Genomic DNA, 115,343 nt, shown 5'->3' on the forward strand with positions numbered 1-115,343 from the left:
CGTTGAGTAAATATTAAAGTACTTCGTATATTATTAAAGTTTTACTATTTACTCTAATTGAAGACAAATAGATGCTTTTATTTCTTGTTAAATACTATCTTATCTTTGATCCTTTCTTTTAATAAATTTATATATTAAAGGTAACTAAACAGTAATTGTATAATTACTTGATATTAATATGTTTTTAATAAGATAAATTTAATTAAAAATACAAAATCAATGTACTTTATATATTTACTCCAGTTAGCATAAAAGGTTGTATTATAATATACACAATAGAAAATCTCCATATTTGCCCATAAAAAAAGTAAAGGTTTAACCTTTACTTTTAACAAGATACTTATCATTCACTGTAATAGATGATATAGCAACATGGATTTGGAAAGCATAAAAGTAAATATGGCTCTGGTGTGAAAAATTCAAAGTGCTTGAAAGTAAATTGAATTTTTCACACCAGAACCAGATAGATGATTAACTTCTTCATACTATTTGAGATTAGACTTTCCCATCTTTGTTTGCTTCTAAATAAGAATGAAGTTTTCTTTTCTATTTTTTTCATCGATTAAGGTTTTTGCAGCTCTTAACGCTAAAAGATAGCTGTCAAAGCCAAACCCGCAAATTTGTCCCTGGGCGATTTCCGCAAACACAGAATGATGTCTAAATTCATCCCGGGCATGAATATTAGACATATGAATCTCAATAAACGGGGCTTCAAGAATGTCCAAAGCGTCTCTTAATCCATAACTATAGTGGGTCCATGCACCAGCATTAATGATCACTGCATCCACTTTATCAAAATACCCTTGATGAATTCGATCAATCATTTCACCTTCTGAATTTGTTTGAAAAACCTCTAATTCAAGTCTCAGCTCTTTAGCTAGTTGAAACATACTCTCATTAATTTCATCAAGAGTAATAGTTCCATAGATTTTAGGATTTCTTTTTCCAAACATATTATGGTTCATCCCATGCAACATCAGTACTTTCCCCATCATAATCACTCCAATGCTATTTAAAATAGTTAGTCTTCAATCCATGGATATACAGTTAATGCTTCTTCAACGGAACCTTCTTTTGCCTGGATCAGTTCCAGACTTAAACCATCCGGAAGCACCACCCAATTATGTCCTTTAGGTAATTCGGTAACATTCCATTTATAAACTTCTTCCATAGCAGCCTCTAAATCTTCCACCATGATTCCTAAATGCGCCAGTCTTCCTTCGACACCTGAGAAGTTAGGGTCTGCGATCAGTTGAACTCCACCAATAGTCCATATTTGTCTAGGGTTATCTTTTCCCCCATTGATTTTACGAATCGGCATATTTAATGCCTCTTTAAAAAAACGAATGTACCAATCAATATCCTTTACACGAATAGCTGAATGTTCAAGATATGCTTTTTTCTGATAAGCCAAATTTCAGTCATCCTTCCTTATCAAGAATTTATGTATTTTTCCATCCAAGTCTCAATCCCTTTTACGTTCGCAACCAACGCTTTATTAACTGGTGTTGCGACATTACTTTTCTCTCCCCATCGGACAATTGCTCCATTGATATAATCGATTTCTGTTTTTTGGCCTTTTTCAAGACTTTGCAGCATGGATGTTTTAAATTCATATGGTAATCCTGCTGCTGCTTTCAACCAAATATCTTCGGGATCCTCTGTTGATAAAATAACGCCGTTTGCTTTAGCAACATTTATACCCTCTAAAATAGCTTCAAAAGCACAATCTCTAATTTCAGGCAGTTGGTATAAATCTCCATATGGTAATTTCGTAATACCACATAAAGCCCCCGTTGCCACATTAATTAAAAGTTTGTCCCAAATCATTCCTGTGATATTGCCACTAACCTCTGTTAATAACCCGCATTTTGTCAATATATCTGCGACTCTCTGAATCCTTTTTGTTTTTTCGCCATTCATCTCACCAATAAAAGTAATCTTTCCCTTTGTTCCGGCAATCACATGTCCTGGTCCAAGTAATACGCCGCCAACATAAGTTTTTCCACCGATAACACGCTCGTTGCCAATAACCTCGGCAATGGTTTCCTCATTTCCAAGACCATTTTGCAATGACATGACCAATGTATCTTCCCCAATAATGGATGAAGCATTTTCAATCGCATTTCTTGTATGAAAAGACTTCACCAATACTATTACAAGATCCGCTGCTCCAATTCCCTCACAGTTTGTTTGGGCATTTACCCTAACAGCCCTATCATTCGTTCCATCCCTAAGAATCAGCCCCTTTGTATTGATTGCATTCACATGATCGGCCCGTTGATTTATTAAATAAACATCTTGCCCTGCCTCCGCCAGAGTGCCGCCAATGGAACTTCCTAAAGCACCTGCGCCAAGTACACAGATTTTCATTTATCTCACTCCTTTGCATTGCTTAATTTTCAAAAAACTTTAATATATGCTGTGCCACCACGCACAATTCTTTATTTTGATTGTAAATTTCAACCTTGGCATATGACTTTAATGATTCTTGATCAACTTCAGTAATCGTATAAACAGCTGTAACTGTATCGCCAAAATATACTGGTCTTGTAAAACGTAAACGATCGTAGCCATAGGACACACTTGGCATTTCTGCTTTCGCCTGGGTTTGAATTAATGTTGATGCCGTACTTCCAAGTGCAAAAGTTAATACCCCATGTACAATCCGCGTCTTATATGGCGTTGTTTTCATAAATTCTTCATTCATATGCATTTGACTAAAATCGCCGGTAATCCCAGCAAACAAATAAACATCTGATTCACTAATTGTTTTGGTATAAGAAACCGTATCTCCTACTTCAAAAGGGACTTTCTTACTCATAATCTTCCTCCTAGCAATCATTTAATATAGTATGAACAAATCTCTTATACTTCCATTTGCTCCCAATCATTTTTAATTCCCATATCATCTGCAAAAAATAATCTGCTATGCATTTCTTTTAAATCAGCAGAAATTTGAGGTCTAAATGACATTTTCTCAATGATTTGAGTTTCTATATCAATTCCAGGTGCTACTTCACATAATTCCAGTCCGTCTGTTGTTAAGCGGAAAACGGCTCTTTCCGTGATATAGAGAACTTCCTGCCCTCTTTTTAATGCATCCCTTCCATTAAAGGTAAGTTCTTCAAGTTGAGGAAGGAGTTTCTTGAATCGGCCTTCTTGTTCAATTTGCAGCTTACCTTTTTCAATCTTCGTTTTAAGGCCGCCGGCTGTCAGTGTTCCACAAAAAACAATCTTTTTTGTATTTTGACAAATATCTATAAACCCGCCTGTGCCCATGATTTTCCCATTAAATTTATGCACATTGACATTTCCTGCTTGGTCCAGTTCTGCAAAGCTTAAGAAGCAGATGTCAAGACCACCGCCATCATAAAAGTCAAACTGTGAAGGCATGTCTAACAATGCATGGGTATTGATACTTGCTCCAAAGAAAATGCCTTGTGCGGTGACACCGCCGATTGGTCCAGTTTCCACCGTTAAGGTAAATTGTTCATCAACACCTTCTTCACGAGCTACACTTCCAATTCCATCGGCAATTCCAACACCAACGTTTCCCACATTTCCTGGTTTAACTTCAAACAATGCACGCCGAGCGATCATTTTTCGATGATTAAGCGGAAGCCGGGTAACTTCACTTGTTTCCGCGATATAATCTCCCGACATAAAACGATTAACTCCACCCGTGTACAGCTGTGATTGTTCTTCATCAACAACGACAATATCGACGTTGTAGCCTGGAATTTTTATCGATTTTGGATGAAGAGTATTTGACTTTACTACCCTTTTTACTTGTGCAATGACAAGCCCTCCATTGTTATGAACAGCCTGGGCCATCGCTAAAGTATCCAGATACGCAATTTCATCTTCCATACTGATATATCCTTCACGATCTGCCGTTGTTCCGCGGATAATGGCAACATCAGGTCGAATCGCTGGATAGAACAGCCACTCTTCACCATTAATTTCCATTAATTTAATAAGATCTTCTTTGGTACAATCATTTAGTTTTCCACCCTTTTGCCGTGGGTCAATAAATGAACCTAAGCCAACATGGGTTAATATTCCAGGCTGTCCAGCTGCGGCGGCTCTAAATAATTGACAAAGTACACCTTGCGGGAAATTATATGCTTCGATTTCATTATTTTCAGCCATTTCACAGAGTCTTGGGGATTGTCCCCAATGTCCTCCAACTATTTTTCGTACTAGTCCTTTTTTGGCAAGTGGTGACATTCCCCTGTCGGCCCGGTCGCCTAATCCTGTTGTATGGATAAACGTTAAATCTTTTGGCAAATGTGTTTCTTCATATCTTTTTGACAATGCTTCTATAAGCTTAGTAGGCTCTAGTAGACCCCCACCAGCTCCGCAGATAGCAACTATTGCTTCATTTGGGATATACTTTACAGACTCTTCAGCGCTAAGTACTGTCACTAAATTCCCCTTTTTCTTTGGCTTTTCCAAGATAGTCACTTCCTTTCTGTTTTTTAAAACATTTGTTCCTTTACATAATCAACGGGCATTTCTTGACATGTCCAAAGTTCGAATGCTTTAGCTCCCTGCCATAGCATCATGCCCAATCCATTGATTGCTTTACAGCCAACAGATTCAGCTATTTCAAGCAATTTCGTTTTTCGGGGATTATACACAACGTCTGAAACGATTAACTCTGGACGAAGCCATGATGAGTCTGGGATTATACTCTGTCCTTCAAGAGGATTCATCCCAACCCCGGTTGCATTTGTTAAAATATCACTGCTTCCAATAGACGATCTAAGAAGTTCTGTATCTTCGATATGATGAACCGTTGCCTTACAATTACCATCGATTTCATTGTTAATAATGTCCGCATTTTTTAAAGCCCGTAGATATGATTCATCCTCCCGGTTGAAAATGTGAATTTCAGATGCACCGTCAATAGCACATTGAATCGCTACAGCTGAGCCAGCACCTCCCGCGCCCATAAGTGTCATTTTCTTTCCTTGAATGTCTACACCACTTTCCTTTAATCCACGTACATACCCTATACCATCTGTGTTATAGCCAATTAATTTTCCATTTTCATTCACGACAGTGTTTACCGCACCAACAAATCTTGCAGCTGGTGTTACCTCATCTAAGTAAGGTAAAATTTTCATTTTGTTAGGCATAGACACGTTAAAACCACGCATGTTTAGTGCACGGAATCCTGCCAATACATCTTCTATTTGTTGATTCGCCACTTCAAAAGCCATATAAACGTAGTTAAGACCTAGTTTACGAAATGACGTATTATGCATCACCGGTGATAAAGAGTGTCCAATTGGGGTTGCAATTAATCCTATTAATTGAGTTCTTCCATCAATTCGTCCTTGATCTACCATAAAAAAACTCCCTTATATTCCCCTTATTTTTAATACCTAATTTAGATTAATCTAACTTCTTCATAATCAATACCTATGGAAACGTTTACAATTTGATTATTTAAAAAACTTAATTAAATATGAACTTACTGCCTTTTGAAATCATTTTATTATACGTTGCAATCAATAATCCAATTGGTAATTATTATTTACTTATAGGTTTTGCCTATAATTTATCAAAACAAAGTGTATTTATTATTAATGAAACAAAGAGAGCTAATTATAACAGTTTATCTAGCTCTCTTTTAATTACTATTTCAATCAAATTTGCTGATTATTATTTTCTATGATAAAGTCTCGAAACCGTTGAACAATTGGAGGCAGATCTCTGTTTTTTCTAGTTGCCATGTAAATAGACTGCTGATAAATAGGCTCTTTAGTAGGAAGGATTTTTATATCAAAATAGTTCAATGTGGAAACAAGCGGAAGAATCCCAATACCTTGATTTGCTTCGACTAAACCTATCAATGCATTATCTTCGGCTACCTCACAGGAAATTTCAGGGACAATCCCTGCTCCTGCAAACAATTTATCTAAAATCGGTCGCAGGCCACTGTTTTTATTAAAGCAGACAAGCTTGTAACCTGCGATATCTTTTAATTCAACAAATTCGCGTTCTGTCAGTGGATGATTCTTATCAGTGATTAACACGATCTCTTGTTTGGCAAGCGGTAGCAATTCAATATCTGGTTCATTTTCAATGTTAGTGCAAAACGCAATATCATAATTTTCTTCCTTGAGACCTTTAATGACCATTTGTGTTGTCCCCTGATAACAGGAAAAAGCAATTTCCGCATTAGAGTTTTCATTTACAAACTGTTGAATCAATGACGGTACAAAATTGGTTCCCAGTGAATAAATAAAGGCAAGGTCGATTACACCAGAGGTTGTACTTATCAATTTTTGAAGGTTTTTCTCCCCCTTTTCAATTTCAGTTAGTCCTTTCTCAACATACGGTAAAAACGATTGTCCATATTTGGTTAACTTTACATTACGCCCTTTTCTTTCAAAAAGCTTAACACCCAACTCTTTTTCAAGTTCTGAAATAGCTTGGCTAAGACTGGGCTGTGTAATAAATAGCTGCGAAGCTGTCCTTGTAAAATGTTCCGTTTTAGCTAATAATCGAAAATATTGTAATTGTTTAAGATTCAAACGTGCCAATCCCTTTCAAAAGGATTAATCTCACAAAGATATGTTATTAATCACTTTTTATTTTTCCTTTCTTCTCTTTTTATTATTTTACTATGATGTTTCAAATACAATAAATTTTTACTAGATTAATCTAAAGTGGTTCTTTATTAACATAAAAATCAAATCTAAATATGTAATTAAGTAGATTTGATGCTATTCCTTAGCCCAAAAAACACAAACCACTATATATGGTTTGTGTTTTTTGGGCTAAGGAATAGCAATAAAAAAAAAGATTGTCTAATAACATGGTAATAATTTAACGCTTTAAAGTAAAGATCATTTTTTGATTTATAATAATCTACATAGATTAAGTAAATGGTAAATTATTTTATGAACACTATTAATTTAAATATTTACTCTTACTAACAGTAAAAACAGTGTTTCACTTCTTATCATATACCTATCTATCTTTTACTTCTCCTTTAAAGAATTATTATATTCATAAAAATCCTACAGAAAATATATAAGCATTTAATGTTATTTTATTTTTAATAGGATAAACTTTATTAAAAATACAAAAGCAATGCCTTTTATATAAAGAAGTAAATGAATAAACTAGTTTTTAAAAATAAAAGTTTTACTATTTACTCTAAGTGACGACAAATATGAACCTTTTCTATAATGTAAGTAATGGTTAATGCTATATCAAATAAAATATTTTTATTATTAATTTTTTATATAACATAAAATTAACTATTGGATTTGAGTCAATAATTTGGACACAAAAAAGTTAAGTCTTAAGCTATTTTTCTCATTTGATCCTCAATTGCTTGAGGGGTTTGATAGCCGAGGCTACTATGGATTCTGTTTCGGTTATACCATCCTTCTATAAACTGAAATATGGCTAATTTTGCAGCTGAATAGTCTGTGTATTGCGTATGATACACTTCTTCTTTCTTTAATATGGCATGAAATGACTCTATGCAGGCATTATCATAAGGGCAGCCTTTCTGGCTGAAAGACTGCTTCATCTCGTATTCGTGGACATGCTGAGTAAACTCACTACTGGTGTATTGTGAGCCAAGATCCGTATGAAGAAGTAAGCCCTTTTCGGGCTTTTGAGCAGTGTAAGCGTTCCTAAGTGCTTCTATAACCAGTTCGGATGTCATGGAACGGGAAAAAGAATAGCCAACGATTTTTTTAGAATGCAAATCTAATACAGATGCCAAATAGCACCAACCGTCTCTTACTGTAGGGATATACGTAATATCTGCCACCCATTTCTCGTTAATGGTCTGTGTAGAGAAATCTCGTTTTAACAGATTATCTAGCTGTATAACCTTTTCTTTTGACGGATAAGGACGGTATTTTTTCTTTGTGATCGAACGAATTCCTGCCTTTTTCATTAAGCGTTGAACACGTTTTAGGCTTAGGTAACACCCATTATTTACTAAGGTCTGATGAATTTTTGGGGCACCATAACGTGCTCTACTTTTCACATGAATTCGTTGGATTTCTTTCGTCAGCTTCTGGTTTTCCTGTTCGCGGTTTGATACCGTCTTCTTGAACGAGTGGTAGTAGCTACTTCTTGGAATCGTTAACACTTCGCACATTTTCTGAACGCTGTATTGCCCTTTATATTTCTCGATAAAATGGTTGAGCTCTACTTCTGTCACTTTTTCGCGAATATGGCCATAGCCTTTTTTAGAATATCTAGTTCTTGTTTTAACCGAAGGTTTTCCTTCTGAATTTCAGCTAATTCTTTGGGTGTTAGAGAGCCTTCCTCTGAGTTGATAGGTGTAAAGGCCTTCACCCATTTATAGATTGTTACTTCTGATACGCCATATTCGCTGCTTAAATCTTTAACCAAGTTTCCTGCATGATATAAATCCACAATCGTTTTCTTAAACTCATCATTGTATGTTTTGCCTGCACGTTTACGTTCCATTTCGAACACATCCTCTCAAAAGTCATTGTAAGGACTTAATTAAATGGTGTCCATGAAACTATACTAACTCCACTATTATTTAAAATCAGTAAGTAAATTTATCAGTTATTATTCTTGTATATACGTTTATTTTTATGTAGATATGTACTATGAGACATACATAGAAGAAACTTGTTAAACAGGAATTCTATAAAAACTGTAGAAGATATTATGGGTAATTGATTTTATGAATATTTCCAGTTAAGGGTGGGGTATTCGTGGGAAATGAGAAATTGATTGAGGTACTAGATAAGTTAATTGAAAGGTCGGAAAGGTGGTCTAAGGATGTGGAAAAAAGAAAGGATTTAAATAGCTCCATATTTTACGAGGGGCAAACAAAAGCTTTTGAAGAAATAAAACGAATGGTTAAAAGAGATATAGATAAATATTTACATTCCTAGAGTAAACTATTCACCTAATTAAATGGGTTTTTATGAGATACAACACAAGGCTTATTATTGAATGTATTTAAGAAAGGGTGAAAACATGAAAATTCATCACCTCAACCTAACGGTTACAGATGTCTCTGCTACTCAAGAATTTTTGGAAACTTATTTTGGTATGACATGCAGGGCAAAAAGGGGTAAAGGTTTTGCTATAATGCATGATGAAGATGGTTTTGTACTAACTTTAATGAAGGGAAGCGAGGTCAATTATCCAAAGACCTTCCATATTGGATTCCCCCAAGAAAATGAAGAGGAGGTAAATAAAATTAATCAAAGGTTAAAAGAAGATGGATTTAATGTCGAACCTCCAAAACAATTACATGGTTATACATTTTACGTGGAAGCACCTGGAGGATTTACAGTTGAGGTACTTTGTTAAACTATCAGAGCCTCTCTCATATATTTTTAGTGGTTCTGGTGTAAAAACCTATTCTTGGAAACATCGAACAGCGATTTTCTTTAAATTATTGAAATTATTTTAATGCACTCAAAACTAGGTAAGTAAATTTATCCTTTTTACGAATTAACTTACTTTTAATTATTTCTTAACCATATTTTAATGCTATGTTATATTCATTGGATTATAATGGAATTGTTAAATTAATCTTTTTCTTTTAACTTGCTTTTCATCTAAAGCAAGTCTTTTTTATTTAATGGAATGAAACTTCCTACAATCATATAAGTTACATTGTATCAACATATTTTATTAATAATCACACTGAATTCTACACGATATTGAATAAATGGAATAAAACAACTAACAAACTTGATTAAGTAGTCCTCTTAAGAGCCTAATTTGTTCATTAAATAAAAAATCCATTATTTTTATGGGAAAAACATCAAATATATGTATCTGATATGCAGAGAAACGCTCTCCGAGGAAATTAACTGTGGTTTTATCGATAATTATAATCAATCACTCCATGCAAGTTTCGGCGTTCTAGAAACTTTTGATTTTATGAGAAGTTCATTTCAAAGGTAATTCTTATGAAGTATAATAAAATAAATCACATATGGTATTTTGTGCCAATTATAGATTGAGGGGAGAATCATATTGGAGAAAGCAATAGTTATCGGAGGAAGCATTGCTGGGAAACTAGCTGCTAAAGCCCTATCACATACTTTTCGGCAAGTAATTATTCTAGAAGCTGGGGAAAAGTGGGAGGAGAAAGCCCCTAGAAAGAGGGTGCCTCAAAGTTATCATCCACATGTTTTATTAAAAGGAGGAGAAGAAGCAATTGAGAAATTGTTCCCTCACTTCTTTAATCAATTAATCGAAGATGGGAGTGTTATAAATAACTTTACAAAAGATTTAAAGTGGCACCATTTTGGTTCTTGGAAAAAACGATTTTTAGGAGAATTAGAGATGATTCAACAAAGCCGCCCTATGTTAGAGTGGCATTTGCAACACCGTATTGATCAAATTCCCAATATTGCAACCGAGTATGAAATAAAGGTCGAGCAACTATTATTAGATCATCAATGTAATAAAATATCCGGAGTACGAGCGCGCTCCCTTAAGACAGGAAGAGAAAAAGAAATTCTTGCAAATGTTGTTATTGATGCTAGTGGGTTTGGTTCAAAGAGTATAGAGTGGCTAAAATCATACGATATAGAGGTTAAGGAAGAAAAGGTCTGGATTAACCTTTTTTACGCTACTAGACTCTTTCGGCTGAAAAATCAGGGACGACCTGACTGGTGTAACCTTTTAATTTCTCCTAGTTTCCCTGAGAACCCTTACGGTGCATATATTCAAACGATTGAAGGAAATCGTTTTTCTGTTACCTTTAGTGGTTATGCTAATGAAAATGCGCCAAGAACAACTGAAGAATTTTTCTCTTATGCACAAAAGTTACCTGTACCTGATGTGCTTCATTTCTTAGAACAAGTGGAATCAATTTCAGAAATCAAAATACATGCGATTCCCTATCAAGTACGTCGACGCTTTGACCTTGCAAATGTCCCAAAAGGTTTTCTAGTTGTTGGAGACGCTCACTGTCGATTCGATCCGGTATTTGGACAGGGAATATCTGTTGCTGCTATGGAGGCCTTAGAGTTGCAACACTATTTTGTAAATTCTGCATATCTTAATAATAGGTTTACCAAAATACTTCACAAGAGATTTTCTACTCTTATTGCAATTCCATGGGATATGGCAATTACAGAAGCATTTCGTCATCCCGATATTAATGGAGAGGAACCTTTCATACAGCCGATTAAACAATGGTATAGTAAGAAAGTTTACCAGCTTTCGGCTTCTGATCCTGAGATTTATCTTAGATTAGTTAGAGTGATGAATTTAATACGCCCTCCTTTACATCTTTTCCATCCTAGAGTTGGATTTGCTATGTTGGCCAATCGGAAGAAAAAAAGTAAGAAACAAGTAAATAGTCAGAAGTCAGCTCCCTATAAAAATTAAGATACGAACGTTGGGTTCTATGTAGAAACGCAATGAAAATTTTCATATGATAGACATTGTTGAATATATTACAATTAATTCCGAAATTCTAAACAATTACATAAAGGAGAAAATTTAGTATGAACAAGCTATTAATTTTGACTATAGCTTCGGAAATGTTTCTTTTGCTATTCTTTCTGATCATTTTCTTAACAAAAAGAAAGACGAAAAAAATATTCTTTTGATACCCTTACTTATTATTGGAGGCTCCCCACTTCTCTATCTAGCCATAGATCATATGAACAGCCACTATGTGGATGCCAATATCGGATTGGGTCTTGCCTTTATGTTTACCTGGATATATAGTGCAATTTCCTTTGTGGTTGCCATTATTCTCATAGTAAGAAGGAAAAAAATAATAATATTTCAAAAGAACAGTAATCCTGGTTCTAGTGTAAGAAATCCAATATAAATGGAGGAATATAAATGAAACACCTTGTTGTATATGCCCATCCACATCCAGAAAGTTTTAATTATTCTATAATGGAAACCATTGTTCAAACCTTAGAGAACAAAGGTCATGAGGTTGTTGTGAGGGATTTGTATGCATTGGATTTTCAGCCTGTACTGAAACCTGAAGATACGGACGCTATGAAATCTGGCCATATCCCAGATGATATTAAAACGGAACAAGAATTCATTACTCAATCAGATGTAATAACCTTTATATATCCAATTTGGTGGGCTGGTCTTCCTGCCATTATCAAAGGCTATGTAGATCGTGTATTTTCTTATGGCTATGCGTATGCTTATGGTGAGGAAGGAATTATTCAGTTACTCAAAGGTAAGAAAGGTTTGATAATTAATACTCACGGTGCTCCAAAAGAGATGTATGACAAAATCGGAATGACAGCTGGGTTAAAAATCACGTCAGATGTTGGGATATTTGAGTTTACAGGAATTGAACCTATAGATCATTTATTGTTTGGAAATGTCTCTGAACATCTTGAGGAGTCAGTGCTGAAAGAAATGCTAAAACAAATTGAAGAGAGAATAAATTCTATTTTTTAGAAGGATACAAAAATGACTACAAATAAAAAGAGAGCCTTGTTTATTTTAAGGCTCTCTTTTTTATTTACTACTGATAATTCACATTATGTAAACATAACATAATGGATTTTCTAGGAACTAAGCAAGCAAACGAGCCCTTGATGCATAAGGGCTCGCCTAAATTCTAAATTTATCATTTATACATCGTTGATTTATTAACATTTCGAGCCCTTGCTAAATAATATGTTCTACATAAGAAAGGAGAACTTTATGCTCCATTTCATTCAGAGACATCAATTATCGACTTCGATTAATCCTCTTCACCACTATTTTCTTTCCAACTTTTTTGTAGTTTCCGAATATAAATGATTTGACCAATGTGATATGCGTTATGAGTAGTTAAATTTCCAAGTACCTCCCACCACTTTACATGTTCAGAAAAACCATTTACATCTCTTTCGACTTTTTCCTCAGTTAATAACTCTTGCCATTGTAACAGTACTTCTAATAGTCGATTTTTTAAATGATCAAATGTTTGATTTTCGGCAATTATAAAGCTTTTATTATTATTTCCTATAGAAGGTACTGCATTGACATGAGACTTTTGATACCTAGTTTGCCATGTTTCATTCCAATAAAGTAGATGTTGCACAATCTCAGCTATACTATTACTATCCTTGTTAGGCTTCCATAAAGCCTCTTCTTCTGACAAATTTTCAATTGAAGCTGAAAATGGCTGGTACCAGCTAGGGTCATTAGCATTTGCTAACAGCTGATCGGCTAAAACATCCTTCGCGTGAAACATGATTTCCATCCCCTTTATAAAAAATTTCCGATCTATTCACAAGAAAAATTAAAATTATGTAAAGATGCCTTGTTGAAAATGTCATAAATCTATTTTCTTTCCACTGACATACATTCTCTTATATATAGTTATTTTCCTTTTTCATTCAACCACTACCCTTCATTTGTTTAACAAATAAAAACTATATATTTTTACATTAGAAGAAAATATTTTTGTTTATTTAAAGGGCTTTTTGGTTCCTGTAACTGTGATTATGGTAACTAGTTTTTTATAAGATATATAGTTTTAAAAAGAAAAACTTAACAACAAAAAAACCCCTCAAATGTAAGGAGTTTTCTTGTTGCTAAATATTAAGGGTGTAATTGCCTCAACAATCAAGGGAGAAGATCATTCGATAATATCGCTGTAGAATAACTACAATTGAACCAATATTTATGATTTCTCGACTAGATCGCGGAGTTGGTCGCTAACATTTTCATTACAATATCCCCCATGATAACATAGCACTGATTCAATGTCGTATTCTAAATATTTTTTCAGAGAACACCTTGCTGTAACCATATCTGGCGTACTTGGTTGATGAATTCCCATCAATTTTCCATCTACACTGTACATCGAATCCCCTGCAACAAGAGTTTTACTTTCCTTTAGATAAAGACTGATATGACCTGGGGTAAATATAATACTAATCCCTCCACAAAATGGAAGTTCTTCTCCACCGACCAATACCTTGTTGACGTTTCCTTTAGGGAGATTATCCAATAATTAGGACACTACTTTGAAACGTTCCTCCTCCGAAAGAGATTCTAATTGCCAAGCCAAACTATCAAGATTGACTTTCATAAGTGGCAATTCCCCTTCAATATATGGCTTATCTTTTAGATGAGCATAAACTTCTATATCCCCATTAGTTTCTCGCAGTATATCAGGAAGACTGCCTATGTGATCAAAATCCTGATGAGTTAATATGATTGCTTTCAATTTTTCGAAGGGTACCCCTTCAGCATGCATAGCTGAACGTATCTGCTCCAAAGTACCCGGTGTTCCCGTATCGATTAGAACGGCTGTTTCATCGTCCCAAATTAAAGTGGGATTTAATATTTGACTATTACCTAAAATTCCCATCTTTAAATCAAGCATTGCTACTCCCTTTGCAATCTTCAAATGTCTATCCCTCCTTAGTTATAAAATAGAGTCTTTGTGTACTGTGTTTTTTATTTTTGAAAAGTAAACCGAAAATTATATTTTTCTATCTTTGATTTTACAACGAATTACTGGAATTAACATCTAAAAACTCCATAATTATCATTTAGTGTATATAGTGAGTTATTGAAGTAACCTTTCCGAGAGTTGAATAATCATTTATCCTAAAAACGACCGTTTTTCGTTTAATCAACTCTGAGCATGCTATTCAGTTGTCACTTTGATCGATAATTCGCGTATATTTTAAGTGGTATTTTGCACATCCAACTATAAAACCCAGCTACCTTTACATGAGAAGATTAGCTGGATTTCTTAATTAATTACATCCAATTATTTATAGAACTATTCGGATCCGTCTAGTAGGCTCAGTGACAGGTTTCTTGCTAGTATCATGTAATTCACGCCTCTGCTGCTTGCATAAGTTCGTATATTTTGCGAGTTGTATTTACATTCCTGATTGTTATTTGTTGATATGGTTTTGAACCAACGAGTTTAGTCATACCGGATTTGGTAATGTTTTTTTTTTCAACCGACCATAGAATGGCTCCAGGAACGTATTTCACCGTATCAATTTCTGGTTTGATGACCAGCTTACTAAGCATTGACTCATCATCAATTTCGTCCCATAAAAACAGAACATCGCTTCTCATCTGTTGGTCGTTCTTCCATGACTCTGGAAGGGAGTGTATGACTTTTTTAAAATCATCAAAACTACGGACTAAAACTTTGATTTGTAATTCGAAGTCTGTATGTATAGCCTCTTCTAAAATATGGGATATTGTTGTTTTTGATTGGCCATTCACTGTGAAAATAATATTACCTGAATTGATATATGTAACTACAGAGCTCATACCTACTCGTTCAAAAGTTTTTTTAAGCAACTTCATGTCAATTTTATTTTTCCCACCAACATTGATTCCCCTAAGCAGTGCGACATAGACCATAACAATCCTCCTATTTGCATTTATATAAAACATTTGACGGATTAGAGCAGCAACCCTGTCACTCCCCCTAATAATATAATTCTCTTAATTTACAAAAAGACTTTCCTTTATGTAAACTAAACCTGTAGTCCATCTATATTTCAAGTTACCATAAACTAAATAAAATCTTCTGAATTTAACTTCGATTTACTTACGAATAATCCCTCCTCTTATTCAAGAAAACGGCTCTTTAACGCAACAATTCTATTATCATTTAACAGTTCCTAATTCATTAAAAACAGTTTCACTTTTTCAAAACAATGCAACTTTATTTCAAATCCACAACTGGTATAACCTTTGATTGGATTAATTCCTGTATAATTTCGCTCATGTCGATCGATTCTTGTTTTTTATTAAACTCGTAGCAACCATAAAGATTGATATGCTGCTATGCAACTGAAGAAATTCGTTTCAACATATCCAAATCTTGTTCCATCTTGTTGAGGTAGTTCCAGAAAAACGCGGATTTACAACGTTAAGAGAAACAAGAAGGGATCTCGTCAAAAAATCGCGAATTCGCTAAGCTATTTTTTTACATAAAAAAGCCGGATTCCGGCTTGCTAAGGGGTTCCGGCTTCTTATTCGTTTATTTCACTATTGATTTCCGTTGGCTGAACAAGTACCGGAACAGAATTAATCCGGTTTACTAATTGGAACTTCAAAGTAAACAATTGACAAAATCGTAAATACCAGGGCAGCTAACCACGCCAAAAGAGGTCTCGTATGATGGAGACGTATAACGGGAAGCGAGACAAACCAAAACACGACTGACCACCAAATGTTCCATCCGTTGTGATAGGTTATTATCGATGCTTTAGCAAGAAGAGCTTCTAATATGGATAAGAGAACAACCCAGAATGTAATATAGAAAAACTGTTGAATAATTCTTTTATAACGATAAAACGTAAGAAAAAGTAAGCAAATAGAAGGTAAGACAAAAAAATCTAACCGTAATTCTTGTATTGTACGATTTGGAAAGAGAAATGAACTGTGAAACTTCCATAATGGATAATTATGTGTAAGATGAAAAACAACTAGACTTACAACAGTTAAGAAAAGGATTGATGGGTAATATTTTCTCAAGTTTCTCCAATCCCCAAAACGCCATGCCGCGAATAGGAATAATGTAGAAAAAATTAATGGCATGCATGGACGAATGACGGTTAACATTAATATGTCTCCTTAATAGGAATTTATTGTTAATAAACATTAATTTCTGAATCGGTTTTAAACGTGGTAAAAACCGGCTATTTTTGTATCAAAATCTCCTTAACGTTGTAAATTCCAATTTGCTGGTGGTACCCCTGGTAGAAATCACCTCTGCGTTATTATACGTGGGCGATATTGGAAATATACAGAATCGTTTAACTACCAAGAATCATTATTTTATGTTAACTGGAAGTATATAGGGTGTACATTACTTTGTTTACTGGATATAAAAAATCCACCCTCAAAATAGGTGGATTGTGATATTTGTCATTCTTGTTTTATAAATAAAGGACCTGTTGTATCAAAGTCATTGATGGTATACCCTCTGTTAATTTTCATGAACAGCAATTCTCCAATTACTAAAATTTAAACCTAATAACACCACTAAGTAATAACAGCACTAATGCAACAAGGAATATCACTCCGATTGAAGTTGAAATATTAAGGATTTTATTTGCTTTTGTACTGAACAGCTTACAAAATACAATATAAACTCCAACTCCAATAATTCCACCTAATGTATTTCCCATAAAATCAGTTATATCGCTAGCTCCTATAGCAAAGATGAATTGCAATACTTCGAATAACAAACTAACTCCTGCTATTACTGCAATCTTTTTCAAGAAAGACCAACTTAGTTTTAGCATACTGATATAAATTCCAAATGGGATAAATGCAAATACATTATAGATTATTTCATTAAAATCTATTTGATTATTAACATTAGCTGAACCAGCAAAAGGGATTAAGTTGATTTTCCTAAAATCCGGCAAGCCTTGAAATGAAAATTGCATTTTAAAGACTATAATCCATATTAATGCAAATAAATATACGGCAAATAAGCCAGCAGTTATTTTATTTTGATTATTTTTTAATTTTTCCATATAAATCCTCAATTCCCAACTATTTTTCAAACTTATAATCTAAGCTTTTATCCTACTTTACAATTGAATCTCAAGTTTCTCAAATAAAAAATTATAGCATGGAATATTATCTTTGAATATCCCTAACCTGTTCAGATACGAACAATTTAGAGGCGACTAATATTGGTACTATTGCTTATAACAGTCGATACCTTTATTGCGCAGTTCGTAACATTTAGTGAATCTAGAGGAATAGTTGTCTTCCTATAAAATCCATTATGTTACCTAACTTTTTATGTCATATACATGCAATTTTATTTAGTAATTACTTTTAAGTCTCTTTCTTCGAAAACTTGTTTAGCAACAAAAACTGCATTTAAAACTTTTGGAAAACCGGTATATGGAATACAGTGTATAATAGACTCCACTATGTCATTTGGAGTAAGCCCCACGTTAAGAGCTGCATTAATATGGACATTTAATTGTGGCTCACATCCCCCTTGTGTCGCTAGTGAGGCTATAGTTACCAACTGTTTTTTCTGTAGACTAATTCCTTGTCTTTTATAGATATCTCCAAAGGCAAACTCGATGACATATCTTCCAAGATCAGGAGCAATGTCTTTTAATGATTCAATTACTCGTTTTCCTCCTTCTCCATCTACCTCCATTAGCTTTTTCCATCCATTTTCATAGCGTTCGTTTATCAATTGAATCTCTCCTTAATATATAATGATTGTATCTATGAATTAGATAGTAATCTTTAGAGCGCGCTCTAAAGCAAGACTTTTATTTATCGTGTTATAATTGCTCATATGGAAAATTTATTCAGTATTCAAGAAGTAGCAAAAATGACCTGTCTTTCTGCACATACATTACGTTATTATGAAAAAATAGGACTAATAATGAACGTACAAAGAGATTCAACTGGATATCGACAGTACACAGACTCTGATATTGCATGGATTCATTTTTTAATTCGATTACGTGTTACAGGTATGCCAATGCTTAAAATGAAGCAGTTTTCTGATTTACGACAAAAAGGAGATTCTACTATTGTTTCAAGAAGGGAGTTGTTAGAGGAACATCATCAAGATGTCTCAAGCAAGATAGAAGAATTAACGCTGAATCTCCATAAAATCAAGGAAAAGGTAGAATACTATAAAGCCTTAGAGACAACGAAGAAACCGTACTCTTAATGATTTTCTTTATGTAAATTAAATAAGAAGGCTCGGAAAAAATTCCGAGTCTTTTTTTATTATTTGCAAATTAATTATTGACTTAGAGCTAAGTCTAAGTTGTAGCATGTAAATAAAGGAGGAAATGGAAATGTATAGTATATCTGAGGTTGTTACGAAAACAGGGTTCACAGCTCATACGTTACGTTATTATGAAAAGATTGGGTTATTGTCTTCACCATTAAGAAAAGGTGGAAAAAGAAGATATACGGAAGGTGAAATTCGCCTTCTCAAATTTATGAAAATGTTAAAACAAACAGGGATGTCTTTGGAAGATATTCAAGAATTTTTAAAGGATGGATGTCTCCTAGAAAAGATCGATTCTGCCGCGATTCAATTAAAAAAGATCCAAACGAGGGCAGATATTTTAAACAAGCATTTACTTGTTCTAGAAAAGCAAAAACAAGAGATTGAAACCGTTATGAATGTGACAAAAGAGAAATTAGAGACGTATGAAACAATGATTGGAGATTTGAAAGATGAAAAGTAGAATATACCTTATGTTAATAGGTTTTGCTATCTTTACAGGCGCTACGTTCAACTTGGCTAAGTATGCTGTTCACTATTTCTCCCCTGCAAGTGCTGCAGCATGGCGATTTGGTATTGCTGCACTCGTTATGGTTCTTATATTAGGATTACAAATACAAGTGAAGTTAAAAACCATTAAAGTTCATTGGAAAATGTATATCTTACTTGGTATCGTAGGGATTTTTGGATTCAATGCTTTTTTCTTTTTAGGAATGCAATACACTTCACCTTTAAACGGGGCCCTCATCATGGGAACTAATCCTCTGGTAACTGCACTTTTTGCTTATTTTATTTTAAAGAATCCCATTACAAAACAGCAGATGCTGGGTATATCCTTTGCCTTAGTAGGCGTTATCCTTGTCCTAACCCAAGGTTCGTTAGAAATTATTCAAACACTATCCATTTCTAAAGGGGATTTACTCATTTTAGCAGGGAATCTATGTTGGGCTTTATATGGCGTATTAGGAAGAAAATATTTGAGTGGTAGTTCTTCAATGGAGACAACTACTTATACAATGATTATTGGTTCTCTTTGTCTTGTCATCTTAACAGCTTTTTCACCAAGCCCTCAACCTTTGTCACACGTTACATCGTCAGCTTGGGGAGCTATTCTCTTTATGGCTCTATTTACAAGTGTATTAGGCTATCTGTGGTGGAATAAGGGAATGGCTACGATTGGCGCAAGTAATACGTCTTTATTTTTTAATTTAGTTCCAGTAGTCACCATGATCCTTTCTATTTTAACCGGTGCCCTTATCACATTACCTCAAGTAATAGGCACATGTTTAGTTATTTTAGGTGTTTTAACAGCTTCTAGCTTTTTGCGCTTCAAAAAAAAGAAAAGGTTTCAACCTCAATATAAGAATAAATCGTTAAAGTCTATATAAAAAATATATAGACTTTATTATTGCCGATAATTTGTTTTATATTAACTAAAAACGTATGGAGTATATAAAGTGCAAATTTTTAAAGTTACTACTTGAACCTCCAGTTACGTGAGGTATTATGATGAAATTAATCAGATTAATACTAGATTGTAAGGAGGATACGTAAGTTGGATAAAGAATTAAATTTCACAATTGGTAAATTTTCTAAGAAAACGGGTGTTTCAATAAGGACATTGCATTATTATGACGAAATAGGGCTACTCAAGGCTCAAAAAGATCCCAATTCTCGTCATCGTCTATATGGGGAGGATCATATAGTAAAGCTTCAAAAGATCGTAGCATTGAAATTCCTAGGTTATAACTTAGAAGAAATAGGATTAATGCTAATGGATACCAGTCTTAACTTAAGTTTACAAAACACTTTACTCCAACAGCTAAAGGCGTTTGAGGAGAAAAAACAGCATTTAGATAAAGTTCTTAAAGCTAATAGTCGAACGATTTCCTTGCTAGATAGTCAGGAGAATATCCCCAGTGAAATATTAATTAATTTAATTAATAACATCCAAAGTGAGCAAGATCAGCGTACATGGCTTGAACATTTTACTTCTAAAGAGATTGCAGATAAGGTATACATTAAATCTGAAGAGGAGAACTTATCTTTGGATAGAGAATTTATTGACTTATCGAGAGAAGTAAAAAGGTTAGTGGGAAAACCATTTCATGATCCAGAAGTACAAGAGCTGGCCAATAAACATTTACAGGTATCTCTTAAATATGTTGGTGAGGAAGCTATGTATGCTTTTGGAAAATTAGAAGATGAGCAAATAGGAGATTTTCAGAGTATGATGGCATCCCCTTATACGGAAGAAGAGGAAAAATGGTTAGACCAAGTGATAGAATATTATATGGTTCAAAACGGGATGTATAATCCAAATTCTAACGAAAACAATGTTAAATAATTTATTATAAACTAACTCAATAACTAGGATTGTTAACTTGCTGTGTATATCTTATACATCAACTTTTAGCATTTATTTGATAAAATACTATAAATGCTTAATTTCAATGATGGAATAATAGGAGGTTAATGTAATGAATGAGCCGACTGTCAGTGGATTAATAAATAAATTTTCTCTATTGTCACCTAACAAAGAGTACGCTGAACTAGCAGTTGATTTAAATGATATTTATGAAAGTAGTGAAAAACTTGAGTTATTAATCAAGAACTTATGTAATTCCTCTCTAGACAAAGAAACACTAATAGGTCAGTTAATAGAAATAGAATTAGAACTTGATCATATCAATTGGCATTATAAAAGTTTAAAAAAAGAATTGAAATCATTAACCCCATAAAAAACAAAAAAGGAGACACTCTAATTTGTCTTCTTTTTTGTTTCCTAGAATGGTGACTATGTTAACTGGATTTGTACATGGTATTCATTTTTACAGCAGTAAAGAGGGCTATATTGGGGCCTCTTTATTTATACAATATTTTTGCATTTCTTGATATATAGACTCAATAAGCTTTATTCATTTAATTTTAGCTGGTCGCCAATTTTACTAATATTGATTAAATTCAATTCTGATTTTTTTGTATTTCTTTACTTTATTTCAGTAATTCAGTCAAATTACCATAAGTAACAACATCATCAACCATAGGTTTAAAGTTTCCATCATTCATAATAGCCTCACTAATTTTCTTTAACAAAGTTATAGTAGCTCTAAAAGGTGCGGAGCCACTACTAATTCTTTCAATTCCAATCTTAGACAGTGTATCTAAAGAGGGTGTATCTGATCCAACTAATAAATTAATTGGACAAGAAGTTTCCTGTCTAAACTTTTTGATGGTATCTATATCGACTACACCAGGAATAAAAATACAATCTGCTCCTGCTTCTTCATAGGCCTTTACCCGTTTGAGTGTAGAATCCAGTCTAAGTAGAGGATTCCCAATATTTAGCCAGTAAAAATCGGTACGTGCGTTAACGAATAAAGGCACATTTAACGATTGAGAAAGTTCTTTAATTGCGGCTATTTTTTCAACTTGTATTGAAACATCCAAAATAGGTTTATTTGGATTTCCTGTACCATCTTCAAGATTTATTCCAACTGCTCCTGCTAGAATCACCTGTCTAACATTTTCTATTACTTCCTCTACAGTTGTCCCATACCCAGCTTCAATATCAGCACTAACAGGGACGTTCACAGAGTTAACAATTAATTTAAGAACCTCTACCATTTTTTCAAATGGAAGATTTTCACCATCTGAATATCCTAAAGAAGTAGCTATTCCTGCACTAGTTGTTCCAATAGCTTTGAATCCACTTTTTTGAAAAATACGTGCGCTACTAGCATCCCAAGCGTTTGGCAATACAAAAGTAGATGATTGATTATGGAGTTGCTGAAATTGTTGGAATTTTGCAGAGCGATTTTGATGACTCATAAGGTATTTCCTCCCTATCCAAATAATTGTTTACTACTTCTTCCCTGGGTGTAAGTTTATAAAAAGGATGCAATGAACGATTCCATTTTCTCTATTTAGTGAATAAAGGTATAGTTCTTGCTTTAGCCTATATAAATAAGAAATCACTTGTAGAGTTTTTCTTATTTATTAAATGCGTTATTCTTACCCTTCCCTTTATACAAGTACATCAGTCCCTTAGCAGTTAACAGTAAAGATCCTTTCATTAAAAATACGCTATATATTGGAAAAACCCCTTCTATAATTCCACCTAGTAGAGAAACTAACATACTCCCCAATTAATGAACTGTTTGATTTAAGCCCAATGCTCTTCCCCTAGTTAGACTTGATAGATGAAATGAGAGAATTCATTACCGATTTTAACTGTTTACTCGTTGTAGAATCTAAAATCTCGGCTTTATTATTAATTTTGGCTCCTATAGCACCAATTCGTAAAGTGCTTTCCTTTGAAATTTTTGCTTCAATCATCTCTAATGTAAGTAAAATGGAATCGTGAGCTTTTCTCCCACCTGAGCTATTTGAAGAGGCACTAATAACAGCTACTGGTTTATTTACAAATTCTCCCGAAGATACAATCCAATCAAGAGCATTTTTTAGGGACCCTGGGACTCCCCTAGCATATTCTGGCGTACATATTATTACACCATCGGCTATTTTCAGTTGGTTACGTAAGTCCTTAACAAGATCAGGAGGACTATCAGTATCTATTTCAGGGTTGAAATGAGGGAGGTGTTCCACCCCTTCGTAAAATTGAAAATTAGTATTTTCAGGTCTTAGATTAGACATAGCATATAAAATATTTGTATTAGAAGAATTTTTGCGCAAACTGCCTGAAATAGCGAGTATCTTTATTCTGTTTTTATCCATGGTATTATCCTGCTCCCTCATTATTTATACAGTTTTCATCATATTATTTAAGATACCGTAAACTAATTTAAAAGTAATAAAACCGTCATCTTCTAGAAAGTGACCACCCTTTTCAACAGGATAAAGTGACGTATTCAATTGTTCTGATAAATTTTCACTTAATTGAAAAGGAACAATATAGTCATCTTTCGCAGCGATAACAGCACGTAAATTAGTTGCAGAAATTATTTTTTGATGATCCACTGCCTTAACTGTAAAAGGATCTAGTGAAGGTAAAGATAATAGTCGTTCGGAAAAGCCAGAAACAAGAATAAATCCTCCGAATTCTGGTAACGGATCTAACTGTTCTAGATAGTTCAATAGTGTGATAGATCCTAAGCTATGTGTTACAAAATAAGTATTGTTATCTAAATTCTTTATTTTATTAGCCAGTGTTTCCAACCATTCTTCTTTCTTAGGGTCAGACGAATTTGGCATGTGAAGAACCGAAACTTGATGAGCATCTGCTATTAATTTTTCTTTTAACCATGGGAACCAATGGCTAGCTGGTGAAGCTCCGTACCCATGGATAATATATACTTGCTTTCCCATTGCTACTCTCCCTTTCTTTTATAGATATAAAAACAGTATATTACTAATCTAAACCTATATGATAGGACAAACACTTGAATACGCAGCTAAAAGGATTTTTTAAACAAAAGATCCTTTTTCAGTACTGATAATCGGTTTTATGGTGCGACAAGAAGTCACTTTTATATAGTGTGGCTTACGCCACTGGTTTAGACGCAAAAACTATCTCCGTCCAAAACTGCGGGTCTGGTAACGAGCTCGTGGGTTGCATGCGGAGACAGAGGGTCAGTGCACAGATTTGCCGGGGTATTGGCAAGAGGAGGAGCAGATTCATAAAGCTGCTGTGACGCGTCCCGTACCTTGCCCGGAGTAAAGAACCCACCTAACCTCGTCGTATCTATAAGATGCCGAACTTGGTAAGCCCTTTGTTATCTGTGTAAACAGTAGAATGACTGTAAAGTCAAACGATGTGATAGAGGGTAAAGGATACGGGAGAAAGCGAATGCCGTTGTCTCGAAAGGGAACAGGAAAGCAGGAAACTGTATAACTAGACGGATACTATCGTCTTTACGGACAAACCCATGATAGGACCGAAAGGGAGCCTACTTCCCGTTGGTCTCCCGTAGGAACATAAGGTTGTGGCCATCTTCTGACGAAAGAAACGTACTGTTATGTATACCACCACTTGGAGCGTCGGCGTACGTTTTACTTACCTTTATGGTATGTGATGAAGATACGACAGCAAATGGCCCTGCAATGAGAGGCTTGAGCCGATGTGTCTTGAAAGGGACTCGCACGGTTCTTAGGAGAGGCGGGGGCAGTGATGCCCCTAACTTACCCGACGTAACTAAAGTTGTATATCCTATACAAGGTTTTTATTATGGTAGAATGACTGTTACAAAGTAATTTTAGATAAGGAGTCATCAATTAATGGAAAAACATTTAAAGGGAAACATAGTAAAAGGAGAAAGAGTTGGAGGCTTCTTTTTAGGTATGGCTGAAGAAGGTTTGTTAAAAGAACTAGCACCAGCATATAGAATTGAAAAGAGACATGGTTGTACAGTTTACCAAACTGAATACATGTCTTTTTTTGTAGATCAGGAAACAAAAAAAATAGATCAAATCTGTATGTCTGAAGGATTTAAAGGTAAATTTCTAAATCAATATGGAGTAGGAAATGATTTGTTAGATGTGGACCATAATCCAGAAAACTGGTATGTAGATTGGGAAAAAAGTTGTTATTCGTCAGTAAAACATAGAGGCATCATATTTGGACTAGAAGAAGATGCGACAATGTATGAGGTTAAGGCCAATAAAAACTTTCCTATAGGATGGATATGTATTGCTCATCCTTCAAAGTATGAAAAAAGAGAAGAATAAGTTTAAATGACAATAAGCTCTACCATGGTAACTAGAATTAAGTGACTTATACATATAAAATACATGTATCTAAGCATTTTGAAAGGAGTTACTGACTTAATGAATCTCCCTAATGGAATAACTGGTTTTTATAGTTCAATAGAGAATAAACCGAATGAAATAAATGAAAACCATTTTAAAGATAGATGCTTCAATGTTGTTAGAAAAAATGGGGGAAGAATATTAGAGATTGATGAACTAAATTTCACAACTAATTTTTTAAAGGTAAAAGTGAATATTTTCAACCGAGAGATCCATGTGTTACTCAATGCATATTATCCTTTTCTTGCTCTTACCTCTACTGTTGAATTTCGATATATTAATTTTATTAATGATCCTGTCTTATCAAAAAATTTTATGCCCTTTTATAAAGTCTTAAGTAAAGAAGAACTCAATGAACCTTTAGATATACGAAAAAGAAAAGGAAAACTAAGCTTAGAAAATAAGAACAAGCTGAACAGTAGTGAGTTGGAGCAACTCTTTTATTGGAAACCAAAGACTGTTGGAGAAGTTATATTCAACTTTTGGGATTGACCTTATGAACTAAGTGTCCTCTACTAAAAAATCGTTTCCGGTAAGGCACATTAGGGCAACTAAAATTCTATATATTCTACAGAGCAGTTAGTTGAATACTTTGTTAAAGCAATCTAAAAGTGGAGGTATTTATGAAAAATACTCTTAGTTGTTCAGTAACTATTGATCTAGATGGTGGAGATGGAGAAATTATTGTTTCAGATAAGAAACAAACTTTAATCATTTCTATTGGGCTTTCTGCTATAACATTGCGGAATTTCTTTTCTGACCTGAATGCTTTATATACATATAAGAAGACTAAATTTAAGTTAGAACATTATGGAAGTGCTGATTATTATTTATTTGTTAGGGATTCGAACGTGATAAGAATTGAGGAAGTAAGAAAACCCGGGGGCAGGGATATATATAAATTTAATCTTTTGGACTTTCTCCTTACATTTGAGAAAGGATTTCAGAAATTCTTTACAAAGCTAAAGAAAGATGGAGTGCTTCCTTTAAATGATGGTAAGGATGACTTTATGTACCCTGTAAATAGAGATGTTACGAATTTATTTGATAACTTCTCCAAAATCCTAAAGCAATAATTAATAAACAGAAAAACTCTAGAGTATTAACTCAAGAGTCTTTTTATTTATTAAACTCATTTCGTTAAGTAAATAGTAAATTATTTCGTTAAATTTCTTAGTTTCACTATTTATACTTAGTTACGACAAATAGATAGTTTTTCTATAATATGAGTAAAGGTTAAATTATTTTTATCTAAAGTAATTTATTATTTATACTTATGAATGATGTAACAACAAATATTATTTATATTTAAAAGTAAAAATTATTAATGATTTATCCAATAAGTTATTTTAAAATTATCTAACATTTATTATTTTTATTTTGATGTTCGTTTTGATATAGATGCGTTCCTTAATGTATACAAGTAGAATTTATCTTTAACTCTTCTACTGAATAATTCCTTTACAATTTAATTTTCTAAATATTTGAGATAAGTTAACCCAAAAAGGTTAAATTATCCACATCTATCTTATATACTAAAAATGAACCAATACACAATAAGAAGGAGGAAGAAATCCTATGATAAGCATAAAAAAAGTTGCTTGTACTCATTATGGAATAAGAATGGACGTTTTTAAACCTGAGGAAATAATTAGCTCTAACCATATGCAGTCTAGAGGATACCTCACTTGTCCTTATTGTGGCGATATTGAAATTGCTCATGAATGCCAAGAAGGAAAATCAAGGTTTGTGGTTGCTGCTAATAGAAATCATACTCATGATTGCCTCTCTAAAGAGTCATAAAGAATCAGTCGCTCTAAAAGGATGAATCTTTTTAGAGCGACTAATTTTACTTACACAAAAGTCTCTTCAAAATGGCATACTTTATAGAAGAAACTCTTCAAAAAAGTAGCCTTTGCTCCCGTTGAGCAAAGGCTTGTTAAAGTTCAGGCGATCGGGGAATACCTTATTAGTTTAAACTAAATTAAAAATCCATATACATGTTTTTTTATATTATATAGGGAAGGTTTTGCAATGAATAACTTATTATCTAGCTTAAATGAACTTCACTGCGCTACAGAGCAAATCTCCGTATGAATATTTCTGGAAAAACAGAAATTCTTCTTCTTTTTATCTAACCTTATTAAGTACAAGCTTGTAGAAGCTATGATATGTTAGCATCTCTACATATTATTTAAAAATAAGAGGATGAGGTGTTTGAATATGAATAAAACTCAACTAGTAGATGCAGTTGTAATACAAGCAGAACTATCAAAGCAAGATGCTAAAAAAGCTGTGGAAGCATTGTTTGAAACGATTTCTAACACACTTACGAAAGAAGAAAAAATTCAGTTGATTGGATTTGGAACATTTGAAGTACGTGAACGTGCAGCTCGTACAGGTCGTAACCCTCAAACAGGTGAGGAAATGACAATTCCGGCTTCAAAGGTTCCTACTTTTAAACCGGGAAAAGAATTAAAAGCAGCTGTTAAATAAATATACCTTATAAGCAAGTCCCCTCTAGAGCTAGACTTCTAAAGGGGACTATTTTTCATGGTGAAAAACTTCTGAATACCTACACCTACATATTATCTAATCAAGGTTTCTATTTTCTTGAGTCGTCGTCTTAGAGTTAGAGGTTGGTTCTTTGCCAAGTCTAGGCTTCCAATTTCCTAACTTATTTTTTAAGTAATCCTTCAAAAAATCACGTTTCTTTTTTCGTCTTTTATCCCTGTTTTTCATAAAAACTCACCACCTTTAGGTTACTTAATAGATGCAATTTATCCTTATTATAAATATGCTGAATTCTAAGTAATAAGTAGGACATCTTACTACTAGAAAGTATACTTTTTCGGACAGATAACTCATTAATGTCTGCAATTTTTGTATTTTCTTGTAATTTTTTGATATGTTTTGCAGAAAACGTTTTCATTCTATCTTATATTGCCCATAATATTTTTTGTTGGCTCTATTTTTTTATTGTAGACCTACTAAATTTCCTAGAGACTGAAAAAATTCGATGAGGTGAGAAGAAGCTATGTCAATGGTAGTCAACTCAGTAGGTCAAATAAAAGACTTACAAAAGTTCATTGTAGAAAAAAGGAAAGAATTAATTGATCTAGGTAGTATTTATGGACTTTTGGATGAAAAAACAATTAAGTGTAGTCAAGATTTGGACAAGCTTATAAATTTGCATATGAAATCTTATTCTAGTTCAACTAACATGTTTCTAGGTAACGGAGGGGAGCTACCTAGAATGAGACACTCTTTTGGTAATTATAAAGTGAGTGATTTCAAATATGAGGTAAAAGCAGTTGAGCTTGCAAGAAGTAATATTCGTTTTTGTTCTGCCCAATTGATTGCTCATTCAAATCTAGCAACATTTGGAGTATGTACTGCTTTAGTTCTAGTAGGTAATGGAACTAAAGCAAGTTTTGTTGCCCTTCAAAATTTACGACAGTTAACAACTTATTCGTGAAAATCTATCTTTTCTAGCGCTTTAAACTCAGAAACTGATACTAATTTAACTTTTTCTAATGAATCTTGTTCCTTAATTTCACAAGTACCATTGTTATATAACCACAAAACAGTATAATTTTTTTAAAAATATGACATTACATCCAACCTTTATGGCCTAAAACTTCTTATTCTAAAACGTCTTCATTCTCCGCCTTAATAATAACAGATTTAGAGCTACCATCCATAAAAAAAAGCACCTGTTTTTCGTAAGTGCTTGCCACTGATGACACCTCATGGAATCAAAAGGCTCTAAATCTTATAGTGCTGCTTAATTCTTAAATCAGTATATCTATTAAAATAAAAAGCACCTCAATTAATAGATGCCTAGTTTTTATTATTATTTTTCTTCTGTAACCATAAATTGTACTACATTATTTAAATTGATGTGCACTAGCTCTTTTTCATTCGAAATGAATCTTTCATATTTTGTTATATGACTAATGACTTCTTTCTTTGATGTGGCTTCGAATTTTAATTCCTTTGTCCTGCCATTTATAAATTCAAAAATAACTTTAAATTTAAGCATAGGCGTATCTCCTCTTTATCTACTTATTATTCTTGTTTCATTAATTCTTCTTCAAAGAAAAAAGTACTTGGATATTTATTAACCGTATAAGAGTATCTTTTCATGTTTTTTACATAATGACTTTTTAAGATTGTTACTAATTCATTCGATACTCTTATAACTAATGTTTCTCCATTACTAAATATTTTCACGCTTATATCCCTCATCTTCTCTCCTATTAAAAATAATAAAATTTTCAATATTATTCATCGTGAGATATAATGTAAATCTCATAAGGTTCCTTATTTTATCCAGCACTTTTGCCTGATATTTTTTTAGTTCTCCACAATCATAAAAGTTTACAATTAAAATTATCGTATTATTCTTATAATAGAGCTGAGAAAGGCTTACATCAATCCGTATAGATTTTCTTCATTCTGGTATATGGGCTCGAAAAATAAGTAACCTTTCCTCGAGAGTTGGTCCAATAAAGGTTACTACTAGTAAAGTATATAGTCATAAAATAGTAATGGATTAATTCCTATAGTTTTTTTTATGACCTACTGTCTCTTTTCTACCTCTCCTAGGTTCTGCTCTTGCCTTTTTATTAGCGAACAGAGCCAAGGACTGTTCGCCATTAATGATGAGTGGGAAAAATGTGTCAGTCCTCTGTCATTCTTATTATCTTTGGGCTAACGTTTACATACGCATTAATGCGCCATTAGGCTTTGGTAACTCTTCAGCTGTTATCAGATTCATTTTACAAAAATGTTCAAAAAATTGTTGTGCCAGCTCTCGTTCCTTTGGGTCACTTTTCAACGAAACTATATCAAGCAAAATTTGAGCCATCCATAAATTGTCAAAATAACGGTATTTACCTGTATTCCATGTCATTTTTTTAGATGACCTTTCATTTACATAATATTCCCAGAAAAGCATCTGATTCGATTCCTGTTCTGTAAGTTGGAGTCTGTATTTTGAATGAGCAGGAATATATCCATCTTCACAAAGCTTACCGATAAAATCTTCATTCACCATATAGACACCTAAGATACGTCTGTCTTTTTCAGGCATGCTGGAATCTATTGCTGTTAACAAGACAGCACTATTTTGGTGCAAACGGGTGGGTTTGGTTGGCTTCCCCTTGTTATTACCACTTTTTATTACGCCTGAAAAAACCTTCCACTCTAAAAAAGAACTATTCTGTTCTTCTGTGTCACACCAAAAAACCATTTGTGATTCAGAATGAAGTTTATGATTTTTCATAAGTTTTTCAAGTCCCCAGCGAAGTTCTTGGTTTTTTCGTTGTAGTTTTTTTTCCTCTTCCTTCTTCCGTTCTTCCTCCTTTTGTTCCATTTCCTTTTTTTCTATAATTTTTTCGAGTGAATTAGCAACACTTTTATCATGCAATTTTAGGTGCTTTCCAAATACATCGGGGAAAACAAACTTTTTATTTTCCGATGCGAAATGTATTTCAATACTAGAATCATTATATTTAACTATACTACCTATCCCAAAAAGCTTGTGTGTAACTTTCTTATTGATTAGATTCATTATTCTAGGCCTCCTTGTAGAATAAAAACTCGGTTACTATTAGATAGTAAATTAATAATTTTATTCAACTAATTTACCTTTAAAGCTCACACAACTGTTTGAGTTTTTCTTCAGTTTAAAAAAGGGTATTGAAAAAATGTATCCATAATTCTATCTGAAAAAAATACAGCGGAATTCGGAATACGATCGAAAAAACAATTGTAAAACTATTATAACATTTCTTGAAAATATTACAAATTTTTCATTGACAATATATTTTATTTTGAGGTAAAATAAAATTTTATTATCTGTGATCCCTTGAAATAAAAGGCTCCAAAAAGTCGCGAAACTTCTGGAAAGTTCCTATAAATAACCACTTGATTACCGGTGATAAGCGAAATGATTCCACGATTAAACTAATCTCCTAACTAACCCTCATTACGTTGGAGGCTTAGTTTAGGGGTGTACTACTACGGTAAGTGTTACAAGTAAAAAGCAAAAGAAGAAGATATGAACATTATTAATAATATACACAAAGAAAGAATGGACATCTGGAAAGGTTACTGCTGTAGCATTTGTGAAGGAAGTAGAAATGAAAAAAGCGACATTTTATAATAAGGTAAAAGCTTACGAGGCAAGGAAGGAACTTCTTTTTGTCTTTTTATTTTGTTAGCTATGCTAGCAAAATAAATGATGTTGGAAATGTGCAAAGAAAAGTCCTAGAGGCGACGTGAAAAAGCAATAATTCGCTCAAATTCACACATGTAGCTTCGGTAAAATTATCTATTTTTTAAAACTTACTTTAATCAAAAAAGCATCCTTAAAAGGATGCTTAAAAGTTATTCTGTAAAGCTTCACTTTTTTTCTTAAGTTTTTGGCTTTCTTCCTCTAACTCAATAATTCTATTTTGAAGATCTTTATTATCAAAGTCCCGTTCTAACACCTCAGATAATTTTATTCGCTTTTTATGAATTTCAATTCGTTTTTTGGCAATCGCTTCTAATTCTTTATTTAATTGTAATTGTTTGTATGGATTCATTGTATTTCCCCCTTTTGGTCTATGTTTTTCACTTTCAACATAAGAAGACAAATTCCTTTAAAATAAAGTCCATTGGGCGTTATCCATGAACATAGTGAATCGTGCCAAACGCACTGACAATAAAGCCAAAATTCTATACAATTCGCAAGTGTTTAAGATTTTCACATCAGCAATTTCGTGCATTATTCAATGAAAATAAAGCTGTAAAAACTACCAATACATATAAATGATTTATTACTCCTTTATAAGCTATAATATAATAAGAGGAGTAGTGATGTTAGTATGTATTATTACGGCAAAAGAAATCAAGAACCTTTAGCTCAAGAACAAACAGAGGTTTTGGAATGTACAGTAGAGAATTGTAAGGGATGGATGAGAAAAGATTTCTCTTACGACAATCACCAAAAATGCCCTTTGTGTGGAAATCACATGAAAGTTGGAGAACGGCTTATTAATAAAATCCCCCTTAATCCCCATCGTAGATAATATATACCAACGCTTTCACACAGATTAAAAATTACTACTATACTATTTAATTTAATTAAGAATATTGCTTTTATATTCACATTTGCTTTCTATTTCAAATGTATGTTATAACTAGTTATACCTTGTATCGATCGTCTTGACTAAAACCCAGGCTTTTTTTAAAGTCTGGGTTTTTTATTGAACTAACATTAAAATAATTATGTTTTTTAATTATAAAATTATAAAAAAAGACTCCTTCATAGGAGTCCTTTTTTGTTATCACTTTTAATTATGCTTTGTGAACGTTAGCAGCTTGTGCTCCACGTTGACCTTGCTCGATATCAAAAGTAACTTTTTGACCTTCTTCTAATGATTTGAAACCTTCACCTTGAATAGCACTGAAATGAACGAATACATCGTCTCCGCCTTCGATTTCAATGAAACCGAAACCTTTGTCTGCATTAAACCATTTTACTGTACCTTGTGTCATAATGTTGCCTCCTGCTGTGGAATACTCCACAAATGTATTACCTCTCTTGCCCAATCATACTATTTCAAGATAAAAACTTCTGTTTAAGGTTTTTCTTCTCTCAATCTTATACCGAACAAAAACAAGTTAATTGGAGTATAACACATAGGTATATCGATAGCAAATAACGGAAATAGAATCCTAATGCAAAAGGTATGTACTATTATAGCAACCTTCCCCTTCTTAATTTGACTATTATAAGAATAAGAATTCCACTCTTCATTTTATGATAGCATATGATTGCTTTCTTTCATTTAATCGTTATAATCATACTTGTCTACGGACTAAACTAAACAGTAAGAAAGAAGTGCCATTATGAGAAAGTTAAAACCCTCTTTTCAAAATCTAGTCAATGAAAACAGACATAAAATACTAGAAGATAAAAAGGCCATGGAAAAGATTGAAGAAAAAATTGAAGCTCGCCAGGAACAGGCTATAATGATGAAAACGAAATAAGAGTAGAATAAAAACATCCTATCTAAACGGATGTTTTTTTGTATTGTACTGCTGTTGCATTTCTAGGTAAATATCTTTTTACAGGATATTTTATCTGCTGTGTCGAATTTAGCAAGTCATAAGAGAGGGGCTGTTAATATGAATTCAAAAAAAAAAGAGGTTGGCAACTACTAGAGAACTAATGAGAAATGTTAAAAAACGAATTGATTCATTTTCCGAGTTAGAAAAAGACTTAGAGAATCTAGGAATACAACGAAGAATGAAGCAATTAGAGTTAGAAAGTAAGTTCCCAAAAATGAACGATGAAACAGTTTAATTCACAGCACATCATCCGTCTAGGGACGTTTTTTCACCATTCAACACTTTTGTGCTAGAGCTTTCTTTATGAAAAACACCTCCCCCTGGGAAAGCAAATAAAAGAGCTGATTGATTCCCCTTTTATCTAAGTCAGTCCCAATTACTTATGTATTTTCATAGCGATTCCCCTAATTTCAGTTTAATTTAAATCAGCTTGATAAAAGCTTCTTAGCATACTATTGACTAGAAAAGCGATTAATTTTCATATGGTATACAACCTGAGAATAGAAGAAGACTGCCTCATTTCCAGTCAAATGAGGCAGTCTTTTTCTATTCGTTGAATCATGGTCGTAAATGACCCTTTCACGGCGTCTTGAGTAGTTTGCTCAAGGTTTTAATAAAAATTCCTTAAATTTACTTTTTTCACATTAAATCCTAATTGATTATATAAAAAGACTTATATTGCAGGAAATGAGAAGAAATATGGTGAATAAATAGCATCGGTTTCTAATGTATTGTTGTTGAATGTTAAAATCTAATTAATCTGAATTAGGAAAGTTGGAGGAAGCGTGTGCTAGAAGAAGAGAATAAGCTTGACTAGGAATGGATTAGTCTTATGAAAGAAGCTTATCAATTAAGTCTTTCAATTGTAGAAATAAAGGAATTTATATACTCAAATCAAAAAGTTCGTTATCTAAACCGTAAAAGTAGTTTATTACTCAGTGACTTCTTTTTCCCCAGTACTTATTATTTTATACAAAGCTATAGATGTAGTCTCTGCATCTGTAAAACGTTCAATCTCACCCGTTTCAACATTCCTCAATTGAAAGGTCTTTAGTTCTTTAGAATAGCTAAGGGAGAAAGTATTATGTACACTATAAAGGGTATGAATAATTTCACTATCTTCATACTGTAATAAAGTTTCTACCATCTTTTTGATTTCAATTATTGTCATCTATCACCGAACCCCCTTCTCACTATTTAAAGAAATGTTGCAAATTAAAGTTTAATCTATTTTAAGATAGGGTATATTTATAAGTTATTACCTCCAATAATTGAAATAAAGATTTTAAAAATGAAATAAATTTGTAAAAAAACAAAAGAATGTAATTTTGTATGGGGATTAGATGTTATATGACATACACAACATAGGTAGAAACTACGGATATATATGGCATAAAAGATGGATAAGAAATACATGTTTTTTCGGGGGTAAAGATATAAAGAGTCTTATTTAAAATTGATATTTCGAGGAGGTAGGAGGTAGCTGAAGTTGAGTAGTGCATCTAGATTCAAAATGCAAATTTATAGCCCTCAGGGGGGACTTAAGGACCTTTATCAGTTTAAAAAAACAAAAGAGGGTTGGATGTTTGAAAATTATAGATATAAGGGTGAAGTAGATAAAGGCGGTAATCCTTTGTTTTATAAAGCCCTTCTTACTGAATCTATTTCCTATCCAAACTATCTAGAGACTTATATTTCTAGTGCATGGGAAAATGTTAACACGTTAAATAAAGAACAAGCTCAGAACATTTTTGATGAACTATCTAAATGGGTATCATTGAGCGAACATAACCTTACCTACCCCTTTATCATGTTGAAAAAAATGAGCACGACCATGGATATATCCAGATTTAAAGATTCATTATAAAAGCTCTGTTGGTTTTTATCTAAAAACATATCTAATGTCGTTAGTACAAAGAAGGAAAACGTTCGTTTATATACAAAGACTGAAAATGAAAATTGATAATAGTTCATTTAGGGATACTAACTAAGGGTAACGATAATCAATAAACAAATAAGGGGTGTATTCAATATGGAAACTATTTATAAACAGAGAGAGAAAATGACCGATTTTATTAGAGATAACAAACAGAATTTCCAGGATAAACTCTTATCAGAGGCAGTTAATGTAGCCACTAAGATTAATGACATTTTAGAAACTGGAAATATTGATCTTTTAAAAAATGCTCAAAAGTTAGCTCTATATGTCGTAGAACAAAAAGAAAAACAACTCGTTGCTTTCGCTCAACAAGAAGGAGTAGCCTGGGCAGAGCATGCCTTAACTCTTGCTTTCAAACTAGAATGGGTACAGGCCATTAGGCGAACGTTATGGCATTTTCTCTATCAATATGATCGAATAAATAACCATTTTAATGGCCGTGAAGAATTTTATGCCTTAGAGAAGCGAATTAATGATAAGATTGATCAATTTCTTAACACTTTTCTCATTAGTTATTCCAAGTATAAAGATGAGTTAATTGCTTCCCAAAGGGACTTAGTTGAACATCTATCGGTGCCCATTATACCACTTAGCCAATCTGTAGCTGTACTACCGTTGATCGGCATGATTGACATCAATCGTATCCAAACGATTGAGGAGAAAGTATTGAAGGGCATCTCAGATTTAAAGATTCAAACATTAATTATGGACCTGTCTGGGATTGCCAACATGGAGATGCATGTTATTGACCATTTTCAAAAAATACTAACTGGCATTTCAATGATGGGAAGTAAATCCATTCTTACAGGTTTACGTGCTGACTTGGTGCGAACAATGGTTCACTCAGGAATCTCCTTTGAGGACAGAGCAGAAGCCAAAGGGACATTACAGCAAACATTAAAAGAATATCTAGAACAAAACAGACTCTAGAAGAAATAGAGAAATTTACTCTACAGACAGAAATGAAAATGAGTTTGTGAAAAAATAAATCAGTATCCAGAAAAGCCTTATAGTAAGACATAAGGCTTTTTGTGCATAGAAAATTTATTATGTTAATGTACTCTGTTAAGAGACTCATATCTACATTTAAAATCTCTTTATGATAAAAAGACAATACAAGATAGAGGCGAATTATACCATCCCCTAAAAATATAAAGCAAATAGGTCATGTTTGTTTGGTGAAAAGTTGAATTCCAACTGTAAAAAGCCAAAGTTTTTCTAGGAATTTACCCAAAAGACAGCCATAAATTATTTTTGATGGGGATTAGAAGACGCACCTAACAACCGTTTTTCAGCTCTCATTTTATGGCCACATAAAGGACACTTTTGTTGATTTTCATAAGAGAAGTTTTTTCTCATCCAACCATTACACTTTTCTGACTCACATTCCCAAATTTCTGTTTGTTCTTTTGGTAAGGGCTCTTCATCTTTCTTCCTATGGTTATAATACATAATTACATCATCCCTCCTTCTAAATAGTATACCTTCTAAAAAAGAAATAGTAGGAACCATATCTTTCTAAATTAAATTACTCTATACAGGCACTATAAGAATTTATAAATACACGTAAGCGTGGATAAAATAAGGCATGAATTGGTCTTGTACAGATACGTTAAAACAGGACTTTCGTTAATAATATTGATTTACACCATGCAGGAATGAATAAGCAACCCCTCTTACTTGAAGAGTACTTTTATCGTTTCTGAATTAAATAAGAGAAGGAGTATGAAACCCTTGAAAAAGTTTTCTGATTTCAATTTAAGTAAGGATATTGAAAAGGCCATTCATAACTTAGGTTTTGAAGAGGCTACACCGATTCAGGCTGAAGCTATTCCTATAGCTATGACGGGTAAAGATCTAATTGGTCAAGCTCAAACAGGTACTGGCAAGACAACAGCTTTTGGTATACCCCTTATAGAACGAGTTGATTTAGCTGAAGAAGCGATCCAGGGAGTCGTTCTAGCCCCAACACGTGAATTGGCGATTCAAGTAGCTGAGGAGTTAAATCGGATTGGACAAGTAAAAGGAGTTAAAACGTTACCCATTTATGGAGGGCAGGACATTAATCGTCAAATCAAGGCCCTTAAGAAAAGACCTCATATTATTTCAGCAACCCCTGGACGTCTTATGGATCATATGAAAAGAAGAACCATTCGTTTAAATCATATTCGTACAGCTGTTCTGGATGAAGCAGATGAGATGCTAAACATGGGTTTTATTGAAGATATTCAAACAATTCTTGGTGGAATCTCTTCTCCCCATCAAACTTTACTGTTTTCAGCAACCATGTCCAAGCAAGTACAAAGTTTAGCACAGAAATTTATGAACAATCCTGAACTCGTAAAAGTAAAAGCGAAAGAATTAACAGTAAAGAATATTGAGCAACAGTATATAGAAATTCCAGAAAATCGAAAATTTGATGTTCTTTGCAATCTTATAGATCTTCAATCACCAGACCTTGCTATTGTGTTTGGACGTACAAAAAAACGTGTGGATGAGCTTGCTGAAGGGCTGAAAAAACGTGGGTATACAGCAGAAGGCATTCATGGAGATCTTACACAATCAAAACGTGCTGATGTGATTCGTCAATTTAAGGAGCATACGATTGAGGTTATGGTCGCAACCGACGTTGCAGCAAGAGGACTTGATATTACTGGTGTTAGCCATGTCTATAATTTTGATATCCCTCAGGATCCTGAAAGCTACGTTCATCGTATTGGTCGAACAGGACGGGCGGGTAGTAAAGGATTGGCAGTTACATTTATAACCCCGAGAGAACGTCATCACTTAAAAGTGATCGAAGATGTCACAAAAACCAGAATGTCTAGACAATCACCTCCCACTTCCAGTGAAGTAATGGCAGGAAATCAGGAAGCAGTCATTCACCGCATTTTGAGCACAATCGACAAGAGAGAGTTTGAGGAATATAAGCCTATAGCGAAAAAGTTATTAGAAGAAGTAGATTCTGTTTCCTTACTGTCTGCCACTTTAAAGCTCTTAACAAAAGAATCGAATATGGCTCCTGTCCAATTGACTGAAGTGGCACCACTTCGTAATAAAAAGGCAAGAGCAGAACGTAGGAGGGGTAGAGGTAGAAAAGAGACAGTAGGCCGCAAAAAAAATTATAGAAAATAATCCCTTACTGTTTGAGAACGGTATCCTTTACTATCAGGTATCGAGATTTATCACCCTGTAAGGTGTCAAAAATAGCTAATCTCTAGTCCTTATGATTATGAAGAACTAAAAATACTAGGCAAAAGAACTGGGCAAAAATAAAGAATCTTAGGGGATTTAAACTATGTCTTAAGATAATTGAAGATAAAAGTTTTACTATTTCTAGTATTAGAAAGGATAAGGCTATGAACCAAAATATATTTACTAATGGAGAAATAGTAATTATAAAAGTATCCAATAAATTAGTTACAACCTTAAAAAGTCATTATGTGAAAAGTATGAAAAGATACTCTTACACAGTCGATAAATACCCGAGTACTTTTTATTTTGAAGAGGAATTAATGAAACGTGAATAACAATTACTATTGAATGAGTTCTGGTAAAAAGGACTTTTAAAATAAAAACAGACTCTGAAGATAGAGTCTGTTTTTATTATGGTTTCTTATGCTTTACGTACGTTTGTCGCTTGTGGGCCACGTTGCCCTTGTTCGATATCAAAAGTCACTTCTTGACCTTCATCTAAGGTTTTAAAACCTTCCCCTTGAATAGCTGAGAAGTGAACAAACACATCTTCCCCACCTTCACGCTCAATAAATCCGAAACCTTTGTCTGCATTAAACCATTTCACTCTACCGTGTTCCATTTTTGTTACCTCCTGCAATATAGAAAATAAACCAGATTATGATTAAACCTAGCTTATTTATTATATTATCCCAATAAAGGCACCTTAAACTTAAATTAATTTGCTCTTTCTAATGTTCACTCATTAATCTTAGGATTTTACATATTGAGAATGAAATTGAAGATATTATCACCTTTGGGGACATACCTAATTACTAAAAAAGGTTCTAAAAAGAGCCTTTTTTGGTGCCTAGAACGTATTTTATGTTAACTAGAGCAATATTGTATAAATGAAATTACTGTTGAAAATAGAAATAATGAAAGGTAAAATTTTAATTGTTAGATTTTTCTAACTTTTAGTTTTAGTTGAGTAGAGGAGAGATGAGTTTAGATGAGTAAAGCAGAGTTTTATGAGCAAGTTGGAGTAGCCATGACATGTAGGTCTTATGGAGAGTACGAAAAGATGTTTTTGCTAGAAGACGATTGTCTAAAAAAAGGAAAAATCTTAGATGTTGCAGCTGGAGCTTCTTCATTTGTAGCAGGGGCTAACGAAAGAGGCTATGATGCTGTTGCTGTAGATCCTCTTTATGATTTAACGGTTGAGCAAATGACCTTACATGGACAGAAAGAAATGAAAGAAGCCACCGAAAAACTGGCTAAAAATATGTCGTTCTTTTCTTGGGATTCTTATAAGAACCTAGAGCAACACGATAAGATAAGAGAAAATTCTTTTAAAATCTTTTTAAATCACTATAAAGAAAATTCTATAGAAAACCGTTTTATTGCTGGAACTTTACCTAATTTACCTTTTGATGATGAGACATTCTCGCTTGTGTTATGTAATCACTTCTTATTTCTTTACCAGGAGCAGTTTGATCTTGATTTTCATCTACAAGCTATTCGAGAAATGATTCGAGTAACTAAAAAAGACGGTATGATTAGAATTTATCCGTTAGTAGGATTTAAAAATGAACGATATCCTTATCTAGATGAATTAGTAGAAGCTTTAAATGACGAAAACACAGTAGTTAAAACGACAGATACAACATTTCGCTTTGTTCCTGCAGCCACAGAACTTTTAACTATAAATAAATTATAACTATACACGACAAGTCTTTCTCTAATGGAGAGAGACTTGTTTTTGTGGGAAGAGATAAAGAATTACCGGTAACAGTAATTATGTTAACTAACTTTGTATATCTCATACTTAGTCTACATAGTCATTCTTCAGATTAATTAAAACAAAAATCGATTGTGTAGATACCTTATAATTAATAACCCTACATAAACAACAATGACTGAGAGAAGAAAGGGGATTTTGTAGATGTAAATTCTGCTAGGATGATCTAAAAAGTCTAAGCCGATGGTGAACTTATAAGGATAGTCTCCTAAATAATCTACTCCTGCTTGCATTAAATCTTGTTGAGCAAATGGAACAGGATATCCAAACATTGCTATTCCTAGCTCTTCACGTTCGTGAATAGTAATAGGTAAGAAAATAGAAATAAGGACTAAAAATATGCTTATAAACAAGAGAAACAGCCATATAAGTAGCCTGTCCAGTAATTCAATCACTATTTTTGACCTCCCATAACCTTTGGTAGCCCCTATAAAATTACTAAGTTATTCTATGAGAGATATAATTATTAAATTCTATTTTTGTGTTTTGCTTCTTATAATTCACATTATGGTAACTAGAAATGAATACTTTATACAATCCAAAAAACAGCAAAACTACTGACAAAAGAGAAAAGGGACCGCCCCTATAGAAATCAACACAGACTACTTCCTGACGAACTCCCTTTGTTTCCCTCTCTCGGCTAGAATTTCTATCCACCTACTTGAGCTGACTCCCTAAGCTTTTGCTAGTCAAACCCGAAAATCAGCATAATCCCCACTTTTTTTGTGTCCAACTTATTGAATCCAATCCATAACCCTTAACAAAACACAGGCTATGGTAATTAGACCTTGCCTCTTTAACTGCTTGAAAGTGAGTAGATGAATAACATTTCTATATTATTTTCTAAAAAATCATCTATATTTGATATTTGTTTAATCCCACATTGAGATATATAATAAAAATAAGAACAAAAAGAAAGCGCTTTCAATATTTAAATGCTTTGTTACTCTCAAACTATAAGGAGGATTTAAGATGAGCCAAGTAGAAAGAAATTCCAAAGAACAGAAATTAATTGAGTACCAAAAATTCAATAAGGAAGAAATTTCGAAGATGACAGATCCACAGGTTGAATATTATCACTGGCTCTATTTTGATGACTCTGTTTATGATTATATGTAATTCAACTATAAAATGATAAAAATCAGGAAAAATTGATAATTTAGGATTTCCTGATATTATTTTATCACTTTCATAAATAATATCATGCAAACTAAAAAGGAGCATCCTTATGTTTTAATTCATAAGGATGCTCCTTTTTAGTTTAGTTACCTTTCATACGATAACCCTTAAATTTATAGCCATAAATGTTTGTTAAACTACCGTTAGTTTACGTATAGTTCTTTATAAAGCTAATTATGTGTTCGCTACTATCTCGTAGCTTTCTTTTTTTCAGACAAGGAAGTAAGTGCAGATTCACTGAATCCTTTAACGATGAGCCATACTGCTAATATCATTTCATTAGCTGCTACTGGTAGGGACAATATAGCACCCCAAACAGAAAGTTGGGAAAATACATCAAACATTTCTAATAGGCCTGCTATAAAAACAAGAGTTGCTCCAATCATACCTAAGATTGGTATAAATCTAGGCACAAGTTTGGATCTATAAAATATATAACTGTACATCATCGTATTTATACCTAGCATGATATTTGGTCCAAGTAAAAATGTCCAATCGTGTATTGCTTTTAATACAGTTCCTGAAGCTTGAAAAGAGGCAGTATCCTGAGTTCCTGTTGCTATAAAGGCTTGACTTAAGGTCAATAAGGACAGTACGCTGATTACACCCACGGTAATAATCACTGCTTCAAGAAATCTGAAGCAAACATGCCAAAGAGCTATAGTTTCGTTATACTTTCTTAAAAATGGAAACATTATAGTCGAAGTACCAATGGCTGATGCTACAAGAATTAACTCCATAAGTGCTCCCACTATCACTTGGTTGGTATGTTCAGAACCATTAGTAAGATAGTCGGGACCATTTAAGATAGGGTCGTATAAAATGAGACCTATTATTGCTGTGACGGCTGCAAGTATAAACAATATCCCCACCATTTTTGCTGCTTTTTTGTTTGAATCCACTTTTCATCCCCTCCTTTGACCATTCTTTTTGAACTAAACTAATATCGTAATTATCTCGATGACAACAGCTATTTTCACGTTATCATTAAGTAGGTTGTCTGCTATGATATTATGACTGTCAAAGTTCATATAAAAGGCTTATAAAAAGACCAACTCCCTTGTAAGATAGTCTTTTCATAGGGTTAATATTTATTATTTTCTACATTAAATCTTAATTAATTATACAAGAATACATATATTTAAAGGAATGGAAATAATCCCTTGTAATTATATGCGTTTTTTCTACAAAGTAGATAAATATTGAACTATTTTTGAATAAACTGCGTTAATAATTACACTTATTAATAATATAAAATTATCTATATATTTCAGCAATGCTATAGTTTTTTATTTATATTACATATTATAATAATCTATATTTTAAATACACTACTAAAAAAGGTTCTTTTTGTCACTATTAAGAACAACTTTAAAAAACAGACGACCAAAAGGTCGTCTGTTCTTCAGAAATGGCATGTTTGTTAAAACTACAAGGCCAATCCTAATTGTATTCCTTTATATAAACCTGGAGTTGACAGGAAAACGCATTTACATCAAAAATATCGGTAAATAGATATAATTCTAAACAGTGAATTACATGTAATTTGTTTTCAAATATATAGTTCTTTAATTGAAGCATTTTCTCATTTCGATTTTTATTTGTGTAGGATAAAGTTAAGTAATTTCCTAGGGGAAGGATAGAAAACAAATCTTTATTTTTAAGATAATCCTCTTTATTTATTAACTCAAAAACAAATGTCGGTGTTGGATGACCTGTTTCATCAATATAATATAGAGTTCCACCTTCATAAATGCTTTTTATTTTATAGTTCTCCATTAAACAATCTAAAGTTGAATAATCTAATAAGTCTGAGGACTCTGTTCCTTCAGTAGAAGGTGTAGTCATCAAGTAACGCTCTTGAAAATGTGTTACTTTAAAATCTTCATCATTCATTATATTGAATGAATCATCGATTCTTTTCTTGAGAATATCGATTTTATTTTTAGCTGAGTTTAATTGATTTATTTGTGCATCAATATCCTTTTTCTTTTGCTCTAAGAAAAATAGCAATTCTTCAGTATTTGCGGAAGAAAAAATTTTTCGCATTTCTTCAATACTTACATTCAATTGACGTCCAGCCTTAATAATATCAATATGGATAAATTGTTCAGCAGAATAATATCTATAGCCAGTACTTTCATTAATGTATGCAGGCATAAGGATTTTTTCTTTATGATAATATCTTAAAGCTTTAATGGATAAATTCTTAAGTTTAGAAGTTTCGCCTATGGAATATAGTTTAGACCTTTTTTTCATATTACCCCTCGCATAAAATCCTAATTAGTCATAGCAATTATTATATTGATAGGTTTTAAATAAGAATTCCTCTAGTTAGAAGATATAGGTAGGTGTTCATTGAAATTTATATTGTGACAATCTGACACAACCCAGTTGATAAATATCTCCAACTGGGTTGATCCTAACATATCTCCTTAAAAGAGCTTAATAGGTAACTGTTTCAAACCACGAATTATAAGACTTTGCCGCCATTCTAACTCAGACAGTTCAGCTGCAAGAGTAAGATTTGGGTATTCCTCAAGTAAAACCTGAATAGCAATCTCTCCTTCTAGTCGAGCTAGTGGGGCACCTAGACAATAGTGAATACCTTTACCAAAAGCAAGATGTGGACTTTTCTCTTTTGTAATGTCAAGAGTATTAGGATTCGCAAACACTGCTGGATCATGATCCGCAGAGGCAAGTGAAACAATAACGTGATCCCCCTTCTCAACCTGCTGGCCCATAAACGTAAAGGATTCTTTCGCCCAACGGTCTGTACTGAACTCAACCGGTCCGTTAAAACGTAGCAATTCCTCAATAGCCTGAGCCACAAGGGAAGGGTCAGCTTTTAACAACGCAAGTTGCTCTGGATGTGTAAGCAGAGCCAATAGACCGTTAGCAATGAGATTAACGGTCGTTTCATGTCCTGCCACGATAAGGAGCATGATAACTCCATACAATTCACTTACGGTCAGCCGTTCTCCTCCTTCCTCTGCTTGAATTAAATAAGACATTAGATCTTCTCTGGGGAAAACACGCTTTTGTTCTGTCAATTTCTCCAAATAAGTCATAAATTCCACATTGACTTTGTCATACTCAGAATCATCATTTATATCCACCAATGCGTTGGACCAGCGCTGGAAATCAAGCTGATCTTCAGATGGAATACCAAGTAATTCACAAATGACTCTAATTGGAATCGGAAACGCATAAGCGTTGATAAAATCAACTGTTCCCTTGTTACTCATAAGCTTAGCTTGTTCTCTTGCGATTTCTTCAATGCGCCCCCTTAACTTCTCAATCCTTTTGGGTGTAAACCCACTTTGTACTAGGCTGCGTAAACGATGATGATCTGGCGGGTCAACAAAAAGCATACTTTGAGCGATTGGCGGTAAATTCTCATCTGTCATTTCATCAGGAAAAACGGTCCGCATATCTTTTATAAACCTATTATCTTTTAATACGGCTTCTGCTGCCTTATACGTAAAAGCCATCCATGTACTGTGTCCTTCGTTAAGCATCTTCACTTTTGCAAAAGGTTGGTGTGGCCGAATTTTCTTATAGTAATCATAAGGGTTTTGGTGGAACTGTTTTGAAAATAAATCAAGCGATTTAATATCCATAAGTATTGCCCTCCCTTTCTAAACTCTATCGTACTAACGAGTTGCCTTATTTCTGGATAGACACTTTTACGAACCTCACAAAATAATACAATCCATATCCAAACACCCTTTCTATTAATTTATAACTTAAGTTTAATGTCTACCCTAAGAGGAGAGTCAATCTTGTTTTTTGTAGAAGTATCCATTAGATTAAATTTTTGGTTTGCTATACAAAATTGGAAAGACTTCGTCTTTTAGTGAAAATTTCTCAGACGAGTTTCTTATTATTCAACTCCAACGTCCTTAAACGTATACTTTTTACGGGCAAGATATTTAAATCTATTACAAGATGTTAAAGTATTTATTATCGTTAACAAAATAAAAAGCTGCCTCGGAGCGTCAGGAGAGGCAGCTTTTTATAAAACTAGATATGAAATGTGTGTGTTTTAGCAAACTAATTATAACATATTTTCTTTATGAAAGCGTTTTATTACAGGAATAAGCATATGTATAAAAGGTGCGCTTTTTATACATTCTCGTTTCCTTCAACTAGCTACATAACGTGGTTATGTCAAAAATGTATAAAAAGCTACCTAATTCGTAATCGTAACCTTTCTTAAGTCCCTTATTTTCAAGGGATTCTTTTTGGTTTGGATTCCGGAGAGAGTGATTATGGTAACTAAAAAGGAATAAAGCATACAGACTAAAAATAGAAAAAATCACTTCTTGAAAACTCAGAAGTAGTTTTTTCTATTTATTTAAATTATGCCTCAATTTTATAGACAATTAATTAGTTTTTATTACGTTTGTTGTTGGATTTCCCACCCTTTTCACCAATTTCTTGGTAAAACTCTTTATCATGATTTTTGGCTGTTGCTTCTCCGCCTTTTTCGCCAATCTCTTGATAAAATTCTTTATCATGGTTTTTAGCTGTTGCTTCTCCACCCATTCTTCCAGCTTCTTCACGGCTCATTTTGTCATTATTTTTATTAGTTGCCATTTTACATTCCTCCTAATAATTTTTGACTTGTTTATTGTCTTCCACGTTAAAAAGAAGTTAAACTATTTATTTTTGTTTTCCTAATAATCGAGAAACTGTTCCTATTTTCTATTTTATAACCCCCTTTTTTTAGAAAGTCTTAATTATATTTCCTCATAAGCTTCTTCTTTTAATGTGAGGGTATCTATAAAGAACATTCTGTTAACAACAAAGGACAGTATATAGAGAATCCTGAATATTATTTATGTATAGAAAATGAAACATCTTGTGGCACTGCTGATACATTGTTTATTAAAAAAGTATAACAGTGGTTTGCTTGAAGTACCAAGAACTTATATATGCAAAAAGCTCTCTAATAGATGAGGATTAGAGAGCTTTTTTATGCTGATGATAAGTTGCTATTTACTTATTCAATTTTAAAGGATCTTTCAATCTTAATACTTTACCCGTCCCATTGAAAATAAAACATGAAATATGATTATTTTTTATAAAATTTATTTTACTTCCGATAAAATCCATCATGGTAACTAACAATGTATACTTTATTGAACACTCTTTACTCATATAACTAATTGCAAAAAATTAACTTATATATAAGTTTTTTATCCTCCTCTTACTGGTAATAAAATACACTTGTTTCTTACTCAACATACTGACAGTTTAGTTTAATATATAGATAGATTATTACTTTTTCAAAGTTTAAGCTGGTCCCTTGTAGTTGGTTTAGAATTTAGTTTGATTTTTTCTCTTGACTTGAAATCCATTTCATAAATTAGAGTGAAAATAAGCTAATTTTCAACGAGGGGCGAAGAAAGATGAACAGAAAAATTAAACTTCAACAGGATGAGCATGTATTGTTTACCCTTACAGTATTATTGGAGATCTTTGATAGAGTGCAAAATATCTACTTTGGAGATTTGTTTTTAACTAATAAAAGATTATATGTAATAAGTACTAAACTAATAAATATAGAAAAATCTTTCTGGTTTGAAGGAGAGATGAAAGATGTGGAACGTTCTACACTCATTATAGGAGAACACAGGATTACGGTAAAATGGGCATACACTGGAAACCTTCTTTCCTTTATAAAAGCTTTCCAGAAATTCAATGTAAATGGGTAGGATTCTTTGATAACTGATATACGCGGGAGGTATGTGATGACGAATATTAACGATATTGCAAAATTAGCAGGTGTATCCGTCTCCACTGTTTCAAGAGTCCTTAACAATTATAAGTATGTAGCTAGGGATAAAAGAGAATCTGTTCTTAAAGTTATTGAAGAAATGAACTATACACCCAATAAAAATGCAATTGATTTAATTCGAGGAAAAACAAGAACAATAGGTGTTATTCTCCCATATAACAACAATCCAGCATTTGATCAAATATTAAACGGTATACTGAACACGGCATTAAAGAATGATTTTTTGATTACAGTACTTCCTTCAAATTATAGTAAAGAAAAAGAAGTGGAGTATTTGCAAAAATTAAAAAGCAAACTGTATGATGGCATCATTATCACTTCAAGAGCAAATGGTTGGGAAACAATCATTCCGTATAGCGATTATGGTTTAATCGTATCTTGTGAATACACGCAGCACAAGGAAATTGGATGTTCCTATATGGACCGTTTTTCCTCTTATCTAGATGCATTTCTATTATTAAAAAACAAGGGTCACAATGTGGTAGCTTTCACAACGGCTAGGGTAGAAAGCAATAGCACAAAGCAAATGATTGATGCTTATTCTGAAATTTTTGGTGAACTCCAACCTGAATATCATATATCAAAATGTCACTGTTTAGAAGACGGGTATGAAGCAGCAAGGAAATTCCTGCATTTATCGAAAAGACCAACAGCTATTTATGCGAATGGAGATGAAGTGGCTGGTGGTATGTATTTATTCGCTAAGTCGCAACATTTGAAAATCCCTTCTGATATAGCAATCATCGGTCAAGAAAATCAACCAATTGGTATCGGTATGGGGATTTCTACAGTGGATCACCAGTTAACGAAAGTCGGTGAACAAGCTTGTAGCTTAGTAATAAAGAAATCTAAAGAAAAAGTAAAAATACCTTATCGAATTCTGGAAAGAGATTCTGTTTAAAGACCAATCTTTAGTGGTAGAGGTAAGGCCTTAAGCTCTATTATAAAGAACGGCATCCTTGGTATACAAAATAATAAAAAATAGTAGCTTAACGTGGTGAACGAAAATGAATAAAAAATTTATTGTTTTTGACATTGATGGAACATTACTAACGACAGAAATGAAGTTTCTAGATAGCACAAAACAAGCTTTAGTATTTCTTAAAGAAAAAAGACATGAGATAGTGATAGCGACCGGAAGGGACTATACCTCAGCAAAATCCATCGTTGACGAGCTTGAAATTGAAACTTATGTGTTATGCAATGGGTCAGTTGGGTATGTTCGTCATGAATTAGCGCATGAGAAAGTATTTTCAACTAAATCTATTATGAAATTAATTAAAATTGCAAAGGAAAACAATGACCAGATTGTGTTCCAAACATCCAAAGGATTAAGAAGACATTTCGAAATACCTGGAGAGTCGTTAATTCAAGCCTACGACAATCTAGGATGGCCTATCCCTGAATTTGATGAAGTCTATTGGAAGGAAAATTCCATTATTCAAGCTATGCTATTTTGTAAGCCTGAAGATCTTCAAAAATATGCTATCGATGAATTCAGATATGTGAGTTGGCACAAATTTGGTTTAGATGTCATTCCTAAAGAAGGTTCAAAAGCAAAAACCATTTTGAAAATCGCCAAAGAAAATGGATTCGAACGAGAAGATATCATCTTTTTCGGCGATGGAATGAACGACATTGAACTAATGGAACTTTCAGGAATTGGGATTGCAATGGGAAATGCTGAAACAGAAGTTAAAGAGAAAGCAGATTTAATTACAGATAGTTGCAACGAACATGGAATTTACAATGCTCTAAAAAAACTATTATTAATATAACAAGAGAATACTAAGTAATTCGCAAGAAAGAAAAGGATTAGAGATATAAATATTTAGATGTCTACAAAATCCCTCCACTAAAAATGGAGGGATTTTGTCATTCCCATAAAAAACATTATGGTAACTAAAATTGAATATGACATACGTATATAAAAGTAAATTACTTTTTATACGTACATAAAGGTTTATTTTATTCACTAAATAGACGTTCTGATATATGATTCTACATAGTCTAAAAATGTGTACCTTTTTAGACCTTCATTAGATTTTTATGTCTAGCAATGGGGGCAGTTCAATAGTGCGTGGCCTTTACTATGAATACAATTTGTTATCATGATGCATAAATGTAAAATATTAGGATAATCTATTGTGTAGTATTTATATCCTATCGGAGGTAACAAATTTGAGCAGAAACGACAGTAGATTAACTTCCTCAGAAATTACAAGCCTGTGGGTACAATATATTCGGGAAACAATGGCAATTTGTATTAGCAAGTACGTATTATCAACCGTTAAAGACTCCGAAATTCGATCCCTTTTCGAATTTTGTTTAGGATTATCTGAAAAGCATCTTAAAGTGCTAACGAAGATTTTAAATAACGAGAACTTCCCTCTACCAAATGGCTTCACGGATAAAGATGTAAACCTGCAAGCCCCTTCTTTATTTACAGATTCCTTTTGGCTACAGTACATACATGATATGACAATTCATGGATTATCAGGACATGGTATGTCGTTTAGTGGCTCAGTTCGAAAAGATATACGGAATCATTACTATCAATGTAATATTGATGCGATGGACGTTTATAATAAATCAATTGATATTCTCTTATCTAAGGGAATTTATGAAAGAGATCCTTATTATTCTACGCCACAAAATAGTGAATTCATTACGAACTTAGGATATGCGATGGATATATTAGGGAGGAAAAGACCTTTAAATACGATGGAGGCTTCAAATATATACTTTAATTTGAGAAAGAGTATTGCAGCAAAGGGGATTATTCTTGGTTTTCAGCAAGTAACTAAGGATAAAAAAGCACATAAATTTATGGGTGATGCTTTAAATTTGTGCAACAAACATATTGGTATTTTTTCTTCGATATTACATGAAGACAACCTTCATTCTCCAGGGTTATTAGACACCCAAGTTACAAATTCAAAAGTAGCTCCTTTCTCAGATAAATTAATGTTATTTCATGCCGGGTTTATGTTTAATTTAGCAATGGTATATTACTCCAATGCTATGGCTGCAAGTATGAGGGTAGATGTAATAACACATTGTGAAGCATCGATTCTAAGGGATTTAAAACTTACTACAAGTTGGGGAAACATTATGATTGAAAGAGGGTGGATAGAGAAACCCCCTCAAGCAAATGATCGAAAGGAATTGCCTAATAATTAAAGTTTAAAAAAAGACATCAGGACGTTAATCGAGTATCTTACTTTACCAATGAACAGGTTGAGATTTATTTAAATAATTTTTTCTGGAAAAGCTAAAGTTTAGGGATTAGAAGAATATATATTCTTTTAATGGTAAATCTAAGAAAAAATTAGTTCAGGAGATTTTATATGGAAAAATTAAATTCTGCGGAAATGGGTAAACTTTGGGCTACATATATGGGTAATAGCATGTCTACATGTATTCTAAGTTACTTTCTTCAACATGTTGAAGACCAAGATATAAAGAAGTTATTGGAAAATGCATTAAACCTGAGTAAAGAATTTCAGAGTACTATAAAAGATACTTTCATAAAAGAGAACATTCCTATTCCACATGGTTTTACAAAAGAAGATGTTAATCTTGATGCCCCAAAATTATTTGAGGACGAGTTCTATGTGCATTATTTAAGATATGTAACTAAAGTAGGACTTAGTCTTTACAGTGTAGGAATACCGTTAATGTTTAGAGAAGATATAAGGGAATTTTCCCTTCATTGTATGGAATCAACTATAAAATTGGGGGAACATATCAAAGATATTTCAATAAAAAAAGGGTGGGTTATTAAATCGCCTATTATTCCGACACCACAAAAAGTAAATATAGCACACAAAAATTATTTGAAAGGTTTTATTGGAGATGTACGACCTTTACATGCATTAGAAATTGCCCATTTATACGATAATCTAGAGACTAACGTGGCAAGCAAAGCCTTAGTAATGGCTTTTAGTCAAGTTACAAAAACGAGAAAGATTCGAGAGTTATTTATAAAAGGAGAAGAACTTACTTATAAAGCAATTGAAGGTTATATAAAAAAACTTCATGATGATAACTTGCCTTCTCCGGAATTAATTGATCATTTAGTAACAACTTCAACATCTTCTCCTTTTTCCGATAAATTAATGGTATTTCATAAAATGGATATGTTTTCGATGAGAGTAAGAAATTTTGGAAATTCAGTAGCTGTAAACGGAAGACGCGATTTAGCGCTAATGTATGCTAACTTTTTAAAGGATATATCAGGATTTGTTAATGACGCAGCCGATATCATGATAGAAAACGGATGGATGGAAACACCACCCGAAGCTGCGGATAGAGAAGACTTATCTTCAAAGTAGGGATTACACAGTTGTCAATGGTAGGCGGGCCGGGAGAGGCATTAAGGAATTGACAATGTCTTTATACGAAGACCTCTTGACATTCAAAAAAGTGAGGGAACTCTCTCTTTTGAGAGGCTCAGGAAAAATGTTTTATGTTAGCTAAACATAAATAACATATGTAATAAAAAAAGAAAAAACCACTGTCCCTCACTAACAGTAGTTTTTTCTCATCTAAGAGGTAGAGAAATTGTGTTACGAATGCAGAAGTCGGAAAGCATTCTGATTACATTTTGTTCCAATCAATCGAAAAATATACTAATAGCAAATAAAGAGGTAAGAAACCTTGATAAGCCAGCATCTCTTATAAAAACTCTGCATAAAAATAAGTTTTTTTATTTAATTTCAGAATATTTAATTTAATAACTTATTTCTGGTTTAAAACATGCTATAATACAGATGCAGATACAAAAGTTCTATCCTTGACAAAAAAAGAACATCCCCATGTCCACACATGGGGATGTTCTTTTTTTGGTTAGTTACCTTCCATACGATAACCTTTAAAATTGTATCCATACACTTTCGTTAACTCTCCAAAACTCTTATAGGAATAAGTAATCGCAACCGGTGTACCCACTTGAACTTTATCATAAAGCATTTCAATATCCGTATTATGCATTCTCACGCAACCCTGACTTACATATTTTCCAATGCTACTTTCATTGTTATTGCCGTGAATGCCGTATGTATCACCATACGTACCGTTTGCATTTAACCCTAACCAACGTTTTCCTAATGGATTGCGAGGATCGCCCCCAGGAATGTGTCCTGTATAGTAAGGGCGATTTTTAATCTTGTTCACGACTTTAAAAAAGCCAACAGGCGTTTTATCTCACGTTTTACCCGTTGCCACTGAATCAACGATTTCAATATAACCATTATGAAAATATGCAAGCTTGTTGTAGTACTTGTTAATGATGATTAAACCTTGATTCGCTGTTTTGCTTGCTGCTTCTTCCCTCCTACTACCTTCCCAGTATGAAGAAAGAAGATCCCTCATCCTCCATTCCGTCTTCAAACTTTTGCTTTTTTTAACGTTCCATTTCTTGTGCTGCATTTCTTTTTTTGTAGAATGTGCTCCATTATTCCGTGCAAAAAATTTCATAAATTTATTTTATGATTTCTCTTTTCCTCCTTTGTCATAATCCTTTCTCTCTCTCAGTACCTCCCTCCTTTTTAGGCTGAGTTTTAAAAATTCTTGGGAAGAAATGTTCATTTCTTTCGCGATTTCATCTATTTTTTCAAAAGCAATCAGATTGATAACTTGTAAAAACAGATCCATGATATTCGTTCCTTTCCTGTAAATTGTGGTTCCCCACTACAAAAAAGAGAAGAGCATAAGGGGTTTCTGCTATCACATAGGGTGATAGGCTAGGCAAAGCCTAGCGAAACCGTGATATCAAGAAAAAGCTCTTCATGTCCCTTTTACGTCCCCTTTTCACCCATAAACACCGTTTTTTAGATCGAATATTTTCCTGTTAATTCCATCCATTCACCCTTAGTCCCCTTTGCGTCCCCCTCTGTTTTTTCATCTCATGGCTAAATCTTGTGGCTTCTAATTCAATTTTTGGCGTTTATCTTGTAAGTTTTTCTGTTCATCTTCATAGGGCTGAATGCTTTCATCACTGGATTGAATTACATCCTTTTTCATCGCAATTTTTGATTCCATACCTGCTTTTTCCTCCTTCACTTGGTACTTCATATCACGTTCTAACTCGTTCGTTTCTTGTTGCGTTTGACGTTTATGTTTAAATTCTACCGTGATTGCTTTTTCATAGTTTTCCATTTTCTTTTAGACAAATTGTTTTTCTAACTCATTTACCAAAAGTGTATCTTCTTGTTTGTTTTTGATTCTTTTGCATTTTTTACTTTTCATTTTTCGTCAGTCGGAATACAACTTGGTAATTAATCCATAAGCCTCTATTTCCTCTGTTGAGCCTGTATCAGAATCACTTGTCGCTTCGTCTACGTTTACTGTTTCATTTGTGTTTTTTTAATAAAAATCAAAGAGAACTACTTCTCAATTTGAAAACAATTCATTACCTTCACCACATAACAACTACAATTTCTAGTATTAAGCCATTAGCTAATCAAATAATTGGATTAGCTTTTCCCTTCCGCAAGAAACTAATCTCCACCTTTTTTTAGTTCAAGTTGTTCACAACTGATTCAGACTAAATTTAATTAAATTAAATTCAATAAAAACGAAGTTAAACTCAATTAAAATTTATTAAGTTTATGTATTGAAATAAAAACCATTAAGTTTATATTCTTTTCCAAATCAATTGATAACTAATTAATTTAAACTTTTTTTATCCTTATTGGGCGTATACAAAACTTAGTATATCAAGTAAATCTCGCTCTATTAAAGTGATTTTTATTCAAATGAACGAAACTTATTCAGACTCAATTGAGTCTGAATAAGTTATAAATATTAAGCGAAGACACATCTAAGGTAGAGAACTCAAGTTCTACTGAATCAACGTTATAAGTCTATACTGTTTAAATCCTACTAGAGGATTCCTTTTTCCGAAAATCTAATAAAAAAGCAAATCATAGAGTTTGAATCTAAATATTTTTTAATTAAATGATTTTTCCTACATTAGAAAAAGCTCTATAGTTCAACTTAAGATTAACTTTAAGATCTATTCTATATGATAAATTAATTTAGTTTAACTTAATGAAGATTTTGTTGAACTAAATTAATTCAGACTAGGAAACCACAAAAAACAAGTTGCATTTAGGTGAACTCAATTGCGTTTTAATTAAACCTATTATAATATCTAAAAAAGACACTATAACTTCATTAATTTATAGTTTTTAAACAGGATTCATCTCAAACTTAATTGAATTAAACAGGATATAATATAATAAAATTAATTCAGTTAAATATAAAACCTGATAGAATAAGAGAGGTAAGCTTTAAATAAGGCGTGTTTAATTAACACAGACTCAATTAAGTTAGACTTAATTGAGTCACTAAACCTACTATATATAAGAAGTTTCTAACTCAGTTAGATTAAATTACTTTTAAAGGAGGTATAATTTTGAGCGAAGAAACAATGGTTATTTCAGAAGTTGCTAGAAAATTTAATATAGAAAATCATCAATTGCGCGACTGGTGCGAAGTGGGATTAGTACGACACAAGAGAATTGGTAGAATAAGGTACATATTCACTGATGAAAATAAAAAAATTGAGAAGATTATTGAACTAAAGGAGAAATTCGGAAAACATGCACCAAATGAAATGATTCGTGAAGAACTAATTAAAGCAAATTTAATGAGTGACGAACAAACAAAAGTGATTGATAAGGATGTAAATGAAGAAGATATAAACGAAAACTCCTTTAAAGAAGCATTTTTATTACTTGCTAAAAAAATAGAAGAAATGGATAAAAAAATGGAAAAGAAAGAACAATTAACGCTTCCATCTGAAAATTTAGCAGAAAAAAAAGATGTTATAGAGATAAAAGAGCAGATGAACAAACTTGAACAAGATAATCAGCGTTTAAAAGAAGTGAATGATCAATTACTTAAAAAATTAGATTCTATCCATTCAGCTATGACTGAAATTCAAAAAGAACAAGGAAAAAGTATATGGAAAAGAATGTTCAACAAATAAAAACAGCTTCTAATTACTTATCAGTAGTTAGAAGCTGTTTTTATTTGTTTGAATTTTCAGATATATCTTTTCTTACTTCCTTCAACAATAGGATTTTTAACTCGTAAAAGAAGTAAAATTAATTCTTTTGATATATATTACTAATTTTTATTGAATTATGAGATTAATTAACGCTATAATAAAACTAACAAAAACGTGCGGAATAGAAAAAAGACTTCAACTGTTTAAGAAGTGTTGGTAGCACTCTTAAACCGTTCACCCTAAAAGCGGTAGGGAAAACACTTGTCGAAGTCTCTTGTTAATAGAGTTAGTTTTTCTATAAAATAAAACTTATGTTTTTATTTTATATGAAATTGACATCTATTTCAAGGGCTTAGTTCATCAAAATCAAGGCATTGTTTTCCTTTTTCGAGGGAAACAGTGTCTTTTTTGTGTTCCTTAAAGGAGACGATGAACAAATGACAAAGATCTTGACCTGCTATTTAAAAGATGTAGATACCTTCAATGGACGATTCAAATGGTTATGGAAAAACAAATCCACACTTCGTAAAAGAAAAGAAGAGTTTTTAGAAAGTCTTCGTACCCACTTTAAACAACAACAATCAGCCATACATAAAGAGTTCCCTAAGAAGAGAATGGAAATGCTGGATCACGTCATCTATAACCTAGTGGCTACAGGCATTCAAGCGATCCGTTCTGAAACGCTTATGAAGAAATTTAATGTGTCCAAAAGTACCGTTTCTCGTTTTGTACGCTCATTAAAAGCGACACCCTTTATACTTGTGGCACGATACATTAAAGAGGATGCAACAGGTACTCATCCTGACAGTTATGTCTTTATCCTTAAAAGCCATAAAAACTTTCAGCACATTTGCGACGAAATCTTTTTTGCCCATGATACAACAGGTATCCAAACGCTTCAGCAAGAAGAAATGACCACTCCTGTGACACGTCCTGTGACGCATCCAGAAAGCACTGAAAACGTTGATACACCAAGCTTAGAGGCCGATAAATCACCTGATGCCTTTATTAACCTTGATTTACCTGTAAATCATATAAATAATCATTTAATGTCTGTTTCACAGGCCTTCACCTATATCAAAGGTGTGCCTAAGAAAGTCAATCAAGTCTACGCAGGTAAGTATGGACATCAACTACAAGATTTCTATGCTCGTATTCAAAATGCTGCAAAAGCTGTAAAACGAGATACAGAGACTGAGATTAAAAAAGAGCAAATACATGAAATTGCGTATTCAACCATTGTGGGATTAGATAAATATGTACATGAAGCCAATCAACAAGGCACTCCTTTATCCCTACGGGATATGTGTCGATTAATCTATCAAATTGCGAAAAATCAATTCTATGAGTTGGTAAACCCTAAAGGACAGGATTATTCATCAGTATACGCACATCAACAAGAAGTTATACATAACGAAAGCAAAGAAACAACATCGGCTAAACCAAAACGGATTATCCGTAAGGAACTCGTTCCAAATTGGTTGAAAGCTGAACAGCAGCGAGAAGAAGCTACAAAAGAAACAGAGATTTCTTTGGATCAACAGCTTGAAATGATTCAGTTAAAGCAAGATTTGGGACAAGAGCTAACACGAGAAGAAGAGAACTTGTTGGAGGAGCACAGCTCCACGTATAGTTTGTTGGAGATAGCTCAGGTAAAACAAGACTTAGGACAAGCTTTAACACCTGAGGAACAAGACTGTTTGCGCCATCATAATCAGTTAAAAGACACAGCTTCCTAATCAAAAAAAGTAGAAATTCCTTAGAAGCGGATGTTTTAATAAAATATATTTATTTAGATCTGTGTTCTAAATAAACAATAACTAAAAATCTACGCAGGAGGAGAACATTATGCCACATAAAATTACGTTAACCGGATCAGCCACAGGACCACTACGAGAATACGATCGCTACGTTGCCTTTGATATGCGTGAAAAAGGGTCACCATCTGCGCCTAAAGGGTTGAAGAAGAGTACGTTTATTTCGTATACCGTGTTTGTTGCAAAGAAAGCCTTTAATAAAACAGGGCTCACGAAGAAAAGCATCATGCATGAAAAGATTTTAATTCAAGGGGAACCAACGCTGGATATTCCGATTGATGAATGCCCTGGTGAAGTAGGGGTGATTTGTTTTCAAATTACCGTTCTCCCGAACAAAAATGATAAAGAAAAGAATCAGTCAGATGCGAAAAAGGAACCTAAACAAGAGGCTTCTGCGTCTTCTGAGGCACCACAGAAGACGGAATCCAAGAAACAGGAAGAAGAGCAAGCATCTGTTTCTCAATCTGTAGCAAACGAAAAGAAGAAAGAAGCAGAAATAGTACAGCAAAAAATGAAAGAAAATCCTGTTCAAGAGGAAAAGGCTACGCCTCAAAAGAAATCTATGCCAAATCAGCCAAAAGGGACACAGGATCTTTTGAGCTTTGACGACATTATCGTGCCTGAAGAGTTCCTAAAGACACGCCCAAACCCTGAAAAAACGCAAAAAGTCATTGATTTTGTGAAGCGTACAGGGCGCTTAGATGAGCCGTTAACCATTGAAAAAGGATCAAATATCTTAAAAGATGGTTATCGTCGTTACATTGTCGCCAAAACGGTGAAAATGGACAAAGTTCCAGTCGTCTATGAATATCAAAAGTAGATAGCTATTTTCGAGTTCAATTTTTTCACCCTTATTAAGCTTTTCAAAAAATACATCATAGTTGCGCAGCTTGGGAATCGAGTCTATTAACTGCAATCAGTAAGAGGTGCCCAATTGAACGTTTTTTGGGTAGCAGTAAAGATTTTAGTGAACACCCTTATGCGAATATGGTATAAGTTGCTGCGAAGCATCTCTGGAGGAACAGGGAAGTAATTTTCATAGTGAGAACATGCTTATATCTAAATCAATTCCTATTGCAACGCTGGCATGAGGAAATTATTTATAATTAAACTTTCATTAAAATAAAATCAATCTTATTCTTAATTTTCTGGATTGCGAAGAATCACATGAACGTGATCTAGTTACTTTAAGGGTTGCTGATAATTTTAGGGGATTTTTAGAAAAGTTAGCGTCTAGGAAACAATAAAAGGTTTTATATTACTATTCTATAAATAATAATATTTGTAACTAAATCCCTTGCTTGATTACATTTAGAGCCAATAAAATGATGACTTTTACATATTTCAAAATAATTGCTATATTGATACAATGAAAGAGACTTTTCAAGTCAATAACCCTAAGGATTAACTACGTTAATCCCCTGTTTCTAATTTTGGCTTATTTGCTGAAGGGCTCGCATTCTATAATGCGGGCCTTTTAATTTAATAAATCCCTAATTTCATAGCATATCTATAACAAAGACCGCCCATTATGTATTAGTGTATAAGGCGGTCTTAACTGTATTCATGCTATATGTTTATGACAAAAATATCGACATTATTCTAAGTTATCTCATGAGTTTTTATTACAACTTATACTGATGTCTTAATAAATGATATGATATGGGGCTTGTACAAAATTCCCTTTTCTTAAAAAAATTTATTTTTATTTATTAGTTTATAAAAAGGGATTTTTGTACAAGATTAAATTAAAAGGGTTAAAGGAGGGGTAGTTTTGGTTGAACAATGGTTCGGATTAGGAAAAAAGCGTAGTAAGTTTGGAAAATGGCTTGATAGACATGGAGTATCACAATCTGTTCTCGCTGACAGAACAAAACTAAGTACCTCAACTATCAGCCACCTAAGTACAAATAAGGATCGTGTACCTAATTTGAAAACTGCAAGTAAGATTATTAAAGAATTAAAACGACTAGATCCTAATATTAAGAGTGAAGATTTTTGGGATATTTAATAAACGCATTAATTCTAACAGGCATTTTTGTAGGGTTCCAATTTCCTAGATTATATTTTAAAAATGTGTATTCATATTCAGTTCTGGGTTAATTATAATTCTTATAGAATAGAAGCTTTCCCTTAGTTTTGCTTCTTAGCTAGATTTTATATTTTTCACGAATACTTACTACTTGTATAATTTAGAAATGATTTAAGTGTGTAGGACAACAGAAGAAAAAATAGCTGCTTGCTCTCCAGGTTGTTACTAGAACGTCTTCTTCCAATCCTCTAAAAAGAAAAACGCCTTATAGAGCCTAATCTGAGCTCTAAATACTAATTACGTTGGATTCTAATCCAAAAGGGTGATTCTATAGAGATATAAAAAAGATATGGTTCAACCTCTCCTTTTCATCTAATGGGCTTATATCCGTCAATGACATTCTTTGGAGCATCACGCGAACACAATTGTTTATAGACATCTAAATATAAAAAGAAATGGAATGTTTTTTAATCATTCTTTTTGATTTTGTAATCTAGAAACCAATAGATTGTCAGAATTTTTGTTTGTGTTTTTTCTGCTCATTAATTTCCTCCGTTATCATATCTAATTTCTTTTTAATATTATCCAATTGTTCATAAGATTCAATTAAATTTTTCAATCTTAATTCTTTCTATTTGTAAATATTTCAAATATCGAATTAATTACCTTTATAGCTAAACTTAAATTACAGGGATTTATATATGCAGGATATTTAATTAGGAATCATGAATATATGAACCTAAAAGCATAATGAAAGTAGGTGACTTTTATTTATGTTAGTAGGTGAAATGCTTAATAAAATTATAAATAAAGAAATAACAATTAATGATTTAGCTACAATATACAGCGTTACTGATCAAACGATCCAAAGAAAGATTAAAAAATTAGGTTATGAATGGGACAGGAAAAAGTCCACTTACAAATATATAGGAAAATCACCTCAACCTTTAGACACTGATTTTAGTACATTATTTAGGAAAAAACAGACTAGTAATTATAAACACGATCAGGTTAAAAATAAAGACAAGAAGAAAGTCAGTTACAGCAAGGGCACGAGTGACATACTAGACGTCTTATTGGTAAGAACGAAATCGTCACCTAAAAGAATATATCAAGGCTTTTACTTCGATAAAGACGTATTAAGTATTATAAATAGTGTTCCTAAAAATTATAAATCTGAACTAGTGAATGAAGCGTTAAGAAAAGTATTCAAGGAGAAAGGATTACTCTAATGAAAAAAGGGCACTCCCCCCTGGAAAGGAAGCACCCCGTGTCAATTAAAACGTTGGACCTTTATTATAGCATGGGTCGCCCTCAAAAAATAGAAGGGTCTTATCATGGATTAAAGTGAAAAACTATTAATGGGTATTGAAAATATCTTGAGTGTAGCGTCTGATTTAGTTGATGAAGTTGCTCGACTGAAGAGTGTAGAAGAAGAATGCAAAATCCCGAAAGAGAAAATATTTATGAATCAGCTTACTCAAGCACAAAAAGAAGTCTTTGTCTTGCTATTGATGGTCATTCTATTTTAGAAATACAAGACATCCTTCATAAAGAAGAGTGCACGATTAAGAATCAAAGAAGAAATATCTTAAGGAAGTTGAATACACCATCTATGACAGAAGTTGTTCAACAGTTTCAAAATTTGCATCGAGAGCCCTCACAAAAACTAATACGTGCTTTTTAACTATAGAATAGCCTTAAAGGCTATAAGAGCAGGCTTAAGCTTGCTTTTGATACGAGATGTATCATTTTCTATACATAAATGTTTCATAACTGGTGAAACATTTATGTGAATGATTTATATCCTAATTGAACACACTATTGAAAAGATGGAGAGATGTTCATTCTCAATTCTTCATTGTGTACTATGAATAGTCTAAAAGAAAAACCTACTGAACATGGGGTCAGTCTCAGGAGCAGTAGGTTTTTCTATTTTAAGCTGTATATGCTATACAACCTTAGTTAACATAATGGACTTTATCGGTAAGAAGAGTTCCCTACGTAAAGGTTCTTGTTGTTTTTATATTTATCAACTAAAAAAAGGTATTTACCTACTTATATCTAATCTTATAAAAGACCAAGTTCATAAAAGCTAGGTTATTCCCCTAATATAAATGTACTTGCTTAAACAAATGATATGAATAAAATGAAACTAATCACAGCCATTGCAATAAAAGTAAATCTAACACAGAAAAATTCTACAAAAGCCGTGAATGTAGTATTTAGAACCATTGCTGTAGAACATGCCTAGGGAAAAAAATCCAATTAGCTAGATTTGGTATATTTGAAATTCGAAAGCGCAAAAAACGAACAGGTCGCATTTTCAAACGGGTGATACAATGCTGATTCCTGCTTAAAAAATAGCTTCTCCTAAGGCAGGGAAGGAATCAAAACAAGATGTTAAATAACCTCGCGTACCCAAAATGGATAGAAAAGTTCTAGAGTTGTTCCAAATAGTTTTTTATCACATACATAGGAAAGAAAAGTGCCTTGTTTTGATTTTCAGAAAGTGATACAAGTTTATAAATTAAATATTTATTTGCTTTTGCTGCTGGATATATGCTCTGCCCCTTCAATCAAATCCGTTCACAACGATACGATTACACCATTTCATAGACTTTTTGTAGTTCACGTAATATCTTTTATAAATACACTCAAGGGGGAGCAAATCGGATGTCGCAAGAAATTGAATTATTGAATAAGGGAATTCATTTATGTAAGGAAATTATAGACTTATTAGAAAAAAGAGAGGATAGGAATGTAGGTTTTAAACAATTAGTTACAAAAAATGATTTCCATCCCTTACCTTTGGAACAGAAGAAAAAAATAATCTCTGGTAAATGACATAAGTCATGGACGTCCTGAACGAGAGTCTTACTTTGTTTTCTTTTCTTTATTCACAAAAAAATTCGAACTATGCGTAGACTTATCTATATGCAGGTATTCTGCATAAACCGTCATAACCAAAGGTTTATAAGCTTAAACGCTGGGTATTATAAAATCAAGACGATGTGTTAATAGTACCGCCCATGAGAGGGTGTGTTCGCCTCATTCTGTAAAAAATGGCGCTTAAAACGGCGTCATTTTTTATTTGTAAACAAATTTATGGCTTCAAGAGCGAGGCTTACATTTATATAAAAAAGGTAAATAGATTCCGGCCTAATGGGATCTATTTCACGTAGAGATTCAAAAAAATTCAAATGAAATTCCCTTTATTTTGGACAGGTTGATTCTATTGGACTCTCTTATCTAATTTAGATTTATATTGATGGATACACTGCTTAATAATTGTGTGAGCAATAGATAATTCTCCGCCTTCCTTCATTTCTTTGTTTAGACGGTAACTTACAGATATTTTGAAGTTTTTGTACGAGAGCCTTATTATGCATATAGTCATTTTCTAATAATCTTTTAGTGGAGTTAGTAATAATAAAGAACCTTAGAAAGATCCATTTAATTAAAGTTTAAGGTGCCTTTATTAGGATAATATAATAAATAAGCTAGGTTTAATCATAATCTGGTTTATTTTCTATATTGTAGGAGGAAACAAAATGGAACACGGTAAAGTGAAATGGTTTAATGCTGACAAAGGTTTCGGATTTATTGAGCGTGAAAGTGGGGAAGATGTGTTTGTTCACTTCTCAGCTATTCAAGGGGAAGGTTTTAAAACCTTAGATGAAGGTCAAGAAGTGACTTTTGATATCGAACAAGGGCAACGTGGCCCACAAGCGACAGGCGTACGTAAAGCTTAAAAAATAAAATAAAAACAGACTCTATCTTCAGAGTCTGTTTTTATTTTAAAAGTTCTTTTTATCAAAACTTATTCAAGAGTAATTGTTATTCCTGTTTCATTAATTCTTCTTCAAAGTAAAAAGTACTTGGGTATTTATCGACTGTGTAAGAGTATCTTTTCATGTTTTTTACATAATGGCTTTTTAAGATTGTAACTAATTCATTGGATACTCTTATAATTACTATTTCTCCACTAGTAAATATATTTTGGCTCATATCCTTGTCCTCCCTAATACCAAAAATAATAAAACTTTTATTTTCAATTGCCTTCTGACATAATTTAAATCTCCTAAGTTGAGGTTGAAAAATAAGGGAAATAAGCGAGTGAGGGGGGGAAGGGAATCTTTTGATAACAATTATGAGGGGGAAATTTCAAGAAAAGAAACTGTTAGGAGACAAAAGGTTTCAACAAACCTTTCGTTATAAGTTGGTAATTGTAATGTATATTAAACCTACTACAATATAAAAATATGAAACTTACAAAACATCCATATGATCGTTTATTCTTAGTTCGTTTACTCATTATGTTACTCCTTGCACTATGTACTAAAGACTACATTATATACTGATATTTGGAATATTTGCAAAAAAAATAAAAGATTATCTTATTATACCACTAATGTAAAATATTCAAATTGTATGCTGTGAAAAATATTATTACAATAGCTCATTTAGAAAAGAATTAATTAAATCGTTAAAGCCAGGAAAAACCCTATTGAGGGAGAGACAACAATGGAAATCATGTTCGGTCAGGATCATCAAATTACATCGAATACACTTAACATCATCCTAAATAAAAAGTATCTCAAAAGGGCTAAGTAAGCCAATGTAACAAAGGGAGTGGGCTTCAAGCGAATTGGTTATTACAACAACACTCTTGTAGAAGCTTCTAAAGCTTTCATAAAGAAAGAAATCGAGAGTAGTAATGAGTTATCTAGGGGAGTTGAAAAAGCATTAAAAAAAGTAAAAGAAGATACCTCTGAGAGTTTGAAATCGGTGAAGGTTGAAAGTTCGGTGAATTTATAAAAATCGCTCTTATTGGTTACAGCTTAATGGGAGACTCTAGTGCGCTGATTCCAACGCCATAGTCAGGCTTGCGACTTATAACAACCTAGCTTTCGGCTGCTCCTATATAGGGGTAAATAAAAAAGATGCTCTGCCAGAAGCATCTGTGTGATAAAAAGAATTTGTTACAAGGTAGTCTCATTATACACTACCACTTGTAAAATTAAACTGGGAATCTCTTCCCAGTAAACCTAACGCAAAAGATTTAGCTGCACCCTTTAACACATTTGTTTCTTTTTTCTTCTTCATAGTATCCTCTCATATAATCTATACGAATTAACTGTATGAGAGCTTCATGTACAATGTCTATACTGGTATGCCCTTCGAAAAAATCATTGTATATTATATACATTTTTAGTTATCATAACCCCAATTTTTGGAACAGGACGATCAAACAATCCCATGATGTGCAAGGGATTGCCTAAGTTCTAAATTTATTGTTTGGAGCACATATCTCATATAGGAGATTTTAGGACCTATATAATTTAAAAGTGCTCTTTCTTTGTTCCTGTTTAAAACGTTTTAGACGTAGTTCCCTTTTCTTATCTAACGTTCTATGTGATATTCGCATGATGGTACATATAAATATTAGGCTCACTGTAATAATTACGGCTTGTGGTAATCGAAGGTAAAAGCACAGTGTTACTGCGATTGGAGCTATAGCACAAATAAGGTTAACGATCCATTTCCTATTTCTATGAGCTTCAAGCTTTTTTTCAAGCAACTGTTTTTGTCCTTCTTTACTTGTCATACCTTTTAAATGATTTTGTGTAAGATCCATAGTTGTTTCTCCCCGATAAAGGTGAAAACCCTTTGCTGTTATAAGCAAAAGATACCTTTTTATGTGTAATTAACTCTTAAGGTGCAAAGCTTTTAAATAGAACATAAACATATATACCAAATGAGGCAACACATAGAGAAACAAAATGCAACAATAAAAAAAGAAGCTTTTGTTTACTCATTCGTTTATCTTTAATAAATAAAGTATAAATAAATCCAAAGATTCCAACCAAAATTAAAATGGTTAATGAAATCTTAATCAGTATAATAAAAGTACTTCCCGTGACTACAATTGATGGTATAAAAGATGCAACTATAATCGTATACATAATCAAAACAACGACTAAAGAAGGTTCTGATACTTTTAAAGAATTTTTTGAAAGTTTATCCATATTATCTCCTTTCTAACTTTAAAACTGCATCTTTCACTATAATGCATGTTTATAGAGGAAACAATTAACCTTTACCACCAAGTTCAATTTGTTTGACTTGTATCTTATACCTATTTCCTCCTTATGTAATATTAATTCTCAAAAGTGAACAGGGACAATTTTCTTAAAAATATGATATAGAGGATTTTATAGTCCAGGGAAGAATTCTAGAATGAAATCACCCTTTAAATACAATTAAGTAAATAAATTGTTAAATATTTTTATTATCTTCTAGCTGACTTTTGAAGTTCACTACATATTATAATTATTTATTGAACAAACTACTAAAGATGTTTTCAACAAAATATCATCTCAAAAATAATGGTACGCACAACAGAAAAACTCCCTACGAAAATAGGGAGTTTTTCTGTTTTTAAGCTGTATATCGTATACATATGTAGTTAACATAATCATGCTTCAAGGAAATAACCAAAAGAACCCTTACAGGAAAAGGGTTCTCTCGTGGGTGCCTCTAATCGGATATGCAGCTTTTTATACCTCTTTGATATGACGGTAATCTCTCCAGGTGTGCGTAAAGAAAAGGCGTATAAAGAGTCTACCTTTTATAGATATTCGGAGTCATCCAAAAATAGCCCTTACGGGAAAAATGTGCAATTTTTTATTTGCGGTTATATTTTGGTACTTTATAATTAGCATTCCATATAAAAAGCTATCTCGCTTATTGCTGAGGTAGCTTTTTTATATAAGAAAAGTACAAAGAAACCTTTACTTTATTATCCAAATTATTTATAATTTACAAGTCGATTAGTAAGTTAATCACCACTTACTAAAAAACAATCGCTTTCTCATGCTAGGCCAATGCGGAGAGAAAGCGATTGTTTTTTAGTTATAAAGAAATGAAATACTTACTTTGTTAAGCTTACTCTATGTAATTCATTTAATAATTGATCAATGGACTGACTGACTTGAAGTGTACTTTCACTGGTTATACCTTCTTCTCGTGCCACTTGGATCATATTCTTCTTGGCCTTTTCTATTTCTATCAGTAAAGTTTGTTTTAGAACACCCTTATCCTCCTGCACTATCTCTCCCACCTGTTTACTAAAAGTGTTAATTCATCAACCTATTTAACAATAAATGTATTATCCTTCTATTTCAACACCCAATATAAGATAAAGGTAAGGTATGTTTAATAATGCGTATTTAAAGGGTCAAAATCCTGAAAAAAGGGTTTAAATAGTCATTTTCTTTTTGTATTATTCATAAAAAATATAGAAAAATTTACATAAATTTGGTATTGTATACTTACTATGACGTTCACATTTCAACGAGTGTGAAATCAGAAAAACTGCCTCATTCCTTGTGTTGAGGCAGTTTTTTTAGGTTGGTCGTCATTACGTCAGATTGATTTTAATTCCATCAGAAGAAGCTGACGTTCTTGGATTCGTATTTCTTTGCTGTTTAGCTGAACTTTGGTATTTATCCATTAATTCATGAATACTTGTTACTTGTATAATGCGGATGTAATCTGAAAAAACAGCGTACCGAACAGGCGTAATCAAGATAACGGAAGGAAAAACAGCTGCTCGGTCCTCTGGCTGCCAATGTAAGGATTTCCATTCATCCGAAAAGAAAAACTCCTCATATAAATGAATTTTCTCCTGCATATTCTGTTCAGAATACTGAGTTCGTTGAATTTCAATCCAAAAGGGAGATCCTTTGAAGATACAAAAGAGATCTGGTTCTATGCCTCCTTTTTGTCCAGTGGGTTTATCTTCGACAATGACCTGTTTAGGCGCATTAAACATACACATTTGTTTATAGACATCTAGAATCGAAAGGAAATGTAATATTTTTTGAGAGTTCTTTTTAACCTTCGCATCTACAGGCAAATAGACGGTCGGAGAATACTGCTGTGTGCGTTCAATGAGCCCTAAACGATACAAACGTATCATCACACTATTGCATGCATTGACGGGCGATTTCAGCTGTTTAAAAAACAGTTCTACTAATGAGTCCCTATCGACAGCCCGAAACTGATTGATAAATCCAATGATGTCTTTATCACGCTGAGATAACCGAAAACTCATCGCTGTTCCCCCTTCTCCAATAATCCAAAGAGAGGCTGTGGTACAACCTCTAGGTGTGGTTCAGAATCTTTCACACGTGTTTTATACGGAGAAAGAATTTCCTTACACGCTTCTTCATCTAAGAAATAGGCTTGAAACTCTTTCACGTCATCAATTTTAATTTTCATGCGCCCTCTAGCAGCCGCATCGATTTCTTCTGCCCCAATGACTCCGGCAACCTTCGCATTTGTTACATCGGCTTGCCTTCCAGAAATCCGTACCCGCAAGTTCGCTTTTAATGCGGAGTTTAATAAATCCGCGTCAGGGCGCTGCATGGAAATAATTGTATGAACACCTAGGGCACGGCCTTGGCTGGCAAACTGTTGAATCATCTCTATAAGGTCTGTTTCTCGCTTAATAATGCTCATCTCATCTACAACCACGACAATGCGAGGCAGCTTAAACGGAAGCCTGCTGATATGTGTGACCCCATGCTCTAACAATAAATCGCCTCGCCGATACATTTCAGCTCGTAACAAGGCAAAGGGTTTTCGCATTTCTTTGGCTTCAAAACAAAGTGCATCGACGTGCTCAATTCCATGAAACAGGGTTTCCATAGATATCTTGACCGATGCATACCGGAAGCTCCATTTTTTTGATGTGGGGATGAATCGCGTCATACGTATAAGTAAGCATCTTAGGTAAGCTTTTGTGATGAACCGTAATACTAAAATTCTTTAGACTGCCATTTATTTCGATGTTGCTGCCTAATACTTGGCGTAAGGCCCATCTTTTTTTATTTAAAAGCTCAGGATCAATCCCGTTTAGTAAGGAAAAGGCGTACCGAGTGTACGTATGTTGGCTATCGATTTGATGAATCTTCGGAAACAGATAAGAGGTACGATCTCCTCGTTTCACCATCCGGTAAATTTCTGCCGTACGAAACGCTTTTATCAATTGGCCACGTAGCTTTAGTTTTTCAAACATGAATATTCCTCCTCAAAACATAAAGGTTGCAAAAAAGTAAATTAAGGCGCTATAGAAGGTGACAGGCAGGAACAAAGGAATAAGCCCTGAAGGGACGAGGTCTCGTAAGAGATAATTGGAGGGTTAAAGGAAAGATATTTCGAAAAGAAAACCTTTGTGTTTTTCTCATGTTGGCACCTTCTTTCATTCTTTTTATTTTTGGGCCTTTTACGTACCTGTTATTTCAGCTCAACGCATCCGGTCGCCCCCTTCGCCTCTTCGGCTCAGCTCCCTTACAGATTCCACCGAGGGCTTCACGAAGCCTATACAGCTTGTATTAACGCGGTAACGATACTGAACTAGATACTGATTAGGTAATGAAGTGATGATTCTTTAGATACTATGTAGCTACTGCAGGAAGCTTGCCTGTCCACTCAAAAAATAAAAAAGAACCCTTACTGCAGTAGGTAAGGGGTAGATGGTTATGTAAGAGGTGCTGGATTTTTATGTGTGAATGGTTGTCTCAAAGTTCTATTTTTTCATAACATGATGTAGAAAGTTATTCATAGAAAAAGGGAGAATGGATTTCCATTCTCCCTTCAGCCATCACTTATAAAGTTGTCTTAGAAACGTCCACCGCCAAGTTGTTGCTCAGCCATTTGTACAAGACGCTTAGTGATTTCGCCACCTACTGATCCGTTTGCACGTGAAGTTGTGTCAGCACCAAGGTTAACACCAAATTCGCTAGCGATTTCATATTTCATTTGATCGATTGCTTGTTCAGCACCGTTTACTAATAATTCGTTACGGCTACCACTGTTGTTGTTTGCCATGTTGTGTCACCTCCTTGTTTCTTTTAAGTTTCCTATTGTAGAAGAGGTATATGCATGGTAAATAGTGGATGGATAGTTCCTCGTTTGATTGACATACTAAACCTTAGAAGCAAATTGCACTGTAAAAAGTGGGATATCTGTTTCACTTCCTTGTGATAAAGATTAAACATTTGCCATGTGTAGAAAAAAGAGCCTTATCTAAAAAATACGGCTCTTTTTCTATTTATTGACGACGAAGCTTTTCAATTTCTTCTGAAGTAAAGCCTGTTAATTCAATAATTACAGCATCATTAAGGCCTTTTTCAATCATGCCTAAGGCTACTTTTTTTAGTGTCTCTTCTTTTCCTTTTTTTTCTCCAAGTGTTTCTGCTCTTTTCAGAGCAGATTTTTCATCCAAAAGAGCTTTTCGTCTTGCTTCATAAGCAAGTAATACTTCTGGATCTTGACTCACACGTTCCCATTCATCCATTGCTTTCTTTAATACTTGATCTTCTTGCATCGCAATCTCCTCCAATACCTGAGTGATTTCTTCATCTTCCGATGCTTCAAGCAATAATAACCATCTAACAAGTTGATCTGCTCGTGGATCTACCTCTTTATTTCGCCATTTAATTAATAGCTTAGGTAGCTCCATAAAGTGAATTTCCAGCATATCTGTTAAAAGTAATTTCTGTTCGCGCTCATATAACTGGAAGGTGGAGTGATAATCATGCATATGTGATAAATAACGGAAGTTCACAATGTTAATCGTAATGGTTTTACAAAGCTCTCCGTAATCCATGCCTTCCTTCATTTGGCTACTATACATTTTGGACCAATAATAGAGTGTTCGCTTTTCCATATCATGCTTATTATTAAGTTGAATTTCAATATTAACGCGGCTTCCATCTTCTAACTGCGCGTGTACATCTAAAATTGAACGTTTATCTTCTTGGTTTTCTTTATTAAAATGCGGATCTAATAACTGAACCGTTTGAATCTTCTTCTCATCTGGAAAGCGAAGTGCCGCATTTAAAAAGGCAGCTAAAATGGATTCATTTCCATGGGTGCCAAATAACGATTTAAACGCAAAGTCGACACGCAAATCTAATCGTTTCGTCATAATGCCCTCCGTCATATTTATGTTTGTTATTAGTATAGCACGACTAGATTTCTTCTTCCTATATCACACGTTCTAATTCGATACGCTCACATTGAAAACTTGTTACTCCTGTTAGGTGAAAAATCTCCTTAATAACCCATTATTCAACATAATTAGATGAATAATAAGAGGGATTTCTTTTTGTTTAAGTGCTGCAAGACATTAATTATGTGTCTTTTTTATAATACTATTCTCATTTATTTCAAAATCAAAATACTCCCATAAAGCTTGGATGAACCTGATAAAACCAACGAAATAAATGCTGATTACTGAATGAATTCGGTATTTTATCTTTTTGATAAATTGGACGAGAGATCTAAAGATTTCCTAAGGATTAAAGTAGAACGTATTGAGGATCAGTGGGAGCATGAAACAGAAGCCAAGAATGACTTCATATAATTCCAAATAAGGCCCCTATTATTATGCTTAAAAAGAAATTAAGATTGTAGTGTAAAAATATTTTAGTTGCCGACCACATAAATGTGTGCTAAATTCATTTATGTGGTCGACCATGAATATGTTTTCAAAAAATCACAAATAGGATGGAATAAAATGAATAAGATAAAAATTTATAATATATTAAGAGTAGTTTTAGGGTTAATAATTATCGGCTCAGGAATTGCGATGTTACTTGGTTTAACAGCCAATATGAAATATCCTAGTGCAGGTGCCAATGATTTTATGAGAGCACTAGAAAACACAGGCTACTTTATGCCATTTTTGGCTATTGTAAAAATAGTATGTGGTATAGCGTTAATCAGTAATCGATTTACAAAACTTGCTTTAGTTATTTTCATGCCTGTTTCTATTAATATGACCATGTTTCATATCTTTTTAGAATTGTCTTCTGGTATACCAGCGTATATTATCTTAGCGCTTAACACATATTTATTATTTATGAATATTGAATATTATCGTTCAATGTTAAAGGTAAAATAATTCAATTTAACGCATTTTTACAAATGGTATAAATATCCATTTTGTAGTTTGGTATTTTAGTTTCTGACCACATAAAAATATGTTACATGGATTTATGAGGTCGGAAACAAATAATGATTTAAAGGAGAAATGGAATGTGACTAATTTATGAAGTCCAATAACTATAGGAAAGTTAAATTTACCTCATCGTTTAGCCATGGCCTCTATGATTAGAATTCGTGCGCTGCCGGATGGGACACCCGGAGATCTTAGTGCAGAATATTACGCTCAGCGTGCCTCATTAGGTCTGCTCATCAGCGAAGGTACCCAGCCTTCAGAAGACGGTCAAGGCTATAACACGACGCCCGGAATTTACACAGAAAAGCACATTGAAGGATGGAGAAAGGTTACTAATGAGGTTCATGATGCAGGAGGATACTTATTCATCCAGTTAATGCATGCGGGGAGAATGTCACATCCAGATAATACTCCTCACCAGCGTCAAGGAGTTGCACCATCAGCAATTGCACCTGAAGCTGAAATCTCCACTCCAAATGGTATGATGGAGATTCCAGTTCCTAGAGAGTTAAGCAAAACAGAAATAAAAGAAACAGTTGAAGATTTTAGAAAAGCTGCTGCTGGTGTAGAGATTCATGGTGCCAATGGTTACCTTATTCATCAATTTTTTGGTGAAAATTCAAATATCCGTACAGATGAATATGGAGGGTCTGTAGAGAATCGTGTTCGCTTTGCTATTGAAGTATCGAAAGCAATTGTAGAAGAAATTGGAGCAGAACGCACGGGATTTCTTATCTCTCCTAATGCACCATTTAGTAAAGTTAATGAAGGTAAGAGTGGTTCAGACTTATATTGTTACCTAGTTGAAGAGTTGAAGAAATTGAACTTGGCCTATGTTCACGTAATGAATGGTGGAGATGAAGAGTTACTTCACAACATTCGTACTTTATGGCCTAATACTTTACTGGTAAACACCCCTGGTCGTGCACTAGAAGACATTGCAACTGACATTGAGAATGGAATTGCAGACGTTGCACCTATTGGTGCTTGGGCATTAGCAAATCCCGACTTTATCGAACGTTTAAATCACAATGCACCTTTGAATGAACTAGACAGAGGTACATTTTTTGGTGAAGGCGGCCACGGTTATGTTGATTATCCGACACTAAAAAAGTAAACTAGAGAAAAAAGGTAAGGATATTTCATGAAACATAAAAAAGAAGATTTAGATAACAAACTATGTGGAGACAGTTTAAGCGTAGCTGATCAGAATCCACTTAGTTACGCAATTTTCGCTCTATCACGTTCCCATCGCGCCCTAGGTGGTCAGATGCTTCGCGAGATAGGACTGTTCCCAGGGCAAGAGATTATTCTTATGCAGTTGTGGAATCAAGATAACCAGTCACAGAAATGCCTTGGACGAGCCTTGCGTCTTGACCACTCAACTATTGCCAAATCTGTTCGAAGACTAGAAGATGCAGGTCTTATCGTTCGTAATCGTTCCAAAGAAGATGGTCGTGTCACTATTGTGTCGCTAACTCAGGCAGGACGTAACCTTGAAATAAAAGTTTTAGATATCTGGAATAAACTTGAGAAAATAACCGAAGAAGGTCTTACAGAACAGGAAAAAAAATTATTATTGACATTATCACAGAAAATTGCATCAAATATCGATACTAGTCTAGAACAACCATAACATTTCATGGGTAAACATGAATCTCAAGAAGCATAAGCTAAAGAATTTATGGATGAATTCTTTTATTTTGAACAGACGGCATCTTATGGTGAGTCTGTTTCTTTTTAGACATATACTAAAGAAATAAATACTGATTAGTAAACGAAGTAGTGGTTCCATAGATACTATGTAGCTACTTCAGTAAGTTTGCTTGTCTACTCCTAGAACTAAAAAAGAAAAATTGCTACATATTAAAATAGTAAATCTTCTTCTTTAATTAATGAAAATGATTGGGCTAGTTGGATTCGAACCAAGGAATGACGGAATCAAAGTCCCTAGTCTTACCACTTGGTTTTTTAGAGTACAAGTATCAGTATTTCCAAGTTTTAGAGGTTAATTGTAATTTTCTTGAAGTTTTTGGATCAGAACCTGTTTTATTAAAAAGGGGGGTATGCTATCATCTTTGCCAGTTTTTCAGGTTTATATACATTTATTTTTTAAAATGATAGTTTGAGTTTTGCAGTGGGTGATTAGTTATGTAGCAAAAATAAATTTTTTTATAATTTTCATATTTACGATGAATTTCGTATAATGAGATTATGAAAGGGTATACATAAATTCAAATGAATAAGAAGTGAAAGAATTGTTATCATTCTATTCATATAATTTCTTTATAGGCAATTAATCTATTAAAGGTGAAATGATTATGATGGCTAGTCTTATGAAGTCTTGGACAATATGGATGAAAATTGGAGTTATTTTATTCGGGGTATTCTTACTATCACGCTTGGGTCCTGATGAGATTGGGCTTACTGATTTGCTTATTTCATTAAGGGAAGATAAAAAAACTGGAAATGCGTTAATGCTTGCCGGTTTTTTGTTAGTGTCTTTAAATACAGTTTTAGCTTTATTTCATTATATTGGTGCACTGCTGTTGGGAGATGAAATCGGTGATCGTTTAAACCGTCCGTGGTTAAAAATTATCATTCCTCTTGTTATTATTCCTCTCATCTATATTGTGATAAATGTTTATTATTCTTTAACATACTCATTTAGCACCTATGCGTTGTTATTATTGTTAGCAATCTTATTATTGCAAACCTTTGGGAAGGATAGGCTAAAGCCAATTATCAAAACAATTATTTGTTCACAATTAATCTTTGGTATTGAATGGCTGAATGTGATTCCTTCTTTATCCAAATATGGATTTGGCCAAGGAACGATTTCAAAGGAAATAAAAGATATAGCAGTTCAAATGGGATTTGAGCAATCTTTAACATTGTACAGTTTAACATTGTGCTTAATTTTTGGTATTAATGCTGTTATTTTAGCTGTGTATTTTTTATTAGCTGAACAAAAGTGGAGGATAAAACAAGAGCTCCATTATGCGCAGTTAGAAGCAATGCAGTCAAGATCAGGACGAGAAGCACTGTATCTAGTCCATGATTTAAAAACACCTCTCACAGTAATTGAGGGGCTAAATTCTTTAATTAGTATAAGAGTAGACGATTCTAAAATTAAAGAATATTGTCACAAGATTTCATCATCGATTCATTCAGTTAGCGACATGATTTCTGAGATTTTATATGATGATAAAAAACAGTGGTGCCGTATAAAAGATTTAGTTGGATACGTCAAAGCAAGCAGACTGAGCGGGACAAATCTTAATCTGAAAGTAGACTTTCAAGCAGATCCTGAAATTAAAATTTTAATTAATAAAATCCGAATGACAAGGGCATTAGTGAATTTAATTGATAATGCTTACGATGCAGTGAATGGAATAGAAGATGGCAAGATTTTTCTTAAGATAAAAACCCATGAAAACGAACTTTGGTTGGGCGTATCAGACAATGGGAAAGGGATTACACCTAAAGAACAGGAGAAAATATGGAAAGCCGGGTTTAGTACAAAGTCGCATCCAGGGATGGGGTTAGCTTTTGTGCGACAAGTTGCTAAAGGACATGGTGCATCTTTAGAAATTGATAGCAAGCTTAGACAAGGGACAATGATTTGGATTAAACTAGCCGAGGAGAGTGTGGCAAGATGAAGATTTTAGTCATTGATGACGATACATCAATCCAATATATGCTAAGTGAAATTTGTGAATTTGTCGGCTGGAATGTAGATACTGCCAACAATGGAAAAGAAGGGTTAAAGGTGTTTGCTGAAAAGGGAGCAGATGTTGTATTAGTTGACTATCATATGCCGGAAATGGATGGAATAAAAACAGTAGGTGAGCTTCGTAACCGTAATGCTAATGTTCCAATTCTTGTATTAACAGTCGATGAACGTCAAGAAATTGCTGATCGCTTTCTTGAAGCAGGCGCAACAGATTTTGCATTAAAGCCTGTAAAGGCACCTGATATGATTTCAAGAATTCAGTTGCATGCTCGCCTTGCAGAATTAACTCGATCAGCTTCGCAGCAAACATCCCTTGAAGAAAGAGATGTTTTTGCAACAAAGGGAATTAGTAAGAGAACACTTGGTCATATTAGTGATTTTTTACAGTTCAACCGTGAACCTTTTTCTGTTGATACAATTTCTAAAGAAGTTGGTTTAGCTTATCCGACCGTCTATCGTTATATTATACATTTACTTAATGAAGGAAAAGTGAAAACGATTGTGAGCTATCAAAAAATGGGGAGACCAAAAAATTTATATGAATGGATTGTCGACTAAAAACTGCCTTCATGCTAGGCAGTTTTTTTCATGATAATGCTGGGATGTACAGTGGTGGATCTAAATCATGTAGTAAGCATTAGCAGACGTGCAAGACTTTTTTTCTTTTTTTTCTGTATTTTTATATTTTCAGATAATATAAAATCATTTTACAACAAATAAAACAATTTAAAATCTAGATGCTTTGATTGAATGCCATTTTTTTGCTGGTGATTTTATTGTTAAAGTTCACCACGACTAACGTAGCTTTGAATAGAATGATGAATTTATTAATTAACGTTCATTTAGATTTTGCTATCTTTCCTTTTTGGATAAGATTCACCGCAAAATGTAAACGCTTTCTAAAGTGTTCATAATGATTTGATGGCGGGCACAATCCTCATCGTATTGGGCGTAGATGGAACGAATCAATAATTTGTCTAATAAAATAAAAGCCATGCAATTATGCTGTAAATTCCAACGACTGTTGTATGGTTTAATATTTAATTATCTTTAGGGGGACTTTATTATGCAAGCAATTGTAAAAAATGATGTTCAGCAACCAAACCAGCCCAGGAAAAAACATCCTCCTGGACTATATATGCTGTTCGCGACTGAGGCATGGGAGCGTTTCAGCTATTACGGGTTGAGAGCAATTCTTGTTCTCTATTTAACAGCAACTGCTGTAAACGGAGGGCTTGGAGTCGACAAAGCTACGGCTATGAGCATTTACGGGTTCTTTACTGGTGCCGTTTATATTACGCCAATGATTGGTGGATACTTATCTGACCGTTTCTTAGGCAGAAGGTTGGCAATCAAGATTGGTGGTATTTTAATGGCGCTTGGTAATTTTTCATTATTCTTAAATCAGAGTATGATGGCGCTTTACATTGGTCTTGGTTTATTGATTATCGGTAATGGTTTCTTCAAGCCAAACATCTCGACCCTTGTTGGCGATCTTTATGAACACAACGATCCGCGTCGTGATGGGGCTTTTACTATCTTCTATATGGGTATTAACGTTGGGGCTTTCTTCGCACCATTAGTAGTTGGACTTATGAGCTATAAATATGGGTTCTTGACAGCAGCACTTGGTATGATTGTAGGGCAGTTAATTTTCAACCTATTAGGCAATCGCTATTTAGGTGATATCGGTAAAGAACCTACTGGTAAACCGGAAGTTACAGCTGGTCAGAAATCCTCTTCCCCGTTAACGAAAAGAGAACGAAAACGTACAACAGCTATCATTGTTTTGGCAGTCTTCGTTATTGCGTTTTGGGCTGCTTTCGAGCAGGCGGGAAGTTCATTGACATTATATGCCAATGACCAAATTGATCGGAATGTATTTGGTTTTGAGGTTCCAACTGCCTGGTTCCAATCATTGAACCCATTATTCATCGTGATTTTAGCACCAATTATGTCTGCTCTATGGTACAAGCTTGGTAGCTCAAAACGCGGTGACTTAAAAACTCCAACAAAGATGGCTCTTGGTTTAGTCACTGTTGGTTTAGGTTTCTTAGTACTACTTCCTGCTGTTATGTATACAGGAAACGATACAGCGTTGAAAGTAAACGTCCTGTTCATGATTGTAACGTACTTTCTTCATACATTAGCTGAATTAATGATTTCACCAGTTGGTTTATCAATGGTAAGTAAAATTGCTCCAATCAAGCTTGCCTCTCTTCTAATGGGGGCTTGGCTGGCAAGTTCCGCAGTAGCTAATATGGTAGCCGGCCAATTAGCTGCTTATACACAGTCTCTAGGTTATCTGGAAATTTTCAGTGTAATCGGTTTTGTAACAATCGGTTTAGGTATCGTATTACTGCTTCTTTCAAAGTCAGTAACAAAGCTAATGGAATAATTAGAATAGAAGGTTGTCCCTAAAGGCATATTATGTGCCTTTAGGGACAACCTTTTTTTATTTAGTGTAGAAAAATCAAAGAATCGGTCCGAACTAGTGTGAGAGGAGCTTTCACAACTACACAAATCCGAAAGGAACGATTCTCTTTTATACGAAGTAAAAATTCATGGATTGATAGAGTTATTTTTTGGGAGGAAATGGAATCGTATTTATAGAATAGTTTTATGTACTATGTAAAGGTTGTCTTTGTGGATTGTGGGATTGTGTTTTTAGAATAAATTAACCTTTTATGGAGGGGAATATGAGCGAGCAAATTTATTATTGGTCTCCTATTAAGCATTGGGAGAAGGTGCATAATGAAGTTTTGATAGGGGAAACGAGATATACAGGAGTTATGTCTGAGTGGTTTCCTGAGTTTTATTTTCTTACCCAAAAGGGGATGACGATCAGTCAGCTATTAGAGCGCTTTTCGTTAGGGAATGAAGAAGAGGTACAAAAAATAGTAGAACTTATGATAAAAGATCGGGTGTTAGTAAGTAACATATTACATCCAAGAGAAGTATTCTCCACACAAGAAAAAATTTTTCCGAATCCATATAGCGATCAGATTCGTTTCTCTAAAGATGATCTAGATAAGTATATCAGTGAACAATTAAATCGAATACATCCTGCTGCGCGGTCAACCGGAATACAACTTGAAACAAAAGATGAGCTCCCCGCCATGATCAGGGAGCGTAGATCTTGCCGCAAATTTGATATGAAAAATCCCGTACCTTTTTCAGAATTTGCGCAACTGTTTTCTACTCTCAAACAGAGGAAAGAAGAAAAAATCTACTACCATTACGCCAGTGCGGGTGGAGTTTATCCCATTGATATTTTTGTCTATATAAAACCGAAACGTGTAGAAGATATAAAGGCCGGTTTTTATTATTATAGCCCATCAGAGAATAGTCTTATGTTTGTAAACAACATTGACCGAGTAATCAAGAGTGATCATGAGATGATTAACCAGGAATTATTTACCCAGTCTGCCTTTTCGGTTTATCTAGTCTATAATTCGCGCGCTTCCATGCCTAAATATGGTTCAGATGGATATTTATTCGCCTGCATTGAATCAGGCATCATCACTGCTACGTTAAATATGGTGGCTGAGACATTAAACTTGGGAGTTTGTTCCGTTGGACATATGAAATTTGAGGATATTCATCGTTTTTTAAGTTTAGATAACCATCAGGTATTTCTCCATGGAATTGAAGTTGGGTTAAAAGTTAGCGAATAGATGGAAATTAATGTTAGGGAGATGAAAATAAAAATGCACGTCAAATATCTGAGTTCGATTCATGAGTATAAAGTGGCAGAATCGTTTTGGAAAGAGCAATTATCTTCCGATGTACCCGATTTATCGTTATTTAATAGTGGTTATCAAATGAATAAAGACAATCCATGCAACCATGTTCAAGTCATAATAGATGCAGAGCTTAGTCAAAGTTTACAAAAAGTAAGTAAGTCACAGGATCTATTTTTATTTAGCTGGTTACAGGCTGCTTTAAAGGTTTGCTTAGTACATTATACAGACCAAAAAAGGATCACAATCGGGGTTCCTGTAATCGGAAAGGATCACGAACAAAGAGAGAATCCGAATGATTTGCTTCCTATAGGAACTGAAATCCACTCTCATCACTCCTTTAAGCAAGTAGTGGAGCAGGTCCAACAAACGACTTTACTTGGTTATGAAAATCAGCGTTATCTACTCTCTGAATTATTAGCGAAACTCTATTCAACTCCATTTCAAATCATTTTGGGGATGGAAGGATTACATAATAATAGTTCAATAGAAAAATGCTCAGAGAATGAATTAACCATCTGGATACAAAGAAAATGGAATGAAAAACCTAATGAGCTTGAATTTCAAATTTCTTGCAAGTCTCATTCTCTTTTTCCTTTGCAACAGTTTGCCAAATCTTATCTTTATGTTTTAAAGCAAGTGTCGAGAAATCCTGATCTAGCTGTGAAAGATATCTGTATCATTTCGGAAGAAGAAAAAGAGTTGCTAGAAGGATTTAATCAAGTTCGGATGGACGTAGACTTGTCTCAAACATTACATGATTTGTTTGAGGAGCAAGTGTTGAAAAACTCAGATCAAATTGCCGTTATTTGTAATGATCAATCTTTGACATATAGAGAATTAAATAAGAAAGCAAATCAATTGGCTTCCGTTCTTCAAAGTAAGGGTGTATCCAAAGAAAGTATTATTGGGGTTATGGTAGATCGGTCATTGGAAATGATCATTGGCATGATGGGGATTTTAAAAGCCGGAGGGGCTTATCTACCAATCGATCCTCACTATCCCAGTGAACGAATTGAATATATGTTACAAGATAGTCAAGCAAAATGGTTATTGAGCAAGCAAACAGAGAAAGAATTGCCGCAATTTGACGGTGAGGTGTTGTATCTTGATGAAGAACATCTCTTCCAAGGTGCAGAAAGCAACCTAGATCAAGAAAGTGAACCTAATGATTTGGCTTATGTTATTTACACATCAGGATCAACAGGAAATCCAAAAGGCGTAATGGTAGAACACAGATCCCTTGTCCATTTCTTAAGCATTATGAGGGAAAAGCTAAAAGATAATCAGTCATTCTTGTTTCTTGCTAGTGTTTCTTTTGATATATCTCTCTTAGAAATATGTATCCCTTTAACTCAAGGCTCGAAGGTGGTTATTGCTACAGAGGGACAGTTTGCAACAAAAGAATTGGCTCATTTAGTCAAAGAACATAAGGTAGATTTATGGGAATCGACCCCATCGCGAATGGAATTGATTTTGAGTGATCCAGAAGGGGCAGAGTTTCTAAGAGATTTAAAGTCCATTTTGTTAGCAGGAGAAGCATTTTCGATTGATTTGATTGAAAGAATTCGAAATATCAGCGAAGCGCAAATTTTAAATATCTATGGTCCGACGGAAACAACCATTTGTGCAGCAGTAAAAGATTTGAGTACTGCCAAAGAAGTGACGATCGGGAAACCTAATCCCAATTATCGATCTTATGTATTGAATAAATATAGTCAAATGAAACCTTTGGGAATGCCAGGAGAACTCTGTATTGCCGGAGTGGCAGTAGCTCGGGGTTATCTTGGTAAATCTAAATTGACAGATGAAAAATTTGTCCCGGACCCTTTTGTGGAAGGAGAAATGATGTATCGTACTGGTGATCTCGTCCGATGGTTACCTAATGGAGAACTTGACTATCTCGGTCGAATGGATCATCAGGTAAAAATACGGGGATATCGGATTGAATTAGGGGAAATCGAGGCTCAGCTAAAGAGACATCCAGAGATAAGCCGAGCTATTGTTGTTGATCAGGTAGAGGGAAACAGAAAATTGTTAGCTGCTTACTATGGATCGGATAAGAAAATCCCTTTTGAAGAGCTCAGAAAATATCTAAGCGATAAATTGCCTGAGTTTATGATTCCCGAAAAAATAATTCAGGTAAATGAGATTCCACTGAATCCAAATGGGAAAGTGGATCGAAAAAGATTGTTGGATTTAACTCAAACAGATCAAATATCCATCCCATATGTCGCCCCACGAAATCAAATCGAACAGAAATTGGTGCAAGCATGGGAAAAAGTGATGGAGATCGAGCGGATTGGTATTCATGATAATTTTTTTGCCTTAGGAGGAGAGTCGATTAAGGCACTACAGATTATCAACTTATTAGGAAAAGACCATTTGAAAGTAAGTACAAGGGATTTTTTTAAACATCCCACGATTGCTCAACTTAGTCCTTGTGTAGAAGTGGAACTGAAAGAAGAAAGCCTAGATAAAATACCAACCCGTGTTAAAGATTTGTCCAAGCCATTTTCCTTAACAGAAGTTCAGACAGCTTACATGTTAGGTCGTAATCCGCAGTTTGAATTAAGCGGCATTTCACCTCAAACGTATTTTGAATATGAAACAAAATTGGATATCAATCGACTTTCGCAAAGTTTCCAAAAGGTAATTCAGCGCCATCCTATGTTACGGGCTATGATCTTGCCAGAGGGAAAACAGCAAATCTTACAAGACGTTCCTGATTATCAGATTGAAATAGAAAATCTCATTGGTTTAGATGATGAGAAACAAAATGTTCGATTGCAAGAAGAGCGTTCCCGAATGACCAACCATGTATTTCCTTTGGGGCAATGGCCTTTGTTTGAATTGAAAGCCTTTCTTTTAAAAGAAGACACATATTTGTTATGTTTTCGATATGATGCTTTATTGATGGACGGGGCAAGCATGAACATCGTTGGACATGATTTGTTATATTATTATCACAAACCAGATCAAAGATTGGAATCTCTATCTTTTGATTTTCAAGATTACATGTTCATCTATGATGAAATGGAACAAAGCAAAGAATATAAAAAAGCAAAAGATTATTGGACAAGCAAGCTGCCTGACTTTCCATTTGCTCCTTCTCTGCTGTTAGCAAAGGATCCAGCAGAGATTGCTACTCCTAACTTTCAATCACTTACTAAGATCTTGGACAAAGACAAATGGACGAAGTTACGGAAGCTGGCACAAGAGAAAGAAGTAACTCCTTCCGCCCTTCTTTGTACGATATATGGAGAAGTGTTGGCATATTGGAGTAATCAACGTCGACTGGCAATTAATCTGACTGTATTTAACCGTTATCCTGTTCATGAAGAGGTAGAGCAGATTGTGGGAGATTTCACGTCACTCATATTGTTGGACGTCGATGTGAATCCAGAGCAATCTTTCTTTACCAGAGTGGAGCAAATTCAATCGACTTTGTTAGATGGACTTGAATATCGTCATTATGATGGAGTTAGCTTTATTCGAGATTTTACTCGATATCACCAAATGAGACCAAAAGCAGTCATGCCAATTGTTTTCACCTCGATGCTAGCAGGCGCAGGTGCTTTTGCTTGGGAGCAGCTTGGCTCTCTCCGCCATATTCACGCTCGGACTCCACAAGTGTATTTGGATAATGTGGTAATTGAAAAAAATGGAGAGTTATTGATTAGCTGGAACTATGTAGAAGAATTATTTGATGTTGATGTGATAGAAGCAATGTTTTCCCAATTTGTCGATCTGTTGGAACAATTGGTGAAACAAAGAGATGTAACCTCTTTGCAAGTGAGAAAATCGGATCAGACTTTAATTGAGCAGTACAATCAGACAACAGAAAAGATACCTTCCACTACCCTGTATCAATTGTTTACAGACCAAGTACAACGTACACCAGATCAAGTGGCAGTGGTCTTTGAACAAGAGTGGTTGACTTACTTGGACCTTCATCAACGCTCTAATCAAGTTTCTCACTATTTGCAAGAACAAGGGATTGGTCTAGGTGACAGAGTTGGTCTCTTGGCACAGAGACGGGTTGATACGATTGTTAATATGATAGGGATATTAAAAGCAGGTGCTGCTTATGTACCCATCGATCCCGATCATCCACCAGATCGACAAACATATATCTTAGAAAATAGCTCATGCAAACTTTTGTTGGAACCTGGTCTTTATGAAGAGAAACATTTATCATCATATGCAACCGAAGATTTGCCTACCATTGCTGGTCCGGAAGATCCCGCCTATATTATCTATACTTCAGGAAGTACCGGAAAACCAAAAGGAGTGATCATTACTCACCAAGCGGTTGCAAATACCATTCAAGATATCAATCAAAAATATCAGGTGAATGAAGACGATCGCATTATTGGTATCTCCTCCATGTGTTTCGACCTGTCTGTATACGATATTTTTGGAACGTTAAGTACAGGTGCAATGTTGGTAATGATTCGTGATCCGAGAGACATGAAAGAACTGGTCCGTACGGTCGAACGCAGAGGAATTACGATTTGGAATACAGTACCTGCAATCATGGATTTGGCATTGGATCAGGTAGGTTCTCATTTCGAAAATTCTTCCTTGCGTTTGGTCTTACTTAGTGGGGATTGGATTCCACTCCCTTTACCGGAAAAAATAAAGCGACATTTCCCGATCGCGGAAGTAATTTCACTGGGAGGGGCAACAGAAGCATCAATTTGGTCGATTTATTATCCAGTCAAACAGGTGGAAACACACTGGAACAGCATTCCATATGGGATGCCTTTGGCAAACCAAACGTATTATGTGTTGAACTACGATAAGAAAATGTGCCCAGTTGGTGTGATCGGTGATTTATATATCGGGGGAGTGGGTCTTGCCCAAGGATATTTGAATGATGAACAGAAAACGAACGAAGCGTTTGTGTCACATCCAGACCTTGGTCTTATTTATAAGACAGGGGATTGTGGCAGGATGCATCCTGAGGGGTATATTGAATTTTTAGGGCGTCAAGATTACCAAGTCAAAATTCAAGGGTATCGAGTGGAGTTAAAAGAAATCGCCCATTGCCTTCTCACTTACAAACAAGTAGACCAAACGGTAGTGATTGACCAGACAGATGAGAATGGGATAAAGTTTTTAGTCGCATATGTGGTAACTGAGCAAGATATCAGTACAACAGAACTACGAAAACATTTGCGAGACCACTTGCCAGAGTACATGATCCCTTCTTATTTTGTTTATTTGGAGCGACTACCCTTGACCCCTAATGGAAAATTAGATCGAAAGGCACTTCCTGCTCCAGAGAAACAAAAAAATGAGGTATATATTGCTCCAAAAACTGAAATGGAAAAAATATTGACCAGTGTATGGCAAGAAGTGCTCAAAGTAGACCAAATCGGAGTAAATGATCATTTCTTTGCCTTGGGTGGCGATTCGATTAAGGCCATTCAAGTTTCTGTACGACTTTATGTACAAGGGTTTCAGTTAGACCCAAAAAGTCTATTTGACTTCCCTGTATTAGGTGATATGGTTCATTCTGTTAAGAGACCAGACCACCCTTTACACTCGCAAACATATGATATAAACAAAAAGGAAGAAAATAAAGTTACATCACTAAATATTAGAGATAAACAGCTTAATCAACATACGCTTAACAAAATACAAGAAAAAATGCCGGATATAAAAATAGAACGAATCTATCCATTGGCACCCTTCCAACAAGTTATTTATGAACATGCTGTAGCTGAACCCGATACCAATGCTTATTTTGAACAAACGATTTGGACACTTGAGGGAAAACTGGATGTAGATCTCTTTATTCAGTGTTTTCAACAATTAGTTGATCGTCATGATTCTCTAAGAACGATCATTGTGCAAGATGAACAAGAACAACCTTGGCAAGCTGTGTTACATGATGTTCAAATGAGTTCAGAGGTACAAAGCTTGATTGAGATGACGAGACAAGAGCAGCAGGAATGCTTGGACCAGTGGATGAGTGAAAATTTAGGTCGAGGATTCAATAATGATGAACTCATGACCCGTCTCTGTGTATTTCAACTAGGGAATGACGAGTATAAGGTAGTTTGGAGTGCCCATCATCTATTGTGTGATGGTTGGAGTGTCAGTATTTTGTTAGACGAATTATTCCAACTCTATGAAGCAAAAAATGGGGGAACTACAGTGGAATTACCTCCAGCAAAACCTTTTCAAACATTCATTGACTGGACTTTAGCTCAAGACCATGGGAAAGCACGCTATTTTTGGCGCGATTATTTAGCAGGGTACAATCGGAAAATCAGCATCCCCAAAAAGAAAGTACCAACTCAAAATAAAGGGTTAAGCTTCACATTTATGGATTTAACGTTAGACGAGGATCTGACCAATGAGTTACGGACATTTGTGACTAAACACCATGTAACCATGAATTCGGCTTTACTAGCTGTATGGGGTATATTGCTTGGCAAATACAATGGAACAAAAGAAGTATTATTACCCAACCTGGTGTCAATCAGACCCCCAAAAGTGGAAGGGATTGAAAATATGTTTGGTCTGTTCACAAATGTTTTGCCTATCCGAGTAGCCTGGGTAGAAACGCAATCTTTTGTAGATCTCCTGCAAAAAGTTCAACAAGAAACATTGAAATGTAATGAATATGCTTACTATTCACTTGTTGAGATCCAAAAACAAAGTGAGTTGAACGATCAGTTGACCGACCATCTTTGGGTGTTTGAAAATTATCCCACCAACCCATCTATTTTCTCTTCAAATGAGAACAGAAATTTTGCCATCACAGATTACCAAGTTGTTGATGAGCCTCATGTGAAGTACGGGATTATATGTTTCCCTGAAGAGAAACTTACGATGAAGTTTGGATATGATCAAAATATCTATGAAGCGGAGCAAGTACAGGAAATATTGAATCACCTCCATACTTTAATCAAAACGATCGTTTATAATCCAACACAGACAATCGGTGATTACCAATTATAAAAAACGAAAGGGCGAGCAACAACTCGCCCTTTAAAATTGAATAGGAGTGAAACAAGTGTCGGAAAACCTGCAGTTATCAACCGAAGAGATGCGTGAGTTAGGGTATCAAGCGGTCGATTTGATCATTGATCATATGAATCATTTGAAAAGCAAACCAGTATCTGAAACGATTGATAGTGATATTCTCAGAAACAAGCTGACAGAATCGATCCCAGAAAACGGATCCGATCCGAAAGAGCTCCTTCATTTTCTTAATGAGAGCGTGTTTAATCAGATTACCCATGTGGATCATCCTCATTTTTTGGCTTTTGTTCCGGGTCCCAATAACTATGTTGGAGTAGTAGCAGATTTTTTAGCAAGTGGATTTAATGTATTTCCGACAGCTTGGATAGCCGGGGCAGGTGCTGAGCAAATCGAATTAACGACAATCAATTGGTTAAAATCTATGTTAGGATTCCCTGATTCGGCTGAAGGTCTATTTGTAAGCGGAGGTTCCATGGCTAATTTGACCGCGCTTACTGTAGCTAGACAGGTCAAGCTTAATAATGACATAGAAAATGCGGTTGTTTATTTTTCCGACCAGACTCATTTTTCCGTGGATCGGGCATTAAAAGTAATGGGTTTCAAACACCATCAAATTTGCCGGATCGAAACGGATGAACATTTACGAATTTCAGTCAGTTCTTTGAAAAAGCAAATAAAAGAAGATCGAACAAAAGGAAAAAAACCATTCTGTATCATTGCTAATGCTGGAACAACTAATTGCGGAGCCGTTGATTCCCTCAATGAGTTGGCCGATCTTTGTAATAACGAAGATCTATGGCTACATGCGGATGGAGCCTATGGTGCCTCGGCAATTCTCAGTGAAAAAGGAAGTGCTTTGCTTCAAGGAATTCATCGTGTCGATTCCTTGACGTTGGACCCTCATAAATGGCTTTTTCAGCCTTATGATGTAGGCTGTGTACTCATTAGGAACAGTCAATACTTAAGCAAAACATTTCGTATGATCCCAGAATATCTCAAAGATTCGGAAACCAATATAGAAGAAGAAATCAATTTTGGAGAATGTGGAATTGAACTTTCGCGCAGATTTAGGGCGTTAAAGGTGTGGCTGTCTTTTAAAGTGTTTGGAGTCGCAGCTTTTCGCAAGTCAATTGATCATGGCATCATGTTGGCTGAACAAGTTGAAGCGTTCTTAGGGAAAGCGAAGGATTGGGAGGTTGTAACACCTGCCCAGTTAGGAATTGTTACTTTTCGTTATATCCCTTGTAAATTAACATCAACAGATACAATAAATGAAATAAACAAAAAACTAGTGGAAGAAATTACCCATAGAGGATTTGCCATGTTAAGCACGACCGAATTGAAAGAGAAAGTGGTTATTAGACTTTGTTCCATCAACCCAAGGACGACAACAGAAGAAATGCTCCAAATCATGATGAAAATCAAAGCATTGGCGGAGGAAGTAAGTACATCGTACAAACATTTTACCTCCGTTCCGAAACTTTGATATACTGGGAAATAAGTGGTTTTCAACGATAAAACATAAGATTGAGGAGTCACGCATTATTTAGGGAAATTGTTTGTTTATCCTTGATTTGTTTTTTCATATGAATGCACAAGGGTTCGTTAGGGAAAACGCCCCACGAACCCTTTGTTTTTTAAATATTAATCTTGGTGCCTAACATAGCTTTTAGAAATTCACCTAAATGTTGATGATGAGTTGGCAAATCCATAAACTGATTTTCCAAATGTTCCTCTAAGTCCAATTTCTCGATGGCATTTTCTCCTTTTCGTACTCTGATGACGGGGTGAATATGGACACTCTCCTCCGGTTGTCCAGGCACTCGAGGAATGTTTAAAGGATCAGCAAACTTATGGATATCTCCATATTCTAAAGAAGCCGCAAGTAACACTTCGTCCTCTTGCAAAGGTGTATTTTCAAACTCAATAATCGTTTGGTAACCAAGGATATTCCACATGTCGGCTTCATATTTCATCACATATACAATAAACCCTGGTTGTAAATAAGGATCAGAAGCCTCTGTAAGTTCTCCTAGGATATGTCCAACAACTTCTTCGTTTGAAATCGTGAGATTTTTTATTGGAAATTCTAGCCGATCTGCTATCTTATGAGCGAGAACCTTACTGTTATATCGGAAGCCGTGAATAAAACCACTGGATGTTTTTCGATAATCTAAACCATGGGTTTGAGTGCCAGCGAAAAACAGATTTGAAACCTCTGTTGATTCGAAAATACCTGATATAGAAGGATATTTCTTATTAATAATCTTAAGGTTAAGATCTTTCACTAGATGGTCTATATTTGAACGGAAACCTGTTGCGGCAATGATTTCGTTAAAGAATAATACCTCTTTCTCATCCTCGGCATGCTTATAGTGAACTGTGACATTAAAGCCTTCATCCACTTTCTCAATATTTAGGATCTCACAATCTAATAATGCCGCCTGATGTTTTAATTGATAGTTATCCACTAGCAATGAATTAACTGCTCTAACATCTCCAACATAGTGAGTTTTATATGCCATTCGGGTAGAATGACGACTTGCAACCATGATTAAGTTGGCTTCATTTAATATCTCTTGTACGCATTCCATTCCACTGTTCCCTTTGCCGATGATCAGTACCCGTTTATCACGGTAGTGCTCTTTCTTTTTCATCTCATGATATGGAGTAGTAAGTTCTAAACCTGGAATAGGTGGAGGATTTGGGGTCATCCCTGTTGCGATTACAAGAAACTTACAATACAATTTTCCTTTGTCAGTCTCTACTTCAAAGTAACCCTGTTCCGTTTTGCGAGTCGCTTTCCACATTGTGTTATATATAACTGGCAATTCATATTCTGCTACCAAATCGTTTAACATTTCTACTAATGCTTCGCGTCGAGGAAAGAACTCACGACTGTAATTCCTCATCAAGATTTTCTTTTCTTTCGTTAATAAACTATTCCAATCAAATCTCTCTGAGAAACGACTCTTTGGCGGTTTTCCAGTATAAAGCTTATTATTACTGATTAATTGGCCATGAACGGGATATTTAGTGTAAAATGCACCTGCCTGTTTTCCAGACTCAATCATCAATAAATCTAGTTTCTGATTATATTCATCTGAGAGCTCCTTCAAAGACACGGCTACTTGAAGACCACCCGGACCTGCACCAACAATAATAACATCATGTAACTTTTCCATGTAAATCCCTCCATTATAACTGCAATCCTAAGATTATTTTGAAAACGGTTTTAAATCTAGAGCATTTTGATTTTTTTTCGGGTTTTCTGGATAAAGAATATTAAAGATCGGCATTGCCACGATGGTTGTAACCAGTGTCATTAATACTAAAATAGCGAAAACTTGAGGTGTAATGATTTTGTATGTCATTCCGATGTTAACAAGGATGAGCACCATTAAACCTCGTGCATTCATTAGAATCCCAATCGAGGACGCTTCTCGCCAAGAATATCCAATACTTTTCATGGCCAGTGCACATCCTCCATATTTGCCAGCAATCGATGCAACAAGTACTACCATTGCAGGAATCAGAAGTGACATATCACTAAAGATCGCTGTGAAGTTTGTATTTAATCCAGAATAAGCAAAGAAAATGGGTAATAACAAAGTAATTACAAAAGGCTGGAATTTGGACTGCAATTCTTGTAAAAAAACCTTATTCCTTGGCATCGACAAACCTACGATAAAACCGCCAAATACAGAATAAACACCAACATAATCAGTAAACCAAATTGCAACGAGAAGGAGCAAAAGGACGAGGGAGAAATGGTTCATCGAAAGCGATCCCTCTTTTTCCACTTTTTCTCCTAGACGCGTTAACCACTTCTTCCCAACAAAAAGCATAAAACAAGCGAATAATGCACCGAAAGTAATAGCAGTTACTCCTGCTAATACGCCTTGTGCTTGGGCTAATGCAGTAATTAATGCAACTAGACACCATGCCAATGCATCATCAATCGAGGCAGCAATCAAAGCTAATGTACCAAAGTGAGATGTGGTTAAATTTCGCTCTTGTAAAATTCGCGCTAACATTGGGAAAGCCGTAAGTGACAGAGCAGATCCTACAAATAATGCGAATAGGTATATATTCACATCAGGAAGGGATAGCTTTGAATAATAAATGACCCCAATCATGACTCCTAATAGAAGCGGAACGATTATTCCAGATGTAGAGAGAATCGTGCATTTTTTAATTAGGTTTCCTGTCAGTTTCTTCTCATCCACTTCTGCTCCCACAAGGAACATATACATGCCTAAACCTATATTGCTGAGAATATATAAAATACTTTTTATATCTGTAGTGAATAGATAAGACATAAATTGAGGGGCAAATATCCCTAAAAATGAAGGTCCGATCAAAATTCCGGCTATCATTTCACCAACCACTTTGGGTTGCCCAATATAACGAGCTAAATTACCGCAGATATAAGAAGCTACCAATACTAAAATCAAAGCAGGGATAAAACTTAAAAACAACTCCATATTACTACCCAAGTATGATTAACTCCTTCTATAGATTAATTTTTTCTTATTCATTCTCATGCTTTAGCCAGTTTTTGACTTATTTAGATAAGAATTTATCCACTGGGATCAGGCCGGCGTCTGAACTGCATTTCTTTCGTTTCTGGAAAATATACCACTAGTACAAATGTAACGTTATCAATATCACGAAATATCCTCCCTTTCTCTTATGTAAATAAATGTATAATATATAATTATATAACATTTAAAAAACTCCTTCTGCCATTTAATAATTTGTTAACGAAAACAATGATTTTATCTACTTTGAGTCGAGGTTAAAAGGTGTTGTGAACTCCCGCAATTTGACCAAAAAAGGAGATTTAAGAATTCCTTCATTTGAACCTTTACACGTCAGAAATAAGAGGATGCTATTTTTGTAAAGTTACTTATGCTTATATAAAGATTGACTGTTAACTCGTAAAAGGTGAAAAATTATTTTTATTTTTGCTCTTAAATAGTGCATTCATTGATTTTTAAAAATTTTATTATAATTTAGTAACAGTAAAAAATAAGGAGTTTATATAGAAATATGATAGAAGTGTATGCCTTACAGGTACCAGATAATATCCAACCTCAAATATATTCAAGGTTATTGAGCTCCGTTTCCTTGACTAAACAAGAGCGAATCAAGCGATTTAAAAGAAAAGAAGATATTTATCGTACACTTATAGCAGATATACTAATCAGATCTATTATTTCAGCTAAGTGTGGAATGCCCAACGAGGATATTACTTTCACATACAATTCATACGGTAAACCTTTCTTATTAAGGGATAATAATTTTTCATTCAATGTTTCACATTCAGGGAGATGGGTGGTAGCTATTATAGGAGAACAAGAGTTAATAGGAATAGATGTTGAGGAGATAAGACCAATAGACATAGATATTGCCAGGCGTTTTTTTGCTCCAGAAGAGTACATAGCGCTGAAAGAAAAAGAGGAACGAGAGTACCTATCTTACTTCTATGATTTATGGACCTTAAAAGAAAGTTATATAAAAGCCATTGGTCGGGGGATGTCTATACCGTTAGACTCGTTCGTAATAAAGAGAAAGAGTTTCTCCCGCGAATTTTCCATCTCGCAAAAAGATTCGCTTTATTCCTTCTTCTTTCGGCAGTATGCAATAGATACTAAATACAAGATTTCTGCTTGTGCAACAAGCAATAATTTTCCTGAATCGATTACCATATACGACTTTTATGAGTTATATAATAGATTCTTTTCAAACAAAAAAGGCTGTTAATTTTGAAAAAAAGTTGATTTGTATTCCGCAAGCAGGTGGGGTTTCTGCTAATATTATTTCTATATTTTTTTCGAATTTCATGTATAGAATATAAAAAATAGAGCACCCCTGACTCATTTTATTGGACTCTTGGTTTTCCAAAATGTTTGATTATCATTCTGCAGGGTATCTGGAAAATAAGTACATCCTTAATTAACGATGAAGATAGGATGTACATGAACTTGAATGACTTTCCTAAACAAAGCCATAATAATCTCATGCTAAGAAAGAAGGAGGATGAATCAATGGCACTTGTACCATATGATCCATTTAGACATCTATCTAATATGAGAAAAGATTTTGAACGATTCTTTTCTGATTTCCCTTCCACTTTGGGGGCAGAAACAAATTTTGGAGACATTCGGGTAGATGTCCATGAAACAGAGAATGAGGTCGTGGCTACTTGTGATATTCCAGGGCTTCAAAGTAAAGAAGATGTGGATATTACAGTTGAAAACAATACGCTAAGTATTAGTGGATCTACCACTCGAACAAATGAGGTAAAAGAGGAACATATGCATCGAAAAGAACGGTTTGTAGGTCGTTTTCAGCGCTCGGTATATCTTCCAAGCTCTGTCTCTAACGAAGGGACAAAAGCGTCTTACAAAAATGGTGTTCTAGAAGTGAGAATGCCTAAATTAGCAAAAGATAATACGAAAAAAATTGATGTAGAATTTCATTAAGGAGCCCCCCCTTGGCTCCTTTTTTGGTTATCTAGATTAAATGTATAGATAACACAATGCCTAGTAAGCTTTCGTATCTACTCATAAAAATGAAAAAGAAATGTACTGCAGTAGGTTATGATTAGACGGTCATGGAGCATATGCTCTTTTTCGGTTATTTTACCGATAGCATTGTTCTGGTAAAGTGACTGCTCTGAACCCAATGTAATCACTTTGGTCCTAAATCACCTGCTTGTATAATTAGTTGCATGAAACTTCTTCCTAAAAGAAGATGTATTTTTTGAATATTCTGTTGACGATTATAACATATCCACTTTACAATTTAATTGTGATGATTTTATCACAATTACACTACTTAGAATACACTTCACTTATTTAAAAACGATTACAAGTAGGGGTGTTAAAATGAAAAACCGAGTAAATCCAGATTTATTACCGGGATTAGAAATGTTTCAAGACCTTGATTTACGTCCAGAGAACTTGCAAGCAATCAGAGAAGGAATATCGCAAATGAGACCACCTACCATTGTTGATGAATCCCTTTCATTAACAGATAAAGTCATTGTAGGACCTGATGCTAATCCATTACCATTAAGAATTTATCGTCCAAAATCAAATAATGAATCCTTACCTGTCCTGTTATGGATACATGGTGGCGGTTATATCTTAGGGTCTATAGATGATAATGATGATCTTTGTATGAGATTTGTAAAAGAAGTCAACTGTGTGGTCGTTTCTGTAGACTACCGTTTAGCTCCTGAACACCCTTATCCAGCACCAATTGAGGATTGTTATGCAGCATTAAAATGGATTGCTGATAATGCAGAGCCATTAAACATTGATTCCAATCGAATTGGTGTTGCAGGAGCGAGTGCCGGCGGTGGACTAACAGCAGCATTGACCTTATTAGCCCGCGATCGACAATATCCTTCTATTTGTTTCCAAATGCCACTCTATCCAATGATTGATGACCGAAATAATACACCTTCTACGAATGAAATTAAAGAAGGATTTGTTTGGAATCAAAAGGCAAATGAAGCTGGCTGGAAAATGTATTTAGGAGAAATATATGGAACGGATAATATTCCTGGATATGCAGCCCCTGCTCGGGCAGAAGATTATAGTAATTTGCCATACACCTACACATTTGTTGGTCAATTAGATCCATTCCGCAGTGAAACATTAACCTATGTAACCAAACTTGCGCAAGCTGGTGTTGATGTCGAATTTCATTTATATCCTGGTGCCTATCACTGGTTCGAAGGATTAAATCCAAATGCCGAGGTATCTATTTACGCTGTGAATGAAATTATACAAGCAGTAAAGACTAGTTTCGAAAGAGTAGCTAAGGTAGAGGCTTAACCTCTTTACAAAAGAAACACTCACAAATAGTAAACATTTGTGAGTGTTTTTACCTTTCAAACATGTATCAGTTTGTTTCTAAGATACTTCCAAAATTACTGATGCTATCGTCTTTATTTCCTAACTAATATAATAATTCGTATCTATATAATTAAATTGTGCTTTACAGCTCAATATTAATGCAAAAATTATCCACCGTTATGCATTGTTTTATTGTGCTAACCCGCCCCGTTGCTCAAGTATTTTACTTCATAATCTTATTTACTAAAATTAATATCCTATCCTTATTCCATTAAATGAACCTTTAATGGAACAACTCTACATATTTATTCTATAAATACCGTGTATTTTTAGTATTGTTATCAGTCCTACAAGGAAACAAAAATAGATGAATGACTGGGCTAGCTGGATTCGAACCAACGAATGACGGAGTCAAAGTCCGTTGCCTTACCACTTGGCTATAGCCCAATAAAAAAGGTTGCGGGGACAGGATTTGAACCTGCGACCTTCGGGTTATGGGCCCGACGAGCTACCAGACTGCTCCACCCCGCGATGATGATATAAATAAATGGCGCGCCCGAGAGGAGTCGAACCCCTAACCTTTTGATCCGTAGTCAAACGCTCTATCCAATTGAGCTACGGGCGCTTATTAAAATGGTGCCGAGGGCCGGACTTGAACCGGCACGGTAGTCACCTACCGCAGGATTTTAAGTCCTGTGTGTCTGCCAATTCCACCACCTTTTTTTAAAATAATGGAAAAAGAATAGCGAAGCTATTCCCCTTAGTACCAGTTTCTTATAAAAATGAAAATATAAAGTTAGAAATGGACATAAAAAAATTTTTTATATTTTATTTCCCCCCTATAAACCCTTGATATTACTCAATTTATAGAGGGAGCTTTGTATATAGTATACATCTTCATTTATTGAATTAGATGAATTAAACTAATAAATAAATGGGGGTAAAAATATGAATAAAAAAATCTTAGGTTCTTTCGAAGTGAAAGGAAATCAACTTATTGTTTCAGATCCGTGTTATCCAGTAGAAGATGCGTTTGACGAAAGTGACATATTATCTTGGATATTGGAGCCAGCTAAAAGTGGAGAATGGGAATCTACTGTTTTCTTCACTGAAGATTTTACGATAACTAAATTAATGGCCTGTCACCGTGATGTTGAACTGGATTCAAAATGGATAGAAACAGGTAAAAATATCGGCGTTGATTCTGCTATGGCGGGTATTTTTGATGCATCCGTTTTCGGAAGAGATGAAGCTATTTCATATGAAGTAAAAAATATTTATGAGATAGAAATGGACGAAGAAGGCATGAAATATTATGTCGCGTGCTCAGACATCATCGCTTCTTCTGATGACGAAGCTGGCATCGTAGCAGGTGGTACAGTTTCAATGTCTGGTATAGGTGATGGATACTATCCTGTTTTTGTTCAATACAATGATCAAAATGAAATTGTAGCTGTGTTGTTGGAATTTTACGTAGAAGATGAAGAAGAATGAAGCAATAAGAGACTTTCAATAAAGGAAGTCTCTTACTGCTACCTAGAATCGTGATTATGTTAACAAAGAGTGAATGTGATATACACGACTTTTTTAAGAACAATTATGGTAAACTGGGATAAAAAGGTACTTGATTAAGGAGATGTCTTTTTGATTGCAGTAAGTTCATGTTTAGCCGGTATAGAATGTAGATACAATGGCACGCATAGTTTAGTGGGAAAAATCAAGAAATTAGTTGAGCAAAACAAAGCATTATTAATATGTCCTGAACTTTTAGGAGGCTTTTCAACCCCACGTGAATCAGCAGAAATCATAGGGGGTACTGGGGAGGATGTATTAGATGGAAAAGCTAAAGTAATAGAGAAGTCAGGAAACGATGTAACAGAATTGTATATAAGAGGAGCCTATAAAGCATTAAACATTATCCAAGAGGTTAATGTTAAGTATGTTGTATTAAAGGAAAATAGTCCTTCCTGTGGTAGTACCATGATTTATAGTGGGGAATTTTCTAATACAAAAATAGCTGGTGAAGGGGTTACAGCTGCCTTATTTAAAAGGGCTGGAATAAAAGTGATTTCTGAAAAACAGTTTTTAAATACTAGCTTATCCTAATTTCCGAGAATTCCTTTTATATAAACTAAATTTGTATATGATATATAACATGTCAAATGGATTGAAAAATAGAAAAAAATTAAAATATCAAAGGGGTATTGAAATGGTAGAGAAAGTAGATTTAGAAAAGATTAATCTTGGGGAGATTACAAAGGATATTAAAGATCAACATGTGAATTTTTCTGTGTCTGATGTCAATGATCACTGTCTTCGTATTGCCGTTTTTTCAGGTGAATACGAATGGCATTACCATTCTAATTCAGATGAACTATTTATGGTTTTAGAAGGTGAGTTGTTAATTGATTTCGAAGATAAGGATACCATTGTTTTAAAACCAAATGATACAGTCCTTATTCCAGCCGGAACTGTCCACAGGACTAGAGCTAAACAGAGAACGGTAAATCTCTGTTTTGAAGATAAAAACGCCGATACTATTATCATTGATCAGTAAAAAATAGCATGAAGATTGCGAAAAGCATTTAACTTGTTTCTTAAATAACTTTTACCTATATAAAGATAGATGCCGATAACGTGTTTTATGGAAACTAAAAAAGAAAGCCCATGGATCTTGAACTGCCTCTGACATACCAAGATTTCATATTACACGAATCTTTAGTTTGGTTGGGTAGAAAGGCATTCATGAGAGTGCCTTCCTCCCGTAACTAGTAAAGAGTATTGCATGTAATGGGAGATACCAAACTTAAAAGCCCATATTCTCTTAATTACAAGCAATGAGATCTCGCAATAGAGTTCATTAAATTAAATTTTGGGCAATGTATGGCCAAGTTCTTTACCAATTAGATTGGCCGAAACTGGTTTCTCTCCTATTTCCCTAGCCCATACCGATAATTGTCCAATATGGTGTATTTCGTGAGCAATCATATGACGCATAACTTCTCCCCAGGTATCAGTTACTATGCTTCCGTCTGGTTGTGGATCATAAAGAATATTATTTTCTTTTTCTAGATTCCAAGACCTAATAAACTCTCTTACCTCGGGTTGAAAGTTTGTATCTAACTGACGAACTTTTTCTAAGCTTTGATATTCCTCAAAACTCTCCTGAAAATCATCCTTTCCCTGAAGAACACGAACCCAACTCCACTCTACATCAACAATGTGAAAGAGAGTATGTAATATTCCTCCTACTCCTCCTGTTCGTTTCCGAAGCAATTCCTCTAGTGGAATATTCTCACACCATTGATACCACTCTTCTCTAACCAGCCAGTTATAATGGAACATAGTTTGCAAATTAATTCCTCCGTTTATTGTATTTTTCACTTTGACTCTTTTTTAATGGGGGTATTAATTAGTTCGACAAATATTTATAGATACCTATTTCATAGGAGTAAGAGAAAGTTATAAATAAAGTCGTATAGGCTGTTTTATCCCTAGAAGCTGTATTATGTTAACTAACTCTGTATATAACATTCATTTTTAGTCCATCTAAAAACCATAATAAAATGATACTTTTTTGGTAATTAGTGTAATATAAAAGAGGGTTCTTATTTATGGGATGGGGGTAAGAATATTGAATTTATCTAGACAAATTATCGCTATATCAGGTGGAGGATTTTCGAAGGAAATCCCAGCATATATTGATGAATATATTGTTAAACAAGTACAGAACGTAAGCAAAATAAGAATCTGTTTTATTCCTACAGCCAGTAATGATGCAGTAGGTTATATTAATAAATTTTATGAAGCATTTTCATCTTATGAAACTACTCATATCTTGCAATCAGAAATGATATTAAAAGAATCCAAGGATAAGATACTTAATCAAGATATTATCTACGTTGGTGGAGGCAATACACAGTTTATGCTAAGTAAGTGGCGTGAATATGGATTTGATGACTCTATTAAGTTAGCATATCAAAATGGTACATTATTAACTGGTATTAGTGCTGGTGCAATGTGTTGGTTTGAACGTTGCTTAAGCGAAAATAAGAATAATGAATATGAGGAATTTGAAGGTTTAGGGATATTAAAAGGAACTTTTTGTCCTCATTATGACGATAAGATAAGAAAAAGTGCATTTGATCAATGGATTGTGGATCAAGAAAATTTAGCAGCATACACGCTTTGTGATTCAGAATCCCTTCACTTTAGAGACGAAAAGCTTATTGCTAAGTTGGATACATAAGGTTATTTCCGATAACGCACATTATGGTAACTATAAATGTACGACCCATACATGAGATAATAAGCACAAAAAACGTTAAAGGAGAAACGACTTTGAAAATAGAGAATCGGAGATTCGCAGAGAAAGCGTTAAAGTATTTACTTGTTGGTAGTCAAATGGATGGAATAAAGTTCGCGTCTGAGGTTTCCGCCATTTCATTAATCTTTACTCACTATGATCGAAAAGAAGATGATGCATTCATTTTAACGATTGAAACAGCGTGGACGGTATATAATGAGGTCCCACTTGTCTATCCATCTTCGGAGAGAGAAGTCCCCACACATACCGACGAGCATCACTTTAAGCATATTTGGGATGTCAAAAGACAAAAAATAGTGGATGTACATTTAGGTCATCGGTCGCCCCATCTCATTATTTTATTTGAATCAGGTAGCATTTTGTTTGTGAATGGTCATGATCCAAACTATGAATGCTGGCAACTAGGTGATCATTGGGGAGGAAGCGACAATGAGTGGCTTTTAGTTGCCGTTCCAGGCGATGATATAGCTATTTGGTCTCCTGAAGACTTTGAATAAGTTCTTATAAGACGTTTTATGTAAACTAATTTTGCATATCGTATACAATTATTAACTGACTTCAAAACCTTTTATTAGCTAGGTTTTGACACCATAATATTGCACCAAAACCAATAAACAATTGATGTACTAACTATATAAATGTAAACCTCAAAGTTTTTTATAAATGGAACAGGATTATAAGTTAAAGTATAAAAAATATAGTAAACAATAGAAAATATTAATAAATAGCACAGTAAGCTTATTATACTAAATCTCGGTAATTTTTTAATTATAAATAGAGATGTAGGCAGCCCAAAAACTGTATATAAAATGAAGTAAACTATTGTACTTATAATCGTACTGAATGGCAATGCAGGTGAAATAAGATCTTTAACTCCGTATTCAATAATTAAATACAATAAAGATAGACAAATTGAAGATAGCAATATAGACAATACATATCTTTGAATCATAATATCCTCCGTATTTATAAAGTTTAAGGCTAATGGAATACTTATCCTTTTAACCATTATAGGCTTTATAGTCGCATCAATGTTTTTAAAGTAAATTAATTTTATAAAAAAAGAAGAACACCAAATTAAATATTCTTCTTTTTATGGATAAGTACTTTAAAATCAACTCTATGAAGATTGGATAACGATAAATCACATTATGTTAATTAACCTTATATACTATATACATTTTAAAGAAGGTTTGATTTTGCAGGATCAAGCTATATAACATGAGATTTTAATTTGATATAATATTACTTTGAATTTTTTGCCACACAACTCAATAGGGGGGATACAATCAAATGAGTAAAAAAACGGCTTTGTTACTTATAGATGTTCAAAACATCATGTTTTCTTATGAAGGTGGATCTTTATGGAATGAACAGCAAGTGCTTCAAAATATTACTTCTCTAAGGGAAAAAGCGTACCAATCTAATGTACCAATTATCTATATACAGCATACAGACCCTAGTTCCGGTAGTATGCTTAGTGAAGGAAAAGTCACATGGGAAATCCATCAGGATGTTCGCCCCTTACCAACAGACATAGTTATTCAAAAATCTTCTTGGGACGCATTTTATCAAACAACTCTACATAAAAAACTTCAGGAACTTGAAATTGGACGATTAGTCATTGCAGGTATGCAAACTGAATTTTGTTTGGATACTACTTGTAGAAGAGCATATAGTTTAGGTTATAAAGAGAATATCTTAGTTAAAGATGCCCATAGTACGTTTGATACGGCTGTGCTGTCAGCTTCTAAAATAGTAGAACATCATAATAATGTGCTAGGTGGCAGGTTCGTTACACTAAAACAAGTAAACGAAGTTATATTTTAAGCTAATAAGATAACTTATCACATGAATAAAAACAGCCATTTAAAGGCTGTTTTTTGTTCCTAGAATGTTTGTCATGGTAACAATAAATCATAAAAATACATGATAACTACTCAAGAGTTTTTATGCCTAAAACAATAAGGATTTTAATGAATTGGATAGATGTCTTACAGCGTCTTAATCAGTTTACGCCATAAAAAGGAGAAAGTGGATCCTGAATTGGAGATACTTATATAGCATATGGAGTAGTTTGCTTAACTCCTCAATAACTTCTCTATTAGAAACGTCCGCCATCAAGTTGCTATTCGGCCGTTTGTACAAGAGGTCATATAATAAAATAAACGAGCAACAAAAAACCTTTTACATTATTAGTAAAAGGTTTTTTTAAACAGTTTCTTGATGAAAAAGGAAAAATATTTCCGTTATTTTAACATATATCAAATTAGTTATTAGACGTATGCTAATTCTTTAGTATGAGTAAAAGGAATATCAAAATATTGAAACACTTCTACTAAAGCTTCAGTAAGATGAGTTATTTGTTCTTCAGAATGATTAGGAGTAACATTCACTCTAAAGCGTTCAGTTCCTACTGCTACTGTTGGTGAGTTAATAGGCTGTAAGTATACACCATGACTCTTTAATAATCTTTGAGCTGCTTCCTTACATTTAGCTGCATCTCCTACTAGAACAGGAAGGATATGTGTTTCACTAGAATCCATGATGGGAATACCAGCTTTGTTTAAACTTTCTCTTAAAATATTGGTTTTATTTTGTAAAGATGTTCTTTCTGCTTCAGAGGTTTTTAAATGTTCTATGCTTGTATGGCAAGCAGCTACAACTGCTGGAGGTAATGAAGTTGTAAAAATAAAACCAGATGCAAAAGATCTTACAGCATCTATAAGTGAGGCCGAAGCAGTTATATATCCTCCAATAATACCAATTGCTTTAGCCATTGTTCCTTGAATAAAGTCAACTTGCTCAGCAACTCCTAATTGTGCAGCAATACCTGAACCCCTAGGCCCGTACATTCCAATAGCATGAACTTCATCCAAGAAAGTAAGAGCATTATATTTCTTGGAAAGATTTATAATCTCAGCAATCGGTGAGATATCTCCATCCATAGAATAAATAGATTCAAAGACAATAATTTTAGGACGGTCAATAGGTTGCTCAGCTAGTAATTCTTCTAAGTGAGCTACATCATTATGCCTAAAGATAGCTTTGTCGGCTGATGTACTACGTATACCATTAATAATTGAAGCATGATTTTTTTCATCTGAAAAGATTATACAGTTCGGAAGAAGTCTTAATAAGCATTGTATTGTCGCATCATTTGAACCATACCCTGTAGGAAAAACTAGAGCTGCCTCTTTACCATGCCATTCAGCCAGTGATTTTTCTAACTGAGTGTATAGGTAATGAGTTCCTCCAATATTTCGTGATCCTCCAGATCCAGCACCGTACATTTCAATAGCATTGTGCATTGCTTCTGTTACTTTTGGATGTTGAGACATCCCTAAATAATCATTACTACACCAAACAACAACAGGTTTTCCGTCTTGTGTACCATCTAAATTTGCTAAAGGATATTGTCCACTTATTCGATTAATGGTCACAAATTCACGATATTGACCACTTTTTTTTAGCCCCTCTAACTTGTCTCTTACAATCATCTCGTACATAATATGTAATCCCCCTGTAACACCATTAAAAATTTCTCGGTCAAAAAATACAAAAATTACCTTGGATATTTTTTGAATATATTCACTATAATAACAAATTTGTATTTTTGTCAATGTAAATTAAAATATTAGCATATTAATAAAAATTCTGAAAAATAAAATAAAAGGCCTTCATTACCTGTTTTATCTCTATTTTGAGGGAATAACAGCATTTAAATATTATCTTCAGGATAATATTGTATGCCTATTAGTACGTTTTAGGTACAAAGATATTAAAAACTAGAAAATAACTAATATATCTGTATGGTTTTCTTTTTTATTTTTGTGAATTAAATGATTATATATTCTTATTTTTGAGTGATTTAATTGCAATTTACAACTAAAAACAAATTTATATATATTACCTTTTATAGATATTATTTCTTTTTATTTGTGTTACTATTTAATTGGTTTATTATATAATCTTTTTAAATCGAAAAGGAGTTCAGCATATGACTAACTTTATGTACATCTTTTGTTTATTTGCTTGGGGGCTTAATTTTATTGCTGTAAAAATTCAAGGTACCCCTACTAGCCTAGAGCTTTCTTTAACTTACCGACTTTTAATTACAGCTGTATTATTCATTATTCTAAGCGCATTCTTACGTCCTAAAAACAAACCAAAACGAAACGATATACCTTTTATTGTTATATTTGGTGTTTGTAACTTTATGTTAAGTTATCTATGTCTTTATTATGCGACTATCTTAAGTTCAGCAGCTATGGTTACGTTGATTTTTTCATTAAAAGTAATTTTAACACCGATTGCACTACGGGTATTTTTAAAGGAACAGTTCCATCCACGTATTTTATTTGGAGGGATACTAGGAGTTATAGGAGTTTGTATTTTACTTTATCCAAGTATGGACGATATTCATAGTTTCTCTGATTTAAAAGGGATACTAATTGCCTTATTAGGTACTATAATAACAGCTATAGGAGATGCTACATCAGCTAGAAATGCTAAGAAGAAGGTTCATCCATTATATGCCAATGCCTTAGGATTTACCGTTGGAGGGGTATTATTAGGAACATTTGCACTTTCTAAAGGACAAGTAATTAGCTTTCCAAATTCTGTGTCTTATTGGTCTGGATTGCTTTACCTTACTCTTATTGCCTCTTTTGGAGCGTGGTTATTTTATTTAAAACTCGTAGAGCGAATTGGCGGTGCTAAAAGTGGTTATATGGTAGCGCTCTTCCCAGCTATAGCAGGAATTGCATCAGTTGCTATTGGTGAGTCAGAGCCATCTATTTATCTACTAGTTGGATGTATTTGTAGTTGTTTAGGAGCTGGTATAGCCCTAGGTATAGGGTCATACATATTTAAAAGGAAGATTAAAATAAATACTATAAATAAATGATGCATACTATAAGATACCTCTTATCTATTTTTAAGCAGCATTAGATTAAAACAAAGGTGATTGGACTGAAAAGGGTTCTAGCGCAAATACTTATGGAGATATAAAGAGGAAAAAAGTTTTCTAGTGGGATCTGGTCTTAGGCAGCAATTCCAAATAGTTGATGGAGGAACCTCACTTGATCTTGGACAGACTGGTTCCATGAAGTAAGTTGCCCTTTTTAATGATATGCATAGCTTTTATTCCAAAAATAATAGATATATGTAGCTGTGTGGAAGGATTTCAATCCTAACATTGGTCTAATTCGTTTTTTAATAAAACGATAATCTTATGCTACTATGTTATTGAGATATTTCACTTTCCTTACTTGGATGCCTACAGGCATCTTTCTTTCGTTTTTCAACTCTTTATTGGCTATAGGATACGCTGGGTTTTTATCGACGATTAGGACACGAGGCTTTGAAAAATGAAGAGACTGCAAAGCCTTCCTGAAGAAACACCTTGCAACTTTATGATCTCCTGTTTTACTTAGATAAAAATCAATTGTATTTCCTTTAGAATCAATTGCACGATACGGATACATCCATTGACTTTTGATTTTCACATATGTCTCATCTACTCGCCAAAAATCATTCGCTGGCTTAAGATTACTCTTAACTCGCTTATCTAATTCAGGACCATATTGATAAACCCAACGCATGATTGTTGCATGAACCATAGATAGTCCGCGTTCTTCTATTATTTCGACTACATCACGAAAACTGAGGGTGTACCGTAGATACCATCTCACGGTTAATAAAATAATATCGGGTTGATAATGTTTCCATTTGAATAGATTTTGCTTTTCCATACTGATCACACACCTTTTTAGAGTAATAGTATCAGTTTGTCCAAGTTTAGGAGATTAACGAAAATGGCCTTGAAGTTTTTGCACCAAAACTGTTTTGGACGGCGATAGTTTTTGCGTCTAAACTAGTAGTGTGAGTCACACTATATAAAAGCGACTTCTTGTCGCATCATAATGTCATTTTATAGGAGGCTTTAACTTAATTGTTTCTGTACAAATTCATTTATATGTCGCAAAGCCAGATGGGCTGATAGTTTCTTGTAATTATCTGAAAATGGATCCATAAATCCATGAGATCCTTCAAAACTTTTCACTTCCAAAAACAAATATCTTTTTTTCTCTAACATGTCCACTAGATCATGGGTATCGAATGCTTTTTCTTTATTTGCAAATACAAGTAATGTAGGACATGTAGGCTCAACATCTACATAATTCCGTATGCGTGATCCGTAACAACCTATTACAAAGTCACATATCTTATTTTCACCACATAACCATGCTATTGTTGCCCCAACACTAAATCCAATGACTCCGACTCTCCTATATCGTTGTTTTAGTTCGGTTATAACATTATTAATTTGGTGCACTCCCTTTTCAAATCCAACATTTTGAGTGAAATTTTCATAAGCAAATTCTTCTTCTCTATACGAATAAGGAATTTCTTTATGTAATAAATTAGGGCATATTATATCTATCCCTAATTTTGATAATATCTCCTTCATATATTTCATATGTTCGTTAACTCCGTATATTTCATGAACTAGTACAATCGCCATATTATGATTCTTCATCATGATCCTCCTATCAAGACGCTTTATATTTAGTTTATATACAATTCAGTTTTATTTCTACTTCCCATACAGTGTATTATTGGGGCTATAGCATAACAACCTTAGAGTTAATAACTCCAGGGTTGTTATTGTAATGATTACTTAGTAGGAAACACTTACCTAAAGGTAAGTACCTGTACTAAAAGTGCGTACTTACATATCTGTAGTAGGAGTTTTATAATCGAAATGTAATTAATATTAAGGAGGAATAATTTTGAAAACTCTTGTTATCGTAACACACCCAAGCTTAGAAACATCAGTTATTAATAAGAGCTGGGTAGAAGAACTCAAAAAACATTCAGAAAAATATACAATTCACGAATTATATAAAGTTTATCCTAATGGCAACATAGACGTGGAAAAAGAACAAACATTGGTTGAATCTCATGGAAATCTAGTTTTTCAGTTTCCTGTATATTGGTTTAATTGTCCACCTCTTTTTAAAAAATGGATGGATGATGTTTTAACTTATGGATGGGCCTATGGTTCAACAGGAGAGAAATTAAAGAATCGTAAAGTTGCTTTTGCTGTGTCTGCAGGGATTAAAAAAGAAGACTATAGTGAAAGTGGAAGATATCAGCATACACTTGATGAAGTATTGGTTCCGTTTAAAACCACAGCTCTGTATTGCAACGCAGATTATCGTTCGTTCTTTGCTTTTTATGGAGCAGAATATGAACCTGCTGCAAGTGAAGTGAAAAAAAGTGCCCAAGATTATTTCAATTTTATTGAGAACCTATAAGAAGTAGTTTTATCTATTGTTGTACAGTCTCCAAAGCTGACAAACTGTTTTTCTCTCCCCACTCACACATCATATCTAACAAGGGAATAAGGGAAAGACCACGTTCAGATAATGAATACTCAACTTTTGGAGGTATTTGTGGAAATTCCTTACGTATAATAAGACCATCTCTCTCAAGATCTTTTAACATAACGCTTAACGTTTTATAGGAAATGGTACCGATACATCGTTTCAACTCATTATGTCGCATAACCTTATTTTCAGCTAGCCAATACATAATGATCATTTTATATTTACCACCTATTAAAGACAAGGTATATCCAAAACCAGTGTTTTTTAGTTCTACACCGGTTGGAACACAGGTTTCACTCATAGGTTCCACTCTCCTTCTGATAAGCCAGTATGTAATATAAAGATGCATACTTTATAATTACATTTTAACAGAAATGATGCCTTTATTCAGCTTGTATACTCTATGCATTTTTAGTTATCGTAATCATCTTAATCAGGGTTCTAGGAATAAAAAACGGCCGTTAGAAGGCTGTTTTTTATTCCTATGAAAGTTTTTAATTGTTTAAAAAATAATTTCTCTTGCGTCTTTTAACGTAATAAATCTGTTGCCTACCATATTATTATGGTGTTCTACTCCGAGATAGCTTTTTTTATTGAATACGGATAAGCGACATTATGGTACCTTACAAATAAACCCTGAAATTGTATAGAGTGATATGTAAGTCTACATCTGAAACCTTAGCATATTAATGTGTGAAGATAATACAGCAGCAAGTGGCATTGCAACGTAAGAGCCGAGCCAATATATTTTGAAAGGAATGTAGCTCCTAGAAGATAAAGATAAAAGAATGGTCACTCAATCTGTTTTTTTATATCAATTAATTGTTGTAATAAAATCTTTTCTCCTTCTGAGCTTAGCACGATATTACCTATATACACTTTATTTTTATCACTTACCTTACCAGTGATAGCACAGGGTTTACTTTCACCACATTTTTCGATAATTATTGCTTCATTTTCTATAGACATCTCTACATAACTCTCACTGCCTTTTATTCCTAAGGTTCGTCGTAGTTCACTAGGGAATGTGACACGTCCAAATTTACCTAACCCCTTAATCAGCCCTATTTTTTTCATTTTCTCACTCCTACTTTAAATTATTTTTTAATTTAATAATGGTTATTAATTCATTGGATTTTGATGACAAATTATCTCCATAAGAGAATTTTTTACTGGAGTAACTTTCATCACAAAACTGTATTATATTACCTCATTATCTTTTTCTTGTTTATTTTCTTTTAATAAAAGTAATATATGAATTTAAATTAATAACAAAGATTTATTAAGTCTCATTTTATAATACAAACTACAGAATTAAACAAAAATCTACATAAAATCATCCAATAATATCCATTAGATTATTTATATGTAAAAAATTATTTAAATCCATATTTGATAAAATTAAATGTTTCTATATCTAAATAATGGAAAATACGCACTTCTTTCCTATCGAATCATTTATAAAAAGTAATTTGGAAAATTTATAATTTTTTGTAGTTTTCTGTATGATTATATAGTTCCTATTATAAATTAAAGATACAACTTCGCTAGAGAAGAATGAAAGCGTTTAATAGTAGTTTATCTTTTCTTAATTACACTTCAATGGAGTGAAGATATTTATAAACTAACTACAGAAAAAAGTTGCTCTCATTGTATCCTTATTAATGACTTAGAGGAGTATCGCTATCTCTTCAAGTTACGCTGATGTATCAACTCCTTTTGAAGCTAAGCAGACTACGATATCTACTATAATCCCTCCCTTACAAGGAAAGGGACTTTGGGGGATGTAATAGTCTTTCTATAGTCACTACAACTTATATGAGAGAGGTTAAAAAATGAATCATTTACATCGTAGGATGGGAACTTTTTCTTTAACGATGGTTGGACTAGGTTCAATCATTGGTTCAGGTTGGTTATTCGGGGCATGGAGAGCAGCTCAAATTGCTGGCCCTGCTGCTATTATTTCATGGATTATCGGTATGATTGTTATTTTATTTATTGGACTTTCTTACAGCGAGCTTGGATCCATGTTTCCGGAAGCAGGAGGTATGGTTAAATATACACAATATTCTCATGGATCGTTTCTTGGATTTATTGCTGCTTGGGCAAATTGGATTGCTATTGTATCTGTTATCCCAGTTGAAGCTGTTGCCTCTGTACAATACATGAGTTCTTGGCCCTGGGAATGGGCAAAGTGGACAAGTAGTTTAGTGAAAAATGGAACGCTTACTTTACCTGGATTAGGCATTGCTTCTGTTTTATTACTTATTTATTTCTTACTAAATTTTTGGACAGTAGGTCTCTTTTCCAAAGCAAATTCACTCATCACTATCTTTAAGATAGTGATTCCTGGTTTAACAATTGGATCACTTTTATTTGCCGGTTTTCATAGTGAAAATTTTACGTCTGGAGAAGGCATCGCGCCAAATGGTTGGGCAAGCGTACTGACGGCGGTAGCAACGTCCGGTATTGTATTTGCATTTAATGGTTTTCAAAGCCCTATTAATATGGCTGGAGAAGCAAAGAATCCTGGGCGTTCTATTCCATTAGCTGTAGTAGGATCGATTCTAATTGCTACCGTTATTTATATCTTATTACAGGTTGCGTTTATTGGGGCAGTTGATCCTTCTATGGTTGTTCATGGATGGAGTCACCTTAATTTCAATTCTCCATTTGCTGATTTGGCTATTGCTTTAAGTATTAACTGGCTTGTTATTGTATTGTACGCCGATGCATTTGTTTCTCCTTCTGGAACGGGAATCACCTATACGGCTACCACATCTCGTATGATATACGGTATGGAAAAGAATAAATATTTACCTGGTGTTTTAGGGAAATTGCATCCTATTTATGGTGTGCCACGTCAAGCAATGTTTTTCAATTTAGCCGTATCATTCATTTTCTTATTTCTATTTAGAGGTTGGGGTGTATTAGCTGAAATTATTTCGGTTGCGACATTAATCTCTTATATTACCGGGCCTGTTACAGCCATGACGTTAAGAAGAACGGGGAAAGAGTTCTACAGACCATTACGTCTAAAAGGATTAAGTATTATTGCACCACTGGGTTTTATATTTGCGTCATTAACTCTGTACTGGGCGAGATGGCCACTTACAGGACAGGTGTTATTCATTATTATGATGGGTCTTCCTATTTACTTTTATTATCAAGCAAAGTTGAAATGGAAAGGGTTTCAAAAGAACTTCCTAGCAGGACTTTGGATGGTTACTTACTTATTATGTATGATGATTATTTCATATTTAGGAAGTGAAAAGTTTGGTGGACTAAATGTTATTCCATACGGTTGGGACATGCTTATCATTACATTTTTGTCTCTTGTTTTTTATGCTTGGGCTGTAAAAAGTGGATTTAAAACAGAATACCTCAAGGAAGCCACCAAAGTAAATGAAGAAATGAGATTAAGGGAGAAAACAATAGAGTCCCAATTAGATAAAGAAAAAGCTGTATAAAAATTGGTTTCTAGTGCAAGTATTTTATAAGTATGTGGAGATAGTTATTATGTTGAAAAATAAGGTAAGAAAGTTAAAAACCTTTACAGTAGACTATTCTATATTAAAAAATAATAAAATAATTAATAATTCTATAGTCATACAATCCATTAATAATCCAGATGAAATTGTAAGGTTAGCTAAATTAGATATATCTACAAAAGAAAGAGTGTTCATTCAAAATGTAAAGATTTTAAGATTTAAGTCCATCCCATCTCATGGGCATAATTTAGAATAGAAGAAACTCGTCAAAAAGGGAATTTGCTTACAATAGCAAAAGCTTCTTTTAACGATGTTATTGAGATATTTTACTTGTCTTATTAGATGCCTAGGGCATCTTTTTCTCTTTTCTCATATGTTCGAGGGCTATAGGAAAAGTCGAATTCTTATCTATCGTAATGTCACGAGAAGTCAAAATATGAAAAGGCCGCAAAGTTTTCTAAAAAACACTGTACATTCTTGCGTTCTCTTGTTTCATTTATATAAAAATAGTGAAAGTCGTTATTTTATGGAGGTTTTATATGTCGGATAAAGTGCCATTTTCATTTACAGTAGTTATTGGTTTAATGTTATTTGCTCTATTCTTCGGGGCAGGAAATTTAATTTTCCCACCAATGCTTGGTCAATCAGCAGGAATAAATATTTGGTCAGCTAATGCCGGATTTTTAGTAACCGGAGTTGGGTTACCATTACTTGGTGTGTTAGCATTTGGTTTTTCGGGGAAAGATGATGTACAGTCACTAGCAAGTCGCGTACACCCTGTGTTTGGTCTTGTGTTTACAACCGTACTTTATTTAGCGATTGGTCCTTTATTTTCCATACCTAGAGCAGGAACCGTTTCTTTTGAGATAGGCGTTAAACCTTTTTTGTCGGAAGATCTAGACCACATACCTTTATTTATTTTTACCATCATCTTTTTTAGCATCACATGCTTTTTCTCACTTAATCCTGTTAAAATTGTCAATATTATCGGAAAAGTCCTAACGCCTATTAAGTTAACATTTATTGGAATACTTGTGGCGGTGGCTTTTATTCATCCGATTGGGGATTTCCAAGGACCTACAAAGAATTATAAAATTCATTCATTTTTCAAGGGATTTCAGGAAGGTTATTTAACAATGGATGCTCTTGCAGCTTTTGTTTTTGGAATTATTATTATTAATGCTATTAAAGAAAAAGGCGCAAAAACAAAAAAACAAATTATGACTATTTGTGCAAAAGCAACAGGAATTGCTGCCATTATCCTAATAACCATTTATACGGCTCTTTCTTACATGGGTGCTTCAAGTGTAGAAAAACTTGGACACTTAGATAACGGAGGTACTGTTTTGGTAAAAGTCTCAAATTATTATTTTGGAGCTTACGGTGGAATATTATTAGGGTTAATGATTACGGTAGCTTGTTTAACAACTAGTGTAGGACTTGTTGCTTCTTGCTCTTCATTCTTTCATAAACTATTTCCAAAGGTACCTTATAAAATACTTGCTATTAGTCTATCTGGTTTTAGTGCAATCGTTGCTAACATCGGGTTAACACAATTAATTGCTATTTCTGAACCTCTATTAACAGCTATTTATCCATTAGCTATTGTATTGATTTTCCTAACTTTTTTTCATCCTTTATTTAAAGGAAAAACTGAAGTTTATCAAGGGAGCTTACTTTTGACATTTATTATTAGTCTATTCGATGGATTAAATACGGGTGGTATTCATATTTCATTCATTAATAGTTTCTTCATTAGAGTTCTCCCTATGTACAAAGTAGGACTAGGGTGGATTGTTCCAGCTATTATTGGAGGATTAATAGGTTTTAGCATAGTACAAGTAAAAATCCTTCTTAATTACAGATCATCTAGACTGAATAAATAATAAGGATTCTGGTGCGAAGATTACACCCATTTGAAAGGGACATATAGCTTCTTCTATTACAATATTGCTTTTATCAAGATATGAGTTTAAGGTCCTCTGTTAAACGTAAAAAATAACCTTTGCATCACAATCACATTTTTTATATTTCAAAATATTTATTGTAGGTTTTTGTCAGCTTCTGTGGCCTCTATGATAAATTAAAGCTACGTTTGGTAAGGATGAATGAAAACGATTACAAATCATCGTTCTAACTGATGACTCAGTCTGTTTAAATAGTTCAACATTATAATAATCTCTAACTTTTATCTTATTGAAAAAATGTAAGGAATTGAAATATCAATTATACAGTAAAAAGAGTGTGACATCCTTGTACCAGCAGCCGTTTCAAACCAAATTACGGCACAAAACGCTCATAATATAAAAGCTTCGATTGTAGCAGAAGCAGCAAATGGGCCAACAACTCCCGAAGCGACAAAAATTTTGGATGAAAGAGAAATCCTCCTTGTATCAGATATATTAGCAAGTGCAGGCGGTGTCACTGTTTCTTACTTTGAATGGGTTCAAAATAATCAAGGATATTATTGGTCAGAGAAAGAAGTGGCTGAAAAACTTCGTAAAGTCATGGTTAATTCTTTTGAAAATATTTATCAGACATCTCATGAATATCAAGTTAATATGCGTTTAGCTACCTATATGATAGGAATAACAAAATCAGCCGAAGCTTCACGTTTCCGAGGTTGGGCATAAAATATAAGAGCTTTCTATAATTCTATAAAGAAAGAATTATTAATAACATTTAAAGCGAGGAATTTGTAATGTGGGTTATTACTATAATCAATGCCTATTCAAAGAGCAATAATATTGTTATGTTTGAATTTAATACGGAAAAGGACGCAAGAGAAACTTTTAAAAATACAAGAACATAAAATTCTTTCCGAGGTAATTTGCTGCTACACCCCTTGATTTAGCTTATCTACTACTTTATAGTAACGGTTTTGATGAAACATTAGCAATTAGAAACATAGAAAGTCAGTTTCTTTAAATGACTAACTTATGGAGCTATTCCAAGTAGTATATGTATGAATGAAATTTACCTATTTGGGATGGACTTGTCCTGTAAAGTAAGGCGTTCTTCTATTTTTTATCAATTCCCCCAAAATCATATTTCCTCGTCACAATAGCGTTTGTACCCATTTGATAGGCGTTTTTAATCATCCGGTCCAAAGCTTCCTTTCTTGAATCTTCAAGCATAACTATATAAAAGCGACTTCTTGTCGTACCATAATTAACATTCTCGGAAGTAAAGCATACCTCCCTCCATTCGGAGAGAGGTGTTATTCATTCTTAAAGTCTTTTATTTTCTGCTTTTTCTAAGTGAGGGGAGCCCTATAAGGGCTGCTCCAAATGTAATTATAATTGCAACAGCAATGATTCCCAAATACACGACTTTGTTAGGAATATATCTAGCAAAAGTCGATAAAAGTGCCCCTGAAATTCCTAACCAGACTAAAGCTATTAGCTTAGAAAAACAACTTAAAGTTCCACATAATCACCATCATAGATAATATCAAACAGATCGTTGCAGGAATAATCATCTCAATGGGTTGGTGGGCCCGAAAAATATGGGCATGTATGGCACCTATCATGAGAATTACAAACAATACGCCAGATACAAAAACCAAGTATGGATTCCAAATACCGCCAATCATTGTTATTGCTCCAATAAGTTCCACAATTCCAATTACAGACATTAACCATAATGGATATTGATAGTGCTGCCAATGTTCAACCTGAAACGGTATACGAAAAAGTTTTATGAAACCTCCCACTAAAATAAAAACGGCTAAAATTACTTGCATAATAGTCATCATCTAAACTTACTCCTTTTAAAAATCCTCTTAGGTAACAATGCCATCTTGAATGGTATGACTCAAATCAATATATTTTTGACTCTTCATACTAAATCCCCTCTCTGTTCACCTTAATAAAAACAACTTATATATGGAAATTTCATTATTTTTTCTTTTTCTAAAGGTGTATACTTCATACAATCCTAATTAACATATTGTCAATCAAATAAAATTTCAAGTACAAATAATATGTCCTCTACTTTAACACCCAACCATATATAACTGCCCCAAAAGAGGACAAATGCTCTATTGGGATGATAAAACGTGCGAGAATGAGACCTGCTGGTATTAACATAATAAAATACTTCAAGCTGAACTTACGTTGCCAGCCTAAAAATAATAAAGGAACAACGAGACTTAAATTTAAAATAGAGCCTACTACCATTCCCTTTAAATTAGGAGATGATGAATTGATTTGAAAAAAGGAATGATATAACAAGTAATTTGAAATTAACACAAAAAGCAATCCGAAAAGACATAATGTGGACGTTGCACTTTTCTTAAGAATCAAACGATTCACCCCATTTTTAATTGATAGTATTTCATCTATATAATTAGTTGACATGTTACTTATTATTAAATAATTATTTTATCTGGAAAGCTCCCCAATAAAGGATTTTCTCATTGATTTAAAAGGAACATGAGAACCGTTGATTAACATGCTATCTTACTTTATTTCAGGTTAAACAGGTTTTAGCATAGTAATTTTTTATTTTGGGATCTACTACCCAATACCTTGTGCCTTCTTTATTTCTTCTTCACTAATCCGGTAATTACTCATATCCATCATAACGCCTCCTTACGTTCTATATTCATAAGATATAGTTGATTCCATTATTTAATCAATAATTGCTTAAGGTTCTCTAAATTGCTTTGGGGAACTTTACAAGCCAGACGAAGGTAATTTTCAATGTCACCGTATTGCCCCATAATCTTGTTATACACTTCTTCTAAGTAATCACGTCTAACTTCTAAGATTGGTTTTACACGCTCTGAAGACATTTGGAACAAACTCATCCATCGAATAAACGTTTCTACCTTTTTCATACGTTTCGCAATTAATTGATTAGATAAAAGGTATTCATTTATCACCGTTTCATATGGCACACCTACAAGTAATTGGATAAGGGCTGATATAAACCCAGTACGATCCTTCCCTCCGGTACAGTGAATGAGAGCAGGTAAATTTTTTTGATTTGAAAGAAACGTGATAACTTCATTGATTTCCTTATAACAACCAAATGCCATATGGTCATACATTTCTTTCATTATTTTTTCAAAATCAATGGTATTGGATTTACTAACTAGAAACTTAAAGAATTCGAGATGCGTAAACTCTCTGCTCTTATCATGAATTGATACGTTTAGGAGTTGAATTTCCTTTCCGGTCTGGATACGACTGACTTTTGATTGTTGTTCCTGAAGTGTCCTTAAATCACAAATTGACTTTATATTTATTTGATGAAAACTTTCTACATCTTTTTGAGACAATCGAGACAGTTCATCTGAACGGAATAGGATGCCGGTCTTCATGTAGCAACCATCTTTGGTTTTAAAGCCTCCAATGTCACGGAAATTATATAAATTTTCAAATTGGTATATGTTTTCTGCAGTTTTCATTCTCATTTCTCCATTATTATTTAGTCAGATTACCTTTTCTTTTGCTTTACTTGAAAGCTTTTATAAAAAGTTCAATTACGGCTAATACTTCTTCTTTATTTTCTAAATGCAGAGTATGACCTGCATTCTTTATCTTTTTATGTTGTAAATTAGGGGAAATCTCTAATGCTTTTTGCACATCTTTATCCCTTACCACCCCCCCTAATTCAGGATTGCCTTGTAAGAGCAACACGGGACATCGAATTCTACGAAGTAACTTATCTACTTGATATCCAGCGTATGTTTCCTCAAACCGATCTATCATAGCTGTTAGTACACCTGGGTCCACGTATGTTAAGTTTGTTATCATTTCATTAACCAAATGAGTTCTTGTATGTGAAAGTTTAGAAATGTTTTTAATTAATGGTTTAGGATTTGTCAATACCATTTGATTAGAGTGTAGTATATCTCTCCATTTCATTAACTCCTTTTAAAACCGTCATAGATAAGGGGGAATCACCAATAATTACCCCTGTAATAAGTGTAGGGTGGTTAACTGCCATCATAAGACTAATCATTCCACCAAGTGAATGACCAAATATAAGTGTCGGTTTGTTAACATGTTTTTTAAGAAAAAGAAAGATATCTTCCATATAATCTTTTAATCTGTAATTTTTATCTCCTCTCCCAGATTTACCATGTCCTCTTAAATCTACTGCATATACATGGGTTAGCTTTTCTAAATTAGGCAGAATAGTACTAAAAGTTTGCCCACCTAGCAGTCCCGCCATGAAGTAGCAAAGGAGATATATCAGACGAATTAGGATTTGTTTCAACATAATTTAAACGAATCTTTCCTGAATCAAAAACTTTTTCTAACATTTTTTTCACCCTCTTATAAAGAATCATTTTTAATTTTATGACCAAAATAGTATATATGGT

At 34.0% G+C, this 115,343-nt stretch carries 114 protein-coding genes, 4 tRNA genes and 4 pseudogenes; 60 read left to right on the forward strand and 62 right to left on the reverse strand.

Features of this window, described 5'->3' with window-relative positions; all coding sequences use genetic code 11:
• Positions 1-521: 521 nt before the first annotated feature.
• The 8 genes from aroQ to ACLHDF_RS22700 all read right to left on the reverse strand — a co-directional run bounded on the left by aroQ (position 522) and on the right by ACLHDF_RS22700 (position 8,478).
• Entirely contained in the window at positions 522-992 is a 471-nt protein-coding gene (gene aroQ / locus ACLHDF_RS22665; protein ID WP_413920865.1) for a type II 3-dehydroquinate dehydratase, read from the reverse strand.
• Positions 993-1,021: 29 nt separating this feature from the next.
• Positions 1,022-1,414, reverse strand: a complete 393-nt coding sequence (locus tag ACLHDF_RS22670; protein WP_413920866.1) for a VOC family protein — start codon at positions 1,412-1,414, stop codon at positions 1,022-1,024.
• 20 nt (positions 1,415-1,434) lie between these two features.
• On the reverse strand, positions 1,435-2,373 hold the full coding sequence (locus ACLHDF_RS22675) for a ketopantoate reductase family protein (protein WP_413920867.1): 939 nt from the start codon (positions 2,371-2,373) through the stop codon (positions 1,435-1,437).
• 22 nt (positions 2,374-2,395) lie between these two features.
• Positions 2,396-2,824: a MaoC family dehydratase gene (locus ACLHDF_RS22680; protein ID WP_413920868.1), complete on the reverse strand. Its 429-nt coding sequence runs from the start codon at positions 2,822-2,824 to the stop codon at positions 2,396-2,398.
• Between the two features lie 44 nt (positions 2,825-2,868).
• Positions 2,869-4,461, reverse strand: a complete 1,593-nt coding sequence (locus ACLHDF_RS22685; RefSeq protein WP_413920869.1) for an acyl CoA:acetate/3-ketoacid CoA transferase — start codon at positions 4,459-4,461, stop codon at positions 2,869-2,871.
• A 23-nt stretch (positions 4,462-4,484) separates the two neighbouring features.
• The gene (locus ACLHDF_RS22690; protein ID WP_413920870.1) at positions 4,485-5,360 is read right to left on the reverse strand and encodes a shikimate dehydrogenase; all 876 of its coding nucleotides are present in this window, start codon (positions 5,358-5,360) and stop codon (positions 4,485-4,487) included.
• Between the two features lie 300 nt (positions 5,361-5,660).
• Positions 5,661-6,551, reverse strand: coding sequence for a LysR family transcriptional regulator (locus ACLHDF_RS22695; protein ID WP_413920871.1), 891 nt, complete (start codon positions 6,549-6,551; stop codon positions 5,661-5,663).
• 776 nt (positions 6,552-7,327) lie between these two features.
• A protein-coding gene (locus ACLHDF_RS22700; protein WP_413920872.1) for an IS3 family transposase occupies positions 7,328-8,478 on the reverse strand; the annotation gives its coding sequence in 2 pieces (ribosomal slippage) (positions 7,328-8,238 and positions 8,238-8,478; 1,152 coding nt in all).
• A gap of 257 nt (positions 8,479-8,735) precedes the next feature.
• Between ACLHDF_RS22700 and ACLHDF_RS22705 the strand changes: the two genes are divergently transcribed.
• The 4 genes from ACLHDF_RS22705 (at position 8,736) to ACLHDF_RS22720 (ending at position 12,432) form a co-directional block, all read left to right on the forward strand.
• Positions 8,736-8,918: a hypothetical protein gene (locus ACLHDF_RS22705; RefSeq protein ID WP_413920873.1), complete on the forward strand. Its 183-nt coding sequence runs from the start codon at positions 8,736-8,738 to the stop codon at positions 8,916-8,918.
• Between the two features lie 85 nt (positions 8,919-9,003).
• Entirely contained in the window at positions 9,004-9,342 is a 339-nt protein-coding gene (locus ACLHDF_RS22710; RefSeq protein ID WP_074898159.1) for a VOC family protein, read from the forward strand.
• Positions 9,343-10,014: 672 nt separating this feature from the next.
• The gene (locus ACLHDF_RS22715; protein WP_413920986.1) at positions 10,015-11,382 is read left to right on the forward strand and encodes a glutamate synthase; all 1,368 of its coding nucleotides are present in this window, start codon (positions 10,015-10,017) and stop codon (positions 11,380-11,382) included.
• Positions 11,383-11,847: 465 nt separating this feature from the next.
• Complete coding sequence (locus tag ACLHDF_RS22720; RefSeq protein WP_413920874.1) at positions 11,848-12,432, forward strand: NAD(P)H-dependent oxidoreductase; 585 nt, start codon at positions 11,848-11,850, stop codon at positions 12,430-12,432.
• A 289-nt stretch (positions 12,433-12,721) separates the two neighbouring features.
• Here ACLHDF_RS22720 and ACLHDF_RS22725 read toward each other — a convergent pair whose 3' ends face one another.
• The 6 genes and pseudogenes from ACLHDF_RS22725 to ACLHDF_RS22750 all read right to left on the reverse strand — a co-directional run bounded on the left by ACLHDF_RS22725 (position 12,722) and on the right by ACLHDF_RS22750 (position 18,178).
• Positions 12,722-13,216 carry a DinB family protein gene (locus ACLHDF_RS22725; protein ID WP_413920875.1) on the reverse strand — a complete coding sequence of 165 codons (495 nt, stop codon included), beginning with the start codon at positions 13,214-13,216 and terminating at the stop codon, positions 12,722-12,724.
• Between the two features lie 432 nt (positions 13,217-13,648).
• Positions 13,649-14,380: pseudogene (locus tag ACLHDF_RS22730) on the reverse strand (MBL fold metallo-hydrolase).
• Positions 14,381-14,817: 437 nt separating this feature from the next.
• Positions 14,818-15,363, reverse strand: a complete 546-nt coding sequence (locus ACLHDF_RS22735) for a DUF1697 domain-containing protein (protein WP_413920876.1) — start codon at positions 15,361-15,363, stop codon at positions 14,818-14,820.
• Positions 15,364-16,035: 672 nt separating this feature from the next.
• Positions 16,036-16,572, reverse strand: coding sequence for a CBO0543 family protein (locus ACLHDF_RS22740; RefSeq protein WP_413920877.1), 537 nt, complete (start codon positions 16,570-16,572; stop codon positions 16,036-16,038).
• A 398-nt stretch (positions 16,573-16,970) separates the two neighbouring features.
• On the reverse strand, positions 16,971-17,495 hold the full coding sequence (locus ACLHDF_RS22745; protein ID WP_413920878.1) for a VanZ family protein: 525 nt from the start codon (positions 17,493-17,495) through the stop codon (positions 16,971-16,973).
• Between the two features lie 293 nt (positions 17,496-17,788).
• Positions 17,789-18,178, reverse strand: a complete 390-nt coding sequence (locus tag ACLHDF_RS22750; protein WP_413920987.1) for a carboxymuconolactone decarboxylase family protein — start codon at positions 18,176-18,178, stop codon at positions 17,789-17,791.
• Between the two features lie 108 nt (positions 18,179-18,286).
• Between ACLHDF_RS22750 and ACLHDF_RS22755 the strand changes: the two genes are divergently transcribed.
• From ACLHDF_RS22755 to ACLHDF_RS22775, 5 genes are all read left to right on the forward strand, one after another.
• Positions 18,287-18,670 carry a MerR family transcriptional regulator gene (locus ACLHDF_RS22755; RefSeq protein ID WP_413920879.1) on the forward strand — a complete coding sequence of 128 codons (384 nt, stop codon included), beginning with the start codon at positions 18,287-18,289 and terminating at the stop codon, positions 18,668-18,670.
• A gap of 130 nt (positions 18,671-18,800) precedes the next feature.
• On the forward strand, positions 18,801-19,199 hold the full coding sequence (locus ACLHDF_RS22760; protein WP_413920880.1) for a MerR family transcriptional regulator: 399 nt from the start codon (positions 18,801-18,803) through the stop codon (positions 19,197-19,199).
• The gene (locus tag ACLHDF_RS22765; protein WP_413920881.1) at positions 19,189-20,124 is read left to right on the forward strand and encodes a DMT family transporter; all 936 of its coding nucleotides are present in this window, start codon (positions 19,189-19,191) and stop codon (positions 20,122-20,124) included. Before ACLHDF_RS22760 ends, ACLHDF_RS22765 begins: the two co-directional genes overlap by 11 nt.
• A 167-nt stretch (positions 20,125-20,291) precedes the next feature.
• Positions 20,292-21,083 carry a MerR family transcriptional regulator gene (locus ACLHDF_RS22770; protein ID WP_413920882.1) on the forward strand — a complete coding sequence of 264 codons (792 nt, stop codon included), beginning with the start codon at positions 20,292-20,294 and terminating at the stop codon, positions 21,081-21,083.
• Positions 21,084-21,216: 133 nt separating this feature from the next.
• Entirely contained in the window at positions 21,217-21,477 is a 261-nt protein-coding gene (locus tag ACLHDF_RS22775) for a hypothetical protein (protein WP_413920883.1), read from the forward strand.
• Between the two features lie 253 nt (positions 21,478-21,730).
• Here the strand turns inward: ACLHDF_RS22775 and ACLHDF_RS22780 are convergent, their stop codons facing one another.
• The 3 genes from ACLHDF_RS22780 to ACLHDF_RS22790 all read right to left on the reverse strand — a co-directional run bounded on the left by ACLHDF_RS22780 (position 21,731) and on the right by ACLHDF_RS22790 (position 24,064).
• Positions 21,731-22,567 (reverse strand): isocitrate lyase/PEP mutase family protein, encoded by an 837-nt coding sequence (locus ACLHDF_RS22780; RefSeq protein ID WP_413920884.1) that lies wholly within the window; start codon positions 22,565-22,567, stop codon positions 21,731-21,733.
• 354 nt (positions 22,568-22,921) lie between these two features.
• Positions 22,922-23,473: an NADPH-dependent FMN reductase gene (locus ACLHDF_RS22785; RefSeq protein ID WP_413920885.1), complete on the reverse strand. Its 552-nt coding sequence runs from the start codon at positions 23,471-23,473 to the stop codon at positions 22,922-22,924.
• A gap of 24 nt (positions 23,474-23,497) precedes the next feature.
• Positions 23,498-24,064, reverse strand: a complete 567-nt coding sequence (locus ACLHDF_RS22790; RefSeq protein ID WP_413920886.1) for an RBBP9/YdeN family alpha/beta hydrolase — start codon at positions 24,062-24,064, stop codon at positions 23,498-23,500.
• 909 nt (positions 24,065-24,973) lie between these two features.
• Between ACLHDF_RS22790 and ACLHDF_RS22795 the strand changes: the two genes are divergently transcribed.
• From ACLHDF_RS22795 to ACLHDF_RS22815, 5 genes are all read left to right on the forward strand, one after another.
• On the forward strand, positions 24,974-25,423 hold the full coding sequence (locus tag ACLHDF_RS22795) for a hypothetical protein (protein WP_413920887.1): 450 nt from the start codon (positions 24,974-24,976) through the stop codon (positions 25,421-25,423).
• A 99-nt stretch (positions 25,424-25,522) separates the two neighbouring features.
• Positions 25,523-25,996 (forward strand): hypothetical protein, encoded by a 474-nt coding sequence (locus ACLHDF_RS22800; RefSeq protein WP_413920888.1) that lies wholly within the window; start codon positions 25,523-25,525, stop codon positions 25,994-25,996.
• A gap of 131 nt (positions 25,997-26,127) precedes the next feature.
• Positions 26,128-26,580 carry a hypothetical protein gene (locus tag ACLHDF_RS22805; protein WP_413920889.1) on the forward strand — a complete coding sequence of 151 codons (453 nt, stop codon included), beginning with the start codon at positions 26,128-26,130 and terminating at the stop codon, positions 26,578-26,580.
• A gap of 502 nt (positions 26,581-27,082) precedes the next feature.
• Complete coding sequence (locus tag ACLHDF_RS22810) at positions 27,083-27,307, forward strand: hypothetical protein (RefSeq protein WP_413920890.1); 225 nt, start codon at positions 27,083-27,085, stop codon at positions 27,305-27,307.
• 420 nt (positions 27,308-27,727) lie between these two features.
• Entirely contained in the window at positions 27,728-28,000 is a 273-nt protein-coding gene (locus ACLHDF_RS22815) for an HU family DNA-binding protein (protein ID WP_413920891.1), read from the forward strand.
• A gap of 96 nt (positions 28,001-28,096) precedes the next feature.
• On the opposite strand, the gene ACLHDF_RS22820 is transcribed toward ACLHDF_RS22815, so the two are convergent.
• The gene (locus ACLHDF_RS22820) at positions 28,097-28,246 is read right to left on the reverse strand and encodes a hypothetical protein (RefSeq protein ID WP_168797094.1); all 150 of its coding nucleotides are present in this window, start codon (positions 28,244-28,246) and stop codon (positions 28,097-28,099) included.
• Positions 28,247-28,541: 295 nt separating this feature from the next.
• Between ACLHDF_RS22820 and ACLHDF_RS22825 the strand changes: the two genes are divergently transcribed.
• On the forward strand, positions 28,542-28,982 hold the full coding sequence (locus ACLHDF_RS22825; RefSeq protein ID WP_413920892.1) for a Spo0E family sporulation regulatory protein-aspartic acid phosphatase: 441 nt from the start codon (positions 28,542-28,544) through the stop codon (positions 28,980-28,982).
• A gap of 378 nt (positions 28,983-29,360) precedes the next feature.
• Here the strand turns inward: ACLHDF_RS22825 and ACLHDF_RS22830 are convergent, their stop codons facing one another.
• The 4 genes from ACLHDF_RS22830 to ACLHDF_RS22845 form a co-directional block, all read right to left on the reverse strand.
• Positions 29,361-29,549, reverse strand: a complete 189-nt coding sequence (locus ACLHDF_RS22830) for a hypothetical protein (protein ID WP_053488355.1) — start codon at positions 29,547-29,549, stop codon at positions 29,361-29,363.
• A 26-nt stretch (positions 29,550-29,575) separates the two neighbouring features.
• A complete protein-coding gene (locus ACLHDF_RS22835) occupies positions 29,576-29,755 on the reverse strand; it encodes a hypothetical protein (protein ID WP_413920988.1) in 180 nt (59 codons plus the stop codon).
• A gap of 472 nt (positions 29,756-30,227) precedes the next feature.
• The gene (locus ACLHDF_RS22840; RefSeq protein ID WP_413920893.1) at positions 30,228-31,082 is read right to left on the reverse strand and encodes a malate synthase; all 855 of its coding nucleotides are present in this window, start codon (positions 31,080-31,082) and stop codon (positions 30,228-30,230) included.
• 811 nt (positions 31,083-31,893) lie between these two features.
• The gene (locus tag ACLHDF_RS22845; RefSeq protein WP_413920894.1) at positions 31,894-32,100 is read right to left on the reverse strand and encodes a hypothetical protein; all 207 of its coding nucleotides are present in this window, start codon (positions 32,098-32,100) and stop codon (positions 31,894-31,896) included.
• A 282-nt stretch (positions 32,101-32,382) separates the two neighbouring features.
• Between ACLHDF_RS22845 and ACLHDF_RS22850 the strand changes: the two genes are divergently transcribed.
• Positions 32,383-32,586, forward strand: a complete 204-nt coding sequence (locus ACLHDF_RS22850; protein ID WP_413920895.1) for a cold-inducible protein YdjO-related protein — start codon at positions 32,383-32,385, stop codon at positions 32,584-32,586.
• A 268-nt stretch (positions 32,587-32,854) separates the two neighbouring features.
• On the opposite strand, the gene ACLHDF_RS22855 is transcribed toward ACLHDF_RS22850, so the two are convergent.
• Positions 32,855-33,055 (reverse strand): cold-shock protein, encoded by a 201-nt coding sequence (locus tag ACLHDF_RS22855; RefSeq protein WP_013056497.1) that lies wholly within the window; start codon positions 33,053-33,055, stop codon positions 32,855-32,857.
• Positions 33,056-33,409: 354 nt separating this feature from the next.
• On the opposite strand from ACLHDF_RS22855, the gene ACLHDF_RS22860 reads away from it, so the two are divergent.
• Both ACLHDF_RS22860 and ACLHDF_RS22865 read left to right on the forward strand, forming a co-directional pair.
• On the forward strand, positions 33,410-33,550 hold the full coding sequence (locus ACLHDF_RS22860; RefSeq protein ID WP_413920896.1) for an FbpB family small basic protein: 141 nt from the start codon (positions 33,410-33,412) through the stop codon (positions 33,548-33,550).
• A gap of 181 nt (positions 33,551-33,731) precedes the next feature.
• Positions 33,732-33,866 (forward strand): hypothetical protein, encoded by a 135-nt coding sequence (locus ACLHDF_RS22865; protein WP_413920897.1) that lies wholly within the window; start codon positions 33,732-33,734, stop codon positions 33,864-33,866.
• Between the two features lie 696 nt (positions 33,867-34,562).
• Here ACLHDF_RS22865 and ACLHDF_RS22870 read toward each other — a convergent pair.
• Positions 34,563-34,802: a hypothetical protein gene (locus ACLHDF_RS22870; protein WP_413920898.1), complete on the reverse strand. Its 240-nt coding sequence runs from the start codon at positions 34,800-34,802 to the stop codon at positions 34,563-34,565.
• Positions 34,803-35,120: 318 nt separating this feature from the next.
• On the opposite strand from ACLHDF_RS22870, the gene ACLHDF_RS22875 reads away from it, so the two are divergent.
• Entirely contained in the window at positions 35,121-35,498 is a 378-nt protein-coding gene (locus tag ACLHDF_RS22875; protein ID WP_413920899.1) for a hypothetical protein, read from the forward strand.
• Positions 35,499-35,663: 165 nt separating this feature from the next.
• Entirely contained in the window at positions 35,664-36,500 is an 837-nt protein-coding gene (locus ACLHDF_RS22880; protein ID WP_413920900.1) for an STAS domain-containing protein, read from the forward strand.
• A gap of 318 nt (positions 36,501-36,818) precedes the next feature.
• On the opposite strand, the gene ACLHDF_RS22885 is transcribed toward ACLHDF_RS22880, so the two are convergent.
• Positions 36,819-37,022 carry a cold-inducible protein YdjO-related protein gene (locus ACLHDF_RS22885; protein WP_413920901.1) on the reverse strand — a complete coding sequence of 68 codons (204 nt, stop codon included), beginning with the start codon at positions 37,020-37,022 and terminating at the stop codon, positions 36,819-36,821.
• Positions 37,023-37,304: 282 nt separating this feature from the next.
• On the opposite strand from ACLHDF_RS22885, the gene ACLHDF_RS22890 reads away from it, so the two are divergent.
• Positions 37,305-38,705 (forward strand): DEAD/DEAH box helicase, encoded by a 1,401-nt coding sequence (locus ACLHDF_RS22890; protein WP_413920902.1) that lies wholly within the window; start codon positions 37,305-37,307, stop codon positions 38,703-38,705.
• 481 nt (positions 38,706-39,186) lie between these two features.
• Here ACLHDF_RS22890 and ACLHDF_RS22895 read toward each other — a convergent pair whose 3' ends face one another.
• Positions 39,187-39,387: a cold-shock protein gene (locus ACLHDF_RS22895; RefSeq protein ID WP_413920903.1), complete on the reverse strand. Its 201-nt coding sequence runs from the start codon at positions 39,385-39,387 to the stop codon at positions 39,187-39,189.
• Between the two features lie 369 nt (positions 39,388-39,756).
• On the opposite strand from ACLHDF_RS22895, the gene ACLHDF_RS22900 reads away from it, so the two are divergent.
• On the forward strand, positions 39,757-40,464 hold the full coding sequence (locus ACLHDF_RS22900; protein WP_413920904.1) for a class I SAM-dependent methyltransferase: 708 nt from the start codon (positions 39,757-39,759) through the stop codon (positions 40,462-40,464).
• A 137-nt stretch (positions 40,465-40,601) separates the two neighbouring features.
• On the opposite strand, the gene ACLHDF_RS22905 is transcribed toward ACLHDF_RS22900, so the two are convergent.
• Positions 40,602-40,940 (reverse strand): hypothetical protein, encoded by a 339-nt coding sequence (locus ACLHDF_RS22905; RefSeq protein ID WP_413920905.1) that lies wholly within the window; start codon positions 40,938-40,940, stop codon positions 40,602-40,604.
• A 577-nt stretch (positions 40,941-41,517) separates the two neighbouring features.
• Between ACLHDF_RS22905 and ACLHDF_RS22910 the strand changes: the two genes are divergently transcribed.
• Complete coding sequence (locus tag ACLHDF_RS22910) at positions 41,518-41,664, forward strand: BH0509 family protein (protein ID WP_413920906.1); 147 nt, start codon at positions 41,518-41,520, stop codon at positions 41,662-41,664.
• A 248-nt stretch (positions 41,665-41,912) separates the two neighbouring features.
• Here the strand turns inward: ACLHDF_RS22910 and ACLHDF_RS22915 are convergent, their stop codons facing one another.
• The 4 genes and pseudogenes from ACLHDF_RS22915 to ACLHDF_RS22930 all read right to left on the reverse strand — a co-directional run.
• Positions 41,913-42,626, reverse strand: coding sequence for a DUF4386 domain-containing protein (locus ACLHDF_RS22915; protein ID WP_413920907.1), 714 nt, complete (start codon positions 42,624-42,626; stop codon positions 41,913-41,915).
• A gap of 541 nt (positions 42,627-43,167) precedes the next feature.
• Entirely contained in the window at positions 43,168-43,983 is an 816-nt protein-coding gene (locus ACLHDF_RS22920; RefSeq protein ID WP_413920908.1) for a MerR family transcriptional regulator, read from the reverse strand.
• 176 nt (positions 43,984-44,159) lie between these two features.
• Complete coding sequence (locus tag ACLHDF_RS22925; RefSeq protein ID WP_413920909.1) at positions 44,160-45,347, reverse strand: cytochrome P450 family protein; 1,188 nt, start codon at positions 45,345-45,347, stop codon at positions 44,160-44,162.
• Between the two features lie 778 nt (positions 45,348-46,125).
• Positions 46,126-46,326: pseudogene (locus tag ACLHDF_RS22930) on the reverse strand (KGG domain-containing protein); the annotation flags it as partial.
• A gap of 815 nt (positions 46,327-47,141) precedes the next feature.
• On the opposite strand from ACLHDF_RS22930, the gene ACLHDF_RS22935 reads away from it, so the two are divergent.
• The 5 genes from ACLHDF_RS22935 to ACLHDF_RS22955 all read left to right on the forward strand — a co-directional run bounded on the left by ACLHDF_RS22935 (position 47,142) and on the right by ACLHDF_RS22955 (position 51,867).
• A complete protein-coding gene (locus ACLHDF_RS22935; RefSeq protein WP_413920910.1) occupies positions 47,142-47,447 on the forward strand; it encodes a hypothetical protein in 306 nt (101 codons plus the stop codon).
• Positions 47,448-47,483: 36 nt separating this feature from the next.
• Positions 47,484-48,431: a LacI family DNA-binding transcriptional regulator gene (locus ACLHDF_RS22940; protein ID WP_413920911.1), complete on the forward strand. Its 948-nt coding sequence runs from the start codon at positions 47,484-47,486 to the stop codon at positions 48,429-48,431.
• Between the two features lie 106 nt (positions 48,432-48,537).
• On the forward strand, positions 48,538-49,308 hold the full coding sequence (locus ACLHDF_RS22945; protein WP_413920912.1) for a Cof-type HAD-IIB family hydrolase: 771 nt from the start codon (positions 48,538-48,540) through the stop codon (positions 49,306-49,308).
• 403 nt (positions 49,309-49,711) lie between these two features.
• Positions 49,712-50,713, forward strand: a complete 1,002-nt coding sequence (locus ACLHDF_RS22950; RefSeq protein WP_413920913.1) for a DUF3231 family protein — start codon at positions 49,712-49,714, stop codon at positions 50,711-50,713.
• 167 nt (positions 50,714-50,880) lie between these two features.
• Positions 50,881-51,867, forward strand: coding sequence for a DUF3231 family protein (locus tag ACLHDF_RS22955; protein WP_413920914.1), 987 nt, complete (start codon positions 50,881-50,883; stop codon positions 51,865-51,867).
• Between the two features lie 514 nt (positions 51,868-52,381).
• Here ACLHDF_RS22955 and ACLHDF_RS22960 read toward each other — a convergent pair.
• The 4 genes from ACLHDF_RS22960 to ACLHDF_RS22975 form a co-directional block, all read right to left on the reverse strand.
• The gene (locus tag ACLHDF_RS22960) at positions 52,382-52,708 is read right to left on the reverse strand and encodes a L,D-transpeptidase (protein ID WP_413920915.1); all 327 of its coding nucleotides are present in this window, start codon (positions 52,706-52,708) and stop codon (positions 52,382-52,384) included.
• 30 nt (positions 52,709-52,738) lie between these two features.
• On the reverse strand, positions 52,739-52,906 hold the full coding sequence (locus tag ACLHDF_RS22965; RefSeq protein ID WP_413920916.1) for a hypothetical protein: 168 nt from the start codon (positions 52,904-52,906) through the stop codon (positions 52,739-52,741).
• Between the two features lie 114 nt (positions 52,907-53,020).
• Positions 53,021-53,188, reverse strand: coding sequence for a hypothetical protein (locus tag ACLHDF_RS22970; RefSeq protein ID WP_413920917.1), 168 nt, complete (start codon positions 53,186-53,188; stop codon positions 53,021-53,023).
• A gap of 273 nt (positions 53,189-53,461) precedes the next feature.
• Complete coding sequence (locus ACLHDF_RS22975) at positions 53,462-53,692, reverse strand: hypothetical protein (protein ID WP_413920918.1); 231 nt, start codon at positions 53,690-53,692, stop codon at positions 53,462-53,464.
• Between the two features lie 1,261 nt (positions 53,693-54,953).
• Between ACLHDF_RS22975 and ACLHDF_RS22980 the strand changes: the two genes are divergently transcribed.
• The 8 genes from ACLHDF_RS22980 (at position 54,954) to ACLHDF_RS23015 (ending at position 63,154) form a co-directional block, all read left to right on the forward strand.
• Positions 54,954-55,529 carry a MerR family transcriptional regulator gene (locus tag ACLHDF_RS22980; RefSeq protein ID WP_413920919.1) on the forward strand — a complete coding sequence of 192 codons (576 nt, stop codon included), beginning with the start codon at positions 54,954-54,956 and terminating at the stop codon, positions 55,527-55,529.
• Between the two features lie 458 nt (positions 55,530-55,987).
• Positions 55,988-57,289, forward strand: a complete 1,302-nt coding sequence (locus tag ACLHDF_RS22985) for a replication protein (protein ID WP_413920920.1) — start codon at positions 55,988-55,990, stop codon at positions 57,287-57,289.
• A 109-nt stretch (positions 57,290-57,398) separates the two neighbouring features.
• The gene (locus ACLHDF_RS22990) at positions 57,399-58,187 is read left to right on the forward strand and encodes a plasmid stabilization protein (protein ID WP_413920921.1); all 789 of its coding nucleotides are present in this window, start codon (positions 57,399-57,401) and stop codon (positions 58,185-58,187) included.
• Between the two features lie 954 nt (positions 58,188-59,141).
• The gene (locus tag ACLHDF_RS22995) at positions 59,142-59,378 is read left to right on the forward strand and encodes a helix-turn-helix domain-containing protein (RefSeq protein WP_413920922.1); all 237 of its coding nucleotides are present in this window, start codon (positions 59,142-59,144) and stop codon (positions 59,376-59,378) included.
• 794 nt (positions 59,379-60,172) lie between these two features.
• Positions 60,173-60,631 (forward strand): hypothetical protein, encoded by a 459-nt coding sequence (locus ACLHDF_RS23000; protein ID WP_413920923.1) that lies wholly within the window; start codon positions 60,173-60,175, stop codon positions 60,629-60,631.
• Positions 60,632-60,760: 129 nt separating this feature from the next.
• Positions 60,761-60,931, forward strand: coding sequence for a hypothetical protein (locus ACLHDF_RS23005; RefSeq protein WP_413920924.1), 171 nt, complete (start codon positions 60,761-60,763; stop codon positions 60,929-60,931).
• Between the two features lie 1,144 nt (positions 60,932-62,075).
• Complete coding sequence (locus ACLHDF_RS23010; protein WP_413920925.1) at positions 62,076-62,246, forward strand: hypothetical protein; 171 nt, start codon at positions 62,076-62,078, stop codon at positions 62,244-62,246.
• Between the two features lie 707 nt (positions 62,247-62,953).
• Positions 62,954-63,154 (forward strand): cold-shock protein, encoded by a 201-nt coding sequence (locus tag ACLHDF_RS23015; RefSeq protein ID WP_413920926.1) that lies wholly within the window; start codon positions 62,954-62,956, stop codon positions 63,152-63,154.
• Between the two features lie 85 nt (positions 63,155-63,239).
• Here the strand turns inward: ACLHDF_RS23015 and ACLHDF_RS23020 are convergent, their stop codons facing one another.
• From ACLHDF_RS23020 to ACLHDF_RS23060, 9 genes are all read right to left on the reverse strand, one after another.
• Complete coding sequence (locus tag ACLHDF_RS23020) at positions 63,240-63,410, reverse strand: hypothetical protein (protein ID WP_413920927.1); 171 nt, start codon at positions 63,408-63,410, stop codon at positions 63,240-63,242.
• 1,318 nt (positions 63,411-64,728) lie between these two features.
• Positions 64,729-65,040 (reverse strand): hypothetical protein, encoded by a 312-nt coding sequence (locus ACLHDF_RS23025; RefSeq protein WP_413920928.1) that lies wholly within the window; start codon positions 65,038-65,040, stop codon positions 64,729-64,731.
• Between the two features lie 76 nt (positions 65,041-65,116).
• Positions 65,117-65,431 (reverse strand): hypothetical protein, encoded by a 315-nt coding sequence (locus tag ACLHDF_RS23030; RefSeq protein ID WP_413920929.1) that lies wholly within the window; start codon positions 65,429-65,431, stop codon positions 65,117-65,119.
• A gap of 905 nt (positions 65,432-66,336) precedes the next feature.
• Positions 66,337-66,513, reverse strand: coding sequence for an aspartyl-phosphate phosphatase Spo0E family protein (locus ACLHDF_RS23035; RefSeq protein ID WP_413920930.1), 177 nt, complete (start codon positions 66,511-66,513; stop codon positions 66,337-66,339).
• 312 nt (positions 66,514-66,825) lie between these two features.
• A complete protein-coding gene (locus ACLHDF_RS23040) occupies positions 66,826-67,521 on the reverse strand; it encodes a hypothetical protein (RefSeq protein WP_413920931.1) in 696 nt (231 codons plus the stop codon).
• Positions 67,518-68,117, reverse strand: a complete 600-nt coding sequence (locus ACLHDF_RS23045) for a hypothetical protein (protein ID WP_413920932.1) — start codon at positions 68,115-68,117, stop codon at positions 67,518-67,520. Before ACLHDF_RS23045 ends, ACLHDF_RS23040 begins: the two co-directional genes overlap by 4 nt.
• Positions 68,092-68,487: a hypothetical protein gene (locus tag ACLHDF_RS23050; protein WP_413920933.1), complete on the reverse strand. Its 396-nt coding sequence runs from the start codon at positions 68,485-68,487 to the stop codon at positions 68,092-68,094. Before ACLHDF_RS23050 ends, ACLHDF_RS23045 begins: the two co-directional genes overlap by 26 nt.
• Before the next feature lie 602 nt (positions 68,488-69,089).
• Complete coding sequence (locus tag ACLHDF_RS23055; RefSeq protein ID WP_128820028.1) at positions 69,090-69,299, reverse strand: alpha/beta-type small acid-soluble spore protein; 210 nt, start codon at positions 69,297-69,299, stop codon at positions 69,090-69,092.
• Between the two features lie 223 nt (positions 69,300-69,522).
• On the reverse strand, positions 69,523-70,401 hold the full coding sequence (locus ACLHDF_RS23060) for an Rpn family recombination-promoting nuclease/putative transposase (protein WP_413920934.1): 879 nt from the start codon (positions 70,399-70,401) through the stop codon (positions 69,523-69,525).
• Positions 70,402-70,992: 591 nt separating this feature from the next.
• Between ACLHDF_RS23060 and ACLHDF_RS23065 the strand changes: the two genes are divergently transcribed.
• The 9 genes from ACLHDF_RS23065 to ACLHDF_RS23105 all read left to right on the forward strand — a co-directional run bounded on the left by ACLHDF_RS23065 (position 70,993) and on the right by ACLHDF_RS23105 (position 87,403).
• Positions 70,993-71,379: a DoxX family membrane protein gene (locus tag ACLHDF_RS23065; protein ID WP_413920935.1), complete on the forward strand. Its 387-nt coding sequence runs from the start codon at positions 70,993-70,995 to the stop codon at positions 71,377-71,379.
• A gap of 163 nt (positions 71,380-71,542) precedes the next feature.
• Entirely contained in the window at positions 71,543-72,553 is a 1,011-nt protein-coding gene (locus tag ACLHDF_RS23070; RefSeq protein ID WP_413920989.1) for an alkene reductase, read from the forward strand.
• A 27-nt stretch (positions 72,554-72,580) separates the two neighbouring features.
• Positions 72,581-73,072: a MarR family winged helix-turn-helix transcriptional regulator gene (locus ACLHDF_RS23075; protein ID WP_413920936.1), complete on the forward strand. Its 492-nt coding sequence runs from the start codon at positions 72,581-72,583 to the stop codon at positions 73,070-73,072.
• 685 nt (positions 73,073-73,757) lie between these two features.
• Positions 73,758-75,098 carry a sensor histidine kinase gene (locus ACLHDF_RS23080; protein WP_413920937.1) on the forward strand — a complete coding sequence of 447 codons (1,341 nt, stop codon included), beginning with the start codon at positions 73,758-73,760 and terminating at the stop codon, positions 75,096-75,098.
• Positions 75,095-75,730, forward strand: a complete 636-nt coding sequence (locus ACLHDF_RS23085; protein ID WP_413920938.1) for a response regulator — start codon at positions 75,095-75,097, stop codon at positions 75,728-75,730. The genes ACLHDF_RS23080 and ACLHDF_RS23085 overlap by 4 nt, the downstream gene beginning before the upstream one ends.
• A 508-nt stretch (positions 75,731-76,238) precedes the next feature.
• Entirely contained in the window at positions 76,239-77,570 is a 1,332-nt protein-coding gene (locus ACLHDF_RS23090; RefSeq protein WP_413920939.1) for a peptide MFS transporter, read from the forward strand.
• Positions 77,571-77,871: 301 nt separating this feature from the next.
• Positions 77,872-78,849: a SagB/ThcOx family dehydrogenase gene (locus tag ACLHDF_RS23095; protein WP_413920940.1), complete on the forward strand. Its 978-nt coding sequence runs from the start codon at positions 77,872-77,874 to the stop codon at positions 78,847-78,849.
• 33 nt (positions 78,850-78,882) lie between these two features.
• On the forward strand, positions 78,883-85,893 hold the full coding sequence (locus ACLHDF_RS23100) for an amino acid adenylation domain-containing protein (protein WP_413920990.1): 7,011 nt from the start codon (positions 78,883-78,885) through the stop codon (positions 85,891-85,893).
• Positions 85,894-85,948: 55 nt separating this feature from the next.
• On the forward strand, positions 85,949-87,403 hold the full coding sequence (locus tag ACLHDF_RS23105) for a pyridoxal phosphate-dependent decarboxylase family protein (protein WP_413920941.1): 1,455 nt from the start codon (positions 85,949-85,951) through the stop codon (positions 87,401-87,403).
• Between the two features lie 151 nt (positions 87,404-87,554).
• Here ACLHDF_RS23105 and ACLHDF_RS23110 read toward each other — a convergent pair whose 3' ends face one another.
• The gene (locus tag ACLHDF_RS23110; protein ID WP_413920942.1) at positions 87,555-89,102 is read right to left on the reverse strand and encodes an NAD(P)-binding domain-containing protein; all 1,548 of its coding nucleotides are present in this window, start codon (positions 89,100-89,102) and stop codon (positions 87,555-87,557) included.
• A 33-nt stretch (positions 89,103-89,135) separates the two neighbouring features.
• Positions 89,136-90,416, reverse strand: coding sequence for a cation:proton antiporter (locus tag ACLHDF_RS23115; RefSeq protein WP_413920943.1), 1,281 nt, complete (start codon positions 90,414-90,416; stop codon positions 89,136-89,138).
• 556 nt (positions 90,417-90,972) lie between these two features.
• Here ACLHDF_RS23115 and ACLHDF_RS23120 point away from each other — a divergent pair.
• The 3 genes from ACLHDF_RS23120 (at position 90,973) to ACLHDF_RS23130 (ending at position 93,770) form a co-directional block, all read left to right on the forward strand.
• On the forward strand, positions 90,973-91,686 hold the full coding sequence (locus ACLHDF_RS23120) for a 4'-phosphopantetheinyl transferase family protein (protein ID WP_413920944.1): 714 nt from the start codon (positions 90,973-90,975) through the stop codon (positions 91,684-91,686).
• 284 nt (positions 91,687-91,970) lie between these two features.
• Positions 91,971-92,408: an Hsp20/alpha crystallin family protein gene (locus tag ACLHDF_RS23125; protein WP_413920945.1), complete on the forward strand. Its 438-nt coding sequence runs from the start codon at positions 91,971-91,973 to the stop codon at positions 92,406-92,408.
• A gap of 405 nt (positions 92,409-92,813) precedes the next feature.
• Positions 92,814-93,770: an alpha/beta hydrolase gene (locus tag ACLHDF_RS23130; protein ID WP_413920946.1), complete on the forward strand. Its 957-nt coding sequence runs from the start codon at positions 92,814-92,816 to the stop codon at positions 93,768-93,770.
• A 396-nt stretch (positions 93,771-94,166) separates the two neighbouring features.
• Here ACLHDF_RS23130 and ACLHDF_RS23135 read toward each other — a convergent pair.
• The 4 genes from ACLHDF_RS23135 to ACLHDF_RS23150 all read right to left on the reverse strand — a co-directional run bounded on the left by ACLHDF_RS23135 (position 94,167) and on the right by ACLHDF_RS23150 (position 94,508).
• Positions 94,167-94,238 (reverse strand) — tRNA-Gln (locus tag ACLHDF_RS23135).
• Positions 94,239-94,248: 10 nt separating this feature from the next.
• A tRNA-Met gene (locus tag ACLHDF_RS23140) sits at positions 94,249-94,322 on the reverse strand.
• A 17-nt stretch (positions 94,323-94,339) separates the two neighbouring features.
• A tRNA-Arg gene (locus ACLHDF_RS23145) sits at positions 94,340-94,416 on the reverse strand.
• A 9-nt stretch (positions 94,417-94,425) separates the two neighbouring features.
• Positions 94,426-94,508: transfer RNA gene (locus ACLHDF_RS23150), tRNA-Leu, on the reverse strand.
• A 231-nt stretch (positions 94,509-94,739) separates the two neighbouring features.
• Here ACLHDF_RS23150 and ACLHDF_RS23155 point away from each other — a divergent pair.
• The 3 genes from ACLHDF_RS23155 to ACLHDF_RS23165 all read left to right on the forward strand — a co-directional run bounded on the left by ACLHDF_RS23155 (position 94,740) and on the right by ACLHDF_RS23165 (position 96,348).
• Positions 94,740-95,285 (forward strand): DUF4241 domain-containing protein, encoded by a 546-nt coding sequence (locus tag ACLHDF_RS23155; RefSeq protein WP_413920947.1) that lies wholly within the window; start codon positions 94,740-94,742, stop codon positions 95,283-95,285.
• 150 nt (positions 95,286-95,435) lie between these two features.
• Positions 95,436-95,897 (forward strand): DUF523 domain-containing protein, encoded by a 462-nt coding sequence (locus tag ACLHDF_RS23160; protein WP_413920948.1) that lies wholly within the window; start codon positions 95,436-95,438, stop codon positions 95,895-95,897.
• A gap of 103 nt (positions 95,898-96,000) precedes the next feature.
• Positions 96,001-96,348 (forward strand): cupin domain-containing protein, encoded by a 348-nt coding sequence (locus tag ACLHDF_RS23165; RefSeq protein ID WP_413920949.1) that lies wholly within the window; start codon positions 96,001-96,003, stop codon positions 96,346-96,348.
• 308 nt (positions 96,349-96,656) lie between these two features.
• On the opposite strand, the gene ACLHDF_RS23170 is transcribed toward ACLHDF_RS23165, so the two are convergent.
• Positions 96,657-97,145, reverse strand: a complete 489-nt coding sequence (locus ACLHDF_RS23170) for a DinB family protein (protein ID WP_209152010.1) — start codon at positions 97,143-97,145, stop codon at positions 96,657-96,659.
• Between the two features lie 280 nt (positions 97,146-97,425).
• Here ACLHDF_RS23170 and ACLHDF_RS23175 point away from each other — a divergent pair, with 280 nt between their 5' ends.
• Both ACLHDF_RS23175 and ACLHDF_RS23180 read left to right on the forward strand, forming a co-directional pair.
• The gene (locus ACLHDF_RS23175) at positions 97,426-98,040 is read left to right on the forward strand and encodes a Type 1 glutamine amidotransferase-like domain-containing protein (protein WP_413920950.1); all 615 of its coding nucleotides are present in this window, start codon (positions 97,426-97,428) and stop codon (positions 98,038-98,040) included.
• A gap of 92 nt (positions 98,041-98,132) precedes the next feature.
• Positions 98,133-98,615 carry a hypothetical protein gene (locus tag ACLHDF_RS23180; protein WP_413920951.1) on the forward strand — a complete coding sequence of 161 codons (483 nt, stop codon included), beginning with the start codon at positions 98,133-98,135 and terminating at the stop codon, positions 98,613-98,615.
• 74 nt (positions 98,616-98,689) lie between these two features.
• Here ACLHDF_RS23180 and ACLHDF_RS23185 read toward each other — a convergent pair whose 3' ends face one another.
• Positions 98,690-99,127: a UPF0715 family protein gene (locus tag ACLHDF_RS23185; protein WP_413920952.1), complete on the reverse strand. Its 438-nt coding sequence runs from the start codon at positions 99,125-99,127 to the stop codon at positions 98,690-98,692.
• A gap of 284 nt (positions 99,128-99,411) precedes the next feature.
• On the opposite strand from ACLHDF_RS23185, the gene ACLHDF_RS23190 reads away from it, so the two are divergent.
• Positions 99,412-99,948 (forward strand): cysteine hydrolase family protein, encoded by a 537-nt coding sequence (locus ACLHDF_RS23190; RefSeq protein ID WP_413920953.1) that lies wholly within the window; start codon positions 99,412-99,414, stop codon positions 99,946-99,948.
• A gap of 446 nt (positions 99,949-100,394) precedes the next feature.
• Here the strand turns inward: ACLHDF_RS23190 and hemA are convergent, their stop codons facing one another.
• Positions 100,395-101,627 (reverse strand): 5-aminolevulinate synthase, encoded by a 1,233-nt coding sequence (hemA, locus tag ACLHDF_RS23195; RefSeq protein ID WP_413920954.1) that lies wholly within the window; start codon positions 101,625-101,627, stop codon positions 100,395-100,397.
• A 491-nt stretch (positions 101,628-102,118) separates the two neighbouring features.
• On the opposite strand from hemA, the gene ACLHDF_RS23200 reads away from it, so the two are divergent.
• Positions 102,119-103,027 (forward strand): DMT family transporter, encoded by a 909-nt coding sequence (locus ACLHDF_RS23200; protein ID WP_413920955.1) that lies wholly within the window; start codon positions 102,119-102,121, stop codon positions 103,025-103,027.
• A gap of 136 nt (positions 103,028-103,163) precedes the next feature.
• Here the strand turns inward: ACLHDF_RS23200 and ACLHDF_RS23205 are convergent.
• A pseudogene (locus ACLHDF_RS23205) lies at positions 103,164-103,874 on the reverse strand (IS6 family transposase).
• A gap of 191 nt (positions 103,875-104,065) precedes the next feature.
• Complete coding sequence (locus ACLHDF_RS23210; RefSeq protein ID WP_413920956.1) at positions 104,066-104,662, reverse strand: dienelactone hydrolase family protein; 597 nt, start codon at positions 104,660-104,662, stop codon at positions 104,066-104,068.
• Positions 104,663-104,915: 253 nt separating this feature from the next.
• On the opposite strand from ACLHDF_RS23210, the gene ACLHDF_RS23215 reads away from it, so the two are divergent.
• Positions 104,916-105,443 (forward strand): NAD(P)H-dependent oxidoreductase, encoded by a 528-nt coding sequence (locus tag ACLHDF_RS23215; protein ID WP_413920957.1) that lies wholly within the window; start codon positions 104,916-104,918, stop codon positions 105,441-105,443.
• Positions 105,444-105,456: 13 nt separating this feature from the next.
• On the opposite strand, the gene ACLHDF_RS23220 is transcribed toward ACLHDF_RS23215, so the two are convergent.
• Entirely contained in the window at positions 105,457-105,816 is a 360-nt protein-coding gene (locus tag ACLHDF_RS23220) for a winged helix-turn-helix transcriptional regulator (protein WP_413920958.1), read from the reverse strand.
• Between the two features lie 491 nt (positions 105,817-106,307).
• Positions 106,308-106,592 carry an AbrB family transcriptional regulator gene (locus tag ACLHDF_RS23225; protein ID WP_413920959.1) on the reverse strand — a complete coding sequence of 95 codons (285 nt, stop codon included), beginning with the start codon at positions 106,590-106,592 and terminating at the stop codon, positions 106,308-106,310.
• Between the two features lie 758 nt (positions 106,593-107,350).
• On the opposite strand from ACLHDF_RS23225, the gene ACLHDF_RS23230 reads away from it, so the two are divergent.
• The 4 genes and pseudogenes from ACLHDF_RS23230 to ACLHDF_RS23245 form a co-directional block, all read left to right on the forward strand.
• Positions 107,351-108,985 carry an APC family permease gene (locus tag ACLHDF_RS23230; protein WP_413920960.1) on the forward strand — a complete coding sequence of 545 codons (1,635 nt, stop codon included), beginning with the start codon at positions 107,351-107,353 and terminating at the stop codon, positions 108,983-108,985.
• Positions 108,986-109,034: 49 nt separating this feature from the next.
• Positions 109,035-109,262 (forward strand): hypothetical protein, encoded by a 228-nt coding sequence (locus ACLHDF_RS23235; protein WP_413920961.1) that lies wholly within the window; start codon positions 109,035-109,037, stop codon positions 109,260-109,262.
• Between the two features lie 283 nt (positions 109,263-109,545).
• Positions 109,546-110,892 (forward strand): branched-chain amino acid transport system II carrier protein, encoded by a 1,347-nt coding sequence (gene brnQ, locus ACLHDF_RS23240; protein WP_413920962.1) that lies wholly within the window; start codon positions 109,546-109,548, stop codon positions 110,890-110,892.
• Between the two features lie 351 nt (positions 110,893-111,243).
• Positions 111,244-111,639: pseudogene (locus ACLHDF_RS23245) on the forward strand (Glu/Leu/Phe/Val family dehydrogenase); the annotation flags it as partial.
• 387 nt (positions 111,640-112,026) lie between these two features.
• Here ACLHDF_RS23245 and ACLHDF_RS23250 read toward each other — a convergent pair.
• From ACLHDF_RS23250 to ACLHDF_RS23270, 5 genes are all read right to left on the reverse strand, one after another.
• Positions 112,027-112,230, reverse strand: coding sequence for a heavy metal-binding domain-containing protein (locus ACLHDF_RS23250; RefSeq protein ID WP_413920991.1), 204 nt, complete (start codon positions 112,228-112,230; stop codon positions 112,027-112,029).
• 182 nt (positions 112,231-112,412) lie between these two features.
• On the reverse strand, positions 112,413-112,763 hold the full coding sequence (locus ACLHDF_RS23255; protein ID WP_413920963.1) for a DoxX family protein: 351 nt from the start codon (positions 112,761-112,763) through the stop codon (positions 112,413-112,415).
• Between the two features lie 873 nt (positions 112,764-113,636).
• Positions 113,637-114,422, reverse strand: a complete 786-nt coding sequence (locus tag ACLHDF_RS23260; RefSeq protein WP_413920964.1) for a tyrosine-protein phosphatase — start codon at positions 114,420-114,422, stop codon at positions 113,637-113,639.
• Positions 114,423-114,468: 46 nt separating this feature from the next.
• A complete protein-coding gene (locus tag ACLHDF_RS23265; RefSeq protein WP_413920965.1) occupies positions 114,469-114,882 on the reverse strand; it encodes an alpha/beta fold hydrolase in 414 nt (137 codons plus the stop codon).
• Positions 114,854-115,240 carry an alpha/beta fold hydrolase gene (locus tag ACLHDF_RS23270; protein ID WP_413920966.1) on the reverse strand — a complete coding sequence of 129 codons (387 nt, stop codon included), beginning with the start codon at positions 115,238-115,240 and terminating at the stop codon, positions 114,854-114,856. The genes ACLHDF_RS23265 and ACLHDF_RS23270 overlap by 29 nt, the downstream gene beginning before the upstream one ends.
• Between the last annotated feature and the right edge of the window lie 103 nt (positions 115,241-115,343).

It is taken from the genome of Priestia megaterium (assembly GCF_046599315.1).
GTDB classification, from domain to species: domain Bacteria; phylum Bacillota; class Bacilli; order Bacillales; family Bacillaceae_H; genus Priestia; species Priestia megaterium_F.

Bases quoted from the DNA above. Each gene is read 5' to 3' on its own strand.
- aroQ (WP_413920865.1), bottom strand. From the start codon at position 992: ATGGGGAAAGTACTGATGTTGCATGGGATGAACCATAATATGTTTGGA.
- ACLHDF_RS22675 (WP_413920867.1), bottom strand. From the start codon at position 2,373: ATGAAAATCTGTGTACTTGGCGCAGGTGCTTTAGGAAGTTCCATTGGC.
- ACLHDF_RS22680 (WP_413920868.1), bottom strand. From the start codon at position 2,824: ATGAGTAAGAAAGTCCCTTTTGAAGTAGGAGATACGGTTTCTTATACC.
- ACLHDF_RS22690 (WP_413920870.1), bottom strand. From the start codon at position 5,360: ATGGTAGATCAAGGACGAATTGATGGAAGAACTCAATTAATAGGATTA.
- ACLHDF_RS22710 (WP_074898159.1), top strand. From the start codon at position 9,004: ATGAAAATTCATCACCTCAACCTAACGGTTACAGATGTCTCTGCTACT.
- ACLHDF_RS22720 (WP_413920874.1), top strand. From the start codon at position 11,848: ATGAAACACCTTGTTGTATATGCCCATCCACATCCAGAAAGTTTTAAT.
- ACLHDF_RS22725 (WP_413920875.1), bottom strand. From the start codon at position 13,216: ATGTTTCACGCGAAGGATGTTTTAGCCGATCAGCTGTTAGCAAATGCT.
- ACLHDF_RS22735 (WP_413920876.1), bottom strand. From the start codon at position 15,363: ATGGTCTATGTCGCACTGCTTAGGGGAATCAATGTTGGTGGGAAAAAT.
- ACLHDF_RS22740 (WP_413920877.1), bottom strand. From the start codon at position 16,572: ATGTTAACCGTCATTCGTCCATGCATGCCATTAATTTTTTCTACATTA.
- ACLHDF_RS22745 (WP_413920878.1), bottom strand. From the start codon at position 17,495: ATGGAAAAATTAAAAAATAATCAAAATAAAATAACTGCTGGCTTATTT.
- ACLHDF_RS22755 (WP_413920879.1), top strand. From the start codon at position 18,287: ATGGAAAATTTATTCAGTATTCAAGAAGTAGCAAAAATGACCTGTCTT.
- ACLHDF_RS22760 (WP_413920880.1), top strand. From the start codon at position 18,801: ATGTATAGTATATCTGAGGTTGTTACGAAAACAGGGTTCACAGCTCAT.
- ACLHDF_RS22765 (WP_413920881.1), top strand. From the start codon at position 19,189: ATGAAAAGTAGAATATACCTTATGTTAATAGGTTTTGCTATCTTTACA.
- ACLHDF_RS22775 (WP_413920883.1), top strand. From the start codon at position 21,217: ATGAATGAGCCGACTGTCAGTGGATTAATAAATAAATTTTCTCTATTG.
- ACLHDF_RS22780 (WP_413920884.1), bottom strand. From the start codon at position 22,567: ATGAGTCATCAAAATCGCTCTGCAAAATTCCAACAATTTCAGCAACTC.
- ACLHDF_RS22785 (WP_413920885.1), bottom strand. From the start codon at position 23,473: ATGGATAAAAACAGAATAAAGATACTCGCTATTTCAGGCAGTTTGCGC.
- ACLHDF_RS22790 (WP_413920886.1), bottom strand. From the start codon at position 24,064: ATGGGAAAGCAAGTATATATTATCCATGGGTACGGAGCTTCACCAGCT.
- ACLHDF_RS22795 (WP_413920887.1), top strand. From the start codon at position 24,974: ATGGAAAAACATTTAAAGGGAAACATAGTAAAAGGAGAAAGAGTTGGA.
- ACLHDF_RS22800 (WP_413920888.1), top strand. From the start codon at position 25,523: ATGAATCTCCCTAATGGAATAACTGGTTTTTATAGTTCAATAGAGAAT.
- ACLHDF_RS22805 (WP_413920889.1), top strand. From the start codon at position 26,128: ATGAAAAATACTCTTAGTTGTTCAGTAACTATTGATCTAGATGGTGGA.
- ACLHDF_RS22810 (WP_413920890.1), top strand. From the start codon at position 27,083: ATGATAAGCATAAAAAAAGTTGCTTGTACTCATTATGGAATAAGAATG.
- ACLHDF_RS22815 (WP_413920891.1), top strand. From the start codon at position 27,728: ATGAATAAAACTCAACTAGTAGATGCAGTTGTAATACAAGCAGAACTA.
- ACLHDF_RS22820 (WP_168797094.1), bottom strand. From the start codon at position 28,246: ATGAAAAACAGGGATAAAAGACGAAAAAAGAAACGTGATTTTTTGAAG.
- ACLHDF_RS22825 (WP_413920892.1), top strand. From the start codon at position 28,542: ATGTCAATGGTAGTCAACTCAGTAGGTCAAATAAAAGACTTACAAAAG.
- ACLHDF_RS22830 (WP_053488355.1), bottom strand. From the start codon at position 29,549: ATGCTTAAATTTAAAGTTATTTTTGAATTTATAAATGGCAGGACAAAG.
- ACLHDF_RS22835 (WP_413920988.1), bottom strand. From the start codon at position 29,755: ATGAGGGATATAAGCGTGAAAATATTTAGTAATGGAGAAACATTAGTT.
- ACLHDF_RS22840 (WP_413920893.1), bottom strand. From the start codon at position 31,082: ATGAATCTAATCAATAAGAAAGTTACACACAAGCTTTTTGGGATAGGT.
- ACLHDF_RS22845 (WP_413920894.1), bottom strand. From the start codon at position 32,100: ATGAATCCATACAAACAATTACAATTAAATAAAGAATTAGAAGCGATT.
- ACLHDF_RS22850 (WP_413920895.1), top strand. From the start codon at position 32,383: ATGTATTATTACGGCAAAAGAAATCAAGAACCTTTAGCTCAAGAACAA.
- ACLHDF_RS22855 (WP_013056497.1), bottom strand. From the start codon at position 33,055: ATGACACAAGGTACAGTAAAATGGTTTAATGCAGACAAAGGTTTCGGT.
- ACLHDF_RS22860 (WP_413920896.1), top strand. From the start codon at position 33,410: ATGAGAAAGTTAAAACCCTCTTTTCAAAATCTAGTCAATGAAAACAGA.
- ACLHDF_RS22865 (WP_413920897.1), top strand. From the start codon at position 33,732: ATGAGAAATGTTAAAAAACGAATTGATTCATTTTCCGAGTTAGAAAAA.
- ACLHDF_RS22870 (WP_413920898.1), bottom strand. From the start codon at position 34,802: ATGACAATAATTGAAATCAAAAAGATGGTAGAAACTTTATTACAGTAT.
- ACLHDF_RS22880 (WP_413920900.1), top strand. From the start codon at position 35,664: ATGGAAACTATTTATAAACAGAGAGAGAAAATGACCGATTTTATTAGA.
- ACLHDF_RS22885 (WP_413920901.1), bottom strand. From the start codon at position 37,022: ATGTATTATAACCATAGGAAGAAAGATGAAGAGCCCTTACCAAAAGAA.
- ACLHDF_RS22895 (WP_413920903.1), bottom strand. From the start codon at position 39,387: ATGGAACACGGTAGAGTGAAATGGTTTAATGCAGACAAAGGTTTCGGA.
- ACLHDF_RS22900 (WP_413920904.1), top strand. From the start codon at position 39,757: ATGAGTAAAGCAGAGTTTTATGAGCAAGTTGGAGTAGCCATGACATGT.
- ACLHDF_RS22910 (WP_413920906.1), top strand. From the start codon at position 41,518: ATGAGCCAAGTAGAAAGAAATTCCAAAGAACAGAAATTAATTGAGTAC.
- ACLHDF_RS22920 (WP_413920908.1), bottom strand. From the start codon at position 43,983: ATGAAAAAAAGGTCTAAACTATATTCCATAGGCGAAACTTCTAAACTT.
- ACLHDF_RS22925 (WP_413920909.1), bottom strand. From the start codon at position 45,347: ATGGATATTAAATCGCTTGATTTATTTTCAAAACAGTTCCACCAAAAC.
- ACLHDF_RS22935 (WP_413920910.1), top strand. From the start codon at position 47,142: ATGAACAGAAAAATTAAACTTCAACAGGATGAGCATGTATTGTTTACC.
- ACLHDF_RS22940 (WP_413920911.1), top strand. From the start codon at position 47,484: ATGACGAATATTAACGATATTGCAAAATTAGCAGGTGTATCCGTCTCC.
- ACLHDF_RS22945 (WP_413920912.1), top strand. From the start codon at position 48,538: ATGAATAAAAAATTTATTGTTTTTGACATTGATGGAACATTACTAACG.
- ACLHDF_RS22955 (WP_413920914.1), top strand. From the start codon at position 50,881: ATGGAAAAATTAAATTCTGCGGAAATGGGTAAACTTTGGGCTACATAT.
- ACLHDF_RS22965 (WP_413920916.1), bottom strand. From the start codon at position 52,906: ATGAGGGATCTTCTTTCTTCATACTGGGAAGGTAGTAGGAGGGAAGAA.
- ACLHDF_RS22970 (WP_413920917.1), bottom strand. From the start codon at position 53,188: ATGGATCTGTTTTTACAAGTTATCAATCTGATTGCTTTTGAAAAAATA.
- ACLHDF_RS22975 (WP_413920918.1), bottom strand. From the start codon at position 53,692: ATGGAAAACTATGAAAAAGCAATCACGGTAGAATTTAAACATAAACGT.
- ACLHDF_RS22985 (WP_413920920.1), top strand. From the start codon at position 55,988: ATGACAAAGATCTTGACCTGCTATTTAAAAGATGTAGATACCTTCAAT.
- ACLHDF_RS22990 (WP_413920921.1), top strand. From the start codon at position 57,399: ATGCCACATAAAATTACGTTAACCGGATCAGCCACAGGACCACTACGA.
- ACLHDF_RS23000 (WP_413920923.1), top strand. From the start codon at position 60,173: ATGTTAGTAGGTGAAATGCTTAATAAAATTATAAATAAAGAAATAACA.
- ACLHDF_RS23005 (WP_413920924.1), top strand. From the start codon at position 60,761: ATGGGTATTGAAAATATCTTGAGTGTAGCGTCTGATTTAGTTGATGAA.
- ACLHDF_RS23010 (WP_413920925.1), top strand. From the start codon at position 62,076: ATGTCGCAAGAAATTGAATTATTGAATAAGGGAATTCATTTATGTAAG.
- ACLHDF_RS23015 (WP_413920926.1), top strand. From the start codon at position 62,954: ATGGAACACGGTAAAGTGAAATGGTTTAATGCTGACAAAGGTTTCGGA.
- ACLHDF_RS23020 (WP_413920927.1), bottom strand. From the start codon at position 63,410: ATGAGCCAAAATATATTTACTAGTGGAGAAATAGTAATTATAAGAGTA.
- ACLHDF_RS23025 (WP_413920928.1), bottom strand. From the start codon at position 65,040: ATGGATCTTACACAAAATCATTTAAAAGGTATGACAAGTAAAGAAGGA.
- ACLHDF_RS23030 (WP_413920929.1), bottom strand. From the start codon at position 65,431: ATGGATAAACTTTCAAAAAATTCTTTAAAAGTATCAGAACCTTCTTTA.
- ACLHDF_RS23040 (WP_413920931.1), bottom strand. From the start codon at position 67,521: ATGAGTTTTCGGTTATCTCAGCGTGATAAAGACATCATTGGATTTATC.
- ACLHDF_RS23045 (WP_413920932.1), bottom strand. From the start codon at position 68,117: ATGGAAACCCTGTTTCATGGAATTGAGCACGTCGATGCACTTTGTTTT.
- ACLHDF_RS23050 (WP_413920933.1), bottom strand. From the start codon at position 68,487: ATGTTTGAAAAACTAAAGCTACGTGGCCAATTGATAAAAGCGTTTCGT.
- ACLHDF_RS23055 (WP_128820028.1), bottom strand. From the start codon at position 69,299: ATGGCAAACAACAACAGTGGTAGCCGTAACGAATTATTAGTAAACGGT.
- ACLHDF_RS23060 (WP_413920934.1), bottom strand. From the start codon at position 70,401: ATGACGAAACGATTAGATTTGCGTGTCGACTTTGCGTTTAAATCGTTA.
- ACLHDF_RS23065 (WP_413920935.1), top strand. From the start codon at position 70,993: ATGAATAAGATAAAAATTTATAATATATTAAGAGTAGTTTTAGGGTTA.
- ACLHDF_RS23075 (WP_413920936.1), top strand. From the start codon at position 72,581: ATGAAACATAAAAAAGAAGATTTAGATAACAAACTATGTGGAGACAGT.
- ACLHDF_RS23080 (WP_413920937.1), top strand. From the start codon at position 73,758: ATGATGGCTAGTCTTATGAAGTCTTGGACAATATGGATGAAAATTGGA.
- ACLHDF_RS23085 (WP_413920938.1), top strand. From the start codon at position 75,095: ATGAAGATTTTAGTCATTGATGACGATACATCAATCCAATATATGCTA.
- ACLHDF_RS23090 (WP_413920939.1), top strand. From the start codon at position 76,239: ATGCAAGCAATTGTAAAAAATGATGTTCAGCAACCAAACCAGCCCAGG.
- ACLHDF_RS23095 (WP_413920940.1), top strand. From the start codon at position 77,872: ATGAGCGAGCAAATTTATTATTGGTCTCCTATTAAGCATTGGGAGAAG.
- ACLHDF_RS23100 (WP_413920990.1), top strand. From the start codon at position 78,883: ATGCACGTCAAATATCTGAGTTCGATTCATGAGTATAAAGTGGCAGAA.
- ACLHDF_RS23110 (WP_413920942.1), bottom strand. From the start codon at position 89,102: ATGGAAAAGTTACATGATGTTATTATTGTTGGTGCAGGTCCGGGTGGT.
- ACLHDF_RS23120 (WP_413920944.1), top strand. From the start codon at position 90,973: ATGATAGAAGTGTATGCCTTACAGGTACCAGATAATATCCAACCTCAA.
- ACLHDF_RS23125 (WP_413920945.1), top strand. From the start codon at position 91,971: ATGGCACTTGTACCATATGATCCATTTAGACATCTATCTAATATGAGA.
- ACLHDF_RS23130 (WP_413920946.1), top strand. From the start codon at position 92,814: ATGAAAAACCGAGTAAATCCAGATTTATTACCGGGATTAGAAATGTTT.
- ACLHDF_RS23155 (WP_413920947.1), top strand. From the start codon at position 94,740: ATGAATAAAAAAATCTTAGGTTCTTTCGAAGTGAAAGGAAATCAACTT.
- ACLHDF_RS23165 (WP_413920949.1), top strand. From the start codon at position 96,001: ATGGTAGAGAAAGTAGATTTAGAAAAGATTAATCTTGGGGAGATTACA.
- ACLHDF_RS23185 (WP_413920952.1), bottom strand. From the start codon at position 99,127: ATGGTTAAAAGGATAAGTATTCCATTAGCCTTAAACTTTATAAATACG.
- ACLHDF_RS23190 (WP_413920953.1), top strand. From the start codon at position 99,412: ATGAGTAAAAAAACGGCTTTGTTACTTATAGATGTTCAAAACATCATG.
- hemA (WP_413920954.1), bottom strand. From the start codon at position 101,627: ATGTACGAGATGATTGTAAGAGACAAGTTAGAGGGGCTAAAAAAAAGT.
- ACLHDF_RS23200 (WP_413920955.1), top strand. From the start codon at position 102,119: ATGACTAACTTTATGTACATCTTTTGTTTATTTGCTTGGGGGCTTAAT.
- ACLHDF_RS23210 (WP_413920956.1), bottom strand. From the start codon at position 104,662: ATGAAGAATCATAATATGGCGATTGTACTAGTTCATGAAATATACGGA.
- ACLHDF_RS23220 (WP_413920958.1), bottom strand. From the start codon at position 105,816: ATGAGTGAAACCTGTGTTCCAACCGGTGTAGAACTAAAAAACACTGGT.
- ACLHDF_RS23225 (WP_413920959.1), bottom strand. From the start codon at position 106,592: ATGAAAAAAATAGGGCTGATTAAGGGGTTAGGTAAATTTGGACGTGTC.
- ACLHDF_RS23230 (WP_413920960.1), top strand. From the start codon at position 107,351: ATGAATCATTTACATCGTAGGATGGGAACTTTTTCTTTAACGATGGTT.
- ACLHDF_RS23235 (WP_413920961.1), top strand. From the start codon at position 109,035: ATGTTGAAAAATAAGGTAAGAAAGTTAAAAACCTTTACAGTAGACTAT.
- brnQ (WP_413920962.1), top strand. From the start codon at position 109,546: ATGTCGGATAAAGTGCCATTTTCATTTACAGTAGTTATTGGTTTAATG.
- ACLHDF_RS23255 (WP_413920963.1), bottom strand. From the start codon at position 112,763: ATGATGACTATTATGCAAGTAATTTTAGCCGTTTTTATTTTAGTGGGA.
- ACLHDF_RS23260 (WP_413920964.1), bottom strand. From the start codon at position 114,422: ATGAAAACTGCAGAAAACATATACCAATTTGAAAATTTATATAATTTC.
- ACLHDF_RS23265 (WP_413920965.1), bottom strand. From the start codon at position 114,882: ATGAAATGGAGAGATATACTACACTCTAATCAAATGGTATTGACAAAT.
- ACLHDF_RS23270 (WP_413920966.1), bottom strand. From the start codon at position 115,240: ATGTTGAAACAAATCCTAATTCGTCTGATATATCTCCTTTGCTACTTC.